Annotated in this window: 106 protein-coding genes, 1 tRNA gene, 2 pseudogenes and 1 riboswitch (2 of these 110 only partly in view); of the genes and pseudogenes, 67 read left to right on the forward strand and 42 right to left on the reverse strand. The window is 63.3% G+C overall.

The features are described from left to right. The 4 genes from A7A09_RS10955 to A7A09_RS10970 all read left to right on the forward strand — a co-directional run. Window positions 1–330: the final stretch of a hypothetical protein gene (locus A7A09_RS10955; protein WP_106691446.1), read on the forward strand. It extends 966 nt beyond the left edge of the window; 330 of the gene's 1296 nt are visible here — the last part of the coding sequence; its start codon lies beyond the left edge, outside the window; the stop codon is at window positions 328–330. Continuing rightward, window positions 294–617, forward strand: coding sequence for a DUF2125 domain-containing protein (locus A7A09_RS10960; RefSeq protein WP_106691447.1), 324 nt, complete (start codon window positions 294–296; stop codon window positions 615–617). Before A7A09_RS10955 ends, A7A09_RS10960 begins: the two co-directional genes overlap by 37 nt. Before the next feature lie 103 nt (window positions 618–720). Further along, the gene (locus A7A09_RS10965) at window positions 721–2082 is read left to right on the forward strand and encodes a TldD/PmbA family protein (protein ID WP_106691448.1); all 1362 of its coding nucleotides are present in this window, start codon (window positions 721–723) and stop codon (window positions 2080–2082) included. Then, window positions 2075–2851, forward strand: a complete 777-nt coding sequence (locus tag A7A09_RS10970; protein WP_106691581.1) for an inositol monophosphatase family protein — start codon at window positions 2075–2077, stop codon at window positions 2849–2851. Before A7A09_RS10965 ends, A7A09_RS10970 begins: the two co-directional genes overlap by 8 nt. Before the next feature lie 34 nt (window positions 2852–2885). Here A7A09_RS10970 and A7A09_RS10975 read toward each other — a convergent pair whose 3' ends face one another. Both A7A09_RS10975 and A7A09_RS10980 read right to left on the reverse strand, forming a co-directional pair. Next, window positions 2886–4109: a UbiH/UbiF/VisC/COQ6 family ubiquinone biosynthesis hydroxylase gene (locus A7A09_RS10975; protein ID WP_106691449.1), complete on the reverse strand. Its 1224-nt coding sequence runs from the start codon at window positions 4107–4109 to the stop codon at window positions 2886–2888. Window positions 4110–4153: 44 nt separating this feature from the next. Beyond that, window positions 4154–5011, reverse strand: coding sequence for an SDR family oxidoreductase (locus A7A09_RS10980; RefSeq protein ID WP_106691450.1), 858 nt, complete (start codon window positions 5009–5011; stop codon window positions 4154–4156). A gap of 92 nt (window positions 5012–5103) precedes the next feature. Here A7A09_RS10980 and A7A09_RS10985 point away from each other — a divergent pair. The 3 genes and pseudogenes from A7A09_RS10985 (at window position 5104) to A7A09_RS10995 (ending at window position 8063) form a co-directional block, all read left to right on the forward strand. Further along, a pseudogene (locus tag A7A09_RS10985) lies at window positions 5104–6587 on the forward strand (AMP nucleosidase). 148 nt (window positions 6588–6735) lie between these two features. Beyond that, the gene (locus A7A09_RS10990) at window positions 6736–7035 is read left to right on the forward strand and encodes an HU family DNA-binding protein (RefSeq protein WP_076522579.1); all 300 of its coding nucleotides are present in this window, start codon (window positions 6736–6738) and stop codon (window positions 7033–7035) included. Between the two features lie 125 nt (window positions 7036–7160). Continuing rightward, complete coding sequence (locus A7A09_RS10995; RefSeq protein ID WP_106691451.1) at window positions 7161–8063, forward strand: DMT family transporter; 903 nt, start codon at window positions 7161–7163, stop codon at window positions 8061–8063. Between the two features lie 10 nt (window positions 8064–8073). Here the strand turns inward: A7A09_RS10995 and A7A09_RS22100 are convergent, their stop codons facing one another. The 5 genes from A7A09_RS22100 to A7A09_RS11015 form a co-directional block, all read right to left on the reverse strand. Then, complete coding sequence (locus tag A7A09_RS22100; protein WP_366465854.1) at window positions 8074–8292, reverse strand: TRAP transporter large permease subunit; 219 nt, start codon at window positions 8290–8292, stop codon at window positions 8074–8076. Then, window positions 8271–9431 carry a TRAP transporter large permease gene (locus A7A09_RS11000; RefSeq protein WP_366465856.1) on the reverse strand — a complete coding sequence of 387 codons (1161 nt, stop codon included), beginning with the start codon at window positions 9429–9431 and terminating at the stop codon, window positions 8271–8273. The genes A7A09_RS22100 and A7A09_RS11000 overlap by 22 nt, the downstream gene beginning before the upstream one ends. A gap of 3 nt (window positions 9432–9434) precedes the next feature. Continuing rightward, window positions 9435–9944 (reverse strand): TRAP transporter small permease, encoded by a 510-nt coding sequence (locus A7A09_RS11005; protein ID WP_106691452.1) that lies wholly within the window; start codon window positions 9942–9944, stop codon window positions 9435–9437. Next, complete coding sequence (locus tag A7A09_RS11010) at window positions 9944–10987, reverse strand: TRAP transporter substrate-binding protein (protein WP_106691453.1); 1044 nt, start codon at window positions 10985–10987, stop codon at window positions 9944–9946. Before A7A09_RS11010 ends, A7A09_RS11005 begins: the two co-directional genes overlap by 1 nt. Before the next feature lie 116 nt (window positions 10988–11103). After that, window positions 11104–12036 (reverse strand): LysR family transcriptional regulator, encoded by a 933-nt coding sequence (locus tag A7A09_RS11015; RefSeq protein WP_106691454.1) that lies wholly within the window; start codon window positions 12034–12036, stop codon window positions 11104–11106. A 144-nt stretch (window positions 12037–12180) separates the two neighbouring features. Here A7A09_RS11015 and A7A09_RS11020 point away from each other — a divergent pair, with 144 nt between their 5' ends. The 10 genes and pseudogenes from A7A09_RS11020 (at window position 12181) to A7A09_RS11065 (ending at window position 22912) form a co-directional block, all read left to right on the forward strand. Then, the gene (locus tag A7A09_RS11020) at window positions 12181–13356 is read left to right on the forward strand and encodes a cytochrome P450 (RefSeq protein ID WP_106691582.1); all 1176 of its coding nucleotides are present in this window, start codon (window positions 12181–12183) and stop codon (window positions 13354–13356) included. 11 nt (window positions 13357–13367) lie between these two features. After that, a complete protein-coding gene (locus tag A7A09_RS11025) occupies window positions 13368–13691 on the forward strand; it encodes a 2Fe-2S iron-sulfur cluster-binding protein (RefSeq protein ID WP_106691455.1) in 324 nt (107 codons plus the stop codon). 3 nt (window positions 13692–13694) lie between these two features. Next, on the forward strand, window positions 13695–14906 hold the full coding sequence (locus A7A09_RS11030; RefSeq protein ID WP_106691456.1) for an NAD(P)/FAD-dependent oxidoreductase: 1212 nt from the start codon (window positions 13695–13697) through the stop codon (window positions 14904–14906). Between the two features lie 32 nt (window positions 14907–14938). Further along, the gene (locus A7A09_RS11035) at window positions 14939–16387 is read left to right on the forward strand and encodes an aldehyde dehydrogenase (protein ID WP_106691457.1); all 1449 of its coding nucleotides are present in this window, start codon (window positions 14939–14941) and stop codon (window positions 16385–16387) included. A 37-nt stretch (window positions 16388–16424) separates the two neighbouring features. Further along, window positions 16425–18113, forward strand: coding sequence for a thiamine pyrophosphate-requiring protein (locus A7A09_RS11040; protein ID WP_106691458.1), 1689 nt, complete (start codon window positions 16425–16427; stop codon window positions 18111–18113). 124 nt (window positions 18114–18237) lie between these two features. Further along, entirely contained in the window at window positions 18238–19062 is an 825-nt protein-coding gene (gene phnC / locus A7A09_RS11045; RefSeq protein ID WP_106691459.1) for a phosphonate ABC transporter ATP-binding protein, read from the forward strand. 22 nt (window positions 19063–19084) lie between these two features. After that, window positions 19085–19999 carry a phosphonate ABC transporter substrate-binding protein gene (gene phnD / locus A7A09_RS11050; protein ID WP_106691460.1) on the forward strand — a complete coding sequence of 305 codons (915 nt, stop codon included), beginning with the start codon at window positions 19085–19087 and terminating at the stop codon, window positions 19997–19999. Window positions 20000–20064: 65 nt separating this feature from the next. Then, complete coding sequence (phnE, locus tag A7A09_RS11055; protein ID WP_106691461.1) at window positions 20065–20943, forward strand: phosphonate ABC transporter, permease protein PhnE; 879 nt, start codon at window positions 20065–20067, stop codon at window positions 20941–20943. After that, window positions 20940–22255, forward strand: a pseudogene (phnE, locus tag A7A09_RS22230) (phosphonate ABC transporter, permease protein PhnE). Before phnE (A7A09_RS11055) ends, phnE (A7A09_RS22230) begins: the two are co-directional and overlap by 4 nt. Before the next feature lie 3 nt (window positions 22256–22258). After that, window positions 22259–22912, forward strand: a complete 654-nt coding sequence (locus A7A09_RS11065; RefSeq protein ID WP_106691462.1) for an SDR family NAD(P)-dependent oxidoreductase — start codon at window positions 22259–22261, stop codon at window positions 22910–22912. 70 nt (window positions 22913–22982) lie between these two features. Here the strand turns inward: A7A09_RS11065 and phnF are convergent, their stop codons facing one another. Beyond that, window positions 22983–23684: a phosphonate metabolism transcriptional regulator PhnF gene (phnF, locus tag A7A09_RS11070; protein ID WP_106691463.1), complete on the reverse strand. Its 702-nt coding sequence runs from the start codon at window positions 23682–23684 to the stop codon at window positions 22983–22985. 89 nt (window positions 23685–23773) lie between these two features. Here phnF and phnG point away from each other — a divergent pair, with 89 nt between their 5' ends. From phnG to A7A09_RS11110, 8 genes are read left to right on the forward strand one after another with little or no spacing between them, the layout of a single operon-like run. Next, window positions 23774–24223: a phosphonate C-P lyase system protein PhnG gene (gene phnG / locus A7A09_RS11075; RefSeq protein WP_106691464.1), complete on the forward strand. Its 450-nt coding sequence runs from the start codon at window positions 23774–23776 to the stop codon at window positions 24221–24223. Beyond that, window positions 24220–24783 (forward strand): phosphonate C-P lyase system protein PhnH, encoded by a 564-nt coding sequence (gene phnH / locus A7A09_RS11080; RefSeq protein ID WP_106691465.1) that lies wholly within the window; start codon window positions 24220–24222, stop codon window positions 24781–24783. The genes phnG and phnH overlap by 4 nt, the downstream gene beginning before the upstream one ends. Then, on the forward strand, window positions 24783–25874 hold the full coding sequence (locus A7A09_RS11085; RefSeq protein WP_106691466.1) for a carbon-phosphorus lyase complex subunit: 1092 nt from the start codon (window positions 24783–24785) through the stop codon (window positions 25872–25874). Before phnH ends, A7A09_RS11085 begins: the two co-directional genes overlap by 1 nt. Continuing rightward, complete coding sequence (locus A7A09_RS11090; protein WP_106691467.1) at window positions 25871–26710, forward strand: alpha-D-ribose 1-methylphosphonate 5-phosphate C-P-lyase PhnJ; 840 nt, start codon at window positions 25871–25873, stop codon at window positions 26708–26710. The genes A7A09_RS11085 and A7A09_RS11090 overlap by 4 nt, the downstream gene beginning before the upstream one ends. Window positions 26711–26763: 53 nt before the next feature. Beyond that, a complete protein-coding gene (gene phnK / locus A7A09_RS11095; protein WP_106691583.1) occupies window positions 26764–27567 on the forward strand; it encodes a phosphonate C-P lyase system protein PhnK in 804 nt (267 codons plus the stop codon). Window positions 27568–27569: 2 nt separating this feature from the next. After that, on the forward strand, window positions 27570–28253 hold the full coding sequence (gene phnL / locus A7A09_RS11100; protein WP_106691584.1) for a phosphonate C-P lyase system protein PhnL: 684 nt from the start codon (window positions 27570–27572) through the stop codon (window positions 28251–28253). After that, entirely contained in the window at window positions 28250–28780 is a 531-nt protein-coding gene (phnN, locus tag A7A09_RS11105) for a phosphonate metabolism protein/1,5-bisphosphokinase (PRPP-forming) PhnN (protein WP_106691468.1), read from the forward strand. The genes phnL and phnN overlap by 4 nt, the downstream gene beginning before the upstream one ends. Next, window positions 28777–29907 (forward strand): alpha-D-ribose 1-methylphosphonate 5-triphosphate diphosphatase, encoded by a 1131-nt coding sequence (locus A7A09_RS11110; protein ID WP_106691469.1) that lies wholly within the window; start codon window positions 28777–28779, stop codon window positions 29905–29907. Before phnN ends, A7A09_RS11110 begins: the two co-directional genes overlap by 4 nt. A gap of 12 nt (window positions 29908–29919) precedes the next feature. On the opposite strand, the gene A7A09_RS11115 is transcribed toward A7A09_RS11110, so the two are convergent. The 6 genes from A7A09_RS11115 to A7A09_RS11140 form a co-directional block, all read right to left on the reverse strand. Beyond that, entirely contained in the window at window positions 29920–30831 is a 912-nt protein-coding gene (locus A7A09_RS11115) for a LysR substrate-binding domain-containing protein (RefSeq protein ID WP_106691470.1), read from the reverse strand. Window positions 30832–30858: 27 nt separating this feature from the next. Continuing rightward, the gene (locus A7A09_RS11120; protein WP_106691471.1) at window positions 30859–32064 is read right to left on the reverse strand and encodes an NAD(P)/FAD-dependent oxidoreductase; all 1206 of its coding nucleotides are present in this window, start codon (window positions 32062–32064) and stop codon (window positions 30859–30861) included. Beyond that, window positions 32061–32879, reverse strand: coding sequence for an NAD-dependent epimerase/dehydratase family protein (locus A7A09_RS11125; protein WP_106691472.1), 819 nt, complete (start codon window positions 32877–32879; stop codon window positions 32061–32063). Before A7A09_RS11125 ends, A7A09_RS11120 begins: the two co-directional genes overlap by 4 nt. A gap of 63 nt (window positions 32880–32942) precedes the next feature. After that, window positions 32943–34562 carry a hydantoinase B/oxoprolinase family protein gene (locus tag A7A09_RS11130; RefSeq protein WP_106691473.1) on the reverse strand — a complete coding sequence of 540 codons (1620 nt, stop codon included), beginning with the start codon at window positions 34560–34562 and terminating at the stop codon, window positions 32943–32945. Next, window positions 34559–36643, reverse strand: coding sequence for a hydantoinase/oxoprolinase family protein (locus tag A7A09_RS11135; protein ID WP_106691474.1), 2085 nt, complete (start codon window positions 36641–36643; stop codon window positions 34559–34561). The genes A7A09_RS11130 and A7A09_RS11135 overlap by 4 nt, the downstream gene beginning before the upstream one ends. A 266-nt stretch (window positions 36644–36909) precedes the next feature. Further along, window positions 36910–38538: a long-chain-fatty-acid--CoA ligase gene (locus tag A7A09_RS11140; RefSeq protein WP_106691475.1), complete on the reverse strand. Its 1629-nt coding sequence runs from the start codon at window positions 38536–38538 to the stop codon at window positions 36910–36912. A 267-nt stretch (window positions 38539–38805) separates the two neighbouring features. Here A7A09_RS11140 and A7A09_RS11145 point away from each other — a divergent pair, with 267 nt between their 5' ends. The 7 genes from A7A09_RS11145 to A7A09_RS11175 all read left to right on the forward strand — a co-directional run bounded on the left by A7A09_RS11145 (window position 38806) and on the right by A7A09_RS11175 (window position 48597). Further along, window positions 38806–40425, forward strand: coding sequence for an acyl-CoA dehydrogenase family protein (locus tag A7A09_RS11145; protein ID WP_106691476.1), 1620 nt, complete (start codon window positions 38806–38808; stop codon window positions 40423–40425). 74 nt (window positions 40426–40499) lie between these two features. After that, window positions 40500–41678: a CaiB/BaiF CoA transferase family protein gene (locus A7A09_RS11150; RefSeq protein ID WP_211341111.1), complete on the forward strand. Its 1179-nt coding sequence runs from the start codon at window positions 40500–40502 to the stop codon at window positions 41676–41678. A 52-nt stretch (window positions 41679–41730) separates the two neighbouring features. Then, complete coding sequence (locus A7A09_RS11155; protein ID WP_106691477.1) at window positions 41731–43338, forward strand: thiamine pyrophosphate-binding protein; 1608 nt, start codon at window positions 41731–41733, stop codon at window positions 43336–43338. A 228-nt stretch (window positions 43339–43566) separates the two neighbouring features. Beyond that, window positions 43567–44952 (forward strand): tetratricopeptide repeat protein, encoded by a 1386-nt coding sequence (locus tag A7A09_RS11160; protein WP_245999285.1) that lies wholly within the window; start codon window positions 43567–43569, stop codon window positions 44950–44952. Further along, the gene (locus A7A09_RS11165; protein ID WP_106691478.1) at window positions 44949–46166 is read left to right on the forward strand and encodes an OpgC family protein; all 1218 of its coding nucleotides are present in this window, start codon (window positions 44949–44951) and stop codon (window positions 46164–46166) included. Before A7A09_RS11160 ends, A7A09_RS11165 begins: the two co-directional genes overlap by 4 nt. Before the next feature lie 16 nt (window positions 46167–46182). After that, complete coding sequence (locus tag A7A09_RS11170; RefSeq protein WP_106691479.1) at window positions 46183–47715, forward strand: OpgD/OpgG family glucan biosynthesis protein; 1533 nt, start codon at window positions 46183–46185, stop codon at window positions 47713–47715. 21 nt (window positions 47716–47736) lie between these two features. After that, window positions 47737–48597: a CE1 family esterase gene (locus A7A09_RS11175; protein ID WP_106691480.1), complete on the forward strand. Its 861-nt coding sequence runs from the start codon at window positions 47737–47739 to the stop codon at window positions 48595–48597. A 24-nt stretch (window positions 48598–48621) separates the two neighbouring features. Here A7A09_RS11175 and A7A09_RS11180 read toward each other — a convergent pair whose 3' ends face one another. Beyond that, window positions 48622–49284 carry a flagellar hook capping FlgD N-terminal domain-containing protein gene (locus tag A7A09_RS11180; protein ID WP_106691481.1) on the reverse strand — a complete coding sequence of 221 codons (663 nt, stop codon included), beginning with the start codon at window positions 49282–49284 and terminating at the stop codon, window positions 48622–48624. Between the two features lie 11 nt (window positions 49285–49295). Further along, complete coding sequence (locus A7A09_RS11185; RefSeq protein WP_106691482.1) at window positions 49296–50561, reverse strand: flagellar hook-length control protein FliK; 1266 nt, start codon at window positions 50559–50561, stop codon at window positions 49296–49298. 109 nt (window positions 50562–50670) lie between these two features. Between A7A09_RS11185 and A7A09_RS11190 the strand changes: the two genes are divergently transcribed. The 13 genes from A7A09_RS11190 to A7A09_RS22120 all read left to right on the forward strand — a co-directional run bounded on the left by A7A09_RS11190 (window position 50671) and on the right by A7A09_RS22120 (window position 63441). Continuing rightward, window positions 50671–50904, forward strand: a complete 234-nt coding sequence (locus A7A09_RS11190) for a chemotaxis protein chel (protein WP_148043642.1) — start codon at window positions 50671–50673, stop codon at window positions 50902–50904. Next, window positions 50901–51218: a hypothetical protein gene (locus A7A09_RS11195; RefSeq protein ID WP_106691484.1), complete on the forward strand. Its 318-nt coding sequence runs from the start codon at window positions 50901–50903 to the stop codon at window positions 51216–51218. The genes A7A09_RS11190 and A7A09_RS11195 overlap by 4 nt, the downstream gene beginning before the upstream one ends. Before the next feature lie 216 nt (window positions 51219–51434). Further along, a complete protein-coding gene (locus A7A09_RS11200; RefSeq protein WP_106691485.1) occupies window positions 51435–52019 on the forward strand; it encodes a DUF6931 family protein in 585 nt (194 codons plus the stop codon). Between the two features lie 6 nt (window positions 52020–52025). Continuing rightward, entirely contained in the window at window positions 52026–53207 is a 1182-nt protein-coding gene (gene tagH / locus A7A09_RS11205; protein WP_106691486.1) for a type VI secretion system-associated FHA domain protein TagH, read from the forward strand. Between the two features lie 28 nt (window positions 53208–53235). Continuing rightward, on the forward strand, window positions 53236–54594 hold the full coding sequence (locus A7A09_RS11210; RefSeq protein ID WP_170167080.1) for a type VI secretion system protein TssA: 1359 nt from the start codon (window positions 53236–53238) through the stop codon (window positions 54592–54594). A 76-nt stretch (window positions 54595–54670) separates the two neighbouring features. Further along, window positions 54671–55189, forward strand: a complete 519-nt coding sequence (gene tssB, locus A7A09_RS11215; protein WP_106691488.1) for a type VI secretion system contractile sheath small subunit — start codon at window positions 54671–54673, stop codon at window positions 55187–55189. 2 nt (window positions 55190–55191) lie between these two features. Continuing rightward, the gene (gene tssC / locus A7A09_RS11220; RefSeq protein WP_106691489.1) at window positions 55192–56682 is read left to right on the forward strand and encodes a type VI secretion system contractile sheath large subunit; all 1491 of its coding nucleotides are present in this window, start codon (window positions 55192–55194) and stop codon (window positions 56680–56682) included. A 38-nt stretch (window positions 56683–56720) separates the two neighbouring features. Beyond that, window positions 56721–57221 (forward strand): Hcp family type VI secretion system effector, encoded by a 501-nt coding sequence (locus A7A09_RS11225; protein ID WP_106691490.1) that lies wholly within the window; start codon window positions 56721–56723, stop codon window positions 57219–57221. A gap of 113 nt (window positions 57222–57334) precedes the next feature. Beyond that, window positions 57335–57922 carry a GPW/gp25 family protein gene (locus A7A09_RS11230; protein WP_170167081.1) on the forward strand — a complete coding sequence of 196 codons (588 nt, stop codon included), beginning with the start codon at window positions 57335–57337 and terminating at the stop codon, window positions 57920–57922. Continuing rightward, window positions 57919–59829 (forward strand): type VI secretion system baseplate subunit TssF, encoded by a 1911-nt coding sequence (gene tssF / locus A7A09_RS11235; protein WP_106691492.1) that lies wholly within the window; start codon window positions 57919–57921, stop codon window positions 59827–59829. Before A7A09_RS11230 ends, tssF begins: the two co-directional genes overlap by 4 nt. Beyond that, window positions 59826–60791, forward strand: coding sequence for a type VI secretion system baseplate subunit TssG (tssG, locus tag A7A09_RS11240; protein WP_170167082.1), 966 nt, complete (start codon window positions 59826–59828; stop codon window positions 60789–60791). Before tssF ends, tssG begins: the two co-directional genes overlap by 4 nt. A gap of 17 nt (window positions 60792–60808) precedes the next feature. Continuing rightward, window positions 60809–62380, forward strand: a complete 1572-nt coding sequence (locus A7A09_RS22115) for an AAA family ATPase (RefSeq protein ID WP_366465875.1) — start codon at window positions 60809–60811, stop codon at window positions 62378–62380. Window positions 62381–62388: 8 nt separating this feature from the next. Further along, on the forward strand, window positions 62389–63441 hold the full coding sequence (locus A7A09_RS22120) for an AAA family ATPase (protein ID WP_366465878.1): 1053 nt from the start codon (window positions 62389–62391) through the stop codon (window positions 63439–63441). A gap of 196 nt (window positions 63442–63637) precedes the next feature. On the opposite strand, the gene A7A09_RS11250 is transcribed toward A7A09_RS22120, so the two are convergent. The 7 genes from A7A09_RS11250 to A7A09_RS11280 form a co-directional block, all read right to left on the reverse strand. Further along, a complete protein-coding gene (locus A7A09_RS11250; RefSeq protein WP_148043643.1) occupies window positions 63638–64273 on the reverse strand; it encodes a hypothetical protein in 636 nt (211 codons plus the stop codon). Further along, a complete protein-coding gene (locus tag A7A09_RS11255; RefSeq protein ID WP_106691495.1) occupies window positions 64207–64671 on the reverse strand; it encodes a hypothetical protein in 465 nt (154 codons plus the stop codon). The genes A7A09_RS11250 and A7A09_RS11255 overlap by 67 nt, the downstream gene beginning before the upstream one ends. Next, window positions 64668–65066, reverse strand: a complete 399-nt coding sequence (locus A7A09_RS11260; RefSeq protein ID WP_106691496.1) for an ExbD/TolR family protein — start codon at window positions 65064–65066, stop codon at window positions 64668–64670. Before A7A09_RS11260 ends, A7A09_RS11255 begins: the two co-directional genes overlap by 4 nt. Then, window positions 65063–65452: an ExbD/TolR family protein gene (locus A7A09_RS11265; protein WP_170167083.1), complete on the reverse strand. Its 390-nt coding sequence runs from the start codon at window positions 65450–65452 to the stop codon at window positions 65063–65065. Before A7A09_RS11265 ends, A7A09_RS11260 begins: the two co-directional genes overlap by 4 nt. A gap of 90 nt (window positions 65453–65542) precedes the next feature. Continuing rightward, entirely contained in the window at window positions 65543–66178 is a 636-nt protein-coding gene (locus A7A09_RS11270; protein ID WP_211341112.1) for a MotA/TolQ/ExbB proton channel family protein, read from the reverse strand. 19 nt (window positions 66179–66197) lie between these two features. After that, the gene (locus A7A09_RS11275; RefSeq protein WP_106691498.1) at window positions 66198–66710 is read right to left on the reverse strand and encodes a hypothetical protein; all 513 of its coding nucleotides are present in this window, start codon (window positions 66708–66710) and stop codon (window positions 66198–66200) included. Between the two features lie 22 nt (window positions 66711–66732). Beyond that, on the reverse strand, window positions 66733–67176 hold the full coding sequence (locus A7A09_RS11280) for a hypothetical protein (protein WP_106691499.1): 444 nt from the start codon (window positions 67174–67176) through the stop codon (window positions 66733–66735). Window positions 67177–67259: 83 nt separating this feature from the next. On the opposite strand from A7A09_RS11280, the gene A7A09_RS11285 reads away from it, so the two are divergent. The 6 genes from A7A09_RS11285 to tssK all read left to right on the forward strand — a co-directional run bounded on the left by A7A09_RS11285 (window position 67260) and on the right by tssK (window position 78362). Next, window positions 67260–67664, forward strand: coding sequence for a DUF1036 domain-containing protein (locus A7A09_RS11285; RefSeq protein WP_245999286.1), 405 nt, complete (start codon window positions 67260–67262; stop codon window positions 67662–67664). Window positions 67665–67773: 109 nt separating this feature from the next. After that, complete coding sequence (locus tag A7A09_RS11290) at window positions 67774–69018, forward strand: hypothetical protein (RefSeq protein WP_148043644.1); 1245 nt, start codon at window positions 67774–67776, stop codon at window positions 69016–69018. Window positions 69019–69022: 4 nt separating this feature from the next. Next, window positions 69023–71221, forward strand: coding sequence for a M23 family metallopeptidase (locus tag A7A09_RS11295; protein WP_106691502.1), 2199 nt, complete (start codon window positions 69023–69025; stop codon window positions 71219–71221). 123 nt (window positions 71222–71344) lie between these two features. Then, complete coding sequence (locus A7A09_RS11300; RefSeq protein WP_106691503.1) at window positions 71345–76732, forward strand: hypothetical protein; 5388 nt, start codon at window positions 71345–71347, stop codon at window positions 76730–76732. Beyond that, the gene (locus A7A09_RS11305) at window positions 76729–76911 is read left to right on the forward strand and encodes a hypothetical protein (RefSeq protein WP_106691504.1); all 183 of its coding nucleotides are present in this window, start codon (window positions 76729–76731) and stop codon (window positions 76909–76911) included. Before A7A09_RS11300 ends, A7A09_RS11305 begins: the two co-directional genes overlap by 4 nt. A gap of 116 nt (window positions 76912–77027) precedes the next feature. Next, window positions 77028–78362: a type VI secretion system baseplate subunit TssK gene (tssK, locus tag A7A09_RS11310; protein WP_106691505.1), complete on the forward strand. Its 1335-nt coding sequence runs from the start codon at window positions 77028–77030 to the stop codon at window positions 78360–78362. A 175-nt stretch (window positions 78363–78537) separates the two neighbouring features. On the opposite strand, the gene A7A09_RS11315 is transcribed toward tssK, so the two are convergent. Beyond that, window positions 78538–78723 (reverse strand): hypothetical protein, encoded by a 186-nt coding sequence (locus tag A7A09_RS11315; protein ID WP_106691506.1) that lies wholly within the window; start codon window positions 78721–78723, stop codon window positions 78538–78540. Window positions 78724–78984: 261 nt separating this feature from the next. On the opposite strand from A7A09_RS11315, the gene A7A09_RS11325 reads away from it, so the two are divergent. From A7A09_RS11325 to A7A09_RS11345, 5 genes are read left to right on the forward strand one after another with little or no spacing between them, the layout of a single operon-like run. Continuing rightward, window positions 78985–80061, forward strand: a complete 1077-nt coding sequence (locus A7A09_RS11325; RefSeq protein WP_106691508.1) for a DotU/TssL family secretion system protein — start codon at window positions 78985–78987, stop codon at window positions 80059–80061. Continuing rightward, on the forward strand, window positions 80058–83702 hold the full coding sequence (tssM, locus tag A7A09_RS11330) for a type VI secretion system membrane subunit TssM (protein WP_106691509.1): 3645 nt from the start codon (window positions 80058–80060) through the stop codon (window positions 83700–83702). Before A7A09_RS11325 ends, tssM begins: the two co-directional genes overlap by 4 nt. Next, complete coding sequence (tagF, locus tag A7A09_RS11335; RefSeq protein WP_106691510.1) at window positions 83681–84376, forward strand: type VI secretion system-associated protein TagF; 696 nt, start codon at window positions 83681–83683, stop codon at window positions 84374–84376. Before tssM ends, tagF begins: the two co-directional genes overlap by 22 nt. Further along, a complete protein-coding gene (locus A7A09_RS11340; RefSeq protein WP_106691511.1) occupies window positions 84373–85137 on the forward strand; it encodes a PP2C family protein-serine/threonine phosphatase in 765 nt (254 codons plus the stop codon). The genes tagF and A7A09_RS11340 overlap by 4 nt, the downstream gene beginning before the upstream one ends. 4 nt (window positions 85138–85141) lie before the next feature. Further along, entirely contained in the window at window positions 85142–87244 is a 2103-nt protein-coding gene (locus A7A09_RS11345; RefSeq protein WP_106691512.1) for a serine/threonine-protein kinase, read from the forward strand. A 7-nt stretch (window positions 87245–87251) separates the two neighbouring features. Here A7A09_RS11345 and A7A09_RS11350 read toward each other — a convergent pair whose 3' ends face one another. The 10 genes from A7A09_RS11350 to rpmH form a co-directional block, all read right to left on the reverse strand. Further along, on the reverse strand, window positions 87252–87767 hold the full coding sequence (locus tag A7A09_RS11350) for a SixA phosphatase family protein (RefSeq protein ID WP_106691513.1): 516 nt from the start codon (window positions 87765–87767) through the stop codon (window positions 87252–87254). A gap of 108 nt (window positions 87768–87875) precedes the next feature. Next, window positions 87876–88775 (reverse strand): acetylglutamate kinase, encoded by a 900-nt coding sequence (argB, locus tag A7A09_RS11355; RefSeq protein WP_106691514.1) that lies wholly within the window; start codon window positions 88773–88775, stop codon window positions 87876–87878. A gap of 62 nt (window positions 88776–88837) precedes the next feature. Next, window positions 88838–89488 carry a ribosome biogenesis GTP-binding protein YihA/YsxC gene (yihA, locus tag A7A09_RS11360; RefSeq protein ID WP_106691515.1) on the reverse strand — a complete coding sequence of 217 codons (651 nt, stop codon included), beginning with the start codon at window positions 89486–89488 and terminating at the stop codon, window positions 88838–88840. Beyond that, window positions 89485–90246, reverse strand: coding sequence for an MOSC domain-containing protein (locus A7A09_RS11365; RefSeq protein ID WP_106691516.1), 762 nt, complete (start codon window positions 90244–90246; stop codon window positions 89485–89487). The genes yihA and A7A09_RS11365 overlap by 4 nt, the downstream gene beginning before the upstream one ends. Then, the gene (yidC, locus tag A7A09_RS11370) at window positions 90243–92096 is read right to left on the reverse strand and encodes a membrane protein insertase YidC (protein ID WP_106691517.1); all 1854 of its coding nucleotides are present in this window, start codon (window positions 92094–92096) and stop codon (window positions 90243–90245) included. Before yidC ends, A7A09_RS11365 begins: the two co-directional genes overlap by 4 nt. 177 nt (window positions 92097–92273) lie before the next feature. Then, the gene (locus A7A09_RS11375) at window positions 92274–93575 is read right to left on the reverse strand and encodes an EAL domain-containing protein (RefSeq protein WP_106691518.1); all 1302 of its coding nucleotides are present in this window, start codon (window positions 93573–93575) and stop codon (window positions 92274–92276) included. A gap of 61 nt (window positions 93576–93636) precedes the next feature. After that, window positions 93637–94512: a tRNA 2-thiocytidine(32) synthetase TtcA gene (gene ttcA, locus A7A09_RS11380; RefSeq protein WP_106691587.1), complete on the reverse strand. Its 876-nt coding sequence runs from the start codon at window positions 94510–94512 to the stop codon at window positions 93637–93639. 22 nt (window positions 94513–94534) lie between these two features. Continuing rightward, entirely contained in the window at window positions 94535–94792 is a 258-nt protein-coding gene (gene yidD, locus A7A09_RS11385; protein WP_106691519.1) for a membrane protein insertion efficiency factor YidD, read from the reverse strand. Then, window positions 94789–95160, reverse strand: a complete 372-nt coding sequence (gene rnpA / locus A7A09_RS11390; RefSeq protein WP_106691520.1) for a ribonuclease P protein component — start codon at window positions 95158–95160, stop codon at window positions 94789–94791. Before rnpA ends, yidD begins: the two co-directional genes overlap by 4 nt. A 94-nt stretch (window positions 95161–95254) precedes the next feature. Beyond that, on the reverse strand, window positions 95255–95389 hold the full coding sequence (gene rpmH, locus A7A09_RS11395; RefSeq protein WP_028725980.1) for a 50S ribosomal protein L34: 135 nt from the start codon (window positions 95387–95389) through the stop codon (window positions 95255–95257). Window positions 95390–95654: 265 nt separating this feature from the next. Between rpmH and A7A09_RS11400 the strand changes: the two genes are divergently transcribed. Further along, a complete protein-coding gene (locus tag A7A09_RS11400; RefSeq protein ID WP_106691521.1) occupies window positions 95655–97076 on the forward strand; it encodes a sensor histidine kinase in 1422 nt (473 codons plus the stop codon). A gap of 74 nt (window positions 97077–97150) precedes the next feature. Then, window positions 97151–97227 (forward strand) — tRNA-Arg (locus tag A7A09_RS11405). Between the two features lie 319 nt (window positions 97228–97546). Here the strand turns inward: A7A09_RS11405 and A7A09_RS11410 are convergent. The 3 genes from A7A09_RS11410 to A7A09_RS11420 are packed head-to-tail and all read right to left on the reverse strand — an operon-like array spanning window position 97547 to window position 100409. Next, on the reverse strand, window positions 97547–98347 hold the full coding sequence (locus A7A09_RS11410) for an ABC transporter ATP-binding protein (protein ID WP_106691522.1): 801 nt from the start codon (window positions 98345–98347) through the stop codon (window positions 97547–97549). Beyond that, window positions 98344–99354 (reverse strand): FecCD family ABC transporter permease, encoded by a 1011-nt coding sequence (locus A7A09_RS11415; protein WP_106691588.1) that lies wholly within the window; start codon window positions 99352–99354, stop codon window positions 98344–98346. The genes A7A09_RS11410 and A7A09_RS11415 overlap by 4 nt, the downstream gene beginning before the upstream one ends. A 47-nt stretch (window positions 99355–99401) precedes the next feature. Next, the gene (locus A7A09_RS11420) at window positions 99402–100409 is read right to left on the reverse strand and encodes an ABC transporter substrate-binding protein (protein ID WP_106691523.1); all 1008 of its coding nucleotides are present in this window, start codon (window positions 100407–100409) and stop codon (window positions 99402–99404) included. A gap of 155 nt (window positions 100410–100564) precedes the next feature. Then, window positions 100565–100773: riboswitch (cobalamin riboswitch) on the reverse strand. Window positions 100774–101005: 232 nt separating this feature from the next. On the opposite strand from A7A09_RS11420, the gene A7A09_RS11430 reads away from it, so the two are divergent. Next, entirely contained in the window at window positions 101006–101518 is a 513-nt protein-coding gene (locus A7A09_RS11430; RefSeq protein WP_106691525.1) for a cell wall hydrolase, read from the forward strand. Between the two features lie 125 nt (window positions 101519–101643). After that, the gene (hspQ, locus tag A7A09_RS11435; RefSeq protein WP_106691526.1) at window positions 101644–101976 is read left to right on the forward strand and encodes a heat shock protein HspQ; all 333 of its coding nucleotides are present in this window, start codon (window positions 101644–101646) and stop codon (window positions 101974–101976) included. Here hspQ and A7A09_RS11440 read toward each other — a convergent pair. Together A7A09_RS11440 and A7A09_RS11445 are read right to left on the reverse strand one after the other, a co-directional pair. Further along, entirely contained in the window at window positions 101969–102478 is a 510-nt protein-coding gene (locus tag A7A09_RS11440; protein ID WP_245999289.1) for an ATP-binding protein, read from the reverse strand. The genes hspQ and A7A09_RS11440 overlap by 8 nt on opposite strands. After that, window positions 102475–102813 carry an STAS domain-containing protein gene (locus tag A7A09_RS11445; protein WP_366465890.1) on the reverse strand — a complete coding sequence of 113 codons (339 nt, stop codon included), beginning with the start codon at window positions 102811–102813 and terminating at the stop codon, window positions 102475–102477. Before A7A09_RS11445 ends, A7A09_RS11440 begins: the two co-directional genes overlap by 4 nt. Before the next feature lie 81 nt (window positions 102814–102894). Here A7A09_RS11445 and A7A09_RS11450 point away from each other — a divergent pair, with 81 nt between their 5' ends. Next, window positions 102895–104061 (forward strand): acetyl-CoA C-acyltransferase, encoded by a 1167-nt coding sequence (locus A7A09_RS11450; protein ID WP_106691528.1) that lies wholly within the window; start codon window positions 102895–102897, stop codon window positions 104059–104061. A 24-nt stretch (window positions 104062–104085) separates the two neighbouring features. Here the strand turns inward: A7A09_RS11450 and A7A09_RS11455 are convergent, their stop codons facing one another. Beyond that, complete coding sequence (locus A7A09_RS11455) at window positions 104086–105027, reverse strand: LysR family transcriptional regulator (protein ID WP_106691529.1); 942 nt, start codon at window positions 105025–105027, stop codon at window positions 104086–104088. Between the two features lie 106 nt (window positions 105028–105133). On the opposite strand from A7A09_RS11455, the gene A7A09_RS11460 reads away from it, so the two are divergent. From A7A09_RS11460 to A7A09_RS11470, 3 genes are read left to right on the forward strand one after another with little or no spacing between them, the layout of a single operon-like run. Further along, window positions 105134–106297: an acyl-CoA dehydrogenase family protein gene (locus A7A09_RS11460; RefSeq protein WP_106691530.1), complete on the forward strand. Its 1164-nt coding sequence runs from the start codon at window positions 105134–105136 to the stop codon at window positions 106295–106297. Then, window positions 106297–107403 carry a CaiB/BaiF CoA transferase family protein gene (locus A7A09_RS11465; protein WP_106691531.1) on the forward strand — a complete coding sequence of 369 codons (1107 nt, stop codon included), beginning with the start codon at window positions 106297–106299 and terminating at the stop codon, window positions 107401–107403. The genes A7A09_RS11460 and A7A09_RS11465 overlap by 1 nt, the downstream gene beginning before the upstream one ends. After that, window positions 107400–108236, forward strand: coding sequence for an HTD2 family dehydratase (locus A7A09_RS11470; protein WP_106691532.1), 837 nt, complete (start codon window positions 107400–107402; stop codon window positions 108234–108236). Before A7A09_RS11465 ends, A7A09_RS11470 begins: the two co-directional genes overlap by 4 nt. A gap of 44 nt (window positions 108237–108280) precedes the next feature. Here A7A09_RS11470 and A7A09_RS11475 read toward each other — a convergent pair whose 3' ends face one another. After that, the gene (locus A7A09_RS11475; RefSeq protein WP_106691533.1) at window positions 108281–110695 is read right to left on the reverse strand and encodes a penicillin acylase family protein; all 2415 of its coding nucleotides are present in this window, start codon (window positions 110693–110695) and stop codon (window positions 108281–108283) included. A gap of 168 nt (window positions 110696–110863) precedes the next feature. Between A7A09_RS11475 and A7A09_RS11480 the strand changes: the two genes are divergently transcribed. The 3 genes from A7A09_RS11480 to A7A09_RS11490 all read left to right on the forward strand — a co-directional run bounded on the left by A7A09_RS11480 (window position 110864) and on the right by A7A09_RS11490 (window position 113090). After that, entirely contained in the window at window positions 110864–111730 is an 867-nt protein-coding gene (locus A7A09_RS11480; RefSeq protein ID WP_106691590.1) for an NAD(P)-dependent oxidoreductase, read from the forward strand. A 164-nt stretch (window positions 111731–111894) separates the two neighbouring features. Continuing rightward, entirely contained in the window at window positions 111895–112458 is a 564-nt protein-coding gene (locus tag A7A09_RS11485; RefSeq protein ID WP_245999290.1) for a sigma-70 family RNA polymerase sigma factor, read from the forward strand. Further along, window positions 112455–113090, forward strand: coding sequence for an NrsF family protein (locus A7A09_RS11490; RefSeq protein WP_170167084.1), 636 nt, complete (start codon window positions 112455–112457; stop codon window positions 113088–113090). Before A7A09_RS11485 ends, A7A09_RS11490 begins: the two co-directional genes overlap by 4 nt. Before the next feature lie 48 nt (window positions 113091–113138). Here A7A09_RS11490 and ilvC read toward each other — a convergent pair whose 3' ends face one another. Then, window positions 113139–113186: the 3' end of a ketol-acid reductoisomerase gene (ilvC, locus tag A7A09_RS11495; protein ID WP_106691534.1), read on the reverse strand. It continues 975 nt past the right edge of the window; 48 of the gene's 1023 nt are visible here — the last part of the coding sequence; its start codon lies off the right edge, out of view; the stop codon is at window positions 113139–113141.

Below are 113186 nucleotides of genomic sequence, written 5' to 3' on the forward strand. Positions count from 1 at the left end.
AGCGCCGTGGGCGCGCTGACCTTCCCGATCAGCAAGTCGGATGATGCTCAGCCGTTCTCGTTCAAATACGAGCTCATGGGCCTGACGCTGGCTGACGGTATCTGGAACCTGTTCGATCCGGGCCAGGAACTGCCGCGCGACCCGGCGAACCTGACCATCGACGTGGCGGGCGAGGCGCTGGTCAAAGGGGATCTGTTCGACCCGGCCTTCAGCCAGAAGATGGCCGATATGGCCGAGGACGGTGCCGGTCAGGACCCGGCGCCGATGGCACCGATATGCCGGCTTCGCCCGAAATGCCCTTCGAGCCGCAATCGGTCAAGATCAATGTGATCACCCTCAAGGCCGTTGGGGTGGACGCCAATGTGACCGGCGACCTGACCATTCCGCAGGACGCGCAGCAACCGGTCGGTATCGTCGAGGGCGATTTCACTGGCATCAACGCGCTGCTCGACAAGCTGGTCTCGATGGGGCTGGTCCCGCAGGATCAACTGATGGGCGCGCGCATGATGCTGGCGATGTTCGCCAAGCCGGTCGAAGGCAATCCCGACCAGTTGCAGACCAAGCTCGAGTTCAAGGAAGACGGCTCGATCTTTGCCAATGGGCAGCAAGTGCAATAATAATGTGGCCGTAAGGCACAGGGGCCGGGCGACCCGCCCGGCCTTTTTCGTTCGCTCCATGTCCGGCACTGCGGGAAAGTGGAGCCATAGCCGGAGGACAGGCATGAGCGGCGAAGCTGCGAAAACCGATCTGAAGAGGCTGGCCGAGGGACTGGTCGAGGCGGCCCGGCGTGCCGGGGCCGAGCAGGCGGATGCCCTGGCGATGCAGGGCCGCTCGATCAGCATAGATGTCCGTGACGGCGCGCTGGAACAGGCCGAGCGCGCGGAAGGGATCGAGATCGGGTTGCGGGTTCTGATCGGTGGCCGCCAGGCCTGTGTCTCGGCCTCGGATCATGGCGAGGCGACCATTGCCGAACTGGCCGAGCGCGGCGTGGCCATGGCGCGCGAGGCGCCGGTCGATGATACGCTTGGACTGGCCGAGCCGCACCAGTTGGCGGAAAAACGCGATGCCGGGGGATTGCAGCTGCTGGACGACCGGCCCGATCCGACCCCCGAAGCCTTGCAGGAGACCGCCTTGCGCGCCGAGGCGGCGGCAATGGCGGCCAAGGGCATCAGCCAGGTCGAGGCCGCCAGCGCGGCTTTCAGCAACCGTCACATGTGGCTGGCGGCCTCGAACGGTTTCTCGGGCGGTTATGGCCGCAGCACCCATGTCATATCTGCCGTTGCCATCACCGGCGAGGGCCTGGGGATGGAACGTGACTATGCCGCCGAATTCCGAAGCTGGGCAGGGGATCTTCCCGAACCCGAGGAAATCGGCGCGCTTGCAGCCGAACGCACATTGGCCCGCGCCGGTTCAAGGAAGCCTCCGACTGGCGCGTTCCCGATCCTCTATGATCGCCGGGTTGCCTCTTCGCTGATCTCACATCTGCTTTCGGCGGTGAATGGTGGTGCGGTCGCGCGCGGCGCAAGCTGGCTGCGCAAGGAGATGGGCGAGCCGGTCCTACCTGCCGGGATGGACCTGATCGAGGATCCGCTGCGCATCCGCTATCCGTCCTCGCGCCCTTTTGACGCCGAGGGGCTGGCCACCCGCAGGCGCGAGATCGTCTCGGGGGGCATATTGCAGGGCTGGACGCTGGATCTGGCTACCGGGCGCAAGCTGGGCATGGAGAGCACCGCCTCTGCCGCGCGCGGGCTGACATCGCCGCCCTCGCCGGTGAACAGCAATGTCATCCTGACGCCCGGCACGCGGACGCGGGAACAGATGATCGCCGATATGGGACGAGGGCTGATCGTGACATCCATGTTGGGGGCCTCGATCAACGGCACGACCGGGGATTATTCTCGCGGGGCGGCGGGCTTCTGGGTCGAGAACGGGCAGATCGCCTATCCGGTGAATGAATGCACCATCGCCGGCAACCTGCGCGACATGCTGATGACGCTGGTCGCGGCAAATGACGCATTGCCATGGCGCGGGATCGAGACTCCCAGCCTTCTGGTGGAGGGGATGACCGTTGCAGGTGCCTGAAGCCGATCTGGACCTGCTGACGGATGCGGCGCGGCGGGCGGGGCAGATCGCGCTCGGCTTCTGGCGCCGGGATCCGCGCTCATGGGACAAGGGCGGCGATGCCGGACCGGTCACCGAGGCCGACCTGGCCGTGAATGACGAGCTGCAGGCCAGCCTGATGGCGGCCCGGCCGGGCTATGGCTGGCTGTCCGAGGAAAGCGATGCCGATCTGTCGCGGCTGGACGCGCGACATTGCTTCATCATCGACCCGATCGACGGCACGCGCGCCTTCATTGCCGGGCAAGAGGGTTTTTCTCATTCCCTGGCCGTGACGGATGGCGACCGGATCGTGGCCGCGGTTGTCCACCTGCCTGTCCGTGACATCACCTATACCGCCTTTGAGGGTGGTCCGGCGCTGCGAAACGGTCAGGTGATAGAGCCCGCCGATGCCGATATCGACGGCGCCTCCGTGCTGACCTATCGCGCAGTCTCCGAGCCGGGGCATTGGCGCGACGGACAGGTTCCGCCATTCCGCCGCGAATTCCGTCCCTCGCTGGCCTGGCGGCTCTGCCTTGCCGCCGAGGGCCGGTTCGACGCTGCACTGTCGCTGCGGGCGGCTTGGGAATGGGACATCGCGGCGGGCAGCCTGATCGCGGAGCGGGCCGGGGCCGTGGTCACGGATCAGCGCGGCGAGCGGATGCGCTTCAACAGTCAGCGCGCCATGGTCGATGGCCTGATCGTTGCCGGAAAACACCTGCATGGGCAGATATTGGACCGGCTGAAACCGTAATCCGGCGGTGTCCCTGCCCGCACCCGGTCAGGCTCTACAGCACCTGCCCCGCCAGCAGCCTTGGCATCGGGTCCACCGAAAGCCCGGCTGCCTGTCGCATGAAGCGCCGCCGAAGGCCCGGCAGGGCGGTGACGGCCCCCATGCCCGTGCCCCGCAACCCGCCCAGCAGCGGGTTGTCGCTGGCAAAGAGATGGTTCACGGCATCCATGCCAAGGGCAAGGCTGGTCGCGTCGAAGCGCCGCCATTGCTGGTAGCGTTCCAGCACATCCCCGGCGCCGATATCCTCGCCACGCCGGGCCGCCTCGACCAATGTCTGGGCCAGAGCCGCGACATCACGCAACCCGAGATTGAGCCCTTGGCCTGCGATCGGATGCACACCATGCGCGGCGTCTCCCACCAGGGCTATGCGCGGGGCGATATAGGTTTCGGCCAGCGACAGGCTGAGCGGATAGGAAAAGCGCTGACCGGCGAGGGAAATTTCGCCGAGGAAATCCCCGAAGCGGGGCCGCAGTACCTGCAGGAACTCCGCATCCGGCAGGGCCTTGATCGCACCTGCATTGGCGTCGGTCTCCGACCAGACCACGCTGCTGCGATTGCCGGGCAGGGGCAGGATCGCCAGCGGTCCGGTTGCCATGAAATACTGATGCGCGATGCCCTCATGCGGCAATTCGTGATCGATCGCCGCGACCAGCGCCGTCTGGCCGTAATCCCATCCGCGCCGCGTGATCCCGGCGCGTTCCGCCACGCCCGAGCCGCGCCCATCCGCGCCGATCAGCAGGCGTGCCGTGACCTGCCGCCCATCCGACAATTCCGCCGTGACTTGCGCCGCCCCGACCTGCTGGCCGGTCACCGAGATCCCCGGCATATGCGTCACCTGCCCCTCCATCGCGGACAGCAGGGCGCGATACAGGAAGCGGTCTTCGAGCATGAAGCCGACCGGGCCTTCCTCGATCTCGGCGCTGTCGAAATGCAGGAAGAAACGGGCGGCACCCTCTCCGGGTTGTCCCTGCGAGGCCTTGACCTGATGGATCGGCTGGCACTTGTCGGCCAGATCCCCCCACAGGCCGAGCGCTTTCAACAGGCGCTGCGACGCCATGGCGAGGGCATAGGCGCGGCCGTCGAAAGTCTCGGACGTCCTTGCATCGGCGGGGCGGGGATCGACCACCGCGACACGCATTCCGGCCCCGGCCAGGGCCAGCGCCAAGGTTGGGCCGTTCAGCCCACCGCCTGCGATGAGAATGTCGAAATCCGTGCTCATGGAGCGCAATCATGCATGTGGTGGCAGCAATGGCAATGCGGCAATTACTCCTCCTCCTCGGCCTTCAGGATCGCTGCAAGGGCACTGCGGTAATCCGGGTATTTCAGCGTGATCCCCAGGTCGCGCTTGATCCGCTCGTTCGAGACGCGCTTGCTGTCGGAATAGAAAGAGCGCGCCATGGGACCCAGATCGGCCTCTTCGAAATCGACAGCCGGGGGGGGCGGCATGTCCAGCATCCGGGCGGCGCAGGCGATGATGTCCTGAGGTGGCGCCGGATCGTCGTCGCAGAGGTTATAGACCGCCCCCGGCGCGGGGGCATCGATCGAGGCCATCAGGATCCGCGCGATATCCTCGACATGGATGCGGGAAAAGACCTGCCCCGGCTTGACGATCCGCCGTGCGGTGCCATTTCGCAGTTTGGCAAAGGGGCCGCGGCCGGGGCCATAGATTCCGGCCAGCCGGAAGATATGCAGCGGCAGGTCATGTGCGGCGGCCAGCGCCTGCCATGCCTGCTCGGCCTGCACCCGGCTGCGCGCGCGCGCGGTTGAGGGGGTCAGATCGCTCGTTTCATCGACCCAACCGCCATTGCGATCCCCGTAGACCCCGGTGGTGGACAGATAGCCCAGCCAGCGCGGGCGCGCCCGGCCCAGTTCATCGGCGAAAACCGCCAGAACCGGATCGCCACCCTCCGTCGGGGCGGCGGAAACCAGGATCGCATCGGAGCGCGTGATGACGCGGCGAATATCGTCTTCCTGACCGGGCCAGAGCAGGGCGTCGGCCCCCGCGGCAGACACCCGTTCGGGGTGGTTGCGGGTGGTGCCGGTGACGCGCCAGTCGCGCGTGATCGCCAGGGGTGTCAGGTAACCGGCGGTGTAGCCGTGACCGAATATCAGCATTTCCATGACGGCAAGGTAACGGTCCGCGCCGGGCTGCGCCAGATGCTTGCGTGTCGCGCAGGGTGCAGGCAGGGTGATGGTAAAGAAGGAAAGAAAAGATGGATACGGATTCGCGTTTTCTGCCGGTCGAAACACCGCCCATGGGCCCACGCGAGCAGTTCACCGACCCCGCCGCTGCCGCCGCCCGCCTGTGCGAGCTGTATGACGAGGCGACGGGTTTCCTGCTGGATCATTTCACCCGGCTCCTGGCGGGCGAGCAGCCGCAGGCGCGTTACCGCGCCTTCTATCCCGAGCTGCGCCTGACCGTTACCAGCCATAGCAAGATCGATTCACGCCTGTCTTTCGGTCATGTCACCGATCCCGGCATCTATGCCGCGACGATCACCCGTCCGGACCTGTTCCGGAACTACCTGACCGAACAGATCGGGCTGTTGATCCGCAATCACGGCGTTCCCGTCACTGTCGGGGCCAGCGAGACGCCGATGCCGGTGCATTTCGCCGTCGCCACGCAGAATGATCTCAACGTGCCGCAGGAAGGCGTGCTGACATTCTCGCTGCGTGACGTGTTCGACGTGCCCGAGTTGAACACGATGAACGATGATATCGTCAACGGGGTTGCCGCATCAATGCCCGATGGCAGTCAGCATCTGGCGGCCTTCACGGCGCAGCGCATCGACTATTCGCTGGCGCGGCTGCAGCATTATACCGCCACCGCGGCCGAGCATTTCCAGAATTTCGTCCTGTTCACCAATTACCAGTCTACGTGGACGAATTCGAGGCATTCGCCCGCCGGGCGCTGGCCGATCCCCTGCTGGGCTACGAGTCCTTCGTCGCCCCCGGCAACCAGGAAATCACCGAGCCGGATGCGCCCCTGACCCCTCTGGCCAAGCTGCCGCAGATGCCGACCTATCACCTCAAGCGGGCCAATTCGCAGGGGATCACGCTGGTCAATATCGGCGTCGGCCCGTCCAACGCAAAGACGGCGACGGATCATATCGCGGTATTGCGCCCGCATGCATGGCTGATGGTCGGGCATTGTGCGGGGCTGCGCAATTCGCAGAGCCTTGGCGATTTCGTCCTTGCCCATGCCTATTTGCGCGAGGATCACGTGCTGGACGACGATCTGCCGGTCTGGGTGCCGATCCCGCCGCTGGCCGAGGTGCAGGTGGCCCTGCAGGAAGCCGTGGCCGAGGTAACGCGGCTGGATGGCTACGAGCTCAAGCGGGTCATGCGCACCGGCACCGTCGCCACCATCGACAACCGCAACTGGGAATTGCGCGATCATTCCGGCCCGGTGCATCGCCTGTCGCTGTCACGCGCCGTCGCGCTGGACATGGAAAGCGCCACAATCGCCGCCAACGGTTTCCGTTTCAGGGTTCCATATGGCACGCTGCTCTGCGTCAGTGACAAGCCCCTGCATGGCGAGTTGAAGCTGCCCGGCATGGCCACGGATTTCTACCGCACGCAGGTCGCCAACCACCTGCTGATCGGGATCCGGGCGATGGAGAAGCTTCGCGAAATGCCCCTGGAACGCATACATTCGCGCAAATTGCGGTCATTCAGCGAAACCGCGTTCCTTTGACCTAACGTCAACTTGACTAATTTACGCTGGTTTACCCATGTTTCGCGAAAAAGGCTTGATCTGTCGGTCAAAACCGTGTGTAGCAAGCCTTATGCCGAAAAAGGCGCAATTTGTTAGCGCGCGAAACAGGGCGAGAGGAGACAGATACATGGCAACGCCTTCCGCAAAACCTATGACGAAAACACAACTCGTGGCGGTTCTGGCCGAAGAGCTGGGCTCGGACAAGAAATCCGCTGCCGCGGCTCTGGACGCGATCTCTGCGGTCGTGACCCGTGAAGTCGCCAATGGCGGCGCCGTCACCCTGCCGGGCATCGGCAAGATCGCTTGCCGTGCACGTCCCGAGCGTCAGGTCCGCAACCCGCAGACCCAGGAAATGATGACCAAGCCGGCTGACAAGCAGGTCAAGGTAACCGTCGCCAAGGCTCTGAAGGACAGCGTCAACAGCTGATTCCGCGGGCGAATGCGAATGCAAAAGGGTCGTGCCCGAAAGGGCACGGCCCTTTTCCTTTCCGCCCTTCCGGTCGCCGCCGCCTTCTGCTAGCGGTCTCGCATCATCTGCAAGAAAGGCGGGCCATGGATATTCGCGCGATCCTGATGGGGGTGAGCTTCGCGGTGATGTGGGCGTCGGCCTTTACCACAACCCGGATGATCGTCACCGAGGCCCCTCCGCTTCTGGCGCTTTCCCTGCGTTTCGCCCTGTCCGGTGTCATCGGGATCGCCATCGGACTGGCCATGGGGCAGACATGGCGCAATCTCAGCCGGTTCCAGTGGCGCGCGGTCATCGTGCTGGGCCTGTGCCAGAACGCGCTTTACCTGGGGCTCAACTGGGTCGCGATGCAATGGATCGAGGCGGGGCTTGCCTCGATCATCGCGGCGACCATGCCGCTGATGGTTGCGGCGATGGGCTGGATCTTCATGGGCGAGAGACTGCGCCCGCTCGGTTACGGCGGGCTGTGCCTTGGCCTGGTCGGCGTGGCGATCATCATGGGCGTGCGCCTGCAGGGCGGCAGCGATCCGATCGGCGTCGCGATGGGCTTCGTCGCGGCGCTCGCACTGGCCATCGCCACCCTCTCGGTCCGCGGCGCCAGTTCGGGCGGCAACGTGATGATGATCGTCGGATTGCAGATGCTGGTCGGCGCCGTCACGCTGGCCGCCGTCGCGCCGTTTTTCGAGACATGGGACGCGGCGGTGAGCGGACGGCTGGCCTGGGCCTTCATCTATACCGTCCTGGTGCCGGGACTGGCTGCGACATGGATCTGGTTCCTGCTGGTGCAGCGCATCGGCGCGGTCCGGGCCGCGACCTTCCATTTCCTGTCGCCCTTCTTCGGCGTCGCCATAGGCGCGCTGGTGCTGGGCGAGAAACTGGGGGCGAGCGATGTGCTCGGGGTCGGCATCATCATGACCGGTATCCTGGCGGTGCAGCTTTCCAAGGCACCCACGGCGGCACCCCCGGTCAGGCGCCCGCCGCCCGCATGACTCGGCTCGGCTAACCCCGGATCAGCGCCGGCAGCCAGAGCGTCATCGCCGGGAAGGCCAGGATCAGCAGCACCCGCAGGATCTCGGCGGCGAAGAACGGCATCACGCCCCTGAAGGTGTCGGCCATCGGCACATCCTTGGCCAGCGCCGAGATGACAAAGACATTCATGCCCACCGGCGGTGTGATAAGTCCCAGTTCGACCACGATCAGGCTATGATGCCGAACCATATTTTCAGATCCTCGGTGGACATGCCGAAAGCTGCACCGTCGGCGGCCTGGTAGATGCCGCCATTCAACTCGGACAGGACCGGCCAGAAGAAAGGGATGACCAGCAGGATCATCGACAGGCTGTCCATCAGGCAGCCCAGGGCGATCAACCCGATCAGCAGCAGGATCATCACCGTCATCGGCGCATGTCCGGATTCGATGATCCATGTCGCCATGGCCTGCGGCAGTCCGGCACGGCTCATGAAGATCTTCATCATCTCCGCGCCCAGCAGGATCAGGTAGATCATGCCGGTCGTGCCCGCCGTTTCCTTCAGCGATTCAACCAGTTCCCCGATGCGGACCTGGCGGGTCACGGCACCGTAGAGCCAGACCATGACAACCCCGATCGCGGCGGCGGGCGTCGGCGTGTACAGCCCCGCATAGATCCCGCCCAGCACGATCCCGAAGATCAGCAGGACCGGGATGACCCCGATGGTTGCCTCGCGGAACTCGCCCGGATCCACTCCGCCATGCGCCGGGCCGGCCTTGGGATTGATCGCGACATAGATCGCGATGGTCAGCAGGAACAGGATCACCGCGAGGATGCCGGGGAGCAGGGCGGCGGCGAACATGTCGACGATGCTGGCCTCGACGATGACCGCATAGACGATCAGCACCACCGAGGGCGGGATCAGGATTCCCAGCACTCCTCCGGCCGCCAGCGAGCCGGTGGCGAGCGCACCCGAATAGTTGTAGCGCGACAGTTCCGGCAGGGCGACGCGCCCCATGGTCACCGCCGTCGCCAGCGAAGAGCCGCAGACCGCGCCGAACCCCGCGCAGCTTGCGATCGAGGCCATGGCGGTTCCGCCCGGCATCCAGCCAAGCCAGGCATTGGCGGCGCGGAACAGCGCCCGCGACAGACCGGCGCGCGAGGCAAGCGCGCCCATCAGGACGAACATCGGCACAACCGAGAGATCGTAGATCGAGAACTGCCCATAGGCGAGCGTCTTGAGCTGGCTCAGCATCAATGCCGGGCCGTCCATCATGGTCACGCCGATCCCGCCCACGAGGATCATCGCGTAGGCGATGGGAATGCGGATCGCGATCAGGGCGACAAGGACGATCAGCGCGATGACGCCAAGGGTGATCGGGTCGGTCATGCTTCAGGTCCCGGCGAATATGCGCGTGTTTTCAAGGAAGGTGACGATGGCAGCGAAGGCCAGCAGGACAAGGGAGATCAGGATCGGCACGAAGCCCCACCAGAGCGGGATCTGCAGGATGGCACTGGTGTAGTTATAGGCTTTCTGATCGAGCATGCCGAAATACATCCGCCATGTGAGCAGACCGGCAAAGAATGTCGCGATCAGTGCGGCCAGGCAGGTGAGGGCGGCGATGGTGCGGGGACTCGCCCCCGAAGTGAAGATATCTGCGGTCACATTGGCGCCGGTGATCTGGGTATAGGGCAGGAAGCTGAAGGCGGCCACGGCGACCCCGATCTCGGTCAGTTCGAAATCGCCGGGAAAAGGTTTCCAGGCGACGCCGCCGACGACCGAGACGAAATTGATCAGCACCACTGCAAGCAGCACCACGCCGCCCGCAAGCGCCCACAAGGTCGCAGCAGCGGCGACCGCACCGGGAAATCCGCTGCGGCCGAGTTTCAGGTCCAGCGCCATCACTTCGCTCCGGCGTTCTCGGCGATCAATCCGCGCGCTTTCTCGACCAGGCCCGCGCCGTCGATCCCGCTGGCCGAGACCTCTTCGATCCAGCGATCGACGACCGGGGCCATGGCCTGCCGGAAAGATTCGGTCTCTTCCTCGGAGAGCGCGATATAGGTATTGCCCGAATCCACCGCGATCTTGAGACCGTCATCATCGGCCTTGCGCCAGATTTCGCCGACCTTCGCCCACCAGTCGCGGTTCGAGGCATCCCGGAATGCCTGCTTGATATCGTCGGGCAGGCTGTCCCAACGGGCCTGGTTCATGGCCAACTGGAAGGTGGTGTTACCAAAGCGTTCCTGGTTGTTGAGTTCGATCTGGTATTCCGTCTGGTCCTGGATTTTCAGCGGTGGAATGATCTCCCACGGGATCAGCGCGCCATCCACCACGCCTTTCTGCAAGGCGGTCGGCAGTTCGGGAACCGGCATCGCGGTCGGCGCCGCGCCAAGGGATTCGATGACCCATGCCCCGGTGCGCGTGGGAATGCGCAGCTTGGTTCCGGCGGTGTCGGCGGGACTGCGCACCTCCTTGTCGCGCATATGCAGCGCCTGTCCCGCATGGACATGCAGGAACATTACCTCGACGCCCTTGTAATCCTCTTTCAGGTCGCTTTCGAACATGTCGTGCATGGCGAGGTTCGTTGCGACCAGGTCATTCTTGTAGACGGTGGGCAGCTCGAACACTTCCGTGCGCGGGAACAGGCCCGGCGTGTAGCCGTTCACGGTCCAGATCAGGTCGACCACGCCGTCGCGCACCTGCTGGATCAGTTCGGGCGGGCGTCCGCCAAGCGTCATGGAAGGAAAGATCTCGATCTTGACCCGCCCGCCGGAATTTTCCTCCACGGCCTTCGCCCAGGGTTCGAGCATGTTGACCTGTGCCGAGGCATTGGCGCTCAGCGGCTGGTGCAGCTTGAAGGTGAATTCCTGTGCCAGCGCCCGTCCGGCCCCGGTCATCACGGCGGCACCGGCAGCCAGCCCGCCAAGTACGGTTCTGCGTTTCATCTTTCCTCCCTTTCGTTGCGATCCAGACCCGTCGAGGGAGAATGGATCACCTTGGACTATAGCCATCCCTCGCCGATAAAGACAATTTGCCGGAGTGAATGACCTGCATCAAAAAATTAGATAAGGCAGCCGGGTTCTGGTTCGCGTTTCAAGCTCTGGCGTATGGTATCGACGACCAGGTCGCGGAACCAGCCATACATCGGGGAATGATGGGTTCGTGCGGTCCAGACCATATGGATCTCGAACTCCCCGGGATAGGGACAGGGCCGTAATGCAAGCCGCTTTGCCAAGGGCTGGGCCAGCCGCACCGGGAGCGTCGAGATCAGGTCGGTTCCCGGCAGCAATTCGTCCAGCCCGGCGGGACTGGGGATCTGGATCACCTCGTTGAGTTTCCGGCCGTCATTCTCGAGATCGACGAGAAAGCGCGACCGCCAGTCGCCGCCATAGTTGACGGTCAGGTGATTGGCTGCGGTATAGGCGTCTTTCGTCAACTCGCCCGAAGCCAGCGGGTTCGAAGGGTCCATGATGCAGCAATACCGCTCGGCCAGGATCGTCCGGCAATAGAAGCCGTCCTCATCCGGCCTGATCGGCCCGATCAGTACATCCGCGATCCCGCGTTTCAGCAGGTCCGGCCCTTGATTGGTCGAATTGACCTGCCCAAGGCGTAGTCCCGGCGCCTGTTTGCGCAGCGCGCGGATCACCTGCGGAAGGATGACCAGCCGTTCATAGTGATTGCAGGCGATGGACAGGGTCTGGTCCGCTTCGGCAGGCTCGAACGTGGCGGAAGAGATCATCGCCTCGAACATGTCCAGCATGTCCGATGCCTGCTGCGCGATCTGCTCGCATCGCTCGGTCGGGACGACCTTGCCCCCGAGGCGAAAGAACAACGGGTCGTTGAATATCCGGCGCAGCTTGTCGATCGTGTAGCTGACCGCCGACTGGTTGACGCCCAATGTCGTGGCCGCCGCCGTAAAAGACCGCAACTCGAAGACCAGCCGCAGCGTCCGCAGCGCGGCGAAATCGACGCCCAGGGGCAGTGTATTCTTCATGCAAAGGTTTCCTCCCGGAACTCATGATACAGATTTTTGATTGTGCCAATCAATTCCATCCAATTGTCTGATGATCTTTCGCCCCCGTATAGTTGGCCAACGCGGGCAGGTCCCGCGATGGAGGAGAAGGGGAGGGATGCAACGATGTCTTTGGCGCCGGTAAATGACAGCGTGACAGTTCATCGGCTGATCGATGATCCGTATCCGGTCTATGCGCAGATGCGGACGCATACGCCGGTGGTTCAGGTGCCTTCCGTCAAGCGCACGATGCTGACCAAGGCCGAGGATTGCCGGATGGTCAAGGACAACCCGGCGCTGTTCAGCTCGAACGATCCCACGACGCCGATGGAAAAGGCGTTCGAGGCCCATACGCTGATGCGCAAGGACGGCGAAGAGCATCTGCGCGAACGCAACGCGATGATGCCGACATTCTCGCCCCGGAATCTCAAGACGATCTGGGGGCCGATGTATGAACGCTATGCCGCCGAGTATCTCGACCGCCTGCCCAGGGGCGAGGTCGTCGATCTCTTCCCGACGCTTGCCGGCCCGCTGGCCGCCCGGATCCTGGCCGAATGCATGGGCATCCCCGATGCGAGCGACGAACAGATGCAGTTCTGGAGCCAGGCGCTGATCGACGGGGCGGGCAATTTCGGCTGGTTCGACGAGCCTTTCGAACGGGTCGCCCGCGCCAACAAAGAGATGAACCGCGTCATCGAGGCAAACGCAGAGCGGGTGAAGGCCGCTCCGGATCAGTCCGCATTGTCCGTGATGCTGAACGCCGAGGACCCGATCCCCTGGAGCCAGATCGTCGCCAATATCAAGATCGCCATCGGCGGAGGTATCAACGAGCCCCGCGACGCCTTGCTGACGATCATTTACGGGCTTCTGAGCAATCCCGGCCAACTCGAAGAGATCAGGGCATCGGGCAACTGGTCGGCGGCCTTCGAGGAGGGCGTGCGTTGGGTCGCGCCGATACAGGCCAGCTCGCGGCTGGTGCTTGAGGATACGGAAATCCGCGGCTGCGATATTCCCAAGGGAACGGTGGTGATGACCATCCAGGCATCGGCCAATCATGACGAGGATGTGTACGAGAACGGCCATCTCTATGACGCCCTGCGCAAATCGCAGCCGCATCAAAGCTTTGGCAGCGGGCCGCATCATTGCATGGGAACGCATATGGCGCGCATGACGGTCGGCAGGCTGCTGTTGCCGATCCTGTTCGAGCGTTTCCCGAACATGCGGCTTGAAAATCCCGAGGACGTGGTCTGGAGGGGCTTCGGCTTTCGCGGCCCGATCAACATGCCCGTCCGCCTGAATTGAGGAGCGGAACGATGCCTCGTATCACTTTCATTGCGGCTGACGGTGCAGAGACGGTCGTGGACGCCGGCGAGGGCGACAGCCTGATGCAGGTCGCGCGCGCGCATAATGTCGATGGAATCCTTGCGGAATGTGGCGGCGAGATGATGTGCTCGACCTGTCATGTCTATGTCGAGGGCGATTGGCTGGACAGGACCGGCCCGGCGGATGAGGACGAGCGCGACATGCTGGATTTTGCCCCCTGCGAGATCACCGATGCAAGCCGCCTTTCATGCCAGGTGAAGATCACTGACGACATGGACGGGCTGGTCGTCCGGCTCCCCGAGCGGCAGGTCTAGGCGATGGAGCGCGTCGTCGTCATCGGGACCGGGCAGGGTGGTTTCCAACTCGCCGCCAGCCTGCGGCAAGAGGGTTTCACAGGGCGGATTACCCTGATCGGGGAAGAGCCGGGGCTGCCCTATCAGCGCCCGCCGCTTTCCAAGGACTATCTCAAGGACGGCAACGATGCACGCCTGCTTCTGCGGCCGCCGGATTTCTATGAACAGCAGCGCATCGAGATCATCGGCTCGACTCGCGTGACTGGCATCGACCGGACGACGATGGAGGTCGAGACCGGGGATGGCGCGCGTATCGCCTATGACCATCTGGTGCTGGCGACGGGCAGCAGGAACCGCATCCCACCCATTGCCGGGCTGGACCGGCCTGAAGTGCTGGCGCTGCGGACGCTTTCCGACGCAAGGGTCTTGCGGGACCGTGTGGAGCATATGCGCCGGGTGGTCGTCATCGGCGGTGGGTTCATCGGGCTGGAATTCGCGGCTGTGGCAAGGGCGCGCGGTATCGAGGTCGCCATCGTCGAGGGGGCGGACCGGCTGATGGGCCGGGCGGTCGCACCCATGACTTCGCGGCATTTCCTGGATGTCCATCGGGGCTGGGGTTCGTCGGTGCATCTTGGGCAGTTCGCCGAAGCCGTCACCGATGCGGAGGGTTCACTTGCGGTGCGGCTTCGCAACGGTTCGGAAGTTTCTGGCGATACCATCGTTCTGGCCGCCGGAGTGATCGCAAATGACGCGATTGCCAAGGAAGCCGGACTGGCAACCGATGACGGAATTGTCGTGGACGATCTCTTGCGCAGTTCCGACCCGAATATCTCGGCGCTTGGCGATTGCTGCCGCTTTGTCGAGCCGGTCAGCGGTTTGGTGGCTCGCCTGGAATCGGTGCAAGCGGCCACCGATCACGCGCGGACCATCGCCGCGAGGCTGGTTGGCCAACCCAAGCCCTACGCAGCGGTTCCGTGGTTCTGGAGCAATCAGGGCGACCGCAAGTTGCAGATCGCGGGCTATGCTCCGGATGCCGATGACTGGCATGTTGCAGAGGCGGATGGCAAGCTGACGGTCTTCTGTTTCGCGGGCGACAGGCTGGCGTCGGTTGAAACGGTAGGCAATGCCGGGGCACATATGGCTGCGCGCAGGATTTTCGCGAATGCGGGGCGAGTTCCGCGAAAACTGCTGGAGACCGCGGATTACGATCTCAATGCGGTCATGGCGGCGGCCTGAGCGAACAGGAATACAAGGGGAGGGAGGACGCTATGGAATATGGTTTGCTGATCGACAACAAGGACGTGGCAGCAAGCGGCGGAACATTCGAGCGGATAAACCCGGTCAGCGGCGCTGTTGCCACCACGGCGGGCGCGGCGCGGGCCGAGGATGTCGACAAGGCCGTTCAATCGGCCGCCGCCGCGTTCAAGGCATGGTCGAAGACAGGCCCTTCCGAGCGCCGCAAGATCCTGAACAAGGCTGCCGATATCCTGGACGAATGGACGCCGCGCTTCATCGAGCTCGGCATTGCCGAAACCGGCGGTAGCGGGCCTTGGCACGGCTTCAACATGATGTTCGCCGCAAAGATCCTGCGCGAAGCTGCCGCTATCACGACGCAGATCAAGGGCGAGGTCATCCCCTCGGACAAGCCCGGTTCGCTGGCGATGGGCTATCGTCAGCCAATCGGGGTGCTGGTGGGAATGGCGCCGTGGAACGCCGCGCAGATCCTTGGCGTGCGCTGCTTTGCCATGCCCATCGCCTGCGGCAATACGATCGTCATGAAAGCGTCGGAAAAATGCCCTGGCACCCATCGCCTGCTGGGTGATGCGATGCGCGAGGCGGGCTTGCCCGACGGAGTGCTGAACATCGTCACCCATAACGCCAAGGACGGGCCCGAGGTCGTGAATGCGCTGATCGATCATCCCCTGACCCGGCGCATCAATTTTACCGGCTCGTCGCGTGTTGGCAGGATCATCGCCGAGCGGGCGGCGAAGCATCTCAAGCCCTGCCTGCTGGAGCTTGGCGGCAAATCGCCCCTCGTCGTGCTGGATGACGCCGATATCGACGGGGCGGTGAACGCGGCGAAATTCGGTGCCTTCATGAACCAGGGCCAGATCTGCATGTCGACCGAAAAGCTGATCGTGGACCGGAAGGTGGCGGATGAATTCATCGCGGCCCTGGTGGCGAAAACGGCCGAGCTGAAAACCGGCAGCCCGCTCGAGCAGGTGCATATCGCCGCCTGTGTAGATCGCGACACGGTGGATCACGTGGCGGAACTGATCGAGGATGCGCGGGCGAAGGGGGCGAAGATTGTCGCTGGCGGCGATATTCCCGCCGAGGGTGCGATCATGGCTCCGACCATCGTGGACCATGTGACGCCCGAGATGCGGATCTATGGCGAGGAAAGCTTTGGTCCGGTCACTGCCGTCATTCGGGCCCGCGATACCGATCATGCGGTCGAGATTGCAAATGATACCGAATACGGGCTGACCGCAGGCGTATTCGGGCAGGATCTTCGCCGGGCGATGGAGGTCGCGCAGCGTATCGAAAGCGGTATCTGTCATATCAACGGTCCCACGGTTTTCGACGAACCGCAAATGCCCTTCGGCGGCGTCAAGCATTCCGGTTATGGCCGTTTCGGTGGCGAGGCCGGGATCGCAGAGTTTACCGAGCTGCGCTGGATCAGCATCGAGGACCCCGCCCAGCATTACCCGATCTGAGCGTCAGCGAGGCCGATCAATCACAAGGAGGCCGCAGATGGCCGAAACAAGCGCCGGTGCGGCTTTGGCGGCGAGGCTGGGAAGCCTTGGGGTCGATTACATCTTCGCCAATTCGGGCACGGATTTCCCGCCGATCATCGAAGGGCTGGCCGAGGCAGCGGCCAAGGACATGCCCCTGCCCAGGGCGGTCACGGTTCCGCATGAAGGCGCCGCCATGGCGATGGCCCATGGCTATACGCTGGCGACCGGCAGGCCGCAGGCGGTCATGGTGCATACCAATGTCGGGCTCGCCAATGCCGCCATTGGGGCGATCAATGCCCGCGCGGACAATGTGCCGATGCTGCTGTTCTCTGGCCGAACTCCGACCACCGAGAAGGGCCGCTTCGGATCGCGCACGGTGCCGGTTGGCTGGGGGCAGGAAATGCTGGATCAGCATGCGCTGGTCCGCGAGGCCTGCAAATGGGACTATGAATTGCGTTTTCCCGAGCAGGTGGCGGAACTGGCCGATCGTGCCCATGGCATCGCCTGTTCGGTGCCGCGCGGCCCGGTCTATATCTCGCTTCCACGAGAGGTGCTGTGCGAGCAGGTCCCCGTGCCACAAGGCACGGCCTCGATGCGGCCCGCCCGGTCCGTGGCGCATCCCCAGGACATCGCGGCGGCGGCGAAAGCGCTGGCGGCGGCGAAATCTCCGGTGATCTTCGCGCAGCGTGGCGCGGGCTCGGCGCAGGCATTTGCGGCGCTGACGAAACTTGCCGAGGACTGGGCGATCCCGGTTTGCCAGTATTGGGCGTTGCAGGTGGCGATTCCCACCGATCACCCCATGGCGACCGGACATGATCCCGGTCCCTGGCTGGCAGAGGCGGATGTCGTCCTGGTCCTGGACAGCCTTGCCCCCTGGCAGCCCGGGCACCATGCTCCAAGGCCCGATGCGACTGTCATCCAACTGGGGCAGGATCCGCTGTTCGCGCAGACGCCGATACGGAATTTTCGCTCGGATCTGTCCCTGCCCGGGGATCTGGGTGAAAATATCCTGGCATTGGCCGATGCGATGGCAGGTCTCGATCCCGGATCGCGCAGTGAACGTTTCGCTGAAATAGCGGAAAGGAACGCGGCAAGCTGGGCCGAGCGTGACGAGGCGCGGCAAAAGGACGCCAGGGGCCCGCATCTGACCAAGCGCTGGATCAGCGGAGAAGTTGCGGATCTGGCCGAGCGGGAGGATGGCACGATATTCGGCGAACTCGGCGCCCGGTTTCCGGATATGCGGTTGAAGACGCCCCATGCCTGGTATGAAAGCCCGCATTCCGGCGGACTTGGATTCGGCCTGCCCGCAAGCATGGGCTACAAGCTGGCGATGCCCGGACGGCTGGTGATTTCGACGATGGGCGACGGATCCTACATGTTCGCCAATCCGGTTGCGTGCCATCAGGTCGCCACGGCTCTTGGAATTTCGGTGCTGGTCATCGTGCTGGACAATTCCGAATGGGGCGCGGTCCGGGCCTCGGTCGAACAGCTTTATCCGCAGGGTTTCGCTTCCAGAACCAACCAGATGCCGCTGACCGATCTTTCGCCGTCACCCGATTATGCAAGGGTTGCCGAGGCTTGCGGAGCGTGGGCGCGCAAGGTGTCGGATCGTGACGGTTTCCGGGCCGCACTGACCGAAGCTGCCGGGCATGTCGGGACGGGAAGGGGCCTTGCATTGATTCAGGCAAGGGTCGCGCGCGACTGACCGGATTTCCCGAACACGGACGACGCGGGCGACCAACCGAAGCTTCATCAAACCGTAATCTTTCTGTCAGCGACCTGTCACGCATTGGCGTCATTCCTGCGCCGACCACTTGGCAGGAGCCGCAATGCGGATCGAGGCGCAGCAGATCACCCGGATATTCGGAACCACGCGGGCGGTGGATTCCGTCAGCTTCACCATAGACCGGCCAATGATGATCGGAGTCATCGGCAGTTCCGGGGCGGGGAAATCCACCCTGCTGCGGATGATCAACCGGCTCACCGATGCCAGCGAAGGCAATCTTTACATCGATGGCCGCGACGTGCTGACCCTGCGCGGGCGCGAGAAGCGTTCCTGGCAGGCCGGTTGCGCAATGATCTTCCAGCAGTTCAACCTGGTGCCGCGCCTCGATGTCGTCAGCAATGTGCTGCACGGGTTGCTGAACAAGCGCGGGCTGGCCTCGACCTTGCTGAATATCTGGTCGCCCGCCGATATAGACCGCGCCGTGTCGATCCTTGACCGGTTGGGCATCGCGGAACAGGCGACCAAGCGCGCCGAGGCCCTGTCGGGCGGGCAGCAGCAGCGCGTGGCGATTGCCCGGGCGCTGATGCAGGATCCGAAGATCATTCTTGCGGATGAGCCGATTGCCAGCCTTGATCCGATGAATGCGCAGATCGTCATGGACAGCTTGCGCCGCATCCATGACGAGGATGGCCGCACCGTCATCGCCAACCTGCACACGCTGGATACCGCCCGGCGCTATTGCGACCGGGTGATCGGGATGCGCAAGGGCCGGATCGTCTTCGACGGCACCCCTGCTCAACTGACCACGGGCGCCGCCCGCGACATCTATGGCGCCGGGGCCGGGTTCAGCGAAGGCACCACCTCGACCGCCATCGACACGCCTGCCCCCGCCGACAAGGAATATGCCGAGCGGCTGCTGGCGGACTGACTTTCAACTCATGGAGAGACACATGACACGCTGCCTGACCCTTCTGGCCCTGACGACGGCGCTGGCCACGCCGCATATGGCCGCCGCGCAGGAAATCACCGAGTTCAATATCGGTGTCCTGGGCGGGGAAAATGCGCAGGATCGCATGACCAACAACGAATGCCTGCGCAACTATGCCGAAGAAGAATTCGGGGTTCCGGTCAAGCTGTTCACCCCGGCGGATTACGACGGTGTCATCCAGGGGCTTCTGGGCGGATCGCTTGACATGGCCTGGCTGGGGGCTTCGGCCTATGCCAAGACCTACCTGACCGATCCCGAAGCGGTCGAGCCGGTGCTGGTCAAGACAAACCTGGACGGATCGTCCACCTATCACTCCATCGGATTTGCCCGCAAGGACAGCGGCATCACCTCGCTGGATGAGATGGAGGGGAAGGTTCTGGCCTTTGGCGATCCCAATTCGACCTCGGGTTACCTGATCCCCTCGGTTGAAATACCCCAGGAGGGTTATTCGCTGGAACCGGGCGACTATTTTGCCGATGTCAAGTTCGTTGGCGGACATGAACAGACCATCGTTGCGGTGAATAACGGTGATGTCGATGCCGGTGTGACCTGGGCCGACGGCCAGGGCGAGTGGGAGGACGGTTACAATTCCGGCTCGCTGCGCAAGGCTGTTGACTCGGGTATCATCGACATGAACGACCTGGTCGAAATCTGGCGCTCGAAGCCGATCCCCGAAGGTCCGATCGTGCTGCGCAAGGCCCTGCCCGAGGATGTGAAGGAGAAGATGACCGCATTGGTCGGCGGATTGATCGAGAAGGACAAGGACTGCGCTTACGGAGTTGCGGCAGGCGAGACGGCGGGTTTCATGCCGGTGACCCATGACGCCTATGAAACCATCATAGAAGTCCGGGTCCGCGAGCAGAGCAAGGATAGCTGATCATTTGACCGGTTGGCGCGGAGCGTGATGCTTCGCGCCTTTTTCCCTTCGATGAAGGCTCTTGGATGACATCGACCGACAGTTCCGCCGCCATCGCCGCCGCCTATCGCACGCAATTGGCGCGTCGCCGCAGTTACAGCGCGTTGCTATGGGCGATCTTCGCGCTGCTGCTGATTTCCGGCTTTCGCCTTGCAGACAGCCGCAATGCCGGGGGGTTCTGGAAAGGACTGTCGCAGGTCTTCGATTTTCCCTCGGAACTGATCGCCGAGGCAGTGGGCAAGGCGGGCAATCTGCCCGGGCTGATCTGGTCGGCCCTGCCCGCGCTGGTCGAGACGTTGAACATCGCTGCCGCTGCAACCCTGACGGGTGTAATCGGGGGTGGGGTCATGGCGCTTTTGTCCACGCGGGGCCTGGCTCCGTGGCCGCGTCTCGTGCCGCTGTTCCGGCGGCTCCTGGATATCGCCCGCGCGATCCCCGAACTGGTGATCGCGCTGGTTCTGATCTTCGTCCTTGGCGGAGGCCCGGTTCCCGCCGCGCTGGCCATCGGTTTCCATACCGTGGGAGCCCTGGGCAAGCTGTTCTCCGAAGTGGCCGAGAATGCCAGCCTGAAACCGGTCGAAGGGCTGGAATCCGTCGGCGCAAGCTGGTTGCAGCGGATCTGGTTCGGCATCATCCCGCAGGTTGCCCCGAACTGGGCCAGCTATGCGATGCTGCGCTTCGAGATCAATATCCGTGCCAGCGCCATCCTTGGTTTCGTCGGGGCGGGCGGCATCGGCTATGAGCTGCGCAACGCCATAAGCTGGGGGCAGGGCCGTTATGACGCGGCGGCGGCGATTTTTATCCTGCTGTTCGCAGCCATCGTGTTCTTCGATCAACTGACATCGATGGCGCGCGAGCACCTGGTGCGCGGGCAAGAACGTGGCGAAGCCGGAGGGCCGATATGATGGCAATACTGGACGCCCATCCCGCACATCGGCTGATCGGGCGCAAGCGGTTCTTCTCGCTGGCGGTGCCTGCCGTCGTGTTGGCCTATCTGATTTATGTCGCTATGGCCTTCGACATCGCCGGATTGGCGGGGCGTGCGCGGTGGGACAACGGCGCGGCGCTGTTGCAGGATTTCTGGAGCTACAAGATTCATGTCACCCGGGATAATCGCGGTGATGGCGGTACCGAAGCCTCGGTCGAGGGAATGCGGAACGCTACCTTTACCGCCGGAAACGAACCCGACTGGATCAAGGCACGTGCCGATGGCGGGCGCGAGATCGCGCTATCCGACGGAAATTTCGTCACCTTTTCCGGGGACGGCCTCGTCACCTTGACCACGCCCGAGGCAAGCTATGACATCCGGCCTGTCTCGACGGGATCGAGACCGATATTCCTGACCCACCCGAGGGCTTCAGCATCTCGGACAAGCGTTTCAGTGCCGATTTGCCGGCGGGAGCGCGGCTGACCGTCACCCGCTCTCGCAGCGAGGTATTCCGTCGCCAGCCGGGATGGGAACTGTTCTTCTTCGATCTTTCCAGCCAGTTCCACGGCAAATCCCTTGCCGAACTGGCGGGGCTGGCGGTCGGCGGAGACAGGCTGGACCCGGAGCGCTCGAACATGGCGGGGATGGCACGGGATTTCTGGCGCAACAGCATCTGGCATCATGGCGATGTCGCATGGGCGATCTTTGAAACCGTCCTGATGGCCTTCCTGGGCACATTTGGGGCTGGCCTGATCTCCCTGCCATTGGCCTTCATGGCCGCGTCGAATTTCGCGCCCCTGCGAATCGTGCGGCAGATTTTCCGGCGCTTTTTCGACTTTCTGCGCGGGGTCGATGCGCTGATCTGGACAATCATCCTGTCGCGCGCCTTCGGACCCGGTCCGCTGACCGGCAGCCTCGCCATGCTGCTGACCGAGACCGGCACGTTCGGCAAGCTGTTTTCCGAAGCGCTGGAGAATATCGACGAAAAGCCCGTCGAGGGACTGCGTTCGACCGGGGCCGGTCCCTTGCCGCGCATCCGATGGGCTGTCATTCCGCAGATCGCCCCGGTGATCCTGTCGCAACTGCTGTATTATCTGGAGTCCAATACCCGCAGCGCCACGATCATCGGCGCGATCACCGGAGGCGGGATCGGGTTGCTCCTGATGCAGGCGATGCAGACCCAGAAGGACTGGGAGCATGTCACCTATTACATCGTGCTGATCGTGCTGATGGTGATACTCATGGACTGGCTGTCCGGCCGTATCCGGGCACGATTGATCCGGGGGTAGGGAATGACGCATATTCTGATAACCGGCGCGGGACGGGGAATTGGTCTCGCCCTGACGCGGGCGGCGCTGGCCCGGGACTGGCAGGTGACGGCGACGGTGCGGCAAGGTGCTGCCGTGCCGGGCGTGCGGACGGTGCATCTCGATGTGACCGATCGCGGGGCGGTTGCCGGAATGGCCAGGGAATTGGGGCCGCTGGATATCCTGATCAATAATGCAGGCATCATCGGGCCGGCGCGGCAAGACCCGCTGGACATGGATTTCGAGGGCTTTGCCGAGACATTGGCAGTCAATACGCTGGCGCCGCTGGCGGTCACGCAGGCCCTGCTGCCCAATCTTCGCGCAGCTACGGCAGCGCGGGTGCTGTCAATTTCGAGCCAGATGGCATGGATGGGGTATCGCAAGGCCGACCGCATCGCCTATCGGGCCTCGAAGGCGGCGTTGAACAAGGTGATGCAGGGGCTGGCCACCAGCCTAGAACCCCAGGGCATCGCCGTGGCACTGGTCGATCCGGGTTGGGTGCGCACCGATATGGGCGGGGCGGAGGCCGATCTGGCTGTCGATGATGTGGCGGATGGCGTTCTGGATCTTGCTGACGGGCTGACCATGGCCGGAACCGGCCGTTTCTTCCGGTATGACGGGACCGAGAGGGCATTCTGATGCCGAAACTCTCGCCGGATGCGCCGTTGCTGCTCGAAGGCGCCGAGGTCGTCAATTCGCGTTTCGACCGCTATGAATCGTGAGGCAGGGTCAGCGTCACCCGCTCGGCTGCCCACCACGTCAGGCCATGCTCGACCGGCCGCCCCTGCGATTCGCTGATCGCTTCGGTTCGCAGCAAGGGCTCACCCGGATCGATCTGCAGTTTCACCGCCTGTGTCGCATCCGCGATCCTGGCGGTCACGCGAGTCGAGATGCGCCGGTAATCGTCGATTCCACAGGCCGCGAGCGCTGCCGTGACCGATTTTCTTTCGCGCAGCGCGGCGGGCAGGTCCGGCATCCGATCGGCGGGGAACACGGTGCGAAACAATGCGACAGGCCGGTAATCCACCATCGAGACCCCCTCGGCCACATGCACCCTGTCGCCGGTTGACAGGCCAAGGGCAGAGGCTTCGGCCGCATCCGATGGACGTGTCATCACCGCGTCCAGAACCCGGCCGGGCACCTTTCCCGCCAACTCGATATTGCGATGAAAGCGCACCCGATCCCCCAGGGGATAATCGACCGGGCTTGCAGCCACGAAAACCCCCGCGCCGCGCCGCGAATACAGCAGGCCCTCATCCGCCAGCACCTTCGTTGCATGACGCAGGGTGTGGCGGTTCACGCCGAAACGCGCTGCAAGCTCTGCCTCTGCGGGCAGTTTTGTCCCCGGTGGCCATAATCCGCGGGCGATTTCCCCCCGTAGGTTGTCGGCGATGCTTTGCCACAGGCTCATTCCGTCACCAAAAATTCATGTTTTCCGGATTGTCGCGCGGTCTGCGATCGGCTACAAGATGTCTAGTTGTATAGGACATGAGGTGAAACATGTCACGCCCTGAAACCTTCCCCGATCCGATCCGCAAGGAGGCGCTTGGCCTGCTGGCCCGCGCCCCGTCCGGGCGGCTGGCGCAGTTGCTTCCCGAATTGCCCGAGCATGATCTGCTTCGCGCACCAGAGATCGGCACCGTCATGGTTCGGGGGCGCGCGGGAGGCACTGGTGCAGCGTTCAATCTGGGCGAAAAGACCGTCACGCGTGCCAGTGTTCGCCTGCCCTCGGGCACGGTCGGGCATGGCTATGTGCAGGGGCGCGACAAGGGCCACGCGCTGCGGGCGGCGCTGATCGACGCAATGGCGCAACAGGATGCCGCAAGGGTCGAAGAGCGAATACTCGCCCCGTTACGTGATGAAGAGGTTGCCCGGCGCAAGGCCGTCGCCACGGAAGCCGCCGCGACCCGCGTCGAATTCTTCACTCTGGTCCGGGGAGAGGATGAATGACCGCACAGATATTATCGGAAGGGTTCAAGGATGCCGCACGCGATGGCGCCCATGCTTTCCGCGCCATCCTGACCGCCATGGCCCGCCCCGGCACGATCGCCACCCTGCAGGCTGCCTCTGGCCCCGCGCCGATCTCGCCCGCCGCCGCGACGGTCTTGCTGACGCTCTGTGACCGGACAACGCCGCTGCACCTTGCCGGGGCACATGACAATCCGGAATTGCGGGACTGGATCGCGTTTCATTGCGCCTCACCCTTCGTCTCGGCCGAGAATGCCACATTCGCGCTTGGCGATTGGGCGGCGCTGCAGCCGGTTGACCGCTTCGGCATCGGCACACCGGAATATCCCGACCGCGCCGCGACGCTGATCGTGGACAGGCATGATTTCGACGCGGCGCCAACACGCCTGACCGGCCCCGGCATCCGCGACACCGCCACCCTGGCATTGCCGGAGGCACGGGCCTTCGCCGCCAATCACGGGCTGTTCCCCCTGGGTTGGGACGCGATCCTGACCTCGGGCAGCCGCCTTGCCGCCCTTCCACGTTCCACGGAGATTAGCTGATGTATGTCGCCGTCAAAGGAGGCGAGCGCGCCATTGACGCTGCCCATGCATGGCTGGATCGGAGCCGTCGCGGCCCTGTCGATCAACCCGTTCTGGACACCGCGCAGATCCGCGACCAGATGGGGCTTGCCGTCACACGGGTCATGGCCGAAGGCTCGCTATACGATCCCGATCTTGCTGCGCTGGCGATCAAGCAGGCCTGCGGCGATCTCATAGAGGCGATCTTCCTGATCCGCGCCTATCGCACCACCTTGCCGCGTTTCGGCGCGTCAATCCCGATAGACACGGCTGCAATGAGGCTCAAGCGCCGCGTTTCCGCCACGTTCAAGGACGCTCCGGGCGGGCAGATCCTTGGCCCGACCTTCGACTATACGCACCGGCTGCTGGATTTCCGGCTGATGGCGGATGGGGAGTTGCCGACAGAACCGCTGGCGGAGGGCGGAGAAACCGAATCTGCCGCGACTCCGCATGTGCTGTCATTCCTGAATCGGGACGGTTTGATCGAGGATGCGGCACCCGACGAGACCCCGCCCGCCGACCTCACCCGCGAGCCGATGGAACTGCCCGCCGATCGTACCCTTCGCCTGCAGGCGCTGGCCCGAGGGGATGAGGGCTTCCTGCTTGGCCTCGCCTATTCCACGCAGCGCGGCTATGCCCGCAACCACGCCTTCGTGGGAGAGCTGCGCATCGGTATGGTCGCGGTCGAGATGGACATCCCCGAACTGGGCTTTGCCATCGAGATCGGTGAGATCGAGGTGACCGAATGCGAGACGGTGAACCAGTTCAAGGGCTCGCGCAGCGAGCCCGCGCAGTTCACCCGCGGCTATGGCCTGACCTTCGGCCAGACCGAACGCAAGGCGCTGGCCATGGCGCTGGTGGACCGGGCGCTGAGATGGGAGGAACTGGGCGAAGAGGATCAGGGCGCACCGGCACAGGACCAGGAATTCGTTCTGTCGCATTGCGACAATATCCAGGCGACGGGCTTCCTCGAACATATCAAGCTGCCGCATTACGTCGATTTCCAGGCCGAATTGGAACTGGTGCGCCGCCTTCGCGCCGGCCTGTCCGACCAAGATGAGGACGCCGCATGAGTGATCAGGCTTACAACTTTGCCTATCTTGACGAGGGTACCAAGCGGATGATCCGCCGCGCCATTCTCAAGGGTATCGCCGTACCGGGCTACCAGGTGCCTTTCGCCAGCCGTGAAATGCCGATGCCCTATGGCTGGGGCACCGGTGGCGTGCAGGTCACGGCGGCGGTGCTGACGCCCGGGGATGTGCTGAAGGTCATCGACCAGGGCGCCGATGACACGACCAATGCCGTCAGCATCCGCAAGTTCTTCCAGCGCACTGCCGGGGTGGCCACCACCGAGCGCACGAACGAGGCCACGATGATCCAGACGCGCCACCGCATTCCCGAAACCCCGTTGACCGGGGATCAGATCCTTGTTTACCAGGTACCGATCCCCGAACCGATGCGCTTTCTTGAGCCAAGGGAAACCGAGACCCGGCGGATCCATGCGCTGGCCGATTACGGGCTGATGCAGGTGCGGCTTTACGAGGATATCGCCCGGCACGGGGAAATCGCGACCTCCTATGCCTATCCGGTCGAGGTGGCAGGCCGCTATGTCATGGACCCGTCCCCGATCCCGAAATTCGACAATCCCAAGCTGGATGATTGCCCGGCGATCCAGCTTTTCGGCGCAGGCCGGGAACAGCGCATTTATGCGCTGCCACCCTATACGCATGTCCGCAGCCTCGATTTCGAGGATCATCCCTTCACGGCCTCGAAAGCCGATCATGCCTGCGCGATTTGCGGCTCGGGGACCAGTTACCTGGACGAGGTGATCACCGATGATGCGGGAGGGCGGATGTTCGTCTGCTCGGATACCGACTATTGCGCTCAGAATGCGAAAGGGGGTGCGTGATGGCACTGCTGGATGCCTCCGGCGGGGATATTTTTCGTGAAGAAGAAGCCCGCATGACTTCTTCTTCATCCAAATATCCCGAACCCGACGGCCCCCTGTTGAGCGTGCGCTCGGTAACCAAGCGATACGGCGCGCGCATTGGCTGCGAGGATATCAGTTTCGACCTGTGGCCGGGCGAGGTGTTGGGGGTGGTTGGCGAAAGCGGGTCGGGAAAATCGACTCTGCTGGGCTGCCTGTCGGGGCAGCTTCGCCCGGATGCGGGCGAGGTTCTGTTCGACACGCGGGATCGGGGTCCGGTGGACACGCTGCGGATGAGCGAGCCGCAGCGCCGTCATCTGGCGCGGACTGACTGGGCCTTTGTTCACCAGAATCCGCGGGACGGGCTGCGCATGGGGGTCAGTGCCGGCGGGAATGTCGGCGAGCGGTTGATGGCAGGCGGGGCGCGGCATTACGGGCGGATCCGCGAGGCGGCCTCTGACTGGCTGGGCCGGGTCGAAATCGACACGGGCCGCATCGACGACCGGCCGCGGCAGTTCTCGGGCGGGATGCAGCAGCGGTTGCAGATCGCGCGAAACCTGGTCAGCGGGCCGCGGCTGGCCTTCATGGACGAGCCGACCGGCGGACTGGATGTCAGCGTGCAGGCGCGCTTGCTCGACCTGCTGCGCGGGCTGGTCCGCGACATGGGGCTTTCGGCGGTGCTGGTCACACATGATCTGGCCGTGGTGCGTCTGCTGGCGGACCGGCTGATCGTGATGAAGGATGGCCGGGTGGTCGAGACCGGCCTCACCGATCAGGTTCTGGACGATCCGCAACATGACTATACCCAGTTGCTGGTCTCTTCCGTATTGCAGGTGTGATGATGATCGAAGTGCAGAATATCGCCAAGGAATTCACCCTTCACAATCAGGGCGGCGCGGTGCTGCGGGTGATGGAGGGGGCTTCGCTGACGGTCGCCCCGGGCGAATGCGTGGCGCTGACCGGGGCGTCGGGCGCGGGAAAATCCACCCTGATGCGGATGATCTGGGGCAATTACCGCACCGATCACGGCATGATCCGGGTGGGTGATGTCGAGGTGTCGGGGGCAAAGCCGCGCCGGATCATCGCGCTGCGCCGCTCGACGCTTGGCTATGTCAGCCAATTCCTGCGGGTGGTTCCCCGGGTTCCGACCCTGCGTGTCGTGGCCGAGCCTCTGCTGGTGCTCGGGATGGCCGAGGACCGGGCCGAGGCGCGGGCGGCGGAACTGCTGACGCGGCTGAATATCGGTGAGAACCTGTGGAGTCTGTCGCCGACGACCTTCTCGGGCGGCGAGCAGCAGCGGGTGAATATCGCCCGGGGCTTCGTTCATCCCTATCCGGCGCTCTTGCTGGACGAGCCGACAGCCAGCCTTGACGCCGCCAACCGTGAAACCGTGATGCGGCTGATCGAGGAGGCGAAGGCGCGCGGGGCTGCGATCCTTGGCATCTTCCACGACGAGGCCGCGCGCGAGCGTCTGTGCGACCGGCAAATTGATGTCGCGGATTTCGTTCCGGGGCGGGGGGCATGACCGCCCGGATCGTCGCGGTGGTTGGGCCGTCGGGAGCGGGCAAGGATACGCTGATGCGCTGTGCCGCCGAACGGAGACCGGATCTGCGGCTTGTGCGCCGTGTCATCACCCGCCCGGCGGAATCGGGGGGTGAGGATTTCGACGGAGTTTCATCCGCGGAGTTCGAACGGATGCGGGGCGAGGGACGTTTCGCGCTGGACTGGCAGGCTCATGGTCTGAGTTACGGTGTTCCGCATGTCGCCGGGGGTGGCGTCTGGCTGGTGAACCTCTCCCGCACCGTTCTGCCAAGGGCGGCCAATGTGTTTCCCGGCCTTGCGGTCATCCATGTCAGTGCCGCGTCCGAGGTGCTTGCTGCGCGCCTTGCCGGTCGCGGCCGCGAGAGTGCCACGCAGATAGATGCGCGGATCAGGCGCGAGGCGGGGTTTCATCCGGGCGCTCTGCCTGTCACATATATCGACAATTCCGGCGATCTGGGGGAGGCGGCCGCCGCCTTCGTCGCCGCACTGGACGAGGTGCTGATTCCATGATCCTGGCCAATGCCGAACTGATCCTGCCCGACCGCGTCATGCGCGGAGCGATCCATGTGGAGGACGGGATCATCGCCGGTATAACCGAGGGCGGCGTGGTCCCCCCTGGTGCGGTGGATTGCGAGGGTGCGCATATCGCGCCGGGCCTGGTCGAGCTGCATACCGACAATCTCGAACGCCATATCGAGCCGCGCCCCGGCGTCTTCTGGCCGCATTCCGCGGCGATCTTTGCGCATGACGGCGAATTGGCCTCTGCCGGGATCACCACGGTGCTGGATGCCGTGCGGGTGGGTTCCATCCCCAGTGATGGCTCGGGCTATGCCAAATATGCCCGGCCGCTGGTCAGCGAGATCAACGCGCTCAGCGCCGCCGGGCGGACGCGGATCAGCCATTGGATCCATCTGCGATCAGAGATTTGCAGCGAGACCCTGCTGGATGAACTGGCCGAGTTCGGCCCCGATGACCGGGTGCGGCTGGTCAGCCTGATGGATCACACACCCGGGCAGCGGCAGTTCCGCGACCTAGCGAAGCTGGCGCAATATGTGCAGGGCAAGAAGGGGTTGAGCGATGTCGAATTCGCCGAGCATGTCGCGCGGCTGCGCGCGCTTCGTGACAGGTATGGCGAGGCGCATGAAGCCGGTGCCGTTGCGGCGGCCAAGCGGATAGGCGCCACGCTAGCCAGCCATGACGACACGACGGCCGAACAGGTCGCAGCCAGTGCGGGCTATGGTATCCGGCTGGCCGAATTTCCGACCACGGCAGAGGCCGCCCGCGCCTGCCGCGACCATGGCATCGCGGTGATGATGGGCGGGCCGAACCTGATCCGGGGCGGCTCGCATTCAGGGAATGTCGCGGCAGAGGAGCTGGCGGGCGGCGGCTGGCTGGATATCCTGTCATCGGATTACATCCCCTCCAGCCTGCTGCTGGGGGCCTGCCACCTGGCGCGGTTCTGGCAGGATTTGCCGCGCGCCTTCGCGACCGTCACCGACGCGCCTGCGCGGGCGACCGGGCTGACCGACCGGGGAAGGATCGCGCCGGGCCTGCGCGCCGACCTGATCCGGTTGGCCGACCTGGACCGGACCGCACGGCTGACCGGGGTCTGGGTCAAGGGGGTGCAGGTTGGCTGATCGCGTCATGGATTATCTTGCCTGTGGCGGATCGGTCCAGTTTTCGGATGTGATCCAGTCGCAGAAGCTTGCGACGATGCCGATCCTGCGATGGGCGCGAGGCAGGATCAGGTAGAAGCCGGGGATATCCGCCACCTCCATATCGGCCAGCGCATCCATGCCAAGCGGAGCGACGAGCGTTCCGGCCTTCAGATCCTCTTCCGCATCGATGCGCGAGATCAGCCCGACCCCGATCCCCGAGATCGTGCCGCGACGCATCGTGGCGGCATCCTGGAACTGGATTTCGCTTGCGGCGCCATGCGGCTCCAACCCCAGATGCCGCAGCACCCGTGCCCAGAGATCCTGTGCAAGGATCGGATGCAGCAGCCTGTGGCGGGTCAGATCCTGCGGGGCACTGATATGCCCGGCCAGTTCGGGAGAACAACAGATGATCTTCGGATCGGAGATCAGCAAAGCGGTCTCGAAATCCGTCCACTGACCGAATCCCCATTGGATCGCCACATCCACCTCGTCGCTCGCAAAGTCGGGCAGTTCGATCATGGTCGTCAGCCGAAGATCGGCGCCGGGATGCCTGTCGCGGAAACGCTCCAGCCGCTCGACCAGATAGCGGGTCGCGAAATAGGGGCTGACATTGATATTGATGCGATTGCGGTGGGCAGAATTGGTGACCCGCTGGATGCCCTCGGCGAATTCGTCGAAACCGGCCTGCACGAAATGCGACAGCAGGATCGCGCGTTCGGTCGGTTCGATCCTGCGTCCCTTGCGCTCGAACAGGGTGACCTCCAGCCTGTCCTCCAGCAGCCGGATCTGCTGGCTGACCGCTTGCGGACTCACCAAAAGCTCTGCTGCCGCCGCCCGGAAATTACCCTTGCGCATCACCGCCCAAAAGGCGCGGAGCGCATTCAACGGCGGCAGGCGGGTCATGTTGCGGTCTCGGTCATGGGCTTTCGGTCAGATGACGGCCTTTTCAAGGAAGGGACGGTTTTCGATGATACGCGCGAATCCGAGCTCGGACAGGTCGAGCGCGCGGAATTCGCCATAGGTGATCAGCTCGGATACGCCGCGCCCGGTGGCGGGGGCCTGCTGCAGCCCGTGGCCCGAGAAGCCGTTGGCAAAGATGAAATTGGACATCTCGGGATGCGGCCCCACAACCATGTTGTGATCAAGGGTGTTGAAAGCGTAATGCCCGGCCCATTGGTTCACCACCTTGATCGCCTCGAAGGATTCCGAACGTGCGGCCAGCGCGGGCCAGATCACCTCTTCGAACAGATCATATTGCGGCTCGAAATCGTCCCAATCGACCGCCACATCCTCGCGCGGGGGGCAACCGGTCAGAAAGAACCTGCCCTCGGGACGGCAATAGCTGCCCGAGACATCGATCATCAGCGGCAAGCGCCCATCATTGACCCTTGCGCTGCCCTCTGGCGATCTGGCGCAGTCGAAAACGAAAGACGTGCGCTTGCGCGGCTCGACCGGGATATCCAGCCCGGCCATCCGCGCCGTCAGCGCGGCCCTTGGCCCCGAGGCGTTGACGATCCAGCCCGCCCGGATCACCCGCCCCGATTTCAGCGTGACCGAAGTGGCCCGGCCGGCCTCGTGACCGATCGCGACCACTTCATCGGTGACATATTCCGCGCCCTGCACCCGTGCCTTTGCCTTGAAGCCCTGCATCAGCCCGGTATTGTCGAACCATCCCTCGCCCGAGCGCCCGTAAGAGGCCAGTTGAATGTCGTCCACGCGCAGATGCGGGAAGGCATGGGCCAGCTCATCCGGAGCCCACAGCACGACATCGGCGCCACAGGCCCGCTGAACCTCGTGATTCTCGCGCAGGGTCCGGGCGCCTTCCGGCGTGCTGGCCAGGAACAGGTAGCCGGCGGGATGGAAATTCAGGTCGGGCCGATTATCTCCGACCGCCATCATATCCGCGAAACTGCGGATCACCTCCGAGCCGTACTGGCTGATCCTGACATTGATCGCGTTCGAGAACTGCGTGCGGATCGAGGATGAGGACAGCGAGGTCGAGGCGGTCGCATAACTGGGGTCGCGCTCGACGACCAGCACCGAGCCGGTGAAATCCGTGTTTGCCGTCAGGTAGTAAGCGATGGCAGAGCCGATCACGGCCCCGCCGACGATTACCACGTCATGGCCGTCATTCATTCGGAGGTCTCGTCATCGGGATGGCCGAGATCGACGAACCAGCCCCCCAGGTGACGGGTCGTTGCCGCCTTGGGGTCGAGCGGTTCGGTCCTGGCCTCGACCTGCTCGCGGTAGGGATCGGCGCTGTCCTGCGGGACATAGCCCAGATGTCCGGCCTTTGAATTGTCCACCGGCTTTTCGCGGTTGTCGGACAGGCCGAAGCTGATGCTGTGACCGACATGCGAGGCGGTCAGGCTGGCGCTGACCAGCCGCACGCAATCGTCATAGCTGAGCCACGACCACAGCATCCGCCGGTCCGCCGGTTCGGGGAAAGACGAAAAGATCCGCAGGCAGGCGGTTTCGATACCGTATTTGTTCCAATACAGGCTGCTCAGCGCCTCGACGAAGCATTTCGACACGCCGTAAAGGCTGTCCGGGCGAACCGGCGCATCGGTGTCGATATGCGATTCCAGCTTGTGATAGCCGATGGCATGGACCGAAGAGGCATAGACAACCCGCCTGACGCCATGTTTCCGCGCACCCTCGTAGATGTGATAGCTGCCGCGAATGGTGGAATCGAGCACGTCGTTCCAGACCCTTTCACGCGAGGCGCCGCCGAAATGGACGATGGCATCGACATCGCGCGTGGCCTCGATGGTGGCGGCCTCGTCGGACAGGTCGAAGACCAGCCCTTCCTCGTGATCCTGCAGATCGGTAATCGGGGTCCGGTCGGCCAGCCGGATGTGCTCGGCCAGCGGGATCAGGCCCTTGCGCAGCTTGCTGCCAAGATCGCCCGCCGCGCCGGTGATCAGGATGCGGTTAAAGGGTTTCGCCATATCTGTTGCCTCTTCTGTTCGGATTCGGTGATCGCCAATGCGACAGGGTGGGCGATCCTGGTCTCATGGCTGCTTGCCGGTCACATAGCCCTTGCGGACATCCTCGGCCATGGCCTCCGGGCTGCGCCTGCCCGGATCGCCGAAGCCACCCCCGCCGGGAAGCTCCAGCATCAGGCGCCGGCCCGCAGGCACATGCTGCCACCCCTTGGGGCGCAGCCGGGTGCCGTCGTCCAGCGCGACCCCGCCGGGCGCGCCCGGTTCGCCGCCATCGCGCCCGCGTGGAGGCGCGCTGATACGGTCGAACATGGCCGAGAAATCGAATTCATGCCCCTCTTCGGGCGCGATCTCGATCACCTGCCCCAGACCGCCGCGATACTGGCCCGCGCCGCCGGAATCGGGGCGCAATTCCTTGCGCCAGATGACGATGGGGCCGGTATGCTCGGTCGCCTCGATGGGCATGGTCATCACGCCCGAGGGAAAGGCGGTCGCGGACAGCCCGTCCAGCGTCGGGCGTGCGCCCATCCCGCCCGAATTGAACAGCAGCACCTCGGCCCGCCGCCCCTCGGCCCCCGCCTCGGGACGTGCCGAGATATGGATGTTCCACAGAGCACCCGCCCCTTCGGCCTGTATCTTTCCCGGCAGCGCCTTGGCCAGCGCGCCCAGCACCACGTCGGGGACCATGTGGCCGATGACATGGCGCAACGAGACCGGGGCGGGGCGCTGCGCGTTCAGGATATTGACCGGCGAAGAGATCGAGAATGCCGCCAGCGAGGCCGAATTATTGGGAATATCCGGCGCCACGACGCATTTGATCGCATAGCAGGCATAGGCCTTGGTATAGATCAGCGGCACATTGATGCCCCACCGGCTGATCCCGGAACTGCCGCTGAAATCGACATGCACATTGTCGTCACCGATCGTGACCTCGACGGCCAGGTTGATCGGATCGTCATAGCCGTCGGTCAGCATCTCGTTCACCCAGCTCCCCTTTGGCAGTGCCGCGATCCGCTCCATCATCGCTGTATGGGTGCGCGAGAAGATGAATTCTCCCAAGGTCTTAAGGTCGGCCAGTCCCACCTCGTCCAGCATTTGGACAAGGCGCTGATGGCCGACATCGTTGCAGGCCGCGAGCGAGTAGAAATCGCCGATGACCTGGTTGGGTTCGCGCACATTGCTCCGCAGGATGCGCAGCAGATCCGTGTTTACCTCGCCACGTTCGGCGAATTTCATGATCGGGATCTGGATGCCTTCCTCGTAGACCGATTTGCCATCGGCCCCGAAACCGCGTCCGCCGACATCGACGACATGGGCGGTGCAGGCAAAGAAACCGATCAGCGCGCCATCCCGGAACGAGGGCGAGACCATGGTGATGTCATGCAGGTGGCCGGTGCCAAGCCATGGGTCATTGGTGACATAGGTATCGCCCGGATACATCTGGTCGCGCGGGATCTCGGCGATGAAGTTCAGCACGGCCTCGGCCATGGTGTTCACGTGACCGGGCGTGCCGGTCACCGCCTGAGCCAGCATCCGGCCCCGCGCGTCGAACACCCCCGCAGACAGATCCCCCGCCTCGCGAACCGAGGTCGAAAAGGCGGTGCGGATCAGGGTCAGTGCCTGCTCCTCGACCACCGAGATCAGCCGGTTCCACATCACCTGCATGCGGATTTCATCGATCTGGCTCATGCCGCGACTCCTTTCCGGACAAGAAGAATGGTGCCATCGGCCTGAATGACGGCGTCGAAAGGCGAGGTGACGATGGTCGAGGTCTCGCGCTCGACAATGACCGCGGGGCCAGAGATCCGGTCACCGGCAGACAGGCCGTCGCGCTCGAAAATGCCGCTGTCGCGCGAGGCGCCGTTGGCGGGATCGAAGATGTCGCGGCTGGCCGAGGCCGGGACGGGGCGGCCGTCGGCGATCAGCGCCTCGCGCCTGCCTTCGGGCCGGCTGTCCTGTGCCTTGACCGAGAATGTCACGAATTCGATCTCGGGGCCATCGACCGGGCGGCCGAAGAATTGCGCGTAGCGTTCGCGGAAGGCCGTCTCGATCATCTCGCGGTCGCTTGCGTTGAATTCCCGGTCGGGCAGGGATACCGGGATTTCCCATCCCTGCCCGGCATAGCGCATGAAGGCCACGATCTCGCGGGTGATCTGCCCGGTGCCGCCCGAGCGGACGAAGCTCTCGGCGCTCTCCTTCAGCCCGCCCAGCATTGCGTTCAGCGCCTCTGCATCGAAACGCGACAGGGCCATGACCTGCGATCCGACCGCCTCGTAGCCGAAAGGTGCCTTGAGAAAGCCGATGGCAGAGCCCACGCCCGCGCCTTGCGGGATCAGGCAGCGGTCGATGCCCAGTTTCTCGCACAGCCTTGCGGCATGCAGGGGCGCGGCGCCGCCAAAGGCGATCATGGCATTGTCCGAGATGTTCCTGCCATTCTCGACCGCGTGGACGCGGGCGGCATTGGCCATGTTCTCGTCCACCACCTCGCAGATGCCGAAAGCGGCGGCCATCGGGTCAAGCCCCAGCCTGTCCCCGATATCGCGGGAAATCGACGCGCTGGCGCTGTCACCCGACAGCCTGATCTTGCCGCCGGCGAAATTGTCCGCGTCGATCTTGCCCAGAACCAGGTCGGCATCGGTAATCGCGGGTTTCGTCCCGCCGCGTTGATAGCAAGCGGGACCGGGTTCCGAGCCCGCCGATTCCGGGCCGGTCTGGATACGGCCCATGTCATCGACCCATGCGATCGAGCCACCGCCCGCCCCGATCTCGATCATCTCGATGACCGGGATCGAGATCGGCATCCCCGAGCCCTTGCAGAAGCGATAGGTCCGCGCGACCTCGAAGGTCCGTGCGGTCTGCGGCTGGTAATCCTGGATCAGGCAGATCTTCGCGGTGGTGCCGCCCATGTCATAGCTGACGACGCGGTCCAGCGAAAAGCGCCGGGCGATATCGGCGGCGAAGATCGCCCCGCCCGCCGGACCGGACTCGACCAGCCGCACCGGAAACTCCACAGCCGTCTCGACCGAGATGAGACCGCCGCCCGAATGGATCATGAAGACCGGGCAGGTCGTGCCCATCTCTTTCAGCCGGTCCTGCAGGCGCGACAGGTAACTGGCCATCTGCGGGCGGACATAGGCATTGGCGCAGACGGTGTTGAAACGCTCGAATTCGCGCATCTGCGGCGAAACCTCGGAAGAGATCGAGATCGGCAAGTCCAGCTTGCGCTGCAGGATCTCGCGCGCCCGTTGCTCATGGGCGGCATTCGCATAGGAATGGATGAAGCCGATGGCGATGGCGCCGAAATCCTGTTCGGCGATCCGCTCCGCCAGCTCCTCCAGCGCGGCTTCGTCCAGTGGTTGCAATTCCTTGCCCTGCGCATTGATCCGGCCCTTGACCGGAAAGCGATCCTCGCGCGGGATCAGCGGCTTGGGCAGGACGAGGTTCAGGTCATATTGCTCGAAGCGGTTCTCGGTGCGCATCTCGATCACGTCGCGGAAGCCCTCGGTCGTGATCAGCGCGGTGCGGGCGCCCTGCCGCTGGATCAGCGCGTTGGTGGCCAGCGTCGTGCCGTGGATGACAAGGCCGATCTCTGACGCCGAAATGCCCGCGTCCTGCGTAACGATCCCGATGCCATCGAGGATCGCCTGCTCGGGTGCGGCGTAATTGGTCAGCACCTTGGCCGAAAAGATGGTGCCGCGCAGATCCAGCACGATATCGGTGAATGTGCCACCGATATCGGCGCCGAGTCGGATATCCTGACCGGATCTCATATGCTCTCCTTTACGGCGGATGCCGCTTGCTTCGGGCGGTCCCGAGTCCCGCAAGGATCTAGCCCGATTTCCCTTCGTAAAGGAAACAACAAGTCCTGTCAGGCTGACAAGATATTCTTGTCAGGTTCGCCGGTGTAGCCAATCCGGGCAGATCGGGCATTTGCCGGTCCTGCAGGTTTTCATCCTGTTGCGATCCTGTCGGAATGCGGCGGCCTTGCAGCTTGCGCGTGCTTCCGGATTCACTGCCGCTTGTCACTGGGACCGGTTCAATGCCCGTCCTCGATCAGAACCTGTCCGTATTCCTCGCGCAGCTTGTTTTTCTGCACCTTGCCGGTCGCGCCGATCGGCAATGTATCGGCAAAGATCACCCGGTCGGGCACCTGCCACTTTGCCACCTTGCCCTCGTAGCTGGCCAGCAGCTCTGCCTCATCGATATTCGCCCCTTCGGCGCGCACGCAGATCAGCACCGGGCGCTCGTCCCATTTCGGATGATAGGCGGCGATGGCGGCGGCATTACTGATGCCGGGATGGGCGATGGCGATATTTTCCAGATCGACGGTGGAAATCCACTCGCCGCCCGACTTGATGATGTCCTTGGCACGGTCGCGGATGACCATGAAGCCGTCTGGATCGAGCGTCGCGACATCGCCGGTATCGAACCAGCCATCCGGTGTCAGGGCGCTCTCGCTCTTGCCGAAATAGCTTTCCACGATCCAGTGCCCGCGGATCTGCAGGTTACCCTGGCTTTCGCCGTCATCCGGCAGCCGCGTTCCCTGCTCGTCCACGACCCGCAACTCGACCCCGAACAGGGGCCGCCCCTGCGCATGGCGCAGCCTGCGCCGCTCTTCCAGCGGCAATTCGCGATGCTTGTAAAGCAGCTTGTTCAGCGTCGCGACCGGAGCCGTCTCGGTCATCCCCCAGGCATGGATCAGCTCGACCTCGAACTCCTCGCGGAAGGCGTCGATCATCGAGGGTGGCAGCGCCGTTCCCCCGACGAAGGACCGCACCAGATGCGGTAGCTTTTCGCCCGAGGAACGCAGCGCCGCCAAGAGTCCCATCCAGATCGTCGGCACACCGAAGGCCACGGTGACCTTCTCATTGTTCAGCAGTTTTACCAGGCTTTCGCCGTCCAGCTTCGGCCCCGGCATGACCAGCCGCGCCCCGGCCATCGCGGCGACATAGGGGACGCCCCAGGCATTCACATGGAACATCGGCACTACCGGCAGCAGTGCATCCATGGCCGAAATGCAGGTTCCGTCCGGCTGGTTGGCGCCAAGCGTATGCATCACCAGCGAGCGATGCGAGTACAGCACCCCCTTGGGATTGCCCGTCGTGCCCGAGGTATAGCACAGTGCCGCCGCTGACCGCTCGTCCAGTTCCGGCCATTGGTAATCGGGATCGCCGGTCTCGATCAGTTCGTCATAGAACAGCAGCCCCTCGATCATTCCCACCGCTTCCTCGTCGCGAGGCCCCATGAGCACACAATGCTTCACCGTCTTGAAATGCTGGCAAAGCTGGGCGGCGGCGGGCAGGAAGGTGCGGTCGAAGAACATCACCTCGTCCTCCGCGTGGTTGACGATATAGATCAACTGATCCGGTGCCAGCCGAGGATTGATCGTATGCGTCACCCGTCCACCCGCGCCGACACCGAAATAGATTTCCAGGTGGCGGCGGTTGTTCCACGCGATCGTGCCACAGCGTGCGCCCGGCGACACCCCGAGCCGGTCCAGCGCCGAGGCCAGTTTTCGCGCATTGGCGTCCACACCGGCCCAGGTCGTGCGTTCGATGCCGCCTGCCGTCTCGACCGAGACGATCTCGGTGCCGCCATGATAGCGTGCGGCGTGGCCGATCAGCGAGCCGGTCGTCAGTGGCTGATGCATCATGGTTCCGTTCATGCGTTCTCCTCCCTCTGTTATTGTCCCGTGCCGGGCGTTTCACGCCCTGTCATCCGCCGATGATGATGTGGTCATATTCCATGACGTTTCGTATTCTTGCCCGTGCTTCCGATTGTTGCTCCTGTTGACCATCCAGTTAAATATAATTTCGCGCATGTGAACAGGAAAACCGTCCGGGAGGATAGGGCAGAGGAGATCACGTTACGTCACTTTCTTCGTGACTGGATCTTGAAACACCCGCGGCCTTATCCTGTCCGAGGAGGAGACATGACCCGATCCACAGCACGAAGCGATCTTGGCACGCATGAGGTGCGAAACCAGCCACCGGCTCGGGGGGATTGCGATCTATGGCTGGAAGACATTGCCCTGCGCGACGCCGTAACTCGTGAGGGCGGGCACAGGAAAACGGTTGCAAGCTATGGCAAGGTCATGGGCAGCGCCGAGATGCGCGAGGCCGGTCAGGCCGCCAATCGGCACAGCCCGGAACTGCTGCTGTTCGATCCCGGTGGGCGCAGGCTGGACGAGGTTCGTTTCCATCCTGCATGGCACCAATTGATGCGGACCAGCCTTGGCGCGGGTTATGCCGCGGTTGCCTGGGACGGAACGCCGGGCGGCCATGTCACTCATGCCGCCATGGTCTATCTGGCCGGCCAGGTCGAGCCGGGTCATTGCTGTCCCATGACGATGACCTATGCCGCTGTCCCGGCGCTCGCCGCGAATCCGGATCTGGCGGCGATATGGCAGCCTCGCCTGACCGCCCGCGCCTATGACCCGGCCCCGCGCCCGATTGGCGAAAAGACCTCGGCCACATTGGGCATGGCGATGACCGAGAAACAGGGCGGCTCGGATCTGCGCAGCAATACCACGATGGCCGAACCGGAGGGGAGTTTCTATCGCCTGACCGGCCATAAATGGTTCTGCTCTGCCCCGATGTCGGACGGTTTCCTGACGCTTGCGCAGGCCCCCGGCGGGCTGACCTGCTTTCTGGTGCCGCGCTGGCTGGAGGGGGAGCGGAATGCAATCCATATCCAGCGCCTGAAGGACAAGCTGGGCAATCGCTCCAATGCCTCGTCCGAAATCGAGTATCACGGCGCCATTGCCTATCGCCTGGGCGACGAGGGCAGGGGCGTCCGCACGATCATCGAGATGGTACATCATACCCGCCTGGACACTGCGCTGGCCCCCGCCGGGTTGATGCGAGGGGCGATAAGCGCCGCGAATCATTGGGCGAAACATCGCAGCGCGTTTCAGAAGCGGTTGATAGACCAACCGCTGATGCAGGCCGTCATGGCCGATCTGGCGCTTGATTGCGAAGGGGCGCTGGCGCTTGGCTTGCGGGTGGCGCGCGCCTTTGACGGCACCACCCCCGAGGATCGGGCCTTCGCCCGGATCGGCGTGGCGCTGGCCAAGTTCCTGGGCAACAAGCGCTGCCCCATCGTGACCTACGAGGCGATGGAGGTGCTGGGCGGCATGGGCTATATCGAGGAAACCGGCCAACCGCTTTACTACCGCGAAGCCCCCCTGAACGGCATCTGGGAAGGTTCGGGCAATGTCATCTGCCTCGACATCCTGCGCACGCTGGCAAGCGAGCCGCTGGCCGCCGACACGCTGCGCGCGGAACTGGAGGCCGCCACCGGCAGCGACCGCCGCTACGATGCCGCGCTGAAGGCACATGCCGAACGCTGGCCCGGCTTGCCGCCGGAATGCGAGGCAAGGTGGTTTGCAGAACGCACGGCCCTGTTGCTGACGGCGTCGGTGCTGATCCGCGCCGGTATGTCCGCCGTGGCCGATGGCTTTGTCACCACCCGCATCGCGGGTGAGCGCGGGCATGTCACGGGATCGCTATCCGGTCCGGTGCCGCGCGAATTGCTTGACCGGATCGGATGATGATAGTTCCATTGCGATGAAGACCGCCCAAGCGGCCTTTTCCAGCCCTGGTTCCGGTTCGGGAGTTTGTTGCCATGTCATCCGCTGCTCCGCTTGCCGGTATCGTCGTTCTCGATCTGTCGCGCATCCTTGCCGGTCCGACCGCCACGCAGGCTCTGGCCGATCTTGGAGCAGAGGTGATCAAGATCGAACGTCCCGGCGCCGGTGACGACACCCGCAAATGGGGTCCGCCCTTCGTCAAGGATAGCGAGGGGCGCGAGACCAGCGAGAGCGCCTATTACCTCAGCGCCAATCGCGGCAAGAAGTCGGTCGCGGTCAATATCGCCGATCCCGAGGGGCAGGCATTGATCCGCAGGCTGGCGCAAAAGGCCGATATCCTGGTCGAGAATTTCAAGAGCGGCGACATGGCCCGCTACGGGCTGGATTACGCCAGCCTCTCGGATGTTAACCCGCGCCTGATCTATTGCTCGATCACCGGGTTCGGGCAAACCGGGCCGAATGCGCATCGGGCGGGCTATGATTTCCTGATCCAGGGCGAGGCCGGGATCATGAGCCTGACGGGCGAGGCCGATGGCCGCCCGCTCAAGGTCGGGGTCGGGATCGCCGATGTCATGTGCGGGATGTATGCGCTGACCGGCATTCTCGCGGCATTGCAGGCGCGTCACGGCAGCGGGCGGGGGCAGCATATCGATGTCTGCCTTTACGATACGCAGGTCGCGTGGCTGATCAATCAGGGCGTCGGCTACCTGACCGACGGGCAGATTCCGCCCCGGCGCGGAAACGATCATCCGACGATCGTGCCCTATGGCGCATTCCCCGCCTCGGATGGTGAATTCATCATCGCCATAGGCAACGATGCCCAGTTCCGCCGTTTCGTCAGCGATGCCGGGCGCGGTGATCTGGCTGATGATCCGCGTTTTGCCACGAATGCCGACCGGGTCCGTAATCGCACGGAGTTGATCCCGATCATTGAAGAGATCACCCGCGCGCGCCCGGCCTCATACTGGCTGGAGCGGCTGGAGGCGCTCTCGGTGCCCGGTGGGCCGATCAACGATCTGCGGCAGGTGTTCGACAGCCCGCAAGTGGCGGCGCGCGACTTGCGTATCAGCCTGCCGCATCCGCTGGCGGATGGCGGAAATGTCGATCTGATCGGCAACCCACTGAAATTCAGCGATACACCGGTGCGTTATGGCAATGCGCCGCCGTTGTTGGGGCAGCATAGCGCGAGGTGCTGCGGGATCATCTGGGCCTGACGGAGCAGGAGCTTGACCGGCTGAAAGCCTCGGGCGTGATCGGAGAAATGGAATGATAAATCGGACAGGCGCCGGGATCATCGGCCGAATGCTGGCGGATGCCGGGGCGACACGGGCTTTCGGCGTGCCGGGTGGCGAGGTGCTGGCGCTGATCGAGGGGTTGGGCCAGGCCGGGGTGAGCTTTACGCTGGTGCGGCACGAGAATGCCGGGGGCTTCTTTGCCGAGGGGCATTGGCATGTGACAGGCGATCTGCCGGTGCTGGTTGCGACCTTGGGGCCGGGTGTGGCCAATGCCGTCAACGTGGTGGCCAACGCGATGCAGGACCGGGTGCCGCTGATCTTCCTGACCGGCTGCGTCGATGCCGCCGAGGCCGAGCGCTATACCCATCAGGTCTTCGATCACCAGGCCCTGTTGCGTCCGGTGGTAAAGGCCAGTTTCCGGGCGGTCGGAGGGGCCGTCGGGGCGGTGATGGAAAAGGCGATCACCATCGCCAGGTCGGGCCAGCCGGGGCCGGTGCATATCGATGTTCCGATCTCGGTGGCCGAGGGGGTGAGCGACGAACCCTCGTCGCGGGCTTTATCCTTCACACCGCCCTTCATGCCTCACCACGCGGATCTGGATCGCGTCCGCAAGGCGCTGGCGGGCTCGGTCAGGCCGCTGATGATCGCCGGGGTGGATGCCGTCAATGACGGTGCCGGTCCGGCTGTCGCCGGTTTTTGCCGTCAGCACCGGATACCGCTGATCACCAGCTACAAGGGCAAGGGTCTGATGGACGAGGCCGATCCCCTTTGCCTTGGCGGAGCGGGGTTGTCTCCGCGTGCAGACAAGATCCTGATGCCGCTGATCGCCGAGGCGGATCTGATCCTTTTGGCGGGTTACGATCCCATCGAGATGCGGATCGGTTGGCGCGATCCATGGGGCGACGACACCCGCGTGATCGAGATCGCCCCCGTTCCGCGCATACATGGGATGCACCGCGCCGATGAGACGCTGATCGGCGATGTCGGCATGACATTGGAGGCGCTGCACCACGATGCCCCTTCCCGCTGGCCATCGGAACGGCCCGCCCAGGCTCGCGAGATCTTGGCGCGGGCCTTTGCCGGGCCGGAGGGATGGGGACCGCATCAGGTATTCCGGACCCTGCGCGAGGTGATGCCGCCGCAAACCGTCGTGACGGCGGATTCGGGTGCGCATCGTATCCTTGCCAGCCAGATCTGGACCTGCCCGGAGCCGCGCCTGATGCTGCAATCCAGTGCGCTATGCACGATGGCCTGCGCATTGCCTTTGGCGGCAGGTGCGTGCTTGGGACGGCCCGATGCACCGGCCCTGGCCATTCTGGGCGATGGCGGGTTGGAAATGGGGGCGGGTGATCTGGCCACGCTGCGCGATCTGAAGCTGCCGGTGGTCCTGGCGGTGCTGGTCGATGGCTCGCTTTCGCTGATCGAGATGAAGCAAAGGGCGGGGCAGCGTCCGAATCTGGGCGTCGATTTCAAGGGCGTGACCGATTATCCCGCCCTGGCGCGGGCCTTTGGCGGGCACGGGGTCTGGATAGACGACGCATCGAGCCTTGCGGCCGAGGCACGCGCCGCGCTTGAGCGTGACTGTTTCACGCTGCTGGCTATCCGTATCGGCTCACGCGCCTATGACGGGGCTTTCTGAGGCGGTCGAAAGCAGGAATGAACCGGCGAAATCCGGCTGTTGGCAGGATGGCGTGGAAACCATTGCTCCGCTTATGGCGTTTATCCAGCATGCTCACAAGAGCATCAAACGGTCGGGAAAAATTCGTTGGTCTGTAACGATCCATGCTGCCGGTCGAATTGATTCACGAGTGGTCCCGGTTTCGTCTGAACCTTCAGGGCGTCCGGGCTGGTAATCAGGAGAGTGACGATGATTCATATGACGGACCTGTCAGGCACCGGCATATCGTTGGAGAGGCGCCATATTCCCATCTGGAACCGTGTCGTGACCGGGATCCTGTCACATGCCGAATCCACGGCGGCGGATCTGAACGAGGTGATCGCGAAAGCGCCGGATTTCGCGCTGGCGCAGGCGGTTCGCGGGCTGGCCTGCCTGCTGCTGGGAAGACCCGAGATGTTCGCCGTCGCGCAAGAGGCTTATCGCGAGGCCTTGGCCGCCGCGAAACGGCTGCCCCCTACCCCCGCCGAGACAGGGTTCATCAATGCCCTCGGCCTGTGGCTGCAAGGCCGTCCGAGCGCTGCCGCCGATCGCCTGCAGCAGGTGCTGGACGAGGATCCCCGCGATGCGCTGGCCATGAAGATGGTGCAGGCGATCCAGTTCGTGATGGGCCGACCCGATGTCATGCGCCGCTCTGCCGAGGCCGTGCTGCCGCATTGGGAAGAGCATGCGGCAAAGGGTTATCTGCTGGGCTGTCATGCCTTCACGCTTGAGGAAGCCGGTGAATATGCGCTGGCCGAGCATGCCGGGATGCGGGCGATCGAACTGGCTCCGGATGATGCCTGGGGGCTGCATGCGGTGGCCCATGTCTATGACACGACCGGACGCGCGCAGGAGGGGCTGGATTGGCTGCATGGGCGCGAGGCGTCCTGGGCGCATTGCAACAATTTCCGCTTTCACGTCTGGTGGCACCAGGCGCTGATGTATCTTGATCTTGGCGATTTCGATGCGGCGCTGGACCTCTATGACACCGAGATCCGGCGCGAGAAGACCGATGATTACCGTGATATCGCCAATGCGACCTCTCTGCTGGCCCGGCTGGAAGTCGAGGGGATCGCGGTCGGCGACCGGTGGGAGGAGGTGGCCGATCTCTCGGACAAGCGGGCCGGGGATGGCTGTCTGGCCTTCGCGGATCTGCATTACCTGCTGGCGCTGGTCGGCGGCAAGCGCGAAGGCGCGGCGGCCCGGCTGATCGGCAATATGGCCCGGGCGCGCGCCTCTGACGGCGAGGCGAAGGGGATCATCGGGCATAACGGCCATGACACCGCGCTTGGCCTGCAGGCCTATGCCGCGGGGAATCACAGTGCGTCATGGCTGCATCTGCGCAAGGCGCTGTCGGATTTGCAGGCGATCGGAGGCAGCCATGCGCAGCGCGACGTGTTCACCCGCATCGCCGTCGAGGCAGGGCTGCGCGGCGGCTATCTGGACGAGACCGAGAATTTGCTGAATGAACGGGTCAAGGCACGCGGCGGCCATCAGGACGGATATACAAGGCGCAGATTGGACTTTCTCGCCTCAGTCAGGGCATCTGCGTGCGAAACGCAAACCCGTTTGCCCGGGATCGAGGAGTCCATATGAGCACAGCAATATCCGCCTCCGGCCCTTCGGCGAAACCGGCGCGGGATCCGCGCCTGGATTTCTTCCGCGGGGTGGGGATGTATATCATCCTGATCGCTCATATCAGCGGCAACCCGTGGACCCTCTGGATACCTGCCCGCTTCGGCTTTTCCGACGCGACCGAGATCTTTGTCTTTTGTTCGGGCATGGCCTCGGCGATCGCATTTGGCAGTATCTTCCGCAAGGCGGGCTGGATGATGGGAACGCTGCGCATCTTGCATCGCGTCTGGCAGGTCTACTGGGCGCATATCGGTGTCTTCGTGACCGGGCTGTTCGCGATGCTGGTGCTGAACATGACCGGCTGGTTCGAAAAGGATTACGTGGGCTCGCTGAATCTTTACCCGTTCCTGAACAATCCGGGGCCGAACATGGTCGGGCTGATGACCCTGACCTATGTGCCGAATTATTTCGATATCCTGCCGATGTACCTGGTGATCCTGGCCATGTTGCCGCTGGTCATGGCGCTTGCCCGTATCCATCCGCATGCCGCGATGGGATTTTGCGTCACGCTGTGGCTGGTGACGAGCGTGACCGGCTTCGGCTTCCCCGCCGAATACTGGTTCAGCAATGACAGCACGCGGCAATGGTTCTTCAACCCTTTCGCATGGCAACTGATCTTCTTTACCGGCTTCGCCTTCATGGCGGGCTGGCTGCCCGCGCCGCCGGTGAACCGCATGCTGATCCTGTGTGCCCTGATCGTCGTCTTGGTGACGATTCCCTTCGCCTGGTTCAGGATATACAGGGAATACGATTTCATCCGCGAATGGCGGGGAGACTGGAAATTTCTCTTTACCAAGACGGATTTCGGCATCCTCCGCTATATCCATTTCCTCAGCCTCGCCTATCTGGCCTGGATCGCGGCGGGGCCTGGCGGTTCACGGCTGTTCGGTGGGCGGTGGTGGACGGCCATCGTCACCGTCATCCGCAAGGTCGGGCAGCAATCGCTGGCGGTGTTCATGACATCGATGATCCTCGCGCGCCTGCTGGGGGTGCTTTTCGATGTCTTCGGGCGCAGCGTTCTGACTGCGGCGATCGTCAATCTGCTTGGCGCGGCGATCATCACCGGCGTGGCCTATTTCGTGGCCTATCTGAAACGGCAGCCCTGGCGTCAGGCTGTAAACCCGGGGACGCCGTCTCGGCAGGCTGCCGCGACATCCGGCATGACTGGCATATGACAAGCAAGGGATCGAAATGCATAGACGACAAGTGATGTCCTCGGCGGCGCTTGCCTCTCTGGGGTGGGCCCTGGGCCTGCCGGCCCGGGCGGAGGAGACACATGAGCCGGTGGGTCTCGGCGAGCCGGAACCGTTCAGCTCCGGCATGCTGTGCGACAAGGCAGAGGAGATGGCCTCCCGGCCCTATGCTCCGCCGCATCAGGTGCCGTTGTCGTGGCGAGAGCTGGATTACGATGCGTATCGCAATATCTGGTTCGACGAACGGCATGCCCTGTGGCGCGACACGGGCCGGCCGGCCGTGGTCGATTTCTTCCCCGCAGGCTATCTGTTCGACCGGCCGGTCAGGATCAACGCGGTCGCCGACGGGCAGGCCCGTCCAATCCTGTTCGACCTGGAGACGTTCGACAAGACGGACCAGTTTCCCGACCTGCCGTCCAATGGGATGGGATTTTCCGGTTTCCGCCTGCGCGGCGAGTTGGAGAAACCCGGCGTATTCCAGGAATATGCCGTCTTCCAGGGGGCCAGCTATTTTCGCGCGCTCGGGCGGGGGCAGGTCTATGGCCTGTCGGCGCGCGGGCTTGCCCTTGGCACCGGCAGTTCCGAAGGCGAGGAATTTCCATCTTTCCGCGAATTCTGGATCGAGACGCCCGAGCCGAATGCGCGGGAAGTCACGATCCATGCGCTTCTGGACAGTCCCAGTGTCGCCGGAGCCTACAGTTTCAGGATCACCAAGGGCGAACAGACGCGCATGGAGGTGGACTGCACCCTGTTTCCCCGCGTCGATCTGACCGCGGCGGGGATCGCGCCGGGGACCTCGATGTTCCTCTTCGACCAGACCAACCGCTCGCGTTTCGACGATTTCCGCGATGCCGTGCATGACAGCGACGGCTTGTTGATGGTTAATGGTGCGGGAGAGCAGATCTGGCGGCCCCTTTCCAATCCCCAACAGCTTGGCGTCAGCTATTTCATGGATAGCGGCACCCGTGGTTTCGGATTGGTGCAGCGCGCGCGCGAGGCCGGTGATTTCGGTGACCTCCAGGCGCATTACGAACGCCGGCCCACGCTTTGGGTCGAGCCGATGGGCTCATGGGGGCCGGGCTATGTCGGGCTGGTCGAGATCCCGGCGGACAAGGAGATCTATGACAATATCGTGGCCTTCTGGCGGCCTTCCGAGCCGCTGCGGGCCGGACGCGGGCATCGGTTTGCCTACCGATTGCATTGGTGCGATTTCGCGCCGGTGGACGGAACCGTCGCAAGGGTGCTGAATACCCGCTCGGGTCGCCGTGTATTCGAGGAGGGCCGTCTTTTCAGCATCGATTTCGCCAAGCATTCGGCGCTTGGCAGTGACCCGGGAAAGCTTGAGGCGCGGGTGACTTCGCGGATCGGGAATATCAGCAACCCGACCGTTCAATACAATCCGGGAACCGGCGGGATGCGCCTTGCCTTCACGCTGGATGCCACGAAAGGTGCCCGGCCCGAGATGCGTGCGGAACTGCATCGCGACGGGGTTCGGGTGAGCGAAGTTTGGCTGTACCGGTGGAGCGACTGACATGATGTCGGGGGCCGTCCGATGAACTCCCGTCTCGCCCGTATTCTCGCGCTGGCCCTGGTCGCGGTCTTGCCGCAGGTCACGCATGCGGATTGTGCGCGGACCCCCGGACCTTGCCAGCTCGGCGCCGACGCCGATACGCTTGGCGGCAGCTATCACCTCGCCCTGCCGCAGGGGGAGGCGCCGCCCCGGGGCTGGCCCGCGATCCTGTTCCTGCATGGTTGGGGGAGCGAAGGTGCTGCCGTGATGCGCGATCGCAGCCGGATCGGGGCGGCAACGGCGCGGGGCTATGCGGTGATCGCGCCCGACGGCACCCCGCGAGAGGGACGCGACGGGCGCGGCTGGCTGTTCCATCCCGGTGACCGCAATGGCCGGGACGAAGGGGAGTTTCTGCGCGCGGTCGCCGATGACGCGGCGAAGAGGTTCGGATTGGACCGGGACAGGATGGTGCTGTCCGGGTTCTCAATCGGCGGTTCGATGGCCAGCTATGTCGCCTGCGAGACGCCCGAGAGTTTCGATGCCTATGCTCCGGTCGCCGGCAGTTTCTGGCGTCCGCACCCTGCGGAATGCGCGGGTCCGGTCAGGCTTCACCACACCCATGGCTGGTCGGACGGGACGGTGCCGCTGGAAGGCCGCCCGGTCGGGGATGGCACCCTCACCCAAGGCGATGTCTTCGCCGCGATGGGGATCTGGCGGCAGGCGAACCGCTGTCCAAAGGCGAATCCAGACGATGTCGACCGCAAGGGCGATGTCCTGATCCGCCGCTGGAGCAGTTGCGCCGCCGGAACCTCGCTTGTCTTCGCTCTGCATCCGGGAGGGCATGCCGTGCCGCCCGGATGGACCGGGATGATGCTGGATTGGTACGAGGCGGGCAATCGGTGACTGCTCCGGCGGGCAGGATCGCCGCTATTCGGGCTGCCGCAATGCGTCGATATCTGTCAGCAATGCCGAGGCGTCATGCGCAAAGACCAACTCGGTGCCGTTCGGTCCCGATCTGACCGCTTCGATCCTGGCATAGGCGCCGACCTCGTCATCGGCGATCACGTCACCCTCCAGGATACTCTCGATCCGGAAGGAATACCGGCCATCGGGCAACTTTTGTCCCGATGCGTCACGCCCATACCATTCCACCTCGCCGGTGCCGGTTCCGATCGCCTCGCGCAATATCTCGCGGCCTGTCGCATCCATGGTGATCAGGGTGACATCCTCGGCACGCGGATCGGGGGTGATGTCCAGCGTCAGGGCCTCGTCCCCGAACCAGACCGGCGCGGTGCTGCGCGCCTCCTTGCCGATCCAGCTGGCTGCCTGTCCCAACCCGCCTGCTTCCGCCTGTGTCATCATCTCGCCCAGCAGTTTATTGGTATAGGCCTGTTGTTCGACACCCGAGAAGGTCGCAAGCTGCACCGCGAACTCGCTGCCTTCCATGGGGTTGAGCGGATCCTGATTTTGCAGTTGCGTCGTCAGCAATCTCAGGAATGTGGAAAAATCGGCATTGGTGGTGATCCCCGGTGCGGCCGGGGTCGATGCTGCCGTGCCGGTGACCGTCTTGTTGTCCGTCGGGGTAATCATGCGCGCCTCCTTTACATCCTGATGTCAATTCGCCGGCTGCCCGTCCGCATCGGCAGGACCGGGGCCGGACGATCCGGATCGGTCTGGACAAGCCCGCCGCGCTGGCCGGACCCGCCACTATTTGTCGGCCATTCCTGACCGGCTTCGGTCCCAGCACCTTCCCGGCGTCCACCGCGGAAATCCAGGGTCGCGTCGGTCAGGCCCTCGTCGTTGAACTGTTGCAGCAGCATGTCCGAATTGCGGCGCATCTGGTCGAGAACGTCCGGCCTTTCTGCCCAGATCGTCAGATGCGGCGCGCGGTCATGGCCGGTCAGAACCATCCGGACCCTGCCCAGCTCTTCCGGGGAAAGCGTGATCTCGACCATCTCGTCGCGCATCGTGACGACCGCATCCGAAACCTGGCGCAGAACCGATGCGGTATGGACCAAGGGCGAGCGTGCGCCGGTTGGCTGCGTGGTGGCCGATGTGGAAAGCTGATCGCTGGATGTAGGCGGAGGCAGGGACAGGTCGGTTGACCCAGTGACCGGCGGGATGGGTTTCTGCCCAAGGAGTCCTGCGGTCGAATCGATGGGTTGAACGGCTGTGTTCTTCGCCGGGGCCTCGGATATGGCAGGATGTGGGATGGATTCATCCTTTTTGGTCCGCACTGAGCCACTCATCGCGGGATATGTGCGCGGCGCGATCTGATCGGGTTTCGGTTCCGTGATTCGGGCCGATGCGTCATCCGGCATGCCGGAGGCGGGATGGCTCACGCCCGATGAGATCGAGGGTGCCCGGAAAGCGGATTCGGGCCCGGCAATGGGGCGCGATGCCGATCCGTGGGGCGGTTCGACGCCATTCTCCCCCGCCTCATGCGGCTGGCCGGTCCCATCCGCAAGTGCGAGATGTTTCCCGGACTCCGCAGCGGGTTGCGCAGGGCTGAAGCCAGCCGGGACATGGGGGGTGATCACCCGTCGATCCGGTGGAATATCGTCACCGGCATCATCCCCCGCCGAACTGGCGGGCAGCGATGCAGTCACGCCCGACCAGCCTTCCAATATGTCGGTGACGGGATCGCTGTCGAATTCATGATTGGCCCCATCCTCGGGCGGGGCGGGTTGAAGCCCGTCCGCCTCGGACACGGGCATATGTGCCGCTTTGATTTCCAGGGCTTGGAAAAACTCGATCGAGACAAGGTTTTCGGCGAGAGGCTCGGCCTCCGCGCAATGATCGCATTGCGGAACCCGCATGCCCTGACCGGTATCGGGGGCGAAACTCTGTGGGATGATCGGATCCATCGGCTGGCGGTTCCCTGTTGGAAATCTCGAACTCTTGTAGGCGGGACTCCTTACCAATCATTTACCCGGCGAAGCTAAAGCTGTCCTGGTTCGGCACAAGGAGAACAGGATGCAGGTCGCTGCACTTACCATGAATGCACCCGCGCAAGCAGATGCCCCGCTTGCTCAGGACCGTCTCGAGCAGGCGTTTCTTGAAGAGATGCTGAAATACTGCAACTTGCAGAAGGGAAAGGATGATTTTTCCGGCGGATACGGAGAGGAACATTTTTCCAGTTTCCTGACCCGCGAATATGCGGCCCGTCTTTCGGCCCGTCTTGATCTGGGACTCGGAGAATTGCGATGAGCGATTCTCCGGTCAAGCACCTGGCGGCTGCCCGTGCCGCGATCGTTGCCGGGGACATGGGGCTGGCACTCGACCAGATCGAACGATTCTCGGCGGCGGCGGATCGATCCCCGCCGGACGCAGCCTCGAAACAGGCGCTGCAGGCCGCGATTGCCGAGTTGCGGGAACTGGCGGAGGCCTCGCTGCGCGGCACCAAGGCGGCCATGGAGCAGATTCACGAGATCGTTCAGGCGGCGCGAACGCTGCAGACATATGACGATACGGGGCGGCGCCGGACCGCCTCGACGGTGGCGACCCTGCCGCGCAGATTTTGACGGTGCCGCTTCTGGCATAGCCTGGCCGCAACAGTCCGATCCCGTATATGCGCGATCCCTGGAGGGAGATCGCGCCTTGCCGGATTCACGGGATCCCGTCGGGGTGACATGGGGATCAAGCGCAACCGGGCACAAGGCGGGTTGCCTTGGCGAATTTGTCTTTTCATAATCCAGCCGTGGTCGGAATATTCTGCCGATATTAGCTAATGGATTGATATGAGCCCTTCCGATCAGGACGATACAACAGAAAGGCCGCGCCGGACACTTCGGGAACAAGACCCGCAAACCCTGTTCGCAGAGCTTCAGAGCCTGGCCGAACTGGTCAAGCTGAGACCGCGCGCGGGCGAGGACGGGTTGCGGTTTCTTGCCCGGTTGCGGGCCTCGACGACTCCGGAAGAGGCGGTGACCTATACGGCTTTCGCGGCCTTGCCCACCAACGCGGCCGGCTGGGGATATGAATGCCTGCGCCTGATGGCGGATCACCTGCACCCGCAAGAGCGCCCGATGATGCGGCAGATCGCGGCCTGGCTGGCCAATCCGACCACCCGGCTGCGCCATGACATCATGAAGGAGGCGCTATGGGCCCCGGCGCGCGGGCCTTCCGTCCTGCTGGGGCTTGCGGTCGGCTGGTCGACGGGAAAGCCTGCGCCGAACGATCCCGAGCCTGCTCCGGCCCACAAGGCTCCGATTGCCATCAACAGTGCCGTGTTGTCCTGTCTCGCGCGTGTGCCGCTGTCGCAGCGCTCGGTTTACCTGGCGCGGATTCTCGACATGGCCGAATCCCTCTTTCGCGCCTATTGATGTGACATGACCCTGACCCTGCAAATAGAGAATTTCCACGTCCTCGATGATGGCGGTCCGGTCAGCATTCCCGTTCCCGAAACGGGAATCCAGGTTGGACGGCGGTCGGGAATGGGTTGGGTTCTGCCCGATGCCAGCCGCTATATCTCGGGGCATCATTTCGATGTCACCTTTGATGGTAACCAATGGTGGCTGCGCGACGTCTCGACCAATGGCACATTCCTGCAGGGGCACCGGCACCGGCTGGACGGCCCGCACGCCCTGCGGAATGGCGATCGGTTCCAGGTCGGGCAATATATCGTCGTGGCGCTGTTCGATCTGCCGGATGCGCAGGGCGCGATGTCTCCCGGCTCTCTGCCGGAACACCGGGTCGACCAGCCTGTCTTCGAGGATCAGGCGGACGATCCATGGGCCATCGGTGGAGAGGCGCCCGCACCGATGGACATCGCCGTTGGCGATCCTCCGGGGCGCCAGCATGATTTCGGCGATGATTTCGTCGAGTTCCCGGACGCGCCGCCCGAATCCGCCGCGCTGGAGCAGCAAGCGCAACCCGGCCCCGAGCAGCCGGCGCAAGTTGCCGTTCAGGTTCCGGCGACGTCGATCCCGGTCGATGAAGCGGCATTCGTCCGCGCCTTTTGCGAAGGGGCAGGTCTCGACAGCACTCTCGCCGCCGAGATCGGCCCCGAGGCCCTGGGCCGGGCGCTTGGCGAAACCATGCGCGCGACCGCCTCGCAACTCATGTCCGCGCTGCAGGACCGGGCCTCCGCGCGGCATTTCACGCGCGGGGGGGAGCGGACGATGCGCGGGGCCACCGACAACAACCCGCTGAAATTCCTGCCGGATGCCGATCAGGCGCTGGAGGCGCTGTTCCTGCGTCCACGCGCCGGATTCCTGACCGGCGCGGCAGGTTTCGACGAGGCGCTTGGCGATTTGCGCCGACATCAGGGCGCCTTGTTCGCAGCTCTGCAACCTGCGCTGATCGAGTTGCTGCATGACCTGGAGCCGACCCGGATCGAGGCGGAGGCGAAGGGTGGGGCGCTTGGCGGCCGCAAGTCGCGGGCATGGGACAGTTACGTGCAGCGGTGGGATGCCAAGACCGCCAGTGAAAACGGTATCCTGGACGAATTCATCAAGCTATTCGCGGCGGCCTATCGCAAGGCCGACGAAAAGGGCGGCGGCTTCGGCTGAGCGGCCGCGAGGAACAAGGAGATCTGCATTGACACCTGTCAACCTGCTGGCCCCCGTTTCGGAACAGGACCCCTGCGGTCCCGATCTCGAACGCGAGGACGATCCCGATTTCGTCGATTACTATTTCGAGGCCGAGGCGCGGATGCCCGAACGCTATTTCACGCCGGGAACGGCTGCGGATGGTAGCGACGACCGGCTGTTCGACCCGCGTTCGATCGATCTCGGGAAAGAGAAGGCGATCATCGACGGGCTTCTGGCGCGCAGCCGCGACTTGCGGCTCTTGGGGCTTCTGGCCCGGTTCCAGATCCTGGCCGGACGGTTGGGCGATTTCGCCGATACCGCCGAGGATATGGCCGCGATGATGATGCAATGGCCCGAAGAGGTGCATCCCCAGGTGGATCGCGGGGTAGGAGAGCGCCGCGCCGCGATCGAGGCGCTGAACAGCCAGCCGACGGTGGTGATGCCGCTTCTGCATCTGTCCCTGGTGTCGAATGGCGAGGTGACCCTGCGGCGCCACATGGTCGCGGGCGGCAAGGCCGAGGCGCGCAAATCCGAGGGTGATATCGCCGGCAGCGACCTGCTGGGACCGCTGCGTTCCGAGGCCAACCGGCAGGCTGTGGCGAATGTGAACGACCAGTTGACCCGCATCGCGGATGCGCTGCACCGGATGGCGGGGCTGGCGGCAAGCCATCCGGTCAAGACCTTTACCCCCGATCTGGGCGCGGTCCGTGCCGCAATTGCCGACATGCAGGCGATGATCGCCTCGGTGCGTCCCGATCTGCGCCCCTGGTCGGCCAGTGCCGCGACCCCGATCTCGACGGCGAATGCGGAAGGGGACACCACCGGGGCGGAGACCGAAGGCGCGGTCCCGGCAGGTCAGGCCTCTGCGCCGCCCCAGACCAGGGCCGGAACGGTTCCGACCATTCCGAACCGGGCCACCGCCGCCGCCGCGCTGGAAGCGGCGAAGGCATGGCTTGCGGGTCATGAACCCTCTTCGCCGGCGCTTGTCCTGGTGACGCAGGCACAGCTTCTGGTCGGCGCGCCACTGGTCGAGGCGATCGAGGTGCTCATGCCCGCGCAGGCCGGAAATGTCGTTCTGCATATCGGGCAGGGCAGCAGTTTCAGCTTGCCGATGGCCCGCCTGAAAGAGCTTACCGCATCGGGACTCGAACAGGATCCAAAGGCTTCCGGGCAGCCTGCGGTATTGCCGGCAATCGCCCGGCGTGGCGATCTTATCGGCCATTTGCTGGGGGTGGAGGGCTATTTCGCGGCCCAGGAACCGGCGAGTCCCATCCCGTTGCTTCTTGTCAAGGCACGTGAGATGTTGGAAAAGAGATTTGACGCCATTATGGCGGAATTGCTTGTTGCTGCAGTGCAAGACGGCTAGATTTTCGATTAGGGTTCGCATTGACTTTGCGAATTATTTGACGTTTTCGTTATCCCGTAGCGGAGGGATTGGATAGATGGCATCCGATAAGTCGACAGATTTCCTGAAACGCAACCGCCCTCCCCGGGTGAACATCTCCTATGAGGATCCCTACGATTCCGAGAAGATGGTCGAGCTGCCCTTCGTGATGGGGGTGCTGTCCGACCTGTCGGGCAATGCGTCGGAAGTCGAGAAGCCCGACATGGAGGAACGCGATTTCACCGATGTCACCGGCTCCACGCTGGACGATTACATGAAAAGCGTCGGGCCTGCCGTGTCCTTCAATGTCGCGAACAAGATGGGCGGGGCGGATCGCCTTGGGGTCACGCTGAAATTCGAGAGCATGGACGATTTCAACCCGGCCCGGGTCGCAGCCCAGGTTCCGGCGCTGAAAACGCTGCTTGAGGCGCGTCAACACCTTGCCAACCTGCAGCGCTACATGAACTCGAAGCCCAAGGCGCAGGAACAGATCCGCAAGTTGCTGAACGATCCCGACCTGATGGCCGCCCTTGCCGAACGCGAGGTCGGGAAAGACACTTCTGAAGAGGACAGCTGATTATGGCGCAGGAAAACCAGGCGCAGGTCTCTGAAGCCGCTGCCCTGTCCGAGCTGGACGAATTTTCGGACATCCTGAAACAGACCATCAAGCCGCGATCCGAAGTTGCCGCCAAAGAGGTGGACAATGCCGTCGTGGCGCTGGTGCGCGAGGCGCTGGACGACCAGGCGCTTATCGCCGAGGATGTGATCGACACCATCGACGCGATGCTGTCGAAGCTGGATCAGAAACTGTCCGAGCAGCTTAACGAGGTCATCCATCACGAGGAGTTCCAGAAGCTGGAATCGTCGTGGCGCGGCCTTGCCTACACTGTCAACAACTCCGAGACCGACGCCTCGCTGCGCGTGAAGGTGATGAATGTCTCGAAGAAAGAGTTGCAGCAGATGATGCGGCGCTATCCGGGCGCCAAATGGGACAAGTCGCCGCTGAACAAGGTGGTCTACGAAGCGGAATTCGGCACATTGGGCGGCAAGCCCTTTGGCGCGCTGATCGGCGACTACTATTTCGATCACAGCACCGGCGATGTCGCCCTGCTGCGGGACATGGGCAAGATCGCCGCCGCCGCCCATGCGCCGTTCATCTCGGCTTCGGCTCCGGAATTGCTGGGGCTGGATAGCTGGAACGAATTGAGCACGCCTCCCGACCTGTCGGAAATCTTCGACACGCCGGACTATGCCGCCTGGAACGGGCTGCGCGATTCCGAGAATTCGCGCTATGTCGCCCTGACCATGCCGCGCGTGCTGGCGCGCGAGCCTTATGGCCAGAATTCGAATTCCGTCGTCGAGGAATTCAACTTCGAGGAAGAGACCGACGGGCATGAGGGCAAGAAATATTCCTGGATGAACGCGGCCCATGCGCTGGCGGTGAATATCAACCGTGCGCATAAGGAACATGGCTGGACCGTCCAGATTCGCGGCGTGCAGTCGGGTGGTGAAGTGCTGAACCTGCCGACTCATAATTTCGATACGGGCGACGGGTCCAAGGATCTGAAATGCCCGACCGAGGTGTCGATCACCGACCGGCGCGAGGGGGAGTTGTCGAAGGCCGGGCTGATCGGTCTGATCCACCGCAAGCATACCGACAAGGCTGCCTTCATCGGGGCTCAGACCCTGTATCGCCCCAAGAAATACGTGGATGAGCAGGCCACGGCATCGGATAATATGTCTTCGCGCCTGCCATATATTTTCGCAGTGTCACGATTCAGCCATTATTTGAAATGTATGGTTCGTGACAAGATCGGGCAAAGTCCCGACCGCCTGCAACTTCAGACCCAGCTGCAAACCTGGGTCAACAAGTATGTTTCGGGCAATCCGGAAAGTGCGAGCGAGCGGGAAAAAGCCAAGAAACCGCTTGCCGGTGCGAAGGTGGAAGTGGTTGAGGACGAAGAAAATCCGGGTTATTACATGGGCAAATTCTATCTCAAGCCGCATTTCCAGTTGGAAGGCATGGACGTCGGAATGTCACTGGTTTCCAAACTGCCCAAGGGCAAATAACTTTTAAGCTGACCGCCGCAGTAAAAGGAGTTCTACATATGGCTGTCGATATTTTCCTGAAACTCTCGAACAATATCCGTGGCGAATCGCAGGATGATACGCATCGCGACGAGATCGACGTGCTGGCCTGGAACTGGGGCCTGACCCAGTCCGGCACCACGCATATCGGCTCGGGCGGCGGTGGCGGCAAGGTCAATGTCCAGGACATCACGCTGACCAAATATGTCGACCTGGCCACCTCGGACCTGATCAAGCGTTCCACCTCGGGCGAGCATATCGAAAGCGGCGAATTGATCGTCCGTAAATCGGGCGGTGCGGCTCCGATCGAGTATTTCCGGATCAAGCTGGAAAATCTCATGATCACCAGCTACAACACCGGTGGTGCGAAAGACGGCCTGGACCGTATCCAGGAAACCGTGACGCTGAACTTCCGCAAATTCGAGGTGCTTTACACCCTGCAGGAAGAATCCGGCGCGGCCGGTGCCGAATCCACGGCTGGCTGGGACATCGCCGAGAACAAGGAATGGGGCACCGCCTAAGCCTCCGATCCTTATGGTAATCGCGGCAGGGTCGGCGCTTTCTGGTGCCGGCCCTGTTTCATTTGGTGCGGGATGTTCCTAACATGACCGCAACCATGCGTTCAGGAGAGATCATGGCTTCTCGTCGTCCTTCCGGCGTTCCGGGCGATGATTCCTCGCGGGGCGGCCTGCGGGAAATGTCGCTTCTGCATATTTTCCGTGATTCCGCTGCACGCCGGGATTCGCGCGACAATTCCCGACGCTATACCGAAGGCGAGCGGGATCTGACGCTGGTCAGCCAGAAGCGTCGCGAAGGCGCCAGCGAGGCGTCCCTGCGCCGCAACCTTGCGCTGGACATCGCCAGCCTGATGAACACGATCCGGCTGGATGTCATTACCGACCTGTCCGATACGCCACGGGTGCGCGATTCGGTCATCAATCACGGCTTTCAGGATATGGATTCGCTGTGGCGCAAGAACCGGACTCCCGGTGATATGGCTGACGCGATCCGCATTGCGCTGATACGCAACGAGCCAAGGCTGCGGGCAGGGACGATAGAGGTGCGGGTGGATGAGAACGATCCTTCGGTCGATCAGCGGCTGACATTCGAAATCGTCGCGGAAATGATCTCGGACCCGACGGATATCCCGCTGCAATTCTATGCCGAGGTGGATCCGGCGGCGGGCAAGGTTTCGATGAAGCGGATGCAGGGCGGCTCATGAAGAAAGCTTTCCGCGACGCATATGAACGTGAGCTGGATATTCTCTATGAACGTTCAGCGGAATTCGCCGAGGAATTCCCGGGATTGGCCGACCGGCTTGGCGGTGTATTGCGCGAGAATATCGATCCGACGATCGCCGGTTTGCTGGAAGGGACGGCTTTCCTTGCTGCGCGGGTTCAGCTCAAGCTGGACGAGGAGTTCCGCGGTTTCACCACCGAGCTGCTCGAACAGATATTCCCGGATGCGCTGGCGCCGATTCCCAGCTGCATGATGGTGCAGGCTCCGGCGACGACGAAGGATACGGGGGATCCGAGCGTCCGGCGCTATTCGCGCAACACATATCTTGATGCCAGTTTCCGCGATGCCGATAACCGGGTGACCTGCCGTTTCAGTACGACCGCGCCGATGACGGTGTTGCCGCTGCAGATCACCGGCCTGGCCTATCACGACCGCACCACCGCGCTTGGCGGGCTGGGGCAGGACCCAGATCGGGCGACCCGTGCCGGGTTGCAGATGGATATCGAGTCGACCAATGAGCAGCCCATATCCGCCCTGGGCGAGGATGCGCTGACCTTTCATCTGACCGGCGACATGTTCCGGGCTATCGCACTTTACGAGCAGATCCATTGCAACGTGACGCGCCTGTCCTTGCGCTGGCTGCGTCCGAACGGCGATCCCTGCTTCATCCGCCTGCATCCCGACCAGATCGAGCAGGTCGGTTTTACCAAGGATGAACTGCTATTCGCGCGCCAGTCGAACCTGTTCGAGGGCTTTGCCCTGCTGCGCGATTTCTATGCCTACCCCCGCAAGTTCCTGGGGTTCCGGCTGACCGGGCTGGCGGACCTGTTGCGCAATATTACCACCGAACAGATGCAGGTGATCTTCGAGTTCGAGCGCGTCGATGACGATCTGGCGCGCCTGACCCAGCTTGGCGATATCAGGTTGAACTGCGCGCCGGCGATCAACCTGTTCGAGGAGGGGTCGAACCAGATCCGGCTGGATGACAAGCGGCACGAATATGTCGTGACGCCCGATTCCTCTCCGATGACCCATTACGAGGTCCACCGGCTGCTACAGGTCTATGCCACCTATGGGACCACCCATGAGCGGGTCGATGTCGAGCCGCTCTATGCCTTGCCGCAAGGCGCGGGTTCGCAGCGTTCGACCTATTATTATACCAGCCGCCGCAAGCCGCGCCGCTTGACCGAATCCGAACGCCGGCACGGCATGCGCAGCGGCTATCGCGGTACCGAAACCTATATCTCGATCTACGAGCCGCCGGAATCGGTGATCGGTGACCGCGCGCATCGCCTGCACATTCGGACGCTCTGCTCGAACCGGCATCTTCCCTCTGCCCTGCCGCTGGTGCGGTCCGAGGATTTCAACGTCGTGTCGGACCGGCAGATGTCGGTCAGTTGCATCAACGGTCCGACCGCGCCGCGCGAAGCCATGACCGAGACCGAGCGGGCGGGGCCGCATCGCACCGGGCAGGGCGATGTCTATTGGCGGCTGATCTCTTACCTGGCGCTGAACCATTTCGGTCTCGATGATCGCTATGGCCGTGACGGTGCCGCCAGCCTGCGTGAGATCCTGACGCTGTTCGCCGACCTGTCCGACAGCGTGACCGAAGCCCAGATCGCGGCGGTCGTGGGGCTGAATGTTCGGCCCGTCACACGCTCGCTCCGGCGTGCCGAGGGCTATTTCCCCGCGCGCGGTCTCGAGATCTCGGTGACATTCGATGAAACCGGATTCGAAGGCAGCGGCATCATCCTGATGGCCGCCGTGCTGGATCGGTTCTTTGCCGAATATGTCAGCATCAACAGTTTCACGCAGATGGTGACGATCAGCAAGCAGCGCGGGGTGATCCGCAAATGGCCGCCCCGCACCGGCACGGGCCCGTTGATATGAACCTGGACGGCGCGAGTTTCCTGGCGCTGCTGAGGCGCCTTGAACGCGAGAGGCCGGACCGCCCCCGCATCGGCCGTTCGGCACGGCTGAGCGACGAGATCGTCGAGATCGGGCAGGATCCCCGGCTCGCCTTTCCCGATTCCGACCTGGTCCCCGCCGAACCGCGGCAGGACGGCCGGATCAGGTTGCGGGCAAATTTCATGGGCTTCTTCGGCCCCCAGGGCGCGCTGCCGCTGAACCTGACCGAAGAGGTGCTGCGTTGGCAGGAAGAGGGCGAAGAGGGCTTCGTCCGCTTCGTCGACATGCTCGCGGGGCGGTTCTATCAGCTCTTCTTCCGTGCCTGGTCCGATGCCCATGCCATCAGCCAGCATGACCGCCCCGACGAGGATCGCTTCGCCCGCTATGTCGCAGCGGTGGCGGGAACCGGCAGCCCGGCCTTCCTGCGCCATGACAGTTTCCCCGATGTCGCCCGCCTGCCGCTGGTCTCGATCTTTGGCGGGCGGGTGCGCAGCGCGGTGCGGTTGCGGCAGATGCTGGAAAGCTATTTCGAATTGCAGGCCGAGGTCGAGGAACATGTGCCCGCATGGCTGGAATTCGAAGAGGATGAACAGCGCGGTCTGGGTTCGAGCGGCGCCCTGGGTCGCGACATGTATCTGGGCGCGCGGCTGCAATCGGTCAGCGAAAAGATCTGCATTCACCTGCATATCCCCGATGCCAAGACCTATCGCAGCTTCCTGCCCGGCCAGGACAGGCACCAGCGCCTCGCCGATCTGGTCTATTGGTATCTGGGCCGCTCCTACGAGGTGGACCTGGCGCTGACCCTACCCCCGGCCGAGATCCCTGCGGCGCGGATGGGCGAAACCATTTCACTGGGCTGGCTTGCCGCATTGTCCCCATCCGCCGAGATGCGGGCAGCGGAAAAGATCGAGATTTCACGATTTGCCCTGACCCAGGGACCCTGATCAACAAGAGGCCAAGCATGACTGCAATCACCATCGAGAAATTCGCAGGCAAGATGAACCGCGTCGGCTATGACGCCTTTCTTCAGGCGATGCGGCAGGCGCGCTCGGACGGCAACCGCAATGTCGAGCTGTGCCATTGGCTGTTTCACGCGATTTCCAACCAGAACTGCGATATCTCGATCACGCTGCGCGAAGCCAAGCTGGATCGCGGTCAGGTTCTCAAGGATCTCGACCGGGCGGCGGCGGCACTGCAGAAGAACGTCACCGAAACACCCGGCATCTCGGAGCGGCTGGCCGATGCGCTGAACCACGCCTGGACCTATGCCTCGCTATTCTTCGGCGAGGCGCAGATCCGCACCGGGCATCTTCTGGTCGCGCTGCTGAACGATCAGGCGCTGCGCCATGCACTGGTGCAGTATTCCACGGTTTTCGAGGCTCTCTCTCCGGACCATATCGGCCGTGAATCCCGCACCATCTGGGCCGATTCCGAGGAAGAGGACATGCGCCCGATGGATGGCGCCGGGCTGCGTTCCGCCGGGGGCGGCAGGGGTGACGCGGCAGGGGCATCGACCGCGCTTGGCCGGTTCTCGGTCGATATGACGGCGGATGCGGCAGAGGGGCGGATGGACCCGGTTGTTGGCCGCGACGATGAGATCCGCCAGATCATCGACGTCCTGATGCGGCGGCGGCAGAATAACCCGATCCTGACGGGCGAGGCCGGGGTGGGCAAGACCGCCGTGGTCGAGGGTTTCGCGCAGAAACTGGCCGCGGATGAGGTGCCGCCCGCGCTGAAGGGCATGCGGCTGCATATGCTGGACATCGGCGCGATGCAGGCCGGGGCCAGCATGAAGGGCGAATTCGAACAGCGCCTGCGTTCGGTCATCGACGAAGTGCAGTCCAGCCCGACCCCGATTATCCTGTTCATCGATGAAGCCCATACGCTGATCGGCGCAGGCGGCTCGGCGGGAACCGGCGATGCCGCGAACCTGTTGAAACCGGCGCTGGCGCGCGGCACGTTGCGCACCATCGGCGCGACGACATGGGCCGAATACCGCAATTATTTCGAAAAAGACCCGGCATTGACCCGGCGTTTCCAGCCGGTGCAGGTGGATGAGCCCGATATCGACACCGCCTGCTACATGATGCGCGGCCTTCTGGGCCCGATGCAGGACCATCACAAGGTCCGCATCTCGGATGCCGCGGTCGAGGCGGCGGTGAAGCTGTCGGCCCGCTATCTCCCGGCGCGCCAATTGCCCGACAAGGCCGTGTCGCTTCTGGATACCGCCTGCGCGCGGGTGGCGGTCAGCCAGTCCTCGGTCCCCGCCCGCATCGCCGATTTGCAGGCTGCCATCGCCTCGCTGGAAACCGAGATCGCCGCCAAATCCGCCGAGCGTGAACTGGGCGCGAACCCGGAAACCCGGCTCGCCGAGGCGCAAGAGCAGTTGCAGGCCCGGAAAGATGAGCTGACCGCGCTTGAGGCCGCCTATGATTCCGAGAAGGGCATTGTCGAGAACATCCTCGACCTGCGCAGCCGTCTTGCCGAAGAAAAGGGCGAAGAGATCGATCCCGACGCATCCGGGCTGAACTGACCGAGGGGATGGCGAAGCTGGAGGCGATCCATGCCGATGACCGGATGATCTATCCGCATGTGGACGATCAGGCCGTCGCCAGCGTCATCAGCGACTGGACCGGCATTCCGGCGGGACGCATGGTCGCCGATGAATTGCAGGCGGTGCTGACCCTGGCGGATCACCTGAAGGAACGGGTGATCGGGCAGGACCAGGGCTTGCAGATGATCGCCCGCCGGGTCGAGACGGCGCGCGCGGGTCTTGGTAATCCCGAGAAACCCATCGGGGTTTTCATGCTTTGCGGCCCCTCGGGCGTGGGCAAGACCGAGACCGCGCTGGCGCTGGCCGAGTCGCTTTATGGCGGCGAGCAGAATGTCATCACCATCAACATGTCCGAATTCCAGGAGGCCCATTCCGTCAGCCTGCTGAAAGGCGCGCCTCCGGGTTATGTCGGCTATGGCGAGGGCGGACGGCTGACCGAGGCGGTGCGGCGCAAGCCCTATTCCGTCGTGCTTCTGGACGAGATGGAAAAGGCCCATCCCGATGTCCATGAACTGTTCTTCCAGGTCTTCGACAAGGGCCGGATGGAGGATGGCAATGGCCGCCCGATCAATTTCCGCAACACGCTGATCCTGATGACCTCGAATGTCGGCACCGGCACGATCATGAACCTCGCGCCCGAGGGGATCATCGAGGACACCGAGACGCTGGAGGCCTCGCTCAAGGAGGAATTGCTGGGCACTTTCCCGCCCGCGCTTCTGGGCCGGATCGTGACCGTTCCCTATGTGCCGCTGAGCAGCGAGGTTCTAGCCGGGATCTCGCGCCTCAAGCTGGGCTCGGTCGCCCGCCGGATGAAGGAGTCGCAGGGGGCAAAGCTGGTCTGGGGCGACGCCGTGATCTCGCATATCGTCGATCAGTGCCGCGATCCCGACAGCGGCGGCCGGATGATCGACAATATCATCACCAATTCGATCCTGCCCGACCTGTCGCGGCAGGTGCTGGCGCGCATGGTCAGCGGTGAGGCGATGGCGGATGTCACCATCAAGGTCACGGATGACGGCTTCGGCTATGAATTCGCATAGCGCCCGGATCGGTTCCGCTTCCTGATTGCGTCCCGCGATGGCCGGGGGCTCTGCCCCCGGACCCCCGGAGGTATTTTGGCAAAGAAGAAGGGGCGCGCCATTCCAGCGAAGGAAGCCGTCACGGTCGTGACAGGCAGTATGTTTTTCATACTGGTTGACGGGCCCGATATTCCGGGTGCCGCTTGCCTTGTTCGGATCAGCGAATATAGACGCTGCTGACTCCGACCATCGCGTCCTCGCCGATTTCCCGGCCGAGCGCCTCGAAGAACGGTTCGGCCAACTGGCCCGACAGGCGGGAAACGGTCTCGGGGCGGCGCGGTGTGGCCACCGCCACGATCAGTTGATGCGTGTCCCGTGCCGCGCCCGCGCGCGCCACCGGCGCGTCGAACCGAATGCGATCCGCCGACCGGATCAGGAAGCGCCGCAGGTCATGGACAACACCATTGTCGTCGATCAGCAGCAGCGTGTTGTACCATCCCGTTCCGCCCGAGATCTGCCCACGCAACGAAGCTCCGCTTGCAACCTGTTGGGATTCCAGCTGAATGCCAAGACCGAAAACCGGGTAAAGCGGATCCTGCCGGGCGAAGGCCAGCCCCGGGCATTGCCGCCGGTCCAGCAGCACGGCGGCTTCGGTCACCTCGGTTGCAAGACCTTTGGTCAGATCGTCCATCAGCCTGGAGATTTTCCGGTCATTGGCCGCCAGCACGCCAAGCTGGATCGCGTCATCGCCGCGCAGGGCGGGCAGGGCGAGCAGGCATGGCTCGGTCAGGAGGCTGCGGATCCGGTCGAACAATTCCACCAGGCGTGGATCGGTGGGCGCGGTTCCGCCCATTGCCGTTTCGGGTTTGGGGGCGCGGCCCCGCCCCCGCCTGACACCGGCTCCGAGGCGGGATTCCGGGTCATCGGCAGCGTCCGGTCCGACAAGACAGGGGCGATCCCCCCCTCGTTCAGATGCGCCAGAAGCTCTTTTTCGGTTTGCTGCTTCGCGCCGGGTTGCGGTTTTTCGTCAGGACCTTCAAGCGCCGCAACGGATGTCAGCACCGGTGTTTCGACCTCTGTCGAGGATTGGTTCAGCGTCGTGATCTCAAGCTGCAACTGTTCGGGTGGCGGGGTTGTGGGCAGGTTCCACGAGGGGCGGTAGATCAATGCCGCCGCCGCCGCGCCATGCAGCGAGACCGACAGCAATGCCGCCTGGATCCATGCCGAATTGCGTCCTGTCGCACCGATCATTGTCCCGGTCCCGCACGCAGGGTCACCAACCGCACCTCGCGGCTGGCAAGCTCGGGATGACCGAGCGCGGAGATCAGCAGGCTGGCCTCGGCCTCCTTGTCGATCACGAGATGCAGGATGCCGTCCGAACCGGACAGGGCAGCCGGCAGCAGTTCTGGCGATACCGCTTCACCATCCAGAAACCACTCCTTGGCGGAGCGGATCTCGAGGATGGGAGAGGGCAGGGTGGAAGGCGCGATCTGCGAGGTCTGCGCCAGCCGAATGTCGCGCGGCGTGCGGGTCTCCTGTCCTGCCACCAGGAAGAAGAAGATCAGCAACAGCACGATATTGACGATCGCAAGCGAGGTATCGATCCGCAGCCTGTCATGATGCCGTGCAGGCAGGCGCAAGCTCATTTCGTACCTCCATTCGCGATCTGGACCGACTCGATACCGTGCGCCGCGAGTGTTTCCAGCACCGTGGTCACCTGCTGGACATGCACATCGGAGCCAATCACGATCAGCACGTTCCGCGTTCCCTGCACTGCCAGGGCATCCGCCAGCGACGGCAGGCGATCCAGGGCGAAGCGCTGGCCCCCGGCGACCAGCCCGTCGGGATGCAATGTCCAGACCGCGGTCGCCGAGGCGTCGGTTGCCAATGCCCGGGTTTCCGTTTCCTCTGTCGCGGCATCCCCGCCCTCGAGGGCGCCGCTGCGCAGGGTCAACATGGAGTAGGGCACGATATTCGAGGACAGCATGAAGAAGATCAGCAATTGGAACAGCACATCGGCCAATGGGGTCATCGAAAACCGATAGCGTGCCTTTCGTTGCGGCAGCCTCAACCCCGCGACCCGCGCCGGACGGGGGGGCGATGTCGTCGCGGCCGTCATGGATCAGGCGCGGGCCGGTTGGGCGATCCGGCCGTGGATCGCAGAGGAAATCACCAGCTCGATCGTTTGACGTTCATCCTCGATGCGGCCTTCGAGCCATGAGGCGATGAAATAGGCCACCAGGGCGATGGCGAGCCCGGCCGCCGTGGTTGTCAGCGCCGTCCAGATGCCCGATGCCAGCAGGCGGGGATCGGCTGCCTCCTGGCTCAGGGCCAGATTGCCGAAAGCGTCGATCATGCCGATGACCGTGCCCAACAGCCCGAGCATCGGGGCCATCTGCACCACCGCCTCTAGCAGCCGCATCCGCGCGCCCATCCGGGCCAGTTCGGCCAGCGCGACCTGCCGGGCCAGTTCCTCGCCATAGCCGGGTTCGGACGGGCGGGCGCGCAGCCCGGACATCACCGCTCCGAGGACACGGGCCAGCACGGTCTTGCCCGCTGTTGCCTTGCGCTGCGCCTCGTCGGGGCGGCCGTTCAGCCAGTCGTCGAGGATTTCCTCGCCGCGTTTATGGCCGCCGACGCCCAATCGCCGGAATTGTATCGTCTTGAAGATCGTGACGGTCAGGGTCAGCACCGACAAGGCCGCCAGGGCCGCGAAGACGGTTATCGTCGTCATCGGCAGATCGCTCGGAAAGATCATGACGGTCAGCCTTCAGCGATCAAAGCCCAAAATCGATATCGGTGCGCGATTGCGTCGCAAGCCCGGTCAGACAGGCATCGCGCAGGTCATCGCCATCTCCGGTGGTGCATGCCGCGACGTCATTGACGATGATTCGCCCGATATCTGTGCAACCACGGCCGGGCAGTTCGAACATCGCCACCTTGGTCTTGCCCGAAACCATCGCGCCGAAATCCAGGATCGGCAGCGATTGCACGACACCGGCGGCATCGAAGATCGCCACCTGCCAGGCGGCGCGGTCCAGATCCCGATCCAGGCGATTGGTGGTGACAACGGTCAGTTGGCAGCCTCCCGCCTCGGTCGTCGTGGCGCCATTCAGTTCCAGCGAGATGCTGTCACTAGCGGTTGCCTGCGTGCGGGTATCGGCGGAACTGCCGTTTTCCCCGGTCGGTGCGGGAATCTCCGCCGTGGTGTCGTCGGTTTGCGAAAATGCGGAAAAGCCGGAAAAAATCAGAAGAACGCTGGAAAACAGCGCAATCGCACCGTGACGCATGAATAATCCCTTTCCTTGAGAATCAGCGATAGACCCCGATCATGGGCAGGTTATGGAATCGATCCTGTGCCATGTTATCCGGAGAATCCATATTCGAATAAGTATCCGGTGTCGTTAATGGATCATCCGGACGCGTGAAAGGCATGAAATAATTGGCTTGTGGCATGGAAATGGTTTCATCGACGCTCATCGCAGCGAGCCTTTCAGGCTTGCCGATCATTGCCGCCCGCTCCGCAGGGGCCATTTCGGGAATCCCGGGCTGGGGCGATCCACTTGCCACATATGCATCCGTCGAAGCGGGAACGGCCTGTTCCCGCGATATGGCGGGCAGGTTGCGCTCGGTCATGTTGCCATGCCGGGGCGCCGTGCTTTCCGGGGTGGCGGCCAGATAATCAACCGCTTTTGCGAACCCGAACGCGCTGCTGGCGGCCAGCAAGGTTGCACCTGCGATAAAGATCGGCTTCATGAGAAGACATACTCCCTTTGTCAAAGCTGTATCATGCCTGTCCCGTTTGCTCAATTGATCTGGTCGCCCTGATGAGGCCGCCGTTGCCGATATTCGCCGCGGTTGCCTGCGGGCTATTCGCGCTTCCCGTCGCCGCGCGGGCCGAGATGCGGTTGTGCAACCAGTCGTATGACGTGCTGAACGTGGCGATCGGTGCGCCGGATGGCGAGGATTTCGTCACGCGCGGCTGGTGGCGGGTTGCGCCCAATCAATGTGCGGTCCTGCGGCGGGAGCCGCTTCAATCCCGCTATTACTACATCTTTGCAACCGATGTGTTCGGCAAGGAAGTCCTCTCCGGCGCTATTCCGATGTGCGTGGCGCCGCGCCGCTTTGAGATCACCGGGCAGCGGGATTGCCTGCTGCGCGGTTTTCTGGATGCCCGTTTCATCGAGGTCGATACCGAGGAACGCAGCAACTGGACCGTGTTCGTCTCGCCACGGCCGACATGAGGCTTGGATGCGGGGGCGCTGGCTGGTAGTTGTGGAAACGAATGTAAAGAGTCGACGCGATGGCAGACGAGGGCGCCTCATGCGGCTGATCCGCACAGGAATTCTGGCGATGCTTGCGCTTTCCGCGGCAGGCGGGCAGGCGGTTGCGCAGTCCGATGCATCCGTGCTGGTCCTGGGATCTTCTCTGCCGGATTCCCTTGCGCCGCTGGCCGGGAAGGCCGTTTCCGTCCCGGCAGACGGGCTTGCCGAAGAACTGGCCAAGGGGCGCGCGGAACTGGTCTATGTCGGATCGCCTCTGGCCACCGGGGATGCGGATGAGAACCCGGCACTCTCCACGCTGTTCGCCGAACTGCCCTCGGATCACGCAATGATCGTGGTGGTGAATAGCTGCGAATGGGAGGAGCAACCACCCGATCTCGCCGGGTTGACGGCGTCACGCGCCGATCCGAGCGGGGTGACGCTTGCCATTCCGCGCGAGGCCGACGGATGCGATGCCGAGGCGCTGGCCAAGGCGTTCGTGAAAGCCGCCACGCAGAGCGGAGCGGAGCGGCGGGCTGCGTTGCAGGATGGCGGTTATCAACTGGACGAGTCCGGGCAAGAGGCCGCGCCACCGATGGGTGGGCTGGTGATCTCGGCCCTGCCTGCCGAGGCGATGAACCCTACCGGCACCCCGGAGGTCATCCTTGCCAGCAGCGATCCGACCGCATCGCGGAGCATGGTTGCCAGCGCTCCTGTCGCGAATGCGTCGTCCCCTGCCGCCGAGCCCATTGCTACGCGCAGACCCGGCGGCCCGGAGCCGTCGATCATCGTGGGCGATCTGGCCGTGCTGGTCGCCGCGGATGCGCGTGGGCCGTTGGGATTGCCCCATCAGGCCCGCGAGGCGTTGCGGCAACGCGACCCGGCGATGTTCAACAGGCTCTTGTCCCGGGGGGCCTTCGATCCCGATGGGGCGCAGGTGGTCGCCGCCATCCAGACGGAACTCGCCCGGATGAATTGCTACAAGGGCGGCATCGACGGAGATTGGGGAGCGGGTTCCGCCTCTGCCCTGCGCCGATATTTCGAGGCCCGGGGGGCTGGGCAGGCGGCGCCCTCGCCCGAGATCGGCTTGTATCGCGCCATGATCCGCGACGAGGCGGTGCAATGTCCCGATATCCAGCCGGTTGCCCGGGCCGCGCCGAGCAGAAGCAGCACCCGCTCGGCACCGACGCGGGCCGCGTCGGGCGGGCGTTCGACGGCCCCCGCCCAATCCCGTCCATCCGGTCAGGGCGGCGGTGGTGGGTCGCAGGCCAGCGGTTCTTCCGGCCGGACGATCAGCACCAATCCGGCTATGTTGGGGACAGGTGCGTTCCGGTGAACCGATGATTGGGGTGGACCCGCGTTTTCGGAATATGGGCAAGGCCGCACGCCGCCGCCGCCGCCGGATTCGCGTGATCCGGTGGGTGGTAGCCGTTTCAGTCATGTCCGTGATCGGTGTTCTGGGATTTCGCCATTTCAAGCCAGATTTCGGCGCGTTGCTGAGGCTGGGGGATCAGGGGCAGACATTGGTGCAGGTCGAGTCGGAATTCGATATCGCGCCGGTCGTCCGCACCGACACCTTTACCGATATTCCCGGCGATCCGCTGATCATCCCCAGCCCTGATGACGGCCAGTCCCCGGATATCCGCGAAGAGCCGGTGCCGGCGGCGCTCGCCTCGGCCCGGCGGGTTCCGGCGGCATCCACCTCGATTGCCGTGCTGGAAAGCGAATTGCTGCCCCGCAACCGCCAGCTTGTCGCGGCATTGCCTTCCTCGCGCGAGGAATTCGCGCTGTTCCAGGCCGAACGGAGCCGCGCAAGGCTGATGAATGCCAGCCTGTCCGACACGGAGCCGGCTGCCGCCATGGTGCCCGCCGATCAGCGGGCAACATCCAGCATCGCCTTCTTGCGCGATGCGGACCAGCGCAGCAGCCTGTGGCGCGAGATCGTGGTCGAGGCGACGCGCCCGGTCCCGATCGACGATCTGCTTGCGCGGAACGGGTTCGGCGATGCGAATGCCGCATATCTTGGCGAGCGTATTCGCAATCAGCTCTCGCTGGATGAGACATTGCCCAAGGGTTCGCTCATGGCTTTGCGTTATCGCCTGCGCGGTGATGAGCGTCAGGTGATCCAGGTGACGCTCTACGGGACCGAAGGTTTCATCGGGTCCCTGGCGCTGTCGCAGGCCGGGCAATTGGTGCCCTCCGCCGATGCCTGGGCGGATCAGTCGCTGCTGGATCAGGTGATGTCCCGGGAAGACGAGCCGGGAACAGCCGGTCAGCAGAGACTGCTGGACCTGATCTATTCCGCGGCGCTCAGGAATGATGTGCCGTCCCAGGTCACCGGCGAGGCCCTGGCAATGATGGCGAAGGTCCATGATCTCGACAGCTATGCAGACGATTCCGATCGGCTGAGCCTGATATATGCGCCGGGGCGCGGGGCGGGCGATCCCGGCTCGATCCTGTTCATCGGTGTCAGCGGCCCGGCTGGCGAACGGGCATGCTACGTGGTTCCCGGGGAAGAAAGCGGCTTCGAATGCTACGCGCCCGGTTCTCGCGTGCAGCAGAGAGACGGTGGGGCGCAGATGATTCCGCCGGTTTCGGGTGTGCTCTCGCAACGGTTTGTCCCGGCCTCCGGCGATGAAACCGACCGGGGATATGTGATCTGGTCGGCCCCCGAGGGCAGCACCGTCGTCGCGGCGGGAGATGGCAGGGTCACGCTGGCATCGGTTGATGACAGGGATGGCGTGCAGGTCGAAATCACGCATACGGACGGGATGATCAGTCGCTATGGCGGTCTGGCCTCGTTGTCGGGCGCCGTCGCGCAGGGAGGAGAGATCACCCGGGGAACCCCGGTCGGGGTAATCGGCGGCTCTATCGAGGGGCGGCAGGATACCGGCCTGGTCTTCCGGCTGATCAAGGATGGCAGCCCGGTCGATCCGATGCCCTATCTGAGCAGCGCCGGTCAGGTGCGCGCCTCCGATGCCATCGAGGCGTTGATCGGGCAGATCATTCAGGTGGAAAGCGCGGGAAATGCCCGTGCGCAAAATCCGCGCTCGACGGCAACCGGATTGGGGCAATTCATCGAATCGACATGGCTCCGGATGATGCGCAGCTATCGCCCCGACCTGGTTTCGAGCCTGTCGCGCTCGGAATTGCTGAACCTGCGTTTCGATCCCGACATGTCGCGCGAGATGGTCCGGCACCTCGCGCAGGAGAACGAGGCATATCTCCGGGCCCGCGGCCATTCGATCTCGGCCGGGCGCTTGTACCTGGCGCATTTTCTTGGTCCGGCGGGCGCCGATCAGGCCTTGCGCGCGGATCCGTCACGCTCGGTCGGCAGCGTGATGGGCGCCGGAGTGGTTTCTGCCAACCCGTTCCTGCGCGGCTACAGTATAGGCGATCTGCGCAACTGGGCTGATCGCAAGATGTCCGGCCACTCCGGTACCGAGCTTGCCGTTACGTCACCGGAACCGCCCCTGTCGCCCGAACTGCGTGCCTATGTATCTGAGATTGACCGGCTTCGCGGGCACGAAAGTGGTTGATACCGGGCCACACTGCCCGAGAAATGGATAAACTGCTCTTGTTATGCGGCTGTCTGGCGCGGTATTCATTGAGAATTAATACTTTGACATCCGTGCCGCGTGATTATGAGAGTCGATTTGAAGATGTATAGCCGTCCATTCAACCTTCGCCGTCCGATCCTCCGCTCTCGCCTGCTGCTTTCGACCGCATTGATCGGGATTGGAACGCTTGTCGCCCCGGCGATCGGGCAGGGTCAGGATTATTACCTGGATAACACCCAGGGAGAGGGCCAAACCGGCTGGTTTCCCGTGACGGGTTCATGGTCACCGGCCGACAAGATCTGGTTTAAGGATGGGAACGGAGTGGCCCGGGAATGGAAGAACGGTGTCACGGCCGTGCTGACGAAAGGGGCCAATAGCGCGGGGGTGATTCTCACCTATACCGGAGACGAGTCCATCGTTCCGGAGGAAATCCGCCTCGATTCAGGATCTTATACGCTCGCCGGAGGGGTGATCGGGGAGCATGACAAGACGGTGAGGCTGAACAATCAGGCCGGGCCGGGGGAATCGCTCACTGTCAGTGCTGCCTTGGCTGGTAGTATCATAATAGGAGATGGTGAACCCGAGGATAGCGAGCAATGGGTGCATTATACCGGCAACTCGCAATCCTCTGGCGATACCCGGATGATGGACGACCTTACCGTCGAAACTGGCGCTCGGTTCAGCAGCACCGGCACCACGACCGGCGAGTTGAAGAATTTCGGCAGAACGGATCTCGATGGCAGTCATATCGGCGATGTGACGAATCTCGATGGGGCCGAGCTGTCAGGAAGCGGGACCATCAAGGGCGCATTGGAAAATGATTCCGGAATCATCCATCTCAGTAATGAGACGCTTTCTGTCACCAATGGCGTCCAGAATTCGATCCATGTCGAGCCTGAAACACCGGAAGAAGAGATCGAGACGATTCCCTCGGCGACATTGAATGGCTACGGAAGGATAGCTGGCACCGTCACCAATCACCTGAAGGGAGAGATAGAGACCGGTTCCGCGCTAGACGATATCAATGGTGTGCTGGGGACGGGATATCTTGCCAACCACGGCACGATAACGATCAATAACCAGGACACGCTCGACAGCCCCGATGTCGGGAATTTCGGAGACCTGTATGTAAAGGGGACCGGCGTGATCACCGGAAACCTGACGCAGGAGGACGGATCCACGCTCAACCTCGACACGGATGGCGTGTTGGTTGTGGGAAGCTTCACGAACAATTTCTTTGATGAGCCAAAGCCAGGTCACGAAATTTTCGAAAAGCCCACAGTCATCATCGATGATGGCAAGACCCTGCGCACCTCGGCCCCCACGGCGGGCACGAATGGGAATATCGTGAACAATGGTGTGATGGTGGTGGAGAATGGAACGCTGGAAGCTACTGGCCAGATCCTGAATAATCCGGGGGCAGGCTTGCTGCTGAACGACGCCACGATCATCGGGAATCTGGTGAATAATGGTGGTCCGGATGAAGAAATGGGTACGATCCGGGTCAAGGGAAATACGGAGACCGACATAACCGGCAGGTTGACAAATGACGGGCTGATCAATCTCACCACCAACCAGTCGCATTCGACTTTGCGCGTCATTAATCCGGACCCCGCCAATCCTGATGATGGAGGCGGGGTGTTTCTGAACAACGGCAAGATAGATGTCCGGGTGACCCATAGTAGTACGCTGACGATCGAGGCGAAGACCATCCGTCTTGGAAAAGAATCGGATATCGATGTCGGGGCCGTGGTTCTGGACGGGGTCGTGACAAATTCCGGGGATCTGACATATCTTTACCCGTCAGCCGGAGCAAAATTGTTCGGCATGCTGACAAATACCGAATCCGGCATATTGGAATTCCGAACCGAGGTTGTTGGGGGCAACCAGAACATCGTCAACCGGGGCAGAATGACGGTAGAGGCGACGGATGACGGATCGCGCGCCACGCTCGAGGATCTCGGTACGTTGGACAACTGGGACAGCCTGACCGTTTCCGCGCTCGAGGGCAAGATCGGCATGCTATCGGCGACCATTGTCAACAATTACGGTGACATGACGCTGGCCGGCGGCTCGATCACGGCATTGGATAGTTTTATCAACACTCCTGACGGGCAGATATGGCTGGACGGCGGCTTGATCACTGCCGGTCTGCAGAACGCCGGAACGCTGCAAGGGGCGGGCACGATCGACGGGGATTTGATAAATACCGGGTCGCTGCTGGATTTGTCCGGCGAGATCACCGGCAGGCTGACGTATCAGGGCGGAACCATCGATATCGATGAGTCCCTGTCGGCCGGAAGCCTGACGAATAACGACAAGATACTGATCGAGGTTGGGGATACGCTTTCCCTGACCTCGATGGAGGATTCCGAAAACAATGACAGGATTACCGTTTCGGGCGCGCTTTCAGCGGACGGGGATATCAACAACAACACCGGTGCGGTCCTGATCCTGTCGGATGGAACGATTGACGGCGATGTGGTGAATGCGGGCAGGATACGCGGATCGGGAACAATTACCGGTGCCGTGACGATCACCGCGGGCGATCCGCAAGCCGATCCGGCGGTGCCGCGGGGTCAATTGATCGTCGGGGAAGCGGATACGATGACGATCGCGGGCGACATCAAGAATTCGGGCTTGATTGTTGTTTCAGGCGCGCTTTCGACAGAGAGGAACCTCGATAACGAGGATGGCGGAGTGGTGCGGCTGAATGGCGGTACGATCACCGGAGCTGTCAGGAACAATGACGGCGGGCTGGTCGATATCCGGTCGAGTTCAACCATCTCCGGCAGCCTGACCAATAACGGCACGATCAAGTTGAGCGGTGTGGGAGTCGGTGCGACGCTGGATATCGACGGCAATTTCACCAACGCATCGGATATCAATGTCGGCGATGAAAGTAGTTTCCTGACCATCATCGCAGATGAGATCGCTTTGAACAAAGGCTCCACTATCGATGTGGATCGGGTCGAGCTGATCGGAACGGTGTTGAACAGCGTCAATCTGAATTACAGTGAAGACGGAGCGATATCTGGTGATCTGATCAATAACGCCGCCGGTCAGATAACGATTTCCGCCGATGTCGATGGGCAAGGCAGCGACATCGACAACCGGGGTTCCCTGCTGGTGACAAGTGATGCGGATTCGGATGGCAACCTGCATGATGTCGGAGCGCTTACCAATTCCGGCGGGTTGATCATCGAAGCGGGCAGGTCCGTCTCGGCCGACAAGATCATGAATGAGGGAACCGGGCAGATGCAGGTTGCCGGGAGACTGATCTCGGCGGAAAATCCCGTTGTGAACGAAGGCGATCTGGACGTCTCCGGGGCGATCGATGGGAACCTGAAAAACTCAGGCGGGACGACGACGCTGTCCGACGGAACGATCAATGGCGATGTGAGGAATTCGGCGAAACTGACCGGAACCGCAACGATCAACGGCGCTCTCAGCAATACACCGGAGGGAAAGGCCACCCTTGGCGGCACCATCGGTGAGGTGAAGAATGCCGGCCTGCTGACCACCGGCGGCGATTTGTCGGTCACGGGCCTGAAGAATACCGGCCGCGTAGAGGTGAACGGGGAAGACACTCTGCAATCGGACAGCATGGTGAATAACCAGGGCACATTGTGGATTGCCGGAACCCTTGAGGCGGGGCTGAACAACAAGGCTGACGCGACAACGGATCTGTCCGGGGGCAAAATCGTTGGCAGCATGACGAATTCGGGCGCACTGAACGGATCGGGCGTGATCACCGGGAAATTGACGCATTCCCAGTCCGGAACGCTCAATATCGATGGGAAACTCTCGGTAGACAGCCTTCTGAATGACGGGAAGTTCCTGGTCGGATCCGATGATACCCTGAGCGCCACCAACGGGGTGGATAACAATGGACGGATCACCGTCGCGGGCGCGTTGGCCGGGGATGTGGATAATTCGGGCTATTTTGGACAGTCCGGACTGCTCGATGGCTCGCTCGTGACGACCGGCGAGGCGGTTGTCGGCGGAACGGTCACGGGCGACCTGGACTACCTGGACGGGACGCTTGCGCTGTCGGACGGGGTCAATATCGGCGGGACATTGTCTCTTGGGCAGAATTACATCCTGGACAATGCGGTGAACGCCAAGCGCACCCATGTCTTGCAGGACGTGCAGCTTCGGCTTGGCGGCAGGCTGACCGGTAACCTGGTGAATGATGGTATCGTGGTTGCGGGAAATGGCGCCGAAGTCGGAGGAGTGCTGCACAATAACGAAATCGTAAGCCTGCAGGGCGCAGACCGGACGGGGGATGTTCTCACGACAGGCGGATTGTCGGGGAACGGGATATATGCGCTGGATGTCAACCTGAGCGATTTCACCGCGGATCGCATCGATGTCAGGGGGGGCGCCGCCACCGGCCACTACGAGTTGCAATTGAACTATATCGGTGAAGCGGGTGCGACGCGGATCGGCGAGAGAGTGGCGCTTCTGAATGTCGAGGACGGTCTGGGTGCGCAGAACAATTTCACCTATAGCTATAATCCCACGGACACCGCTTCCGAGAAGCTGGTCTATTCGGTCGAACAGGACGGTGCGCATGGCGACGTGTATTTGATCAACAGTATCAACCCGGCGATCGGGGCCGTGTTCGGCAATGTGAAACTGACGCAATCCCTGATCGGTTCGGTGGTCAACCGGCCGACGAGCCCGTTCGTGACCGGGCTGGCCTTCGAGGATCCGGAAAAGCCTTGCGGTGTCGGTAGCTGGGGGCGCGGGACCGGTGGTTACGCAAAGGCGACCGGGGCGACCGACAATGGTGTCAGCAAGATCGACAGCACGGTCGATGCGACATATTACGGAATGCAGGTCGGAACGGATTTCGCATGTTTCGATAATCGTTACGCCGGATGGAACATGTCCTTCGGCGGTTTCCTGGGGGTGAACCAGGGCGATACGACGCAGCCGGTCTATGCCGTGGATGGTCGCGATTCCCGGAATGTCACCCGGCAGTTGAGAAGCAGGAATGAGGTCGATTTCGACCAGCTCTATGCGGGTATCTACGCGACGGCAACCAAGGGGCGGATGCAGGCCGATCTGCAATATCGCTATGAACGGACGGATTTCACGATCGAGAACAAGCCGGTGACCGGTGCGGGACTGGGGCTGGACAAGGCTGATTTCGCCAGCACCGGCGGCACGCTGAGCGGTTCGTTCAGCTACCTCTTTTCCGTGGGGGATGACGGTTGGACGGTCGTGCCGAATGTGGCTTTGCCTATTCGCGCCTGTCGACGGATTCGATCGAATTCTCGGAAGGCTTCCAACTCGATTTCGAGGACAACGAATCCAAGATCGGTTTCGCCGGGGCAACGATTGCGAAAACTTTTGTCCGACCTGAATCGAACTCGGCCATCTATGCCTTTGCGACCGGCACGGTTTACAAGGACTTCGCCGATCCGGGCATATCGTATTTCTCTCGACCGGATGACGAGAGTTTCGAGCCGCAGCGATTGACGACGGATCACCTGGGAACATATGGCGAAGTCAGCCTTGGCGCGAATTACGTCAAGGTGTTGCAGCCCGGCCCTGGCTTGCGCCCCCGGCAGTTCAGCGCCAGCGCCCGGCTGGATGCGCGTACGGGGGACGGGTTGGAAAGCGTGGGCCTGACCGGTCAACTGCGTTTGCAATTCTGATTGGCATCAGCGGTCCATTTGCTTAGTCTTGCCGCATTAACAGAGTGATGTCCGGTTGGCGGAAAGTCCTTCGGGTATCTCGTCGCATTCGATAAGAGATTGGGGGCCAAACCCGCATGTCCTGGTTCAGCAAGGTCGCCTGGAAAGAGGGGCTGTTCATGCAGCCCCAGCATCTGCAGCAGGCGGACCGCTATCACGAGCACCTGATCCACGCGCGCACCCGGCTTATCACGCCCTATCCATGGGGGGTGGGTGAGCTGGTCGTTGATCGGGATCAGGCGCAGCAAGGCATGATTTCGCTTCGTGCGGTATCGGGCATCATGCCTGACGGCACACCATTCGATGCGCCCGACACGGCCCCGTTGCCGGTTGCCGTTCCCGTGCCCGAGGATGCGGCGGGGCAGTTCGTCTGGCTGACCCTGCCCGACAGTTCGCCGAACATGCGTGATACTGCCCCCTATGATGACGAGGGGGCCACGACCCGTTGGGGCATCGTGACCGAGACGGTCAGCGATTCGGCCTCGTCCATGCGGACCGAGCAGGTGCTGGAACTGGCCGTCCCGCGGCTGGAGCTTGCCATCCGCAAGACCCCGCGTCCCGGTTACCAGAACCTGCGCCTGGCCCGGATCACCGAGGTGCGCGACGGCGTCGTGACGCTGGACGAGACCTTTCCGCCGCCTTCCCTGGTGATCGGTGCGCATCCGCAGATCCTGGGCTATCTCACCCGTGTGATCGGCTGGATCGAGGCTCGGCTGGAAAGCCTGGCGCGCTATGCCACCGATCCTTCGGCAGGCGGCGGTCTGCAGGCCAGCGATTACCTCATGCTGATGGCGCTGAACCGTCAGATCGGCGTGTTGCGGCATATGTCGCGGACCTTCTCGGTCCATCCCGAGGCACTCTATCGCGAGCTGGTTGCACTGGCCGGAGAATTGGCGACATTCGACAGTGGCAACCGCCATGCGCCGGATTACCCACCCTATGATCACGACGACCCGAAAGAGGCGTTCTCGCAGATCGTCGCGGATATCCAGCGGCTGCTGTCGCGCGATGTGGGCCGTGCGATCCGTTTGCCGCTGCGCGAAGTGCGGCAGAATTCCTACCTGGCCGAGGTGCGCGACCGCAACCTGTTCCGCGAGGCGAGCTTCGTGATCGAGGTCGAGAGCGCCAAGCCCCTGACCGAGGTGCAACGCCAGTTCCCCGAGCTTTGCAAGGTCGGACCCAACACCCGGATGTCCGAGATCGTGAACAACAACCTGCCGGGTATCGGCTTGCAGCATCTGCCCAACCCGCCCCGGCAGATCCGGGTGTTGTCCTCGAATGTTTATTTCCGGCTCGAAAAGAACTCGCCCCTGTGGCGCGAATTTTCGACGGCGCCCGCGATCGGGATGCATTTCGCCGGTGATTGGCCGCATCTCAAGCTGGAACTGTGGGCCGTGCCCGAGAGGTCGTGATGGCTGGCGATGACGATGATGACAAGACGGTATTCGGCGGGCCCGTGCCCGGCGGCACGCCATTCGGTCAACGTCCCGCCTCTTCTCCTCCGGGGGAGCGGCAGCCGCCGGCCAGCGATGCCTGGGGGCGTCCCGCGCAGCAGCCACTGGGCGGGCAGGGGGCCTCGCCCTTCGGTCAGCCGCAACGTGGGTCGGCCTCGCCTTTCGGTGAAAGTGCGCCGAATGCCTCGCCCTTCGGAGGCTCGGCCCAAAGTGGGCAGACCTGGCTGGGCCGTCCGGCACCCGCTCCGGCACCAAGCGCCGATCCCTCGCAGATCGGCCGGGCGGCGGGATCGGATTCGCGGGGGTTCTTTCCGGACATAGCTCATTCCAACCAGCAGCAGCCTGCCCGTCAGGCGCCGCGAATTGCCCTGCAGGAAGCCCTGAATGTCCGCGATCTGGGCGCGGCATCATCCGCCAATCCCTTGCTGGCTTCCGCGGCCAGCCTGCTGATCCTTTTGGGCCGTCTGCGCACCGGGCTGGTCGAATTGCAGGTCGCTCCGCTGATGGAGCATGTGACGCGCGAGATCGACCGTTTCGAGCGGAATGCGCTGGCCAATGGCGTCAGCCGCATGAGGCTCTGGTGGCGAAGTATGCGCTGTCGGGCACGGCGGACGATATCGTGCAGAACCTGCCGGGCAGTGCCCGCGGCGACTGGCAGCAATATTCGATGGTCGCGCGGTTCTTTCACAAGCGCGATTCGGGCGTCGGTTTCTTTCAAGAGGCCGAGAAAGCCATGCAGGCCCCCGCGCAACAATATAATCTTCTGGAATTGATGCTGGTCTGCCTTTCGCTCGGCTTCGAGGGGCAATTCCGCACCGCGCCCAATGGCGCGGCCGAGCTGGCCCGTATCCGCAGCGCCATCTATGAGAGCCTGCGCCGGGTTCATCCGCGCCCGGACGAGGATATCTCGGTCATGTGGGGGCCGGTGATGCAGGGCCGCGGCCGCCGCTTTGGCGCGATTCCGATCCCGGCGGTGATGGGCATTTCGGCGGCGGCGGCGGTCGCCATTTTCGCGGTCTTCGTCACGCTGATCAACCGCGACGGTGCCGAAGCGGCCGAGGCGATGCGCAAGTTGCATCACGGCGTGCCGATCATCCAGGTCGACCGCACCGCCGCCGCAACCGCCTATGTGGCTGAAATTCCACAGCTCGATCGTATCCGCTCGGCCTTTTCGGACGAGATTTCCGACGGTCTGGTCAAGGTCGAGGCCAAGGGAGATTACATCGCCATCCGGGTCGGCAACCTGCAATTGTTCGATACCGGCGCGGTCGAGGTGAAGCCGGGCTTCGCGGACCTGGCTGGTCGTATCGCCGAGGTACTTAACGGCGAAAACGGCCCGATCCTGATCGAGGGGCATACCGATAACGTGCCGATGTCGGGGCGTGGCAGGTTCAAGGACAATTACCAGCTTTCCACCGCGCGTGCCGAGGGGGTGGCGGGGGTGCTGGCCCCGTTGCTGTCCGATCCGGACCGGGTGGCGGTCGAGGGGCGCGGCGAGGATGAAGCGGTCGCCGACAACGCGACGCCCGAGGGCCGGTCCGAGAACCGCCGGGTCGAGATCATGCTGGCGCGCGAGGGCACTTATGACAGCGCGCCCTCCGATGGCGAAGTGGAAGCCGCGCCGGAAGAACCCGCCGAGACGGAGGCACAGAATTGAGACTGCTGGGGCTGAACATCCGCTTTCCGCGCTGGCGTAAACATGCGTGGTGGCGCTGGACGGTAACGATCCTTGGCATCATCGCCCTGTGCGTCGCCGTCTGGATCGGCGGTCCGATGACGGGATGGGGGCCGCTGACGACCCTGTGGCTGCGGCTGACGATCATCGGCACGGTCCTGTTCGTCTTCTTCCTGATCCTGTTCATCCGCTGGCGCCGCCGGGTCCGTGCCGCCCGCGAGATCGAGGAGGCGCTGGTTCCCCCCGAGCCCGAGGGCGACGGCAAGATCCTTGCAGAAAAGATGCAGGAAGCGCTGGCGGTCCTGAAGAAATCCGGCGGCGCGTCCTCGCTTTACGATCTGCCCTGGTATGTCATCATCGGCCCCCCCGGCGCGGGCAAGACGACGGCGCTGACCAATTCCGGGCTGGATTTCCCGCTGGCCCATGATCAGGCGGTGTCGGGTTTTGGCGGCACGCGGAACATGGATTTCTGGTTCGCCGAAGAGGCGGTGCTGATCGACACGGCGGGGCGCTATACCACGCAGGACAGCGATTCCGTGGCGGACAAGGCAAGCTGGGACTCGTTTCTCGATCTGCTGAAACGCACTCGTCCGAACCGCCCGATCAATGGTGTGATCCTGTCCTTCTCGGTCGAGGACATGATGCGCGAGGATGCGTCCTCGCTGACCCATCATGCCGAGATCGTCCGTGCCCGCCTGGCGGAACTGCATGAACAGCTCAAGATCGATTTCCCGGTCTATGTCATGTTCACCAAGGCGGACCTGATCGCGGGTTTCCGCGAATATTTCTCCAGTTTCAGCCTGAACCGCCGCAAGCTGGTCTGGGGTGTGACCTTCCAGAACAAGGACCGCAAGGCAATCACCCACGAGGCCGTGCCCGCCGAGTTCGACCGGCTGGTGTCGCGGCTGTCGGATGAGATCATCGACCGGCTGTCCGAGGAACCAGACGGCGTGGCGCGTATCGCGATCTTTGGTCTGCCCGGCCAGATGGCGCTCTTGCGCGACAATGTCTCGGGCTTCCTGCGCAAGGTCTTCGAGCCCACGCGCTACAAGACCAATGCCATCCTGCGGGGTTTCTATTTCACCTCGGGCACGCAGGAAGGCACCCCGGTCGACCAGGTGCTGGGCGCGATCCAGCCCCATGACGCGCCGATGGGCTTTCAGGCGGCCTTCATGTCCGGGCGGGGCAAGAGCTTCTTCATCCACGACCTTCTGCGCCGGGTGATCTTCCCGGAACAGGGCTGGGTGTCGCATGATCTCAAGGCGGTGCGCCGCGCATTCGCGATCCGCACCGCCGCCTTGTCGGCGATTGCGGTGATCACCTTGGGCGCCGTGGCCGCGTTGGGTTACAGTTACTGGAAAAACCTGCAGCTTGTCCGCACCGCCGAGGCCGAAACCAGGGCCTATGCCATGGCCGCGCAAGAGGAGTTGTCGCGTGACGTGATCGACGATACCGATCTGCGCCCCGTCGTGCCGCTGCTGAACGACCTGTCATCCATGCCCGCCGGTTATGGCGACAGCCAGGAACCCGGTTTCTGGGAGGGGCTTGGCCTCGGTCAGCGCGACCGCCTGAACCGTGTCGCGACCGAAAGCTATGCCCAGGCATTGGAACGGATGCTGCGCCCGCGGCTGATCCTCGACCTCGAAACCCGGATGCCGCAGATCATCGCTTCGGGCGAGATGACCGAAATCTACCGCGCGCTAAAAGTCTACCTGCTGCTGGGCAAGCAGGGGGAGACGACAGACGATGCCGCGATCCTGTCATGGTTCGACCAGTCCTGGCGGCAGGAATATCCGGGCCGCACGGGGCTGGAACTGATCGATCAGCTGAAAACGCATCTGACGGCGATGCTTTCCCTGGATGACAGCCGCACCCTGCTGGTCGATCTGGATCAGGCCACGGTAGAGCGTGCCCGCGCCGCCATTGCGCAATTGCCGCTGGACGAACAGGCCTATGCGCTCATCAAGGACGGCGCGATCGCGGCCGGCCTGAAAGAATGGAGCCTTCTGGACGCTGCGGGCGGAAACGCGGCCGCGCAGGTCTTTACCACCCGCGACGGACAGGATCTGGCGGCGCTGACCATTCCGGGACTTTATACCTATGAGGGGTTCTGGTCCTATTTCTACGATCAGCTTGCCGTTGTCGGAGAGGATTTGCGCCGGGATCAGTGGGTTCTGGGCGACCTGGGCAATTCCGCCGAGATCGAGAACCGCTTAGCGCGGCTCGACCGCGATCTGCTGGAGCGCTACCGGGCCGAGTTCATCGCGGCGTGGAACGGTGTCCTGGACAATCTGACGCTGAATTCCATGGTGGCGGACAAGCCAAGCTATGCCGCGCTTGGCACAGCGGCATCGGCCCAGGCCTCCCCGATCCTGCAACTGGTCAAATCCATCGCGACCGAAACCGGCCTCAGCCGGGAATATGAACAGCTCGAAGGTGCCGATCTCGATGCCCTGTCCGGCGAAGAAGAAGGCGGCAATGCCGAAGGCGAGGGGGTTACCGGGGCTATTGGCGCGCAATTGGGTGCGCGTGTCCGGTCGCGCTCCAGCGGTGTGCAACGCATCTTGCTGGATGCGGCTGCCCAGCAGGGTGGCAAGGTCCAGAACCAGGCCGGGGGCGGGGGCGGCGGTTCGGGCGGAAGCAACAGCGTGACCGCACCGATCGAGGCGATCTCTAAGGCCTTCGAGAATTGGCAATTGCTTGTCGAAGGCGAAACGGGCCAGCGGCCTATCGATACGCTCCTGGGCAATATGGGCGCGATCTGGGAAAATCTGCGGAATGCCGAGCATAATCCCGACCAGGCGGCCGCGGCCCTGCCCACATTGCTGAACACGCTGACGCAGTATAATTCCCAGCTTCCCGAGCCATTGGCGCGGATGGTCGACCGCGCCGAAGGCGATTTCCGGTCAGGCGCGTCGGATGCCAGTATCGAGACGATGAATCGCGAGTTGACGGACCGGGTGACGTTCTTCTGCCGCGACGTGATCGCCTCGTCCTATCCATTCGCGGATTCATCGCGCAGCCTGTCCATCGCCAATTTCTCCCGCTTTTTCGGGCCGGGAGGGGAGATGGACAAATATTACACCGAGTTCCTCGAACCCTATGTCGAACGGGGCGACAACGGGCTGAAATGGCGTGAGGACAAGGAGATCACCAGCCGCCTCTCCTCAAACGCGCTCAAGCAGTTCGAGCGGGCCGAGCGGATTCGCCGAGCCTTTTTCGCCGGCGGCGGCACCGAGCCTTCGGTCGAGATCACGGTGGCGCAGGTCGATGCCCATCCGACCGTCGAAAGCGCGGCATTGGCGATCAATGACACGGTCGTGCAGACGGCAACCGGGTCCCTGCCGCGGACGGTGGTCTGGCCGGGATCGGGGAAATCGACCGTTCTGCAATTGTCACCTCCGCTGTCGCGCAATTCGGTGATGCGGTTCGAGGGCAGTTCCTGGACATTCATCGGATTCCTGAATGCCGCCAGCTACAAGGAGCAGCGCGGCGATACCCTGCGCGCGACCTTCATGCTGGACGGGCGCAACATCACCTATGACTTTACCATCAATGCGCTGGCCAATCCGTTCACCATGCCCGAACTTCGTGAGTTTGAATGTCCGCAGAGCATCGACTGAGCCCCGCAGGTCTCTATGGCAAGCATCCCGGTTTCGGCGATTTCATCGCTGCGGGACTGCCTGATGATTCGCTGAAGCCGCTTGGCGACTGGATGCAATCGGCTCTTGGCGAATGGCGGTCATGGGCGGGCGAGGCTTGGCAGGGCCTGTTCGACCGGTCACCGTGCCTGGGGTTCTGGATAGGTCCGGCGCTGCTCGCGGGCCAGGCATTGCGCGGAGTTTGGATGCCGTCGCGTGACAGGACGGGGCGGCGGTTCCCTCTGCTCGTCGCGCAATCGGGCGGCGTGGCCCCGATCATGGAACCGGCGCGGGATTTCTATGATGCGGCTGCGGTTGCGCTTGCCTCCTTGCATGATTGCGAGGCATTCGAACCCCGCAGCATGGTTGAAAGGCTGCAATCCGAATTGCCCGCTGCCACCTCCGAAAGCCCCGCCTGGCCGACATTCTGGGCGCTCAACCCGCAATTGGACCCGGCATCGCTACTGGGAAATTTGCGGGATGCCGATCATGCGCATGCGAGCGCCGCACGAAGCTATTGGTGGTTCGCGGGGGAAGCCGAGCGTCCTTCGGGAGTTCTGGCCTGTCAGGGCTGGCCCGGATTGGCGGAACTGGGCTGGTTGATCGCGGGCGGTCAGCAAACCGGGGAAGCGAATGCAGGGGAGGATGTGGCATGACCGAGGCGAACCGTCTGTTCTCATTTCATGTCGGGGCGCAGACCGACAGGGGCCGCGTCAGATCGCATAACGAGGACAGTATTGCCTCGTTCCCCGAGTTTGGGCTTTGGGCCGTCGCCGATGGCATGGGCGGGCATTCCGCAGGCGATGTCGCCAGCGCGCTGATCGTCGAGGAACTGGGTTCGCTCGGGGTCTCGGTCAGTGCACAGGACCAGCGAGCCCGGGTGATGGAACGTCTCGACCGGGCGCATCACCGGATCGCCGAGCATGCCCGTGACAACGATCTGGGCACCGCCGGGACGACCATTGCCGCCCTGCTGATCCACGAAGCCGAGCTAAGCTGTGTCTGGGCGGGTGACAGCCGGATATATCTGCTGCGCGATGGCGAATTGACGCCATTGACCCGCGACCATAGCGAGATCGCCCGGATGGTCGCCTCTGGCGCGATGACCGAGGCGGAGGCGCGTATCGCGCCGGGCCGGAATGTCATCACGCGCGCCATCGGGATCGGTTCCGAACCGCGTCCGGAAACCGTCAGCGGAGTCGTCAAGCCGGGGGACCGGCTGCTTCTGTGTTCGGACGGGCTGACCGAACATCTGGAAGATGCCGAACTGGCGAGGATGCTGGCGGAGCCGCGATCGGCACGCGAAACGGCCGAGGAACTGATCGCGATCACCCTGCAGCGCGGCGCAAGGGACAATGTGAGCGTGATCGTGGTGGATTGCGAGGCGCGGGAAGCTTTCCTGGATCAGGACGAGTAGCACGATGACCGACCAGGACGATCCTTCACGCAAGACCGATCCGCCCTTGCCGGAAGGTGAATCGCCAGACATGCTGGTGAAACCTGCCGAAATGCCCGACGGCGACGCCCCGGCGGATGACAGGACCGTGTTCGCAGATGCACCCGAACCCTCGCCGGAGGCTGCTTCGGGCGAAACCGTGATCTCCGATGAACCGCAGGGTTCCCTACCTTCGCGAGCGGCTCCGGAACCCACGGTGATGGGCGAACAGCCCGAAGCGCAGGGGGGAGAGTTGCGGCTGGTCGAGCCGGGCACGCTGATCAACAATAATTACCGTATCCTGTCGCTGGTCAGCGCCGGCGGGATGGGGGAGGTCTACCGCGCCGAGAATGTCTTCACCGGCGATCCTGTCGCGGTAAAGGTGATCCTTCCCAACCTGGCGCGGGACGAGGCCGTGCTTGACCTGTTCAGGCGCGAGGCACGGGTCCTGGTGCAGCTTCGCGACGAAGCCATCGTGCGTTACCACAATTTCGTCCTGGATGGCGGGCTGGGGCGCTATTGCCTGATCATGGAATTCGTCGAAGGCCGGCATCTGGGCACGCGTGTCAAAGAGGATGGCCCGCTGGCGGATGATGCCGCGCTCACCCTGATGCGGCGCCTTGCCCGTGGTCTGGACCGCGCCCATGCGCGCGGCGTCACCCATCGCGACCTGTCCCCCGATAACGTGATCCTGCGGGACGATCACATCGACGAGGCCGTGCTGATCGATTTCGGCATTGCCCGTTCGACCGAGCTCGGTGACGGGTTGGCGGGGCGTTTTGCGGGGAAATTCAAGTATATCGCCCCAGAGCAACTCGGGCATGCGGGGGGCGAGATCGGCCCCCGGACCGATGTTTACGGGCTTGCGCTTCTGATGGCGATGGTCGTGCGGGGGAAGCCGCTGGATATGGGCGACTCGGTCGTCTCCGCATCGGCCGCCCGGCAGGCGATTCCGGATTTGTCCGGCATATCTCACCGGTTGTTCCCGCTGCTTCAGCATATGCTTGAACCAGATCCGCAGCATCGCCCCGAGGATATGAGGGCGGTGCTGCGGATGCTGAACGATCCGGCGACACTTCCTTCCCGGTATCGTCTGCCCTTGTGGTCTGCCGGCAAGGCGGAGGAGCAGGAAGACAATGCCCCGGGCAGCTTCCCGTCCCTGACCGGAGATCCGGCGAAGACGGATTCCGACAGCCCTTTTGCCTTGGCGCCGGGAGCCTATTCCCCCAGGCATGAAACGCCCACTCCTCAGCCGGGCAGGTCAGGGCGCAGCGGCTGGATTGTCCCCGCCAGTGCGGTGCTGGCCGTCGCGGCGGTCATGGCCGGGGCCGGAACCTGGTGGATGACGCGCGACAATGCGCGCGAGGAGGTGCCGGTCGTCGAGGCCGAGAAACCCCGTGATCTTGTTGCCCGCGATTCCTCGACCCGCGAGGGGTTTCTGGCAAGCCAGCCGCTGCCCGATTGCAGTTTTGCCGACCGGATCGCCTCGGGGCAGAATGCCGGTATGATCTCGGTTCTCGGCAGGGCTGATTCCGGGGCCTCGGAACTGGTTGATGCGTATGAGGAAGCGTTCGGCGTGCGCCCCGCCGTCGTCGAAACACAGGTCGCCGCCGGTCATTGTCCCGCGCTGAATTTCCTGCGCGAGGTTTCCGGACGTCCCGCCGTTCCGCCAGAACTGACGGCAAGCATCAGATCCGCCGCATCCGGTTTTCAACTGGTGGGCAAGGTCAGCTCGGATGCGGAGCGAAACCTGTGGCTGTTCCTCGTCTCTCCGGACGGAAGGATCTATGACCTGACCGGCCAGAGCAGGGAGGTACCGGGTGGCCGCAGTTTCGGCGTCGGCATTTCCGCTCCTGTGACGGATGACGATCCGGATGCCGCGCCATTCCTGCTGGCCGCGCTGACGACCGGGGGGCCGATAACGGCGGTTGCCGCAGCTCCTTCCGGGGCACCCGCGGCCGAACTTCTGCCGCGTGTGCTGGATGAGTTGCGGGCAAATGGTGAAAACCCGGCAGTGAGTGTCCTGGCGTTGCAGGCCGAGAAACCGGAAGAGCCCCGGGATGAGACACCGGAGCCGGATACCCCCTGAGCAGTGACTATCGGCCGGCGAGTCGCACGAAATCCATGACACTTCCCTGACCCGGCGCAACCTCTGACCAATTGTCGATCTGGAAATCGACGACCAGTGTCGCAGCGGTGGGATAGCGGCGGAATTCAGGTTCAAGCGGTACGCGTGCCGGCAGCATGGCGGCGAAAGCCGCGATGCCGGGATTGTGCCCCAGCATCATCACCGTCTGATGGCTGGCACTGCGAAGAATGGTCAGCATCTTTTCCGGGCTGGCATGATAGAGCCCGGGTTCCATGCGGATCAGCGGACGAGTTTCCAGGATGGCGCTTGCGACGGCCTCCCATGTTTCGCGTGTGCGGAGGGCGGAGGAGCAGAGAACCTCCTCTGGTTCATAGTCGCGGCTCGCCAGCCAGTCGCCCAATGCGAGCGCGGAACGACGGCCACGCGCATTCAATGGCCGGTCGTGATCGGCAAGCGTGGGGTCGTCCCAGGCCGATTTGGCATGGCGGGTCAGGATCAGTCGTCGGTATCCAAGCGGGGTCATGGGGGAGCTGCCTCATATGCCGTGCCATTCGTTCAGGCAGCCTGCCACAGCTTTTGCCATTCGGGCAAGCATTCTGGGAAATCTTCCCCATGATAGGACAGGCGGGGCTCAGAGACCGCTTTCACCCTGCCGCAACCCGCGCGGTTTGACCCGTGGTTCGGTCGAGCGGATGATGCTGCCCGCCCCGTCCTCGGTGAACAATTCGAGAAGGCAGGCATTGGGTCTGCGCCCGTCCAGGATGACCACGGCGCGCACGCCCTCCTCGATGGCTTTCAGGGCGGTTTCGGTCTTGGGAATCATGCCGCCCGAGATCTGACCGTCAGCGATCATGCTGCGGGCCTGATCGGGGCTGAGTTGCGTGACGACTTCGCCCGCGGCATTCTTGACGCCCGCCACATCGGTCAGAAGCAGCAAGCGATCCGCCTGCAACGCACCGGCAATGGCGCCTGCCGCCGTGTCGCCATTGACGTTGAAAGTCTCGTTATCCTCCATTCCGGTCGCGACCGGGGCGATGACCGGGATCATTCCGGCGCCGGACAGGTCGCGGATGATCTGCACGTTCATCTCGACAGGGCGGCCGACAAAGCCCAGCTCGGGATCGTCCGCCTCGCAGACCATCATGTCGTCATCCTTGCCCGAAATTCCGACCGCGCGCCCGCCCGCATCGTTGATCGCCTGCACGATGCGCTTGTTGACAAGGCCCGACAGCACCATCTCGACGACTTCGACGGTTTCCTTGGTGGTGACGCGCTTGCCGCGGACAAAGCGGCTTTCGATGCCCAGCCTGCCGAGCAGATCGTTGATCATCGGACCGCCGCCATGACAGACGACGGGATGCATGCCGACTTGCTTCATGAGCACGATGTCGCGGGCGAATTCCTCCATCGCCTTGTCGTCGCCCATGGCATTGCCGCCGAATTTGACCACGACTACCGCGTTCGAATAGCGCTGCAGATAGGGCAGGGCCTCTGAAAGGGTGCGAGCGGTGGCGATCCAGTCCCGGTTCATTTTCTGCTTTCTCATCCTTGGGCCCCTATGCAACGCGGGTGAGCCTAAGACGGGCAGGGCGATCAGTCCAGAGCGGCGATGATCGCGCGCAACGTGGCGATCCCCTGGCCCTTGTCCGACGAGGTCACGACCAGTTGCGGAAAGGCGGCGGGGTGTTTCTGCAACTCGGTCTCGACCTGTTCCAGCACCGGCTTGATCGCGTTCGGTCCAAGCTTGTCGGCCTTGGTCAGCACGACCTGGAAGGGCACGGCAGAGCGGTCGAGAAGCGTCATGATCTCGTGATCCACCGGCTTGATGCCGTGGCGCGAATCGATCAGGCAAAAGGCGCGGCGCAGGGTCGGCCGACCCGCGAGATAGGATTTCAGCAGGGATTGCCACTTGGCGACGACGGCGACGGGCGCCTTGGCGAAACCATAGCCGGGCAGATCGACGAGATAGCTGTGATCGCCAAGGGTGAAATAGTTGATCTCTTGCGTTCGGCCCGGCGTGTTCGAGGCGCGGGCAATCCCTTTGCGTCCCGTCAATGCATTGATCAGGCTTGATTTACCGACATTGCTGCGTCCGGCAAAGCAGATTTCCGGGCGGTCGGCAGGGGGTAGGCCGTCCATCGCGACGACGCCCTTGAGAAACTCGACCGGGCCCGCGAAAAGCAGGCGGGCGGCCTCCGCCTGTTCGGCCTCGGCTTCCGGTGCGACGGGGAAGGCGACCTTCATGCGATGACCTCGTTTCCAACGGCTATGTCACCACCGGTGACAACCTCGGCATAGATGCCGAAATTGGCCGCCCCGTAAAGCCGATCCAGCGTCTCGACCATGTCGAGATCTCGCTCGCCGCTCTGCGTATCGGCGCTGGTCGCATCGCAGCGGCCGATCTGTTCGGTGACGCGCAGCTCGGCCTCGCCGATGCGGATGATCCGGCCGATCATGTCTCGCTCGGCGAATGGCTCCCATCCCTCGACCCAGAGATTGCCGCGCCAGCGGGCGATGCCCAGGTTCTTGCCAACTCGGGCTTCCAATGCGGCAAGGCTGTCAAGCGAGAGGATCGAGACCCAAGGCCATTTGACATCCGTCCAGATGCCCGCACCCCTGACCAGCCGGGTCGGAGCCGGTGCCTCGGCGGGCCAGAGCGGGCGCAGCCAGTCGATCAGGCGATCGGCTTCGGTCTCCGGATCGAAGCTCAGATCGGGGCGCGTCGGCTGGTGCAACGCGAGGCGGCCATCCTGCCAGCCGCCGCTGATCGCCTGCAGCGGGGCCGAGGCGACCCTGCGTAGAAAGCAGGATTTCGGCAGCCAGCGATCCGGTTCGCCATCGGTCTCGCTGCCGCGGGCATTGCGCTCCCCCGCCTCGGTCAGGACCGCCCATTCGCGATCTCCGGGCAGGCGGCGGGCGGCTTGCAGGGTGATGCTGTCCAGCCCCTCTCCGCCGATCGACTTGATCGGGTGGCGGCGGATATGGGCCAGACGCGCGGTCACTTGCCGTTGCCGTCTTTTGACGCCTTGCGCGGACGTTTCGGCAGTGAGGACTTGATATTGCCAAACAGGTCGGGGCGGTGCCCATGCATCGACATGATTGAATATTGCTGGATGATGGTGATGGTGTTGTTGGTGATCCAGTACAGCACCAGCCCCGAGGCGAAGCCGCCCAGCATGAACATGAAGATCCACGGCATCCAGGCGAAGATCATCTTCTGCGCCGGATCGGTGGGCGCCGGGTTGAGCCTTTGCTGCATCCACATGCTGACCCCCAGCAGGATCGCCAGCACCGGCAGCGATATCGAGTGCAGCATGGTTCCCTGCGCGGGTGCGGCAAAGGGCAACAGGCCGAACAGGTTCAGCAGGCTGGAGGGATCGGGCGCGGACAGGTCGCGGATCCAGCCGATCCAGGGCGCATGGCGCAATTCGATGGTGACAAAGATCACCTTGTAGAGCGAGAAGAAGATCGGGATTTGCAGCAGCACCGGCAGACAGCCTGCCGCCGGGTTCACCTTCTGGCTCTTGTAAAGCTCCATCACCTCTTTCTGGAACTTCATCCGGTCGTCGCCGATGCGCTCCTTGATGGCTTCCATCTGCGGCTGCAGTTCCTTCATCTTCGCCATCGAGATGTAGGATTTGCGGGCCAGCGGGAAGACCAGCAGCTTGAGGATGAAGGTCAGGGCGATGATCGACCAGCCCATATTGCCGATGAAGCCGTGCAGCCAGTGCAGAAGCTGGAAGATCGGCTTGGTCAGGAAATAGAACCAGCCCCAATCGATCGAATCGACGAAACGATCGATGCCGGGTGTATTCTGATAGCCCTTGATGATCTCCCAGACCTTGGCACCGGCGAACAGATAGCTTTGCGACGACCACTCGGCGCCGGGCTGGACCGTCTGCATCGGATAACGGGCCTGGGTCTGATAGATGTCGGCACCTTCGGCATATTTGACAACCGAGGTGAATGTCTGACCGGGCGCCGGGGCCAGCGTCGTCATCCAGTACTTGTCCGTGAATCCGATCCAGCCGTTTTCCTCGACCGTGACGACATCGGCGCGGCCCTCGCGCTCGACCGGGTCCAGATCGGCAATGTCCTTGTAACCCATCTCGACCAGCTTGCCGTCCTGCATGCCGACGGCTCCTTCATGCAGGATGAAGAATTTCGTGGTGTCGGGCCTGCCGTGACGGGCGATGATGCCATAGGGGGCGGCGCTGAACGCGGTGTCGCCGTTGTTCTGGACGCTTTGCGAGACGGTGAAGAGATAATTCTCGTCCAGTTCGAAGCTGCGGCGGAAAACCTGGCCCGCGCCGTTGTTCCAGACCAGCGTGACGGGTTTGCCCGGGGCGAGCGTATCGCCGGATTCGAGGCTCCAGACCGTCGAGTGGGAAGGGACCAGCGAAGGATCGACACCGGCACCGGGGGTCCAGCCGTAGACAGCGTAATAGGGCTTGGCCCCGGTCGTGTCGATCGATGGATCGGCGGTCGCGGAGGACGGGGACAGCAGCCTGACATCGGGCGAATTGCCGTCCAGCGTCTCTTGATATTTCTTCAGCGACAGGTCGTCGATACGCCCGCCGGCCAAGGAAATCGATCCTTCCAGCGAGGGTGAATCGATTTGAATCCGTTCTGCCCTGGGTCCGGCCTGCTCTTCGACAAGATCGTCGGTCGCGGTCTCGCCCGCTTCCGGAGTGGCAGGGGGGACGGCCAGGCCATCCGCATTCTGCTCGGCAACCGGCTGCTGGGTTTGCTGATCGACCGGAGGTTCGGGCGCAAAGACGGTGTACCAGACCAGGATCACCAGGAACGACAGAACTGTCGCCAGGATCAGATTGCGGTTATTGTCTTGCATTCCGTTACCACCGTAATCGCGTCAGTCGCGCCGGTTCAACAGAAGGGGCCATCAAAGGTCAAGCGGATTTGCCCATTTTGCCTTGCGCTGTCCAATAAAACATACGGAATTTCGTTCTTGCCGGGTCAAGATGTCGCGAGCGGACCGAAACCGCCGCGATCGAGGAGGAGGCAGGGGTCAGATGAGTTTTCCCGGCACGATGCCCGGCAGGGAAGCTATCCGGTCCTCGTGCCTGGCCATGAACTCCAGCGTTTCCTCCAGCGGCATGGGCCTGGCCACCGCATAACCCTGCACCTCGTCGCAACCAAGCTGGGCCAGATAGGCGTGCTCCTGCTGTGTTTCGGCCCCCTCTGCGATGGTCTCGATCCCCAGTTGCCCGGCCATGGCGAGAATCGCCGACACCATCCGCTGCTGGTTGGCATCGATATCGCATCCGGTGACATAGCTTCGATCTATCTTGATACGGTGCACACTGAAGGTCCGGACCGCGTCCAGGCCGGCATAACCTGTTCCGAAATCGTCCAGATCCAGCCGGCAGCCCGCCTCCAGCAGATGTTTCAGGTTCTTGCGCGCGACCGGATCGCTATTGATGGGGACGATGCTTTCCAGCAGTTCCAGAACAAGCCTGCTCGGTGCCAACCGGCGTTTTTCGAGCTCTTGCAGGATTGTTTCGGAAAGATCCGGATCGCCCAGTTCGACATTGGAAATGTTCAGCGATGCCGTTTCCACATGGTTGCCGGATTCGTCCCAGAAAACCAGTGCGTCCAGGGCATGTTGCAGCATTACGCCTGTCAGGGCGATGTGGTCGGTCTCTGCCAATCCCGGCATGAAGCTTTCTGGCGGCAATACTCCCTGCATCGGATGCTGCCAGCGGGCAAGCGCCTCGAAGCCCGTCACCCGGCCCGAATGACAGCAGACCTTCGGCTGAAAATGGGCGATCATCTGTCCCGCCTTCATCGCGTCGGCGATGGTGAGCGGCAATTCGTCGGCCAATTGGTCACAAGGTGAATCAAGCGGGATGATCCGGCCCAGTTCGGCAGGCCCGAAGCTGTCCATCTTCATCTGACCCTGCCTGAGCAATCTCGCCTTGCTGATCCAGGTGAGCCGGGGATGGGGGATCAGCAACCCGGTCAGCACCGGCCTGATCGTCTGCCCCATCACCGCCAGCCTTCGCTGACCATGCTGCTGCACGCGCCTGGCCACCGTCATGGCCGCGGTCCAGCAATTGCAGTGCAAGGTTATCGCGAAAAGGCCCGGAGCCAGGATTTGCACGGGGTCTTGCGGGCGGAGCGCGTCGCGGAGATGTGCCGCCTCCTGTTCCAGCAGATGGGTCATTCCGGCCTGCTCCAGGCGGTCGGTCAGGATCTGCATGTTTTCGAGGCGCAGCAGCAGGAGAAGACGTCCGGGCTGCCGATCGATGCCGGATCGCGGGAAGAATCGGGACAGTTTCCCCCATCCGGCGCTGAAAAGACGTTCCAAGATATCGGCTCCCCTCAGAGTTGCTGGGAGCCTGCCTTAGAGGTGAAAGCTTTTCGTTCCGTTAAGGGGCTTGATTGCCGTGCAGGGGATCCGCGCCGCTTTGCTGTTCGCTTGGGAAGAGCGAGGCGAAGTCGAACAGTTTCGGATCCAGCATATGCGAGGGCCGCACATTCATCAGCGCCCGGAACATGACCTGACGGCGGCCCGGAGTCCGCGTTTCCCATTCATCGAGCAATTTCTTGACCTGGACGCGCTGCAATCCCTCCTGGCTGCCGCAGAGATCGCAGGGAATGATCGGATAGTTCATCGCATTCGCGAAACGCTCGCAATCCGCTTCGGCCACATAGGCAAGCGGGCGGAGAACGGTCAGATCCCCGTCTTCGTTCAGCAGTTTCGGGGGCATGGTGGCCAGTCGACCGCCATGGAACAGGTTCATGAAAAATGTTTCCAGGATGTCGTCGCGGTGATGTCCGAGGACTACGGCCGAACAGCCCTCCTCCCGTGCGATCCGGTAGAGATTTCCGCGCCGCAAGCGCGAGCATAGCGCGCAATAGGTGCGGCCCTGCGGGACTTTCGCGGTGACGATGGAATAGGTGTCCTGATACTCGATGCGGTGCTCCACGCCGCGGCTGGACAGGAATTCGGGCAGGACTGTCGCCGGAAAGCCCGGCTGGCCCTGATCCAGATTGCAGGCAAGCAGATCGACCGGCAGCAGCCCCCGCCATTTGAGTTCGTGCAGGACAGCCAGCAAGGTGTAGCTGTCCTTGCCGCCGGACAGGCAGACCAACCAGCGGTCGCCGGGGCGCAGCATGGCGTAATCGTCGATTGCGCTGCGGGTTTCGCGAACCAGGCGCTTGCGCAGCTTGCAGAACTCGGTTGACGAGGGTGCGCCCGCGAAAAGAGGGTGAATTTCCGTGTCGTCGCTATTGTCCAGCATTGCCGAACCTTTCTGAAAGAGCTTATCGCCCATGCCGATGGTCGCATTGATGATCGGACCGGCCCGGAACGGGATCGAACCCTTCTCCGCCCCATGGGTGGCAGCGGGCGATCCGCCGGAGCGTCAGCCAGCCTCCGCGAATCGCCCCGTGGCGATCCAGGGCCTCGAGCGCATAGGCCGAGCAGGTCGGTTGGAACCGGCAGCCATGTCCGACCCAGGGCGAGGCCAGCAGCCGATACGCCCGGACCGGCAGGGCGAACAGATGCGCCAGCGGGCTCATCGGTGCACCTTGCGCAAGGCATGTGACAGATCATCGCAGAGATCGCCGAAATCGCGGTTGATCGTCGCGTCGGGGCGACCGACCAGGACGTAATCCCAGCCTTGCCGGGCGGCATCGGGCAGCTTCAGCCGGGCGATCGCACGCAATCGGCGCTTGGCGCGGTTGCGCATGACGGCGTTTCCGATCTTTTTCGAGCAGGTGAAACCGACGCGCGCCGGAGCGTCGTCCCCGCGATCCCGCGCCTGCAGAAGAAATCCTGCGGTTCCCTGACGCCGTCCCCTGGCCGCAGCGAGGAAATCGGCGCGTTTCTTCAGGATTTCGGGCATCTTGCCGTGATCCGGGCTGTTTGCCATGCGAAATGCCGCCATGCCTTCATCCTGTGGCCGAGAATCAGCGTCGGGATGGGGCAAGGGCGGCATGTCCAAAGCCTTTCACCGGCGGGACGCACCCACCGGGATGCAATCAGGCCGACAAGCGTTTGCGGCCTTTTGCGCGGCGGGCGTTCAGCACACGGCGGCCGCCTTTGGTGGCCATGCGGGCGCGAAAGCCGTGACGGCGCGCACGAACGAGGTTCGAAGGTTGAAAAGTGCGCTTCATATTCCTGTCTCCGGGTCGTAGCTTGCGGGTGGCGGTCCAAGGCGATGAGGTCGATAGATCGCGACCCCGCACGATGACGCGCCGGTTGTTCGAAGCCCGCTGGATAGTGCAGGCTGAATGCGGCGTCAACAGCCTACCTGCGGTAAGTCTGCCACGCTGCCCGGAAATTTATCTGGGAACTTGAGGCTGAAAAAGGTCGTTCGATGTGTAAAAAGCGCGCGGTTCTGCATAAGTGCCAAAATGACCGCATAATATCCGGGACGAAATGAAGCTGAATACGATCTCTGGCCGATTCGCTGCATTGACGATCATTTTCGTCATATTGGCAGAGATATTCATTCTTCTGCCCGCATTGGCCAGCTTTCGCCGGGACTATCTCGAATCGCGGCTGGAGCGGGCCCAGATTGCCAGTCTCGCGCTTCTGGCGACGGATGACGCCCTGGCCAGCGACCTGGAATCGGAACTGCTGCAAAATGCCGGGGTCTTCAACGTCGTGCTGCGGCGCGACGATATCCGGCAGCTCGTGCTCTCGTCGCAGATCCCGGGGCCGGTCGCAGTTACCTACGATCTCCGTGAAACCCCGCCGTGGCAATCGATCATGGATGCCGTCGTGACCTTGTGGGAACGGGAAGACCAGGTGATTCGGGTCATCGGCGCGCCGGTCAACCAGGCTGGCCAGCTGATCGAGATCACCATGCGGACGGCACCGCTGCGTATCGCGATGATCGAATTCGGATTGCGTTTGCTCGCGATGTCGGCGGCGTTCTCGATCCTGACGGCCATTCTTCTGAACCTTGCCGCGCAACGCCTGATCCTGGTGCCGATTCGCCGTGTGATTTCCAATATGTCCGCCTATGCCAGCGCACCCGAGGACCCGCGTCATATCATTACGCCCGATGCGCGCCTGGGCGAGTTGCGAGAGGCCGAAACCGCATTGGCCGCGATGCAGAAGACGGTGACCTCCTCGCTGAAGCAGAAAGAGCGGATGGCGCAGCTGGGGCAGGCGGTGGCCAAGATCAGTCATGATCTTCGCAATATCCTGACGACGGCGCAGATCTTTGCGGACCGTCTCGAGGACAGCGCCGATCCAAAGGTCAAGCGCGCGGCGCCCAAGCTACTGAACTCCATCACGCGTGCCGTGACCCTGTGCGAGACGACATTGGCATTCGGCAAGGCCGAGGAGCCGGCGCCGTCATTGACCCGCTTCAATCTCGCCCAGCTCGCGGCCGAGGTGATCGAGGCCGAGACTTTGGCGTCCGCGACCGCCGGTCAGGTCGAATTCCTGACTGACATTCCTGCAAGCCTGACAATCCGTGCGGATCGGGATCAGCTCTACCGCGTGCTGACCAATCTTGCGCGGAATGCCCGGCAGGCGATCGAGGGGACGGGGCAGCCAGGGATGATCGAACTGGGCGCGGGAGAAGGCGACAACGAATGGTGGATCCGTGTCGGCGACAATGGGCCGGGCTTGCCGGACAAGGCGCGCGAATACCTGTTCCAGCCCTTCACCGGCAGTGCCCGCAAGGGGGGCACGGGCCTTGGCCTGACGATCGCCGCCGATCTCATCCGCAGCCATGGCGGCCGGCTGGAGCTGTTGCGCAGCGATGCCGAAGGCAGCGAGTTCATGATCCGTATTCCCCGCCAGATGAATATCCTGTCACCGGGCCATGCCACCTCGGCGCATTGAACGGCAGCCGAGGTTTTTTACACTTTCCCCCCTTGCATCTCCCGGAACGCGGCGCTAGATCCGCCACCTACAACGGACCCGTAGCTCAGCTGGATAGAGCACCAGACTACGAATCTGGGGGTCGGGCGTTCGAATCGTCCCGGGTCCGCCATTCATCTTTTTTGTCGTCTGTCAGAGACATTTGGCTTTTCCGTCAGATTCTTGGCCCAAGCGGCATCTCAGCCGAAGTCATGCCATCGGCGCGAAGAGTCCATAACGGACCTTCGCTGTTGGCTGCTTCCTGGGCCCGAGAGCATCTTGCCCTTATCTCGAAGCGCGTCCCGGGATGCTTAAGTTACCTGTCAGATACAGATGCGAGTGTCCCGGTATCTCTGTCAGGAAATACCCGGAGAATCCGAAAGAGAAGAGCCCGGCGAAGGTTGGATAGGCCGGGCTTTTCACGATCAGGCGGTTATCGATGGCCCGCCCCATCACGACACATCGTGCCTGTTCATGTCTGGCAGAGCCTGGGTCATGGACCGGAAGCGCAGCACGCGTGTGCCATCCGTGGGGTCGATCAATTCGGTTGCGCTCACCGCGAACACGCAGTGCAGCAGCTCGGGTGTCAGGATCTCGGCCGGGGAACCAAGCGCGATCAGCCGGCCTTGATGCAATACTCCGAGCCGGTCGCAGGACATCGCCTGATTGAGATCATGCAACGCGACGATGGTCGTCAGGCCCAACCGGCCGATCAGCCGCATGATAGAAAGCTGATGATGGATGTCGAGATGATTGGTCGGCTCGTCAAGCAGCAGAACCTGCGGCGCTTGGGCAAGGGCGCGGGCGATATGAACGCGCTGACGCTCGCCGCCCGAGAGGGTGATCCAGTCGCGGGTTTCGAAGCCCTGCATCTCGACGGTCGCCAGCGCGTTGGCGACATGCCGGCTGTCTTCCTCCGACCACGGGCGCAGCGCGTCCAGCCATGGCGTGCGGCCCAGTTCGACCGCGTCCCGGACGGAGATGCGATCCGAGGTGTCGGCCTGCTGTGCGACAAAGGCGGTGATGCGGGCAATCTCGCGTTGATTCATGCGGGCGAGTTCCTGCCCAGCCAGTTCGACATGGCCCTGTGAGGGTTTCAGCAATCCCGCCAACATGCGCAGCAGCGTGGATTTTCCGGAGCCGTTCGGGCCGATCAGCCCCAGGACCTCGCCCTTCTCGATCTCCAGGGTGGCGCCCTGCAGGATGGTCTTTCCGCGGGTGCGCCAGCCCAGATCACTTGCCCGGATCATCACGACGAAGCCCTTCCGCGGATCAGGATCAGGGCGAAGACCGGGGCTCCGACCAGGGCGGTGACGACTCCGATGGGCAATACCTGGCCGGGGATCATGACGCGCGACAGGATATCCGCCGCGATCAGGAACACCATGCCTATCAATGCAGATGCAGGCACCAACCGTGCGTGGCGGACACCGACCAGGAAGCGCGCGGCATGGGGCACGACCAGCCCCACGAAACCGATCGAGCCGACGATCGAGACCATCACGGCTGTTGCAATCGCTGCCGCGAGGATCAGGACCGCCTGCACCTGCCGGACGGGTATGCCCAGGGATGCCGCCGATTCCGCCCCGAAGGTAAAGGCATCCAGTGCGCGAATGTGCCACAACCCGATCAGCAGCACCATCGCGGCAGCCGGGAGTGCCAGCCACACATCGTCCCATCGCACGCCCGACAGGTTCCCCAGCAGCCAGAACATGATTCCGCGCGCCTGCTCGGCATTGGCCGAGCGCGCGATGATGAAGGAGGTCAGCGCATTGAACAACTGCGATCCGGCGATGCCTGCCAGGATGATCTGCCCGGTTCCCCGCAGTCCCGTTCCGCCACCCGAAAGCTGGGCCAGCAGCGTGACGAGACCAAAGGCCAGCAATGCACCCAGCAAGGCGCCCGCCGACATCGGCACCATCCCGGCGCCCAGCCCTGCCACGGCGATCAGGACCGCCCCTGTCGAGGCTCCGGCCGAGATCCCAAGCAGATAGGGATCGGCCAGCGCGTTGCGCAGCAGCGATTGCAGGATCACCCCGCAGACCGCCAGCGCCGCGCCACAGGCCCCGGCGACCAGGGCACGGGTCAGCCGGTAGGACCAGATGATGCCCTCGTCGATGGGATCGACGGCATAGCCCGCATCCCACAGCCGGTTGGCCAATACCTGCAATACCGTGCTCAGTGGAATCCGCGTTTCGCCGATACAGATACCCGCAAGCGGTGCGGCGACCAGGATCGTCGCGATCCCGATCCAGCGCATCGCCTGCCTGCCACGCTCGACCCTCCGTGCTCCGGTCAGCACCAATGTCATTGCGACAAGGTTTCCATCGCGTCGGTCAGGGCTTCCAGCCCGTCGATCAGGCGGATCGAGGCGTGCATCGCCTCGGCATCAAGGATGACGATGCGATCTTCCTTCACGGCGGTCATTTGGCTGGTCACCGGGTCCGATCTCAGGAATTCCAGCTTCTTCTCGTGATCATCGGCCGGGAAACGCCGGCGCTCCATGCGGGCGATCACGATGACCGAGGGATCGGCCTTCGCGATGCTCTCCCAGCCCACGGTCGGCCATTCCTCGTCGGATTCGATCACGTTGCGCAGCCCCAGCCTTTCGAACATCCATGCCGGGATACCCTTTTGCCCGGCCACGAAGGGATCGCGCTCCATCTCGGCAGAGGAAAACCAGACCACCGCAGAGGCGTCAGGCAGGTCCAGCGCGCGGGCACGCCTGGCCGCCGCCGCTTCGCGGGCCTGCAGTTCCGCGATCAGTTCGGCCCCGCGATCCTGCCGATTCATGATCGCCGCCATCTGCTCGATGCTCTTGTAGAGCGTCGCGATGTCGAAAGGCGCCAGACGTGTCCCATCCGCCCCGACGAGATTGTCCTTGCCCTCGCAATCGGGTGGCATCACATAGGCCGGGATGCCGAGATCGGCGAATTGCTCGCGTGTTCCGACGACGCCCTTCGGGCCGATCATCCATTCGAACATTGTCGGCACGAAGCCGGGACGTTTGTTCACCACCGATTCAAAGCTGGGGGCGTTGTCTGCGATGCGCTCCACCGAGGCATCGGCATCCGCGAATTCCGGCAGTACCGCGCTGAACCACAGCGCCGTGCCAGCCATCCGATCCTCTGCGCCAAGCGCATAGAGCGTCTCGGTCGCGGACTGTCCGATCGACACGACATTTTCCGGGGGGCCATCGAAGGTGATCTCGATACCGCAATTGTCGATGGTCAGCGGATATTCGGTCGGTGCGGCATATGCGCCCTTCGCGATCAGCGCGCTGATGGCAACCAGCGAAAGAAAAGGCAAGTTCATGTGAAAGCGTCCTTCTGGAATGAGAAGAACGGGGTAGGAAGCCCGCGCAGAGTCGCGGCAAGGCAGCGTTCCTGCTGACAAGAGGCGGTTTGGCGGCATTTCCGCCACAAGCTGTATCCGGTCATCGCTGCTCCTTCCGGGGCACCCCGCCCGGGTTGGTTGACATGACGATGGCAGGTCTCCTGACTCGCGGGTCGCTGCATATTCCCGCCTTCCCGGCGCTCGGCTGCGCCAGTGGCTGTCGGGCTATGCTCTCCGCCTACAGTTGCGGGGGCAGTCGCGGAATTGGTGCCGGGCACCTCACCACGTTCCCTTTTCACCCGGCGGCCTGACCGTCCCGGGAACCATCATCGAATGAGATGCAGCATGGGCCCCTTCAGGTCAACAGGCTTTCAGCCGGATACATGAGAATATGTGCCGTCCCGATCAGATCGTCTTTCCACGGCATCGCCACGGCCGTGGGGCTGGCGGCCCTATGCCGGCCATCAGTGGTCATCCTTGTGCGAAGGAGGCTGAAATGGCAAAATAACGTCGTGGCAGTGATCAACAGAGCCCGCGCCGAACACGGCCGGGACAGAAAAACGATAAGGCGGAACATGATCGAGGGTGCATCTAGGACGTGGCTCGTTTCGGGCCTTCTTGCGGTGGCTTCCATACTTGCAGGCTGTTCGACGGGCGATAGCGGCCGGCAGCGATATGCGAAGAAGGACCTGGAATGCATGGAGCGTGCCATTTTCTTCGAGGCGAACAGATCAAGCCGCGAAGGCATGATCGCCGTTGGCACGGTCGTCATGAACCGGGTCGAGTCGGATGAGTTTCCGAATACCGTATGTGGCGTCGTGGGGCAGAAAAATCAATTCGCGCCGGGCGTGATGACCAGGCCGATGAATTCCAAGGCATTGCCCGATGTGCAGGAAGCCGCGCGCGCGGTCCTGAACGGCGAGCGGCAGCCCGGTGTGCAAAAGGCCAGGTTCTTCCATACCGCCGGATACAGATTTCCCTATAATAACATGCATTATGTCCTCGTCGCAGGCGGCAATGCGTTCTACGAGAAGCGCAAGAAGCATCTGGTGACACAACGCGTCCCGCCAGCCCCTATCGATCGCTAAGCAGTCGGCACGGGGTCTGCTGTTTTCATCTGAGACAGGTAGCGCTGCGGTGGACAGAATCGGCTTGCGGCATTAGAACCCTTCCAATTCGGCGAAACGCCATGAGTACTAAGGGATCGTTACGCATGCAGGTGCAGAACCGCGTCGCGAAATACTGTCTTGGGCAGGTTGTCCGGCACAAGGACCGGCCATTCCGCGGGGTCATTTTCGATGTCGACCCGCAATTCGCGAATACCGAGGAATGGTATGATGCCATTCCCGAGGATGTGCGGCCATCCAAGGATCAGCCATTCTATCATCTCTATGCCGAAACCGAGGCGACCTATTACATCGCCTATGTGTCGGAGCAGAACCTGGTGCCGGATTCGTCCGGCGAACCGCTGGATCATCCCGAGGTGATCGAGATGTTCGGCGATTTCGAGGATGGGCGCTATCCGCTGCAGGAATTGCTCAACTAGACCGCACCGCCCGTGCAAGGGGGACGCTGAAGGCCAGGCAGTTCCTCTGCTCCTCCCGGTAATAGCACAGCGTTTGGGTCAGATCCTGGATGAGGAACCACCCAAAGCCGCTTTCGGAAAGCTCCGAATCTTCGAACCCCGGCAAATTCCTTGGCTGCAAGCATTTATCCGGCAGCGATATGCCGTCATCCGTCACCGCGCAGACGAATCCGCGCTCGGTTCGGACGATGGACAGGTGGATCGTCGGAGAGTCCTTGACGGCGAGGCCGCCATGCCGCGGAACTGCATGTTCCGCAACATTGTTCAGCACTTCCGCGAGAACCAGCTCGAGCCGTCCGAGCGTGTCGGGATCGGTCGATTTCGTGAAACGGTTGCGGATATCGCAGAGCGTTTCGCGGATGGCGAGGGGGCTGGCCGTCAAGACCCGATGGAATATCGGCCATGTCTCGCATGCGGCCAACTTTCCGGGATCGGCCTTCTGCCGGTCAATCGGATACATCATCCATTCTCCTGCTGTTGGGTGGGCAGAACCTGGAACACGCTATCCATCCGTGTCAGCTTGAAGACCCGCTCGACATTCGGTGTCATGTTGGCAAGCGTCAATGACAGTCCGGGCGGCATGGCCTTGTGCACGGCGACCAGTGCCCCGAGGCCCGAACTGTCCATGAAATCGACATATCGCAGGTCAAGCAATGCCGGTTTGCCGTGATCGTTGATGATCTCGCGCATCACGTCCTTGAATTGCGTTGCGTTGACAGCGTCGATCCGGGTTTCGCGCGTGATGATGATGGTCGTTTTTCCATCATTTGCGGCGGTCAGGTTCATCGAAAGCCCCATCTGATAAATCCGACAGACTCACTAGACGTGAAAGGTTAGGATCAAGTAAGCGATGAGCTGCCGAACAATTGGGGGGAGATCATGGCTACCAAAGATGTATTCGTGCTGGGGGCCGCACGTAGTCCGATGGGCGGATTCCAGGGGGCGCTGTCCGGTCTGACCGCCGCGGAACTCGGTGGCGTGGCGATTTCTGCCGCGTTGGAGCGGGCGGGCCTTGCCTCCGACCGGCCCGACGGCTTGTTCATGGGCTGCGTATTGCCGGCGGGGCAGGGGCAGGCCCCGGCCCGTCAGGCGGGTTTCGCAGCCGGATTACCGAAATCCGTGCCCGCCACGACCCTGAACAAGATTTGCGGCTCGGGCATGCAGGCGGTCATGATGGCCGCAGACGCGATCCGCGCGGGCAGCGCCGACCTGATCGTCGCCGGTGGCATGGAGAGCATGACCAATGCCCCCTACCTGCTGCCCAAGATGCGCTCGGGCGCGCGTTTGGGTCATGGGCAGGTGGTCGATCACATGTTCCTTGACGGGCTCGAGGACGCCTATGACAAGGGCCGCCTGATGGGCACCTTCGCCGAGGATTGCGCTGCCGAGTTCGGTTTCGGCCGCGAGGCGCAGGACGCCTATGCGCTGGCCAGCCTTGGCCGCGCGCAAGAGGCCATCGCCTCGGGGGCCTTCGCCGCCGAGATCGCCCCGGTCACGATCAGCGGGCGCAAGGGCGAGACGGTGGTGGACACGGACGAACAGCCGGGCAATGCCCGTCCCGACAAGATCCCCTTGCTGAAACCCGCCTTTCGCAAGGACGGCACGGTGACCGCCGCCAATTCCAGCTCCATCTCGGACGGATCGGCGGCATTGGTGATCGGCGCCGACAGCGCGGGTGCGATTGCCCGGATCGCGGGCTATGCCAGCCACGCGCAAGAGCCGGGCCAGTTCCCCACCGCTCCGGTGCCCGCCGCCGAGAAACTGCTGGAGAGGCTGGGTTGGCCGAAAGACAGTGTCGATCTGTGGGAGGTAAACGAGGCCTTCGCCGTCGTTCCCATGGCCTTCATGGCGCGGATGTCGGTTCCGCATGACAGGGTCAACGTCAATGGCGGTGCCTGCGCGCTTGGTCATCCGATCGGCGCATCCGGTGCGCGGATCATCGTGACGCTGATCCATGCGCTGCAGGCGCGGGGCGGCAAGCGGGGCATCGCGGCCATCTGCATTGGCGGCGGCGAGGGCACCGCGATCGGGATCGAGCTTGTCTGAAACGGTTTCCGGATGATGTGATTGCTAGGATGCTTCCGTCGGATCATGGGCATCGCTCGCGCCCAGCCAGATGCCCTGGGCGATCAATTCGGTGGTAACTTCCTGCAGGCATTGGCTGACGGCAGAGGCCGCCCGCGACAGGGGACGGGTCGCATGACTGGCCAGATAGGCGACCCGCCAGAACCGGTCATCCGCGAATGGCTGCACCTGCAGCAGGCCGCGTCCGGCCTCTTCGGCGACGGCGTGGATGGGCAGGACCGAACAGCCGAACCCGTCCTGGACCAGGCGCTTGATGCAGGCATAGCTGTCTACCTCGATGGCCGGATCGAAGACCAGGCCCGCCTCTTGCATCCGTTGCTGGATCATCCGGCGCAGCCCGTGCGAGGCACTGGGCAGGATCAACGGCATGCCGATCAGTGCCTCCAGCGTCGCCGGTGCGCGGCATGGAGCGTCGGGGGGCAGCAGAATGACCAGTTCTTCGCGCAATAACGGGTCAAGACGGATCTGCCTGTTATTCGCGGTGCCATATAGAACCCCCAGGTCGATCCTCCCCTCTTCCAGCCATTCGCCGACGAAGCCGCTCATGGCCTCGGCGACAACTGGCTTGATCCTTGGGTGGCGTTGATGCAGCCGGGCGATCAGGGGAACCGACAGGATGCCGCTGATCGTCCCCGGCAACCCGATCCGCACCGTGCCGCCCGGTTCCTTGCCGACCTGGTGCAACTCTTCCCGCATGTGATCGAACCCGGCCAGCAGCGGGCGGGCACGCTCGACCAGCAACGTGCCGGCCTCGGTCGGGCTGACCCCGCCGGAATGGCGCAGCAATAACGGTGTGCCAAGCGCCTCCTCCATCTTGCGTACATGCAACGAGAGCGCAGGCTGTGCGACATGCAGGCGTTCCGCCGCGCGCGAGAACGACCCCTCTTCGACGATCGCGAGGAAATAACGGAGCTGCCTGATATCCATGCCTGCACCTTCCTATATCGTTATCATATGGAGATCAGAATTTATATATATTTGCATTATGGTCCATGTCGCGCCAGTCTTTGAATCGATTAGGCGAGGATCGAAGATGCAGAATATTGGCTCTGACCAGTTTCAGGATATCCGCGACGCGGTGCGCGCCCTTTGCGCCGAGTTCCCCGATGAATATCACCGCAAGATCGATGAGCAGCGCGGCTATCCCGAGGAATTCGTGAATGCGCTGACCCGGGCGGGCTGGATGGCGGCGCTGATCCCCGAGGAATATGGCGGCTCCGGGCTGGGGCTGACCGAGGCCTCGGTCATCATGGAGGAAATCAACCGCGCGGGCGGCAATTCAGGTGCCTGCCACGGTCAGATGTACAATATGAACACGCTGATCCGGCACGGCTCGGAGGAGCAGCGGCAGAAATACTTGCCCCGGATTGCTGCGGGGGAGTTGCGCCTGCAATCCATGGGCGTGACCGAGCCGACCACGGGCACCGATACCACCAGGATCAAGACCACGGCGGTGTGCAAAGGAGACCGCTATGTCATCAACGGTCAAAAGGTCTGGATCAGCCGGGTCCAGCATTCCGAACTGATGATCCTGCTGGCCCGCACCACGCCTCTGGCCGAGGTGAAGAAAAAGACCGAGGGGTTGTCGATCTTCATCGTCGATGTGAAGGAGGCGATGCAAAAGGGCATGCAGGTCCGCCCGATCCTCAACATGGTCAATCATGAAACCAACGAGCTGTTCTTCGACAATCTCGAAATCCCCGCCGAGAACCTGATCGGCGAGGAGGGGCAGGGTTTCAAATATATCCTGACCGGACTGAACGCCGAACGGACGCTGATCGCCGCCGAATGCATTGGCGACGGCTATTGGTTCGTGGATCGCGTCACGAAATATGTCAGCGAGCGCAATGTGTTCGGCCGCCCCATCGGCCAGAACCAGGGCGTGCAATTCCCCATCGCCGAAAGCTTTATCGAGGTCGAGGCCGCGAACCTGATGCGCTTCGAGGCCTGCCGCCGCTATGACGCACAGGAACCTTGCGGGGCACAGGCCAATATGGCCAAGTATCTGGCCGCCAAGGCAAGCTGGGAGGCCGCGAACGCCTGCCTGCAATTCCATGGCGGCTTCGGCTTTGCATGCGAATACGATATCGAACGCAAGTTCCGCGAGACGCGGCTGTACCAGGTCGCGCCGATCTCGACCAACCTGATCCTGTCCTATGTCGCCGAGCATGTGCTGGGCCTGCCGAGGTCGTTCTGATGAGCGAGCTGCCGCTGGAGGGGTTGACCGTCATCGCCATCGAGCAGGCAGTCGCGGCCCCATTCGCCAGTTCTCGGCTGGCCGATGCCGGCGCGCGCGTGCTCAAGATCGAGCGGCCCGAGGGGGATTTCGCGCGCGGTTACGATGCCGTGGCAAAGGGGCAGTCGAGCTATTTCGTCTGGTTGAACCGGGGCAAGGAGTCGGTTGCGCTGGATTTGCGCTCGCCCGAGGGAAAAGCCGAGTTGCGGCGGATGCTGGAAGGCGCGGATGTGCTGTTGCAAAACCTCAAGCGTGGTGCGCTGGAGCGTCTCGGTTTCAGCTTTGACCGGCTGGCGCAGGATTTCCCACGGCTGATCACCTGCTCGATCACCGGCTATGGCGAGGATGGCCCGATGGCCGACCGCAAGGCCTATGACCTGCTGATACAGGCGGAATCCGGACTGTGCTCGATCACCGGCGGGCCGGATGAACCTGCCCGCGTGGGAATCTCGATCGTCGATATCGCCACCGGGGCGACGGCACATGCTGCGATACTCGAGGCGCTGATCCAGCGCGGCGTGACGGGGCGGGGCGCGAATATCTCGGTGTCGATGTTCGATGTCATGGCCGATTGGCTGACCGTGCCGCTTCTCAACCACGAGGGCGGCAGGACGCCCAAGCGCATCGGCATGGCGCATCCGTCGATCGCGCCCTATGGTGTGTTCCGGACGCGAGACGATCAGGCGGTGTTGATCTCGGTGCAGAGCGACCGGGAATGGCGCAGTCTTTGCAAGCTGTTCCTCGAACGCCCCGAACTGGGCGAGGACCCGCGATTCGCCACCAATGTCGCGCGGGTCGAGAACCGGGCCCTGACCGATGCCGCGGTGGCGCAAGGGTTTGCCCGGATGGATGCGGATCAGGCCATTGCCATCTTGTTGCAGGCCGATGTGGCCCTGGCTTCGGTCAGTGACATGGCGCGGCTGTCGGCCCATCCGCATTTGCGCCGGATCACTGTCGATACGCCGAACGGTCCGGTCTCGATCCCGGCCCCGGCCCCTGTCGTGACCGATGTCGAGCGGCAATACGGTCCGGTTCCCGCGCTATCCGGGAAGGAGGCGAAGGCATGATCGATATCGACCATTTACGCCAGTGGATAGGCCGCGAGGAACAGCAATCGGAACTGCTGACCCCGGCCATCGCCGAGCGCTTTGACGCCACCTTCGATTTGCGGGGCGAGACCGGCGATGGCGCCAGGGCTCCGGCGCTGATTCATCTCTGCCTGGCACCGCCCGCCATACCGACCGAAGAGCTTGGTCCCGACGGACATCCGGCGCGCGGCGGCTTTCTGCCGCCCGTGCCCTTGCCGCGCCGTATGTGGGCGGGTGGGGCCTTCAGTTTCCATGGTGACATCCGGGTAGGAGAGACGGTCACACGCCGCTCCATCATCCAGGATGTGGTGGTGAAGGAAGGCCGTACGGGAATGCTCTGCTTCGTCACCGTCGAGCATCAGGTCGACAGCAATGGCCGCGCGGCTCTGACCGAGCGGCAGGATATTGTATATCGCGGTGTGGACGGTCCGGATGCGGGCGCGAAGAAGATCGCTTCCACTGCTCCTGCCGGTGAGTATCGCCGGGCGGTCCAGCCGTCGGCAGTGCTCTTGTTCCGCTATTCCGCGCTGACATTCAACGGGCATCGGATTCACTACGATGCGCCCTATGTGCATGGGCAAGAGGGCTATCCCGGCCTGATCGTTCACGGGCCGATGCAGGCCACGATGCTGATGCAGCTGGCAGAGCAAATCCGTGGCAGCCGTCCCACGCAATTCGAGTTCCGCAGCCTGTCGCCATTGTTCGATGACGCCGACTTCACGCTGAACGCGGCAGATGACGGTTCGGGGCTGAAGCTGTGGACCTGCTATGCCGATGGTCCCGTGGCAATGGTGGCGCGTGCCGAGTGGTAGCCCGAGCCGGCCCCGGCCGGAGCAATCCGCCGGGCGGGCTGGACCTATTCCGCCGGGATCAGTTCCGTGACGCCGACGGCGGCGGCGCGGGCCAGTTCGGGGTCCAGCGACATGCCGATATACTCGCCGCGCCGCCACAGTTCCGCCAGATCGTCATAATGGCGTGAGAACGGATGTCCGCTCTGGCCGGTGGAAATGATGAAGACTGAACTGTCGGGATCGGCAAGGTCGTAAACCCCGCGATATGCTGCGCCACTGACCGCTTCATAGGGATTTTCTCCACCACCGAGCAACCCGCTGCGCGCCAGGGTGAATTCGCCGCCCGAGACCGATTGCGTCAGGTTCATCACCCAACCGAGACCGGAAATCCGCCCAAGGCCCGGATGATCATGCTGCGCCTGGTGCAGATCCCCCCAACGCCAGCTCGCGACCTGCGGGCCGAAACGGTCGGTCAGATCCAGGATGGCACGGTCCAGCGCCTGACGCGCTATGGTGGTGCAATCCTCGTCGGGCGCGCTTTGGATGATGTTGCACCAGCGCGCGGCCCCGTTCCGATTGCGGAACACCGCATCGATGAAGGCGGGATGAAGCTGTGTGATGTCGTCGGCCAGCGGTCCAAGCTCGTCCTGGATCAGCCGCTTTTGCAATTCGCGCATCCAAGCGGCATAGATCAGCGGCTCCGGCAGATGCTCGCTCATCTCGCCGTCCCATTCGGCCAGAAGGTTCAGGGCATCCTGACGCTGGCGCTCGGGGGTTCCGGCCGAGGCAGGTTCTCCGCTGAACCACAGATTGGCTCCGACCAGCGGCAGCAGGGCGCGAGCCGCCGGACTGACGACATCCAGCTGCGTCGCGATGAAGCTGTCGCGGGAATGAACCTCCCGGTCGCCCAGCAGATAAGTCAGCCGCTTGCGTCTCTGGCCGTCTTGCGGCTCGTCGGTCGCGATGACCATCTCTGCCTCGGAAGACACGCCGGGTTCAAGTTCGGCAGCCTGGGCAATGCCGGTCCACCGGGCCTCGCGCAGCCAGCCGGGTGCGGGCATCTTGCCGCCCGTCGGATGATCGGCGGCGCGTTGCGGCACTGCCCCTGCCGTGAATTGATGGACGCCCTCGGGGTCCGCCAGCGTGACCGTCAGTGCGGGCGCAACGGTCTGGGCCATCGCCTCGGCCGCCGCCGCACGGCTGCCCGACCGCATCAGGCCGATCAGGGCGGACATGGTCCGATCCTGCTGCGAGAGCCCCGTCCAGCGAAGCGAAGCGACATGCCCATACGGGGTCACATCCTGCAATCCGGGGTCAATTCGGGGTACCAGCGGGCCATTCTCGGTCTCGCGCAGGGTAATGGTCTGGCTCTGGCCATCCAATATACGGATCACCGCGCTTTCGGTCCGGAATTGTGTCCAGCCCGAGATGCCGCGATAGCTGTCGGAGGCGCCGGGCTTGATCTCTTCGATATAGATATCGGCGTCGTCCATGGCAGCAGGGGTCAGTCCCCAGGCCAGATGCTGGTTGCGACCGGACCATATCGCCGGAATGCCTGGTATGGTTGCGCCGATCACCCCGCCCGAGATGAGTTCGAGCCGTGCCAGGTAAAAGAGCGACGGTACTGTCAGCGGTGCTTGCGGATCATTAGCGAGCAACGAGCCATTCGCTGCCGTGCGACTGCTGGCAGCGGCGAAACCATTCGCGCTCAACCCCATTCCGGGATGCAGGAAGCCGCGCAGGTCCATGGGATGCGAGCCGGTGCGATGGCTTTGCGGGATCCCAAGCCGGGCACCGGGGAGCAGGGACGCATAGGGTTGCCGGACGGGGTCGCCCGGCGATTGCAGTTCCGGCCCGTGCTCCGGCCATGCCAATGACAGGCGCGCGCGCAGCACCTCATCCCCGATGGCGCGGCTGGTGCTTGCCGCCAGCAGCTTCAGGATCGCCAGCGAATCCGCGGGTTGCCAATAGGTGATCTGATCGGGGAACAGGAAGAATTCGGGTGCGCCCTTGCCCATCGCCCCCTCGTTCACCTGCCGGATCCATTCGTTGATCCCTGCCGAATAGGCCTCCAGCGCGGCCAGGGTTTCCGGATCCTGGGCACCGACCGAGGCCGCCGCATGTTCGTAGAGGCCCAAGCGGCGGGCGAGATCGTCCAGTTCAAAGCCCGATGCCCCGTAAATCTCGGACAGCCGCCCTTGCGCGGCCCGCCGCAGCACGGTCATCTGGAACAACCTGTCCTGCGCATGCGCCACGCCGAGCGCGAAAAAGACATCCTCGTCGGACTGCCCGAAAATATGCGGGACATCCTCGGTCGAGCGTATGATTTCGACCGGGGCCGAGAGCCCCGCCATTTCATAGCTGGCATCGTAATCGGGTAATGAGCGTATGGCAAAATACCAGATCAGCACCGCGCCCGCCACCAGGAGCAGGATCATCGCGACGGTCAGCCTGAGAAGCCAGCGAAAGATTGTCAGCATCGGCGGGGCGGTTCCATCTAGGTCGCGTGTCAGGTCGGCTCAGGCTGTCCCTTTGGCGCTTGACCATGATGCGCCGGGGTGGTGGGGTGCTGCATAAGGCAGCCGCGCCCGCATTTCAACGAGTGCCGGATGCGACATTATCGCGGCGATCACTAATGGGGAATGAACATGGCGAAACTGGCTTTTCTGGGACTTGGCGTGATGGGCTATCCGATGGCCGGACATCTTAAATCCGCGGGGCACGAGGTCACTGTCTACAACCGCACCGCCGGGAAGGCGAACAAATGGGTGGCTGAACATGGCGGGAATGCCTGCGCGACGCCACGCGAAGCGGTGAAGGGGGGCGATTTCGTCATGGCCTGCGTGGGTAATGACGACGATCTGCGCTCGGTCTGCCTGGGCGAGGATGGAGCCTTTGCCGGCATGGCCGAGGGCGCGATCTTTGTCGATCACACCACAGTTTCCGCCGCAGTCACCCGAGAACTGGCCGAGGCGGCGCGGCAGGCGGGGCTGGGTTATGTCGATGCGCCGATCTCGGGCGGCCAGGCTGGGGCAGAAAATGGCCAGCTCTCGGTGATGTGCGGCGGCGATCAGGGTCATTTCGACCGCGCCGCGCCGGTTATCGATGCCTATGCCAAGATCTGCCGCCGCCTGGGCGATGTCGGTGCGGGCCAGATGACCAAGATGTGCAACCAGATCGCCATCGCGGGGCTGGTGCAGGGATTGTCGGAAGCGCTGGCATTCGCGCAGAAGGCGGGGCTCGATACCGACCAGGTGGTCGAAGTGATCAGCCAGGGCGCCGCCGGGAGCTGGCAGATGGCGAATCGTCACAAGACCATGGCGGCAGGTGAATTCGAGCATGGTTTCGCGGTCGACTGGATGCGCAAGGATCTGGCGATCTGCCTTGCTGCGGCGGACGAGGTGGGGGTTTCCCTGCCGGTCACCGCCTTGGTGGACCAGTTCTACAAGGAGGTGCAATCCATGGGCGGCGGGCGGTGGGATACCTCGTCGCTGATCGCGCGCCTGACGCGGTAGAGATCGGCGCATGATCAGACATGCCTGGCCGGGCTCCGGGTCTCCGCGATCTTTGCCGCAAGTGCGTGCTTGGGGCAATCGTTACCTGTGGGTGTCCGGGCGACATTGTCATTTTTCAAGGCGGCGATGTAACGATATGCGGCCAGGATACGTAGGGTCATGTGATGCAGGAGCGTAAGGGTGCATCGAAAGCGCAATCCGATTGGTCAGAGATGATGCGGTCGGCGTTGCGTGGCGATGCCGAGACCTATCAGCGCCTGCTGACCGAAATGGCGCCGGTGCTGCGTGGGATCGTCCGGGCGCGTGCCTCCGGCATGGATCTGGATTGGTGTGAGGATGTGGTGCAGGACAGCTTGATGGCCATACATCTCAAGCGCGGAACATGGGATCCGACCCAGCCCTTGCGGCCATGGGTCTATGCCATCGCGCGACACAAGCTGGTGGATGCCTTTCGCCGCAAGGGGCGCGCCGTGCATGTGCCGGTGGACGAGTTCATCGACCAGTTCGAGGCGGAACCCGGCGCCGATCCGCTGGAGAACCGCGATGCCGAGATACTGATCGACCGCCTGCCCGAGCGTGATGCGGCGCTGTTGCGTTGCCTGGCGCTGGAAGAGCGTGGCAACGAGGAATGCGGGCGCCGTCTCGGGCTGGCCCCGGGCGCGTTGCGCGTGGCATTGCATCGCGCGCTCAAGCGGCTGGCGGTGATCCGGAAGGAGGAAGGGCTGTGAAAACGGACCAGTTGATAGCCATTCTTGCGGGTGACACGGTCATGCCGCATCGGGTCGTGCCGCGTGTCTTCGGGTTTACCGCTGCGGGGCTTGCGTTGACTGCCATGATCGCATTGACGATCCTGGGGGTGCGGGGCGACCTGATGCAGGCGATGTCGGGGCCGGTGACCATGATGAAATGGCTGTTGCCGCTTGGTGTCGCCCTTCCCGCGCTTGCTGCCGCCGCCAAGCTGACCAGCCCCCAGACCCGCAGGATTCCGGCGCTCTGGATCGCACCTGCTGTCGGGGTCGTTGCAGTCGCCTGGTTGCTGCAGATCGTGGTGGCAACTCCCGCCCCGGAACTATTGCCCGCAGTGCTTGGCAGTTCCCGGCAGGCCTGCCTGATCTCGATCATTTCGATTTCGATCGTGCCGCTGGCATTGGCGATCCGGGTGATGCGGGACGGGGCAAGCCCCGCGCCGATGCATTGTGGAGCCTGTATCGGATTGGCGGTCGGGGGATTGTCCACTGCCATCTACACGCTGCACTGCACCGAGGACGCGCCGCTGTTTTTCCTGACCTGGTACGGTCTCGGGATCCTGATCGTCGCCGGGATAGGTGCGTTGGCGGGGCGCTACCTGCTGCGCTGGTAAGACCGGCAAACGAAAAAAGGGGGCCACGAGGCCCCCTTCCCATGACGGTCAGTTGCGGTTGCGATCGACCATCTTGCCCTTGCTGATCCAGGGCAT

Source organism: Paracoccus methylarcula, from assembly GCF_003007735.2.
Classification (GTDB): Bacteria; Pseudomonadota; Alphaproteobacteria; order Rhodobacterales; family Rhodobacteraceae; genus Paracoccus; species Paracoccus methylarcula.

Excerpts from the sequence above, each read along its gene's own strand:
- A7A09_RS11190 (WP_148043642.1), top strand. The coding sequence starts at position 50,671 with ATGCAGGTCGCTGCACTTACCATGAATGCACCCGCGCAAGCAGATGCC.
- A7A09_RS10995 (WP_106691451.1), top strand. The coding sequence starts at position 7,161 with ATGGATATTCGCGCGATCCTGATGGGGGTGAGCTTCGCGGTGATGTGG.
- A7A09_RS11440 (WP_245999289.1), bottom strand. The coding sequence starts at position 102,478 with ATGATGTATCCGATTGACCGGCAGAAGGCCGATCCCGGAAAGTTGGCC.
- A7A09_RS11020 (WP_106691582.1), top strand. The coding sequence starts at position 12,181 with ATGTCTTTGGCGCCGGTAAATGACAGCGTGACAGTTCATCGGCTGATC.
- A7A09_RS11025 (WP_106691455.1), top strand. The coding sequence starts at position 13,368 with ATGCCTCGTATCACTTTCATTGCGGCTGACGGTGCAGAGACGGTCGTG.
- A7A09_RS22100 (WP_366465854.1), bottom strand. The coding sequence starts at position 8,292 with ATGGTTCGGCATCATAGCCTGATCGTGGTCGAACTGGGACTTATCACA.
- A7A09_RS11040 (WP_106691458.1), top strand. The coding sequence starts at position 16,425 with ATGGCCGAAACAAGCGCCGGTGCGGCTTTGGCGGCGAGGCTGGGAAGC.
- A7A09_RS11255 (WP_106691495.1), bottom strand. The coding sequence starts at position 64,671 with ATGATCGGTGCGACAGGACGCAATTCGGCATGGATCCAGGCGGCATTG.
- A7A09_RS10960 (WP_106691447.1), top strand. The coding sequence starts at position 294 with ATGCCCTTCGAGCCGCAATCGGTCAAGATCAATGTGATCACCCTCAAG.
- phnE (WP_106691461.1), top strand. The coding sequence starts at position 20,065 with ATGACATCGACCGACAGTTCCGCCGCCATCGCCGCCGCCTATCGCACG.
- A7A09_RS11065 (WP_106691462.1), top strand. The coding sequence starts at position 22,259 with ATGACGCATATTCTGATAACCGGCGCGGGACGGGGAATTGGTCTCGCC.
- A7A09_RS11015 (WP_106691454.1), bottom strand. The coding sequence starts at position 12,036 with ATGAAGAATACACTGCCCCTGGGCGTCGATTTCGCCGCGCTGCGGACG.
- A7A09_RS11470 (WP_106691532.1), top strand. The coding sequence starts at position 107,400 with ATGATCGATATCGACCATTTACGCCAGTGGATAGGCCGCGAGGAACAG.
- A7A09_RS11155 (WP_106691477.1), top strand. The coding sequence starts at position 41,731 with ATGATAAATCGGACAGGCGCCGGGATCATCGGCCGAATGCTGGCGGAT.
- A7A09_RS11400 (WP_106691521.1), top strand. The coding sequence starts at position 95,655 with ATGAAGCTGAATACGATCTCTGGCCGATTCGCTGCATTGACGATCATT.
- A7A09_RS11170 (WP_106691479.1), top strand. The coding sequence starts at position 46,183 with ATGCATAGACGACAAGTGATGTCCTCGGCGGCGCTTGCCTCTCTGGGG.
- A7A09_RS11150 (WP_211341111.1), top strand. The coding sequence starts at position 40,500 with ATGTCATCCGCTGCTCCGCTTGCCGGTATCGTCGTTCTCGATCTGTCG.
- A7A09_RS11475 (WP_106691533.1), bottom strand. The coding sequence starts at position 110,695 with ATGCTGACAATCTTTCGCTGGCTTCTCAGGCTGACCGTCGCGATGATC.
- A7A09_RS11315 (WP_106691506.1), bottom strand. The coding sequence starts at position 78,723 with ATGTCCGGAAAGAACCCCCGCGAATCCGATCCCGCCGCCCGGCCGATC.
- A7A09_RS10990 (WP_076522579.1), top strand. The coding sequence starts at position 6,736 with ATGGCAACGCCTTCCGCAAAACCTATGACGAAAACACAACTCGTGGCG.
- A7A09_RS10975 (WP_106691449.1), bottom strand. The coding sequence starts at position 4,109 with ATGAGCACGGATTTCGACATTCTCATCGCAGGCGGTGGGCTGAACGGC.
- A7A09_RS11270 (WP_211341112.1), bottom strand. The coding sequence starts at position 66,178 with ATGATCTTTCCGAGCGATCTGCCGATGACGACGATAACCGTCTTCGCG.
- A7A09_RS11200 (WP_106691485.1), top strand. The coding sequence starts at position 51,435 with ATGAGCCCTTCCGATCAGGACGATACAACAGAAAGGCCGCGCCGGACA.
- A7A09_RS11275 (WP_106691498.1), bottom strand. The coding sequence starts at position 66,710 with ATGCGTCACGGTGCGATTGCGCTGTTTTCCAGCGTTCTTCTGATTTTT.
- A7A09_RS11085 (WP_106691466.1), top strand. The coding sequence starts at position 24,783 with ATGTATGTCGCCGTCAAAGGAGGCGAGCGCGCCATTGACGCTGCCCAT.
- A7A09_RS11090 (WP_106691467.1), top strand. The coding sequence starts at position 25,871 with ATGAGTGATCAGGCTTACAACTTTGCCTATCTTGACGAGGGTACCAAG.
- A7A09_RS11180 (WP_106691481.1), bottom strand. The coding sequence starts at position 49,284 with ATGATTACCCCGACGGACAACAAGACGGTCACCGGCACGGCAGCATCG.
- A7A09_RS11185 (WP_106691482.1), bottom strand. The coding sequence starts at position 50,561 with ATGGATCCGATCATCCCACAGAGTTTCGCCCCCGATACCGGTCAGGGC.
- phnH (WP_106691465.1), top strand. The coding sequence starts at position 24,220 with ATGACCGCACAGATATTATCGGAAGGGTTCAAGGATGCCGCACGCGAT.
- A7A09_RS11465 (WP_106691531.1), top strand. The coding sequence starts at position 106,297 with ATGAGCGAGCTGCCGCTGGAGGGGTTGACCGTCATCGCCATCGAGCAG.
- hspQ (WP_106691526.1), top strand. The coding sequence starts at position 101,644 with ATGCAGGTGCAGAACCGCGTCGCGAAATACTGTCTTGGGCAGGTTGTC.
- A7A09_RS11035 (WP_106691457.1), top strand. The coding sequence starts at position 14,939 with ATGGAATATGGTTTGCTGATCGACAACAAGGACGTGGCAGCAAGCGGC.
- tssF (WP_106691492.1), top strand. The coding sequence starts at position 57,919 with ATGAAGAAAGCTTTCCGCGACGCATATGAACGTGAGCTGGATATTCTC.
- A7A09_RS11135 (WP_106691474.1), bottom strand. The coding sequence starts at position 36,643 with ATGAGATCCGGTCAGGATATCCGACTCGGCGCCGATATCGGTGGCACA.
- A7A09_RS11455 (WP_106691529.1), bottom strand. The coding sequence starts at position 105,027 with ATGGATATCAGGCAGCTCCGTTATTTCCTCGCGATCGTCGAAGAGGGG.
- A7A09_RS11260 (WP_106691496.1), bottom strand. The coding sequence starts at position 65,066 with ATGAGCTTGCGCCTGCCTGCACGGCATCATGACAGGCTGCGGATCGAT.
- tssK (WP_106691505.1), top strand. The coding sequence starts at position 77,028 with ATGTCCTGGTTCAGCAAGGTCGCCTGGAAAGAGGGGCTGTTCATGCAG.
- yihA (WP_106691515.1), bottom strand. The coding sequence starts at position 89,488 with ATGAAGGTCGCCTTCCCCGTCGCACCGGAAGCCGAGGCCGAACAGGCG.
- A7A09_RS10980 (WP_106691450.1), bottom strand. The coding sequence starts at position 5,011 with ATGGAAATGCTGATATTCGGTCACGGCTACACCGCCGGTTACCTGACA.
- A7A09_RS11340 (WP_106691511.1), top strand. The coding sequence starts at position 84,373 with ATGACCGAGGCGAACCGTCTGTTCTCATTTCATGTCGGGGCGCAGACC.
- tssC (WP_106691489.1), top strand. The coding sequence starts at position 55,192 with ATGGCGCAGGAAAACCAGGCGCAGGTCTCTGAAGCCGCTGCCCTGTCC.
- A7A09_RS11165 (WP_106691478.1), top strand. The coding sequence starts at position 44,949 with ATGAGCACAGCAATATCCGCCTCCGGCCCTTCGGCGAAACCGGCGCGG.
- phnD (WP_106691460.1), top strand. The coding sequence starts at position 19,085 with ATGACACGCTGCCTGACCCTTCTGGCCCTGACGACGGCGCTGGCCACG.
- A7A09_RS11420 (WP_106691523.1), bottom strand. The coding sequence starts at position 100,409 with ATGAACTTGCCTTTTCTTTCGCTGGTTGCCATCAGCGCGCTGATCGCG.
- A7A09_RS11290 (WP_148043644.1), top strand. The coding sequence starts at position 67,774 with ATGCTTGCGCTTTCCGCGGCAGGCGGGCAGGCGGTTGCGCAGTCCGAT.
- A7A09_RS11280 (WP_106691499.1), bottom strand. The coding sequence starts at position 67,176 with ATGAAGCCGATCTTTATCGCAGGTGCAACCTTGCTGGCCGCCAGCAGC.
- A7A09_RS11005 (WP_106691452.1), bottom strand. The coding sequence starts at position 9,944 with ATGGCGCTGGACCTGAAACTCGGCCGCAGCGGATTTCCCGGTGCGGTC.
- A7A09_RS11430 (WP_106691525.1), top strand. The coding sequence starts at position 101,006 with ATGATCGAGGGTGCATCTAGGACGTGGCTCGTTTCGGGCCTTCTTGCG.
- tssB (WP_106691488.1), top strand. The coding sequence starts at position 54,671 with ATGGCATCCGATAAGTCGACAGATTTCCTGAAACGCAACCGCCCTCCC.
- A7A09_RS11350 (WP_106691513.1), bottom strand. The coding sequence starts at position 87,767 with ATGACCCCGCTTGGATACCGACGACTGATCCTGACCCGCCATGCCAAA.
- A7A09_RS11110 (WP_106691469.1), top strand. The coding sequence starts at position 28,777 with ATGATCCTGGCCAATGCCGAACTGATCCTGCCCGACCGCGTCATGCGC.
- phnK (WP_106691583.1), top strand. The coding sequence starts at position 26,764 with ATGACTTCTTCTTCATCCAAATATCCCGAACCCGACGGCCCCCTGTTG.
- phnC (WP_106691459.1), top strand. The coding sequence starts at position 18,238 with ATGCGGATCGAGGCGCAGCAGATCACCCGGATATTCGGAACCACGCGG.
- phnF (WP_106691463.1), bottom strand. The coding sequence starts at position 23,684 with ATGAGCCTGTGGCAAAGCATCGCCGACAACCTACGGGGGGAAATCGCC.
- yidC (WP_106691517.1), bottom strand. The coding sequence starts at position 92,096 with ATGCAAGACAATAACCGCAATCTGATCCTGGCGACAGTTCTGTCGTTC.
- phnL (WP_106691584.1), top strand. The coding sequence starts at position 27,570 with ATGATCGAAGTGCAGAATATCGCCAAGGAATTCACCCTTCACAATCAG.
- phnN (WP_106691468.1), top strand. The coding sequence starts at position 28,250 with ATGACCGCCCGGATCGTCGCGGTGGTTGGGCCGTCGGGAGCGGGCAAG.
- A7A09_RS11160 (WP_245999285.1), top strand. The coding sequence starts at position 43,567 with ATGATTCATATGACGGACCTGTCAGGCACCGGCATATCGTTGGAGAGG.
- A7A09_RS11115 (WP_106691470.1), bottom strand. The coding sequence starts at position 30,831 with ATGACCCGCCTGCCGCCGTTGAATGCGCTCCGCGCCTTTTGGGCGGTG.
- phnG (WP_106691464.1), top strand. The coding sequence starts at position 23,774 with ATGTCACGCCCTGAAACCTTCCCCGATCCGATCCGCAAGGAGGCGCTT.
- A7A09_RS11480 (WP_106691590.1), top strand. The coding sequence starts at position 110,864 with ATGGCGAAACTGGCTTTTCTGGGACTTGGCGTGATGGGCTATCCGATG.
- yidD (WP_106691519.1), bottom strand. The coding sequence starts at position 94,792 with ATGAGCCCGCTGGCGCATCTGTTCGCCCTGCCGGTCCGGGCGTATCGG.
- A7A09_RS11145 (WP_106691476.1), top strand. The coding sequence starts at position 38,806 with ATGACCCGATCCACAGCACGAAGCGATCTTGGCACGCATGAGGTGCGA.
- tagH (WP_106691486.1), top strand. The coding sequence starts at position 52,026 with ATGACCCTGACCCTGCAAATAGAGAATTTCCACGTCCTCGATGATGGC.
- A7A09_RS11295 (WP_106691502.1), top strand. The coding sequence starts at position 69,023 with ATGATTGGGGTGGACCCGCGTTTTCGGAATATGGGCAAGGCCGCACGC.
- A7A09_RS22120 (WP_366465878.1), top strand. The coding sequence starts at position 62,389 with ATGGCGAAGCTGGAGGCGATCCATGCCGATGACCGGATGATCTATCCG.
- tssG (WP_170167082.1), top strand. The coding sequence starts at position 59,826 with ATGAACCTGGACGGCGCGAGTTTCCTGGCGCTGCTGAGGCGCCTTGAA.
- A7A09_RS11450 (WP_106691528.1), top strand. The coding sequence starts at position 102,895 with ATGGCTACCAAAGATGTATTCGTGCTGGGGGCCGCACGTAGTCCGATG.
- rnpA (WP_106691520.1), bottom strand. The coding sequence starts at position 95,160 with ATGGCGGCATTTCGCATGGCAAACAGCCCGGATCACGGCAAGATGCCC.
- A7A09_RS11120 (WP_106691471.1), bottom strand. The coding sequence starts at position 32,064 with ATGAATGACGGCCATGACGTGGTAATCGTCGGCGGGGCCGTGATCGGC.
- A7A09_RS11130 (WP_106691473.1), bottom strand. The coding sequence starts at position 34,562 with ATGAGCCAGATCGATGAAATCCGCATGCAGGTGATGTGGAACCGGCTG.
- A7A09_RS11030 (WP_106691456.1), top strand. The coding sequence starts at position 13,695 with ATGGAGCGCGTCGTCGTCATCGGGACCGGGCAGGGTGGTTTCCAACTC.
- A7A09_RS10965 (WP_106691448.1), top strand. The coding sequence starts at position 721 with ATGAGCGGCGAAGCTGCGAAAACCGATCTGAAGAGGCTGGCCGAGGGA.
- A7A09_RS11010 (WP_106691453.1), bottom strand. The coding sequence starts at position 10,987 with ATGAAACGCAGAACCGTACTTGGCGGGCTGGCTGCCGGTGCCGCCGTG.
- A7A09_RS11345 (WP_106691512.1), top strand. The coding sequence starts at position 85,142 with ATGACCGACCAGGACGATCCTTCACGCAAGACCGATCCGCCCTTGCCG.
- A7A09_RS11300 (WP_106691503.1), top strand. The coding sequence starts at position 71,345 with ATGTATAGCCGTCCATTCAACCTTCGCCGTCCGATCCTCCGCTCTCGC.
- A7A09_RS22115 (WP_366465875.1), top strand. The coding sequence starts at position 60,809 with ATGACTGCAATCACCATCGAGAAATTCGCAGGCAAGATGAACCGCGTC.
- A7A09_RS11140 (WP_106691475.1), bottom strand. The coding sequence starts at position 38,538 with ATGAACGGAACCATGATGCATCAGCCACTGACGACCGGCTCGCTGATC.
- A7A09_RS11415 (WP_106691588.1), bottom strand. The coding sequence starts at position 99,354 with ATGCGCTGGATCGGGATCGCGACGATCCTGGTCGCCGCACCGCTTGCG.
- A7A09_RS11250 (WP_148043643.1), bottom strand. The coding sequence starts at position 64,273 with ATGGGCGGAACCGCGCCCACCGATCCACGCCTGGTGGAATTGTTCGAC.
- rpmH (WP_028725980.1), bottom strand. The coding sequence starts at position 95,389 with ATGAAGCGCACTTTTCAACCTTCGAACCTCGTTCGTGCGCGCCGTCAC.
- A7A09_RS11000 (WP_366465856.1), bottom strand. The coding sequence starts at position 9,431 with ATGACCGACCCGATCACCCTTGGCGTCATCGCGCTGATCGTCCTTGTC.
- A7A09_RS11460 (WP_106691530.1), top strand. The coding sequence starts at position 105,134 with ATGCAGAATATTGGCTCTGACCAGTTTCAGGATATCCGCGACGCGGTG.
- A7A09_RS11195 (WP_106691484.1), top strand. The coding sequence starts at position 50,901 with ATGAGCGATTCTCCGGTCAAGCACCTGGCGGCTGCCCGTGCCGCGATC.
- A7A09_RS11445 (WP_366465890.1), bottom strand. The coding sequence starts at position 102,813 with ATGGGGCTTTCGATGAACCTGACCGCCGCAAATGATGGAAAAACGACC.
- tagF (WP_106691510.1), top strand. The coding sequence starts at position 83,681 with ATGTCCGCAGAGCATCGACTGAGCCCCGCAGGTCTCTATGGCAAGCAT.
- A7A09_RS11485 (WP_245999290.1), top strand. The coding sequence starts at position 111,895 with ATGCAGGAGCGTAAGGGTGCATCGAAAGCGCAATCCGATTGGTCAGAG.
- A7A09_RS11230 (WP_170167081.1), top strand. The coding sequence starts at position 57,335 with ATGGCTTCTCGTCGTCCTTCCGGCGTTCCGGGCGATGATTCCTCGCGG.
- A7A09_RS11175 (WP_106691480.1), top strand. The coding sequence starts at position 47,737 with ATGAACTCCCGTCTCGCCCGTATTCTCGCGCTGGCCCTGGTCGCGGTC.
- A7A09_RS11265 (WP_170167083.1), bottom strand. The coding sequence starts at position 65,452 with ATGACCCCATTGGCCGATGTGCTGTTCCAATTGCTGATCTTCTTCATG.
- A7A09_RS11225 (WP_106691490.1), top strand. The coding sequence starts at position 56,721 with ATGGCTGTCGATATTTTCCTGAAACTCTCGAACAATATCCGTGGCGAA.
- A7A09_RS11125 (WP_106691472.1), bottom strand. The coding sequence starts at position 32,879 with ATGGCGAAACCCTTTAACCGCATCCTGATCACCGGCGCGGCGGGCGAT.
- argB (WP_106691514.1), bottom strand. The coding sequence starts at position 88,775 with ATGAACCGGGACTGGATCGCCACCGCTCGCACCCTTTCAGAGGCCCTG.
- ttcA (WP_106691587.1), bottom strand. The coding sequence starts at position 94,512 with ATGCTGGACAATAGCGACGACACGGAAATTCACCCTCTTTTCGCGGGC.